Source organism: Priestia sp. FSL P4-0332 (genome assembly GCF_038005845.1).
GTDB lineage: Bacteria > Bacillota > Bacilli > Bacillales > Bacillaceae_H > Priestia.
On the sequence record NZ_JBBOUA010000001.1, the window covers coordinates 4,268,438 to 4,383,780 of the forward strand.

At 39.1% G+C, this 115,343-nt stretch carries 124 protein-coding genes, 2 pseudogenes and 1 riboswitch (2 of these 127 running past the window's edge); of the genes and pseudogenes, 18 read left to right on the plus strand and 108 right to left on the minus strand.

The features are described 5' to 3' along the window. The 16 genes from spoVAD to MKY06_RS22440 all read right to left on the minus strand — a co-directional run. Window positions 1-363, minus strand: partial view of a stage V sporulation protein AD gene (spoVAD, locus tag MKY06_RS22365; RefSeq protein WP_013084932.1) — the beginning only. It extends 669 nt beyond the left edge of the window; 363 of the gene's 1,032 nt are visible here — the first part of the coding sequence; its start codon is at window positions 361-363; its stop codon lies beyond the left edge, outside the window. 13 nt (window positions 364-376) lie between these two features. Next, window positions 377-838: a stage V sporulation protein AC gene (gene spoVAC / locus MKY06_RS22370; protein WP_013059071.1), complete on the minus strand. Its 462-nt coding sequence runs from the start codon at window positions 836-838 to the stop codon at window positions 377-379. Between the two features lie 18 nt (window positions 839-856). Then, window positions 857-1,279 carry a stage V sporulation protein AB gene (locus MKY06_RS22375; protein ID WP_014458301.1) on the minus strand — a complete coding sequence of 141 codons (423 nt, stop codon included), beginning with the start codon at window positions 1,277-1,279 and terminating at the stop codon, window positions 857-859. Beyond that, window positions 1,269-1,889: a stage V sporulation protein AA gene (locus tag MKY06_RS22380; RefSeq protein ID WP_029320316.1), complete on the minus strand. Its 621-nt coding sequence runs from the start codon at window positions 1,887-1,889 to the stop codon at window positions 1,269-1,271. The genes MKY06_RS22375 and MKY06_RS22380 overlap by 11 nt, the downstream gene beginning before the upstream one ends. 161 nt (window positions 1,890-2,050) lie before the next feature. Then, window positions 2,051-2,812 carry an RNA polymerase sporulation sigma factor SigF gene (sigF, locus tag MKY06_RS22385; protein WP_013059074.1) on the minus strand — a complete coding sequence of 254 codons (762 nt, stop codon included), beginning with the start codon at window positions 2,810-2,812 and terminating at the stop codon, window positions 2,051-2,053. A gap of 12 nt (window positions 2,813-2,824) precedes the next feature. Next, window positions 2,825-3,268: an anti-sigma F factor gene (spoIIAB, locus tag MKY06_RS22390; RefSeq protein WP_013084935.1), complete on the minus strand. Its 444-nt coding sequence runs from the start codon at window positions 3,266-3,268 to the stop codon at window positions 2,825-2,827. Next, entirely contained in the window at window positions 3,268-3,618 is a 351-nt protein-coding gene (gene spoIIAA, locus MKY06_RS22395) for an anti-sigma F factor antagonist (protein ID WP_013059076.1), read from the minus strand. The genes spoIIAB and spoIIAA overlap by 1 nt, the downstream gene beginning before the upstream one ends. A gap of 102 nt (window positions 3,619-3,720) precedes the next feature. After that, entirely contained in the window at window positions 3,721-4,887 is a 1,167-nt protein-coding gene (locus MKY06_RS22400; RefSeq protein ID WP_028410701.1) for a D-alanyl-D-alanine carboxypeptidase family protein, read from the minus strand. Window positions 4,888-5,003: 116 nt separating this feature from the next. After that, a complete protein-coding gene (locus MKY06_RS22405; RefSeq protein WP_013084938.1) occupies window positions 5,004-5,834 on the minus strand; it encodes a purine-nucleoside phosphorylase in 831 nt (276 codons plus the stop codon). Between the two features lie 16 nt (window positions 5,835-5,850). After that, window positions 5,851-7,032, minus strand: coding sequence for a phosphopentomutase (gene deoB, locus MKY06_RS22410; RefSeq protein WP_013059079.1), 1,182 nt, complete (start codon window positions 7,030-7,032; stop codon window positions 5,851-5,853). 197 nt (window positions 7,033-7,229) lie between these two features. Beyond that, window positions 7,230-8,123 (minus strand): site-specific tyrosine recombinase XerD, encoded by an 894-nt coding sequence (xerD, locus tag MKY06_RS22415; protein WP_289919078.1) that lies wholly within the window; start codon window positions 8,121-8,123, stop codon window positions 7,230-7,232. Between the two features lie 6 nt (window positions 8,124-8,129). Beyond that, complete coding sequence (locus MKY06_RS22420; RefSeq protein WP_013059081.1) at window positions 8,130-8,357, minus strand: YqzK family protein; 228 nt, start codon at window positions 8,355-8,357, stop codon at window positions 8,130-8,132. A gap of 196 nt (window positions 8,358-8,553) precedes the next feature. Beyond that, window positions 8,554-9,006: a ferric iron uptake transcriptional regulator gene (gene fur / locus MKY06_RS22425; protein WP_013059082.1), complete on the minus strand. Its 453-nt coding sequence runs from the start codon at window positions 9,004-9,006 to the stop codon at window positions 8,554-8,556. Window positions 9,007-9,118: 112 nt separating this feature from the next. Further along, window positions 9,119-9,763 (minus strand): stage II sporulation protein M, encoded by a 645-nt coding sequence (gene spoIIM, locus MKY06_RS22430; protein WP_025750451.1) that lies wholly within the window; start codon window positions 9,761-9,763, stop codon window positions 9,119-9,121. Window positions 9,764-9,871: 108 nt separating this feature from the next. Further along, on the minus strand, window positions 9,872-10,000 hold the full coding sequence (locus MKY06_RS22435; RefSeq protein ID WP_289919092.1) for a hypothetical protein: 129 nt from the start codon (window positions 9,998-10,000) through the stop codon (window positions 9,872-9,874). A 246-nt stretch (window positions 10,001-10,246) separates the two neighbouring features. Next, window positions 10,247-10,798, minus strand: coding sequence for an NUDIX hydrolase (locus MKY06_RS22440; protein WP_057274000.1), 552 nt, complete (start codon window positions 10,796-10,798; stop codon window positions 10,247-10,249). 71 nt (window positions 10,799-10,869) lie between these two features. Between MKY06_RS22440 and mciZ the strand changes: the two genes are divergently transcribed. Next, a complete protein-coding gene (gene mciZ / locus MKY06_RS22445) occupies window positions 10,870-11,034 on the plus strand; it encodes a Z-ring formation inhibitor MciZ (RefSeq protein WP_013059085.1) in 165 nt (54 codons plus the stop codon). 93 nt (window positions 11,035-11,127) lie between these two features. Beyond that, window positions 11,128-12,045 carry an aldo/keto reductase gene (locus MKY06_RS22450; RefSeq protein WP_029320304.1) on the plus strand — a complete coding sequence of 306 codons (918 nt, stop codon included), beginning with the start codon at window positions 11,128-11,130 and terminating at the stop codon, window positions 12,043-12,045. Window positions 12,046-12,072: 27 nt separating this feature from the next. Here MKY06_RS22450 and MKY06_RS22455 read toward each other — a convergent pair whose 3' ends face one another. From MKY06_RS22455 to MKY06_RS22470, 4 genes are all read right to left on the minus strand, one after another. Next, window positions 12,073-12,321, minus strand: coding sequence for a YqkE family protein (locus tag MKY06_RS22455; protein ID WP_016765509.1), 249 nt, complete (start codon window positions 12,319-12,321; stop codon window positions 12,073-12,075). 64 nt (window positions 12,322-12,385) lie between these two features. Next, the gene (locus tag MKY06_RS22460; RefSeq protein WP_016765510.1) at window positions 12,386-13,054 is read right to left on the minus strand and encodes a 3-oxoacid CoA-transferase subunit B; all 669 of its coding nucleotides are present in this window, start codon (window positions 13,052-13,054) and stop codon (window positions 12,386-12,388) included. Between the two features lie 20 nt (window positions 13,055-13,074). Next, window positions 13,075-13,764 (minus strand): CoA transferase subunit A, encoded by a 690-nt coding sequence (locus tag MKY06_RS22465; protein WP_013059089.1) that lies wholly within the window; start codon window positions 13,762-13,764, stop codon window positions 13,075-13,077. Between the two features lie 235 nt (window positions 13,765-13,999). Beyond that, window positions 14,000-15,187 carry an acetyl-CoA C-acetyltransferase gene (locus tag MKY06_RS22470; protein WP_013059090.1) on the minus strand — a complete coding sequence of 396 codons (1,188 nt, stop codon included), beginning with the start codon at window positions 15,185-15,187 and terminating at the stop codon, window positions 14,000-14,002. Window positions 15,188-15,364: 177 nt separating this feature from the next. Here MKY06_RS22470 and MKY06_RS22475 point away from each other — a divergent pair, with 177 nt between their 5' ends. Continuing rightward, entirely contained in the window at window positions 15,365-16,261 is an 897-nt protein-coding gene (locus MKY06_RS22475) for a hydroxymethylglutaryl-CoA lyase (protein ID WP_013059091.1), read from the plus strand. A gap of 68 nt (window positions 16,262-16,329) precedes the next feature. Further along, entirely contained in the window at window positions 16,330-17,241 is a 912-nt protein-coding gene (locus MKY06_RS22480; RefSeq protein WP_289919108.1) for an alpha/beta hydrolase, read from the plus strand. Here the strand turns inward: MKY06_RS22480 and MKY06_RS22485 are convergent. Beyond that, on the minus strand, window positions 17,238-17,576 hold the full coding sequence (locus MKY06_RS22485) for an iron-sulfur cluster biosynthesis family protein (RefSeq protein ID WP_013059093.1): 339 nt from the start codon (window positions 17,574-17,576) through the stop codon (window positions 17,238-17,240). The genes MKY06_RS22480 and MKY06_RS22485 overlap by 4 nt on opposite strands. Before the next feature lie 130 nt (window positions 17,577-17,706). On the opposite strand from MKY06_RS22485, the gene MKY06_RS22490 reads away from it, so the two are divergent. Continuing rightward, complete coding sequence (locus MKY06_RS22490; protein ID WP_013059094.1) at window positions 17,707-17,922, plus strand: CDGSH iron-sulfur domain-containing protein; 216 nt, start codon at window positions 17,707-17,709, stop codon at window positions 17,920-17,922. 73 nt (window positions 17,923-17,995) lie between these two features. On the opposite strand, the gene MKY06_RS22495 is transcribed toward MKY06_RS22490, so the two are convergent. After that, a complete protein-coding gene (locus tag MKY06_RS22495; RefSeq protein ID WP_013059095.1) occupies window positions 17,996-18,790 on the minus strand; it encodes an SDR family NAD(P)-dependent oxidoreductase in 795 nt (264 codons plus the stop codon). 23 nt (window positions 18,791-18,813) lie between these two features. After that, entirely contained in the window at window positions 18,814-19,770 is a 957-nt protein-coding gene (locus MKY06_RS22500; RefSeq protein ID WP_029320282.1) for an MBL fold metallo-hydrolase, read from the minus strand. 268 nt (window positions 19,771-20,038) lie between these two features. Here MKY06_RS22500 and proI point away from each other — a divergent pair, with 268 nt between their 5' ends. Continuing rightward, window positions 20,039-20,887 (plus strand): pyrroline-5-carboxylate reductase ProI, encoded by an 849-nt coding sequence (gene proI, locus MKY06_RS22505; RefSeq protein ID WP_340961332.1) that lies wholly within the window; start codon window positions 20,039-20,041, stop codon window positions 20,885-20,887. 137 nt (window positions 20,888-21,024) lie between these two features. Continuing rightward, window positions 21,025-22,041, plus strand: coding sequence for an NADPH dehydrogenase NamA (gene namA, locus MKY06_RS22510; RefSeq protein ID WP_029320280.1), 1,017 nt, complete (start codon window positions 21,025-21,027; stop codon window positions 22,039-22,041). Window positions 22,042-22,069: 28 nt separating this feature from the next. Here the strand turns inward: namA and rnz are convergent, their stop codons facing one another. The 12 genes from rnz to mce all read right to left on the minus strand — a co-directional run bounded on the left by rnz (window position 22,070) and on the right by mce (window position 36,240). Continuing rightward, a complete protein-coding gene (gene rnz / locus MKY06_RS22515; RefSeq protein ID WP_098288287.1) occupies window positions 22,070-22,999 on the minus strand; it encodes a ribonuclease Z in 930 nt (309 codons plus the stop codon). A 68-nt stretch (window positions 23,000-23,067) separates the two neighbouring features. Further along, window positions 23,068-24,426: an aspartate aminotransferase family protein gene (locus MKY06_RS22520; protein ID WP_289919124.1), complete on the minus strand. Its 1,359-nt coding sequence runs from the start codon at window positions 24,424-24,426 to the stop codon at window positions 23,068-23,070. A gap of 93 nt (window positions 24,427-24,519) precedes the next feature. Next, entirely contained in the window at window positions 24,520-25,989 is a 1,470-nt protein-coding gene (locus MKY06_RS22525; RefSeq protein WP_057274004.1) for a CoA-acylating methylmalonate-semialdehyde dehydrogenase, read from the minus strand. 207 nt (window positions 25,990-26,196) lie between these two features. Further along, window positions 26,197-27,828 carry a PucR family transcriptional regulator gene (locus MKY06_RS22530; RefSeq protein WP_035438730.1) on the minus strand — a complete coding sequence of 544 codons (1,632 nt, stop codon included), beginning with the start codon at window positions 27,826-27,828 and terminating at the stop codon, window positions 26,197-26,199. A gap of 139 nt (window positions 27,829-27,967) precedes the next feature. Further along, window positions 27,968-28,159: a hypothetical protein gene (locus MKY06_RS22535; protein WP_013059103.1), complete on the minus strand. Its 192-nt coding sequence runs from the start codon at window positions 28,157-28,159 to the stop codon at window positions 27,968-27,970. A 395-nt stretch (window positions 28,160-28,554) separates the two neighbouring features. Further along, entirely contained in the window at window positions 28,555-28,767 is a 213-nt protein-coding gene (locus tag MKY06_RS22540) for a hypothetical protein (RefSeq protein WP_013059104.1), read from the minus strand. A gap of 33 nt (window positions 28,768-28,800) precedes the next feature. Beyond that, window positions 28,801-30,219, minus strand: coding sequence for a dihydropyrimidinase (gene hydA, locus MKY06_RS22545; RefSeq protein ID WP_013059105.1), 1,419 nt, complete (start codon window positions 30,217-30,219; stop codon window positions 28,801-28,803). A 19-nt stretch (window positions 30,220-30,238) separates the two neighbouring features. After that, window positions 30,239-31,519, minus strand: a complete 1,281-nt coding sequence (preA, locus tag MKY06_RS22550) for an NAD-dependent dihydropyrimidine dehydrogenase subunit PreA (RefSeq protein WP_013059106.1) — start codon at window positions 31,517-31,519, stop codon at window positions 30,239-30,241. A 21-nt stretch (window positions 31,520-31,540) separates the two neighbouring features. Then, window positions 31,541-32,902, minus strand: coding sequence for an NAD(P)-dependent oxidoreductase (locus MKY06_RS22555; protein WP_053487727.1), 1,362 nt, complete (start codon window positions 32,900-32,902; stop codon window positions 31,541-31,543). 225 nt (window positions 32,903-33,127) lie between these two features. Beyond that, a complete protein-coding gene (locus MKY06_RS22560) occupies window positions 33,128-34,246 on the minus strand; it encodes a tripeptidase T (RefSeq protein WP_013059108.1) in 1,119 nt (372 codons plus the stop codon). Between the two features lie 25 nt (window positions 34,247-34,271). Continuing rightward, complete coding sequence (locus tag MKY06_RS22565) at window positions 34,272-35,822, minus strand: acyl-CoA carboxylase subunit beta (RefSeq protein ID WP_013059109.1); 1,551 nt, start codon at window positions 35,820-35,822, stop codon at window positions 34,272-34,274. Continuing rightward, window positions 35,815-36,240 (minus strand): methylmalonyl-CoA epimerase, encoded by a 426-nt coding sequence (gene mce, locus MKY06_RS22570; RefSeq protein ID WP_029320258.1) that lies wholly within the window; start codon window positions 36,238-36,240, stop codon window positions 35,815-35,817. The genes MKY06_RS22565 and mce overlap by 8 nt, the downstream gene beginning before the upstream one ends. A gap of 149 nt (window positions 36,241-36,389) precedes the next feature. Here mce and prli42 point away from each other — a divergent pair, with 149 nt between their 5' ends. Continuing rightward, window positions 36,390-36,485 carry a stressosome-associated protein Prli42 gene (prli42, locus tag MKY06_RS22575; protein ID WP_149917156.1) on the plus strand — a complete coding sequence of 32 codons (96 nt, stop codon included), beginning with the start codon at window positions 36,390-36,392 and terminating at the stop codon, window positions 36,483-36,485. 75 nt (window positions 36,486-36,560) lie between these two features. Here prli42 and MKY06_RS22580 read toward each other — a convergent pair whose 3' ends face one another. From MKY06_RS22580 to MKY06_RS22660, 17 genes are all read right to left on the minus strand, one after another. Beyond that, window positions 36,561-37,085, minus strand: a complete 525-nt coding sequence (locus MKY06_RS22580) for a L,D-transpeptidase (protein WP_013059111.1) — start codon at window positions 37,083-37,085, stop codon at window positions 36,561-36,563. Between the two features lie 98 nt (window positions 37,086-37,183). Then, complete coding sequence (locus MKY06_RS22585; RefSeq protein ID WP_013059112.1) at window positions 37,184-38,134, minus strand: aromatic acid exporter family protein; 951 nt, start codon at window positions 38,132-38,134, stop codon at window positions 37,184-37,186. 159 nt (window positions 38,135-38,293) lie between these two features. Continuing rightward, window positions 38,294-39,016, minus strand: a complete 723-nt coding sequence (locus MKY06_RS22590; RefSeq protein WP_013059113.1) for an amino acid ABC transporter ATP-binding protein — start codon at window positions 39,014-39,016, stop codon at window positions 38,294-38,296. Next, the gene (locus MKY06_RS22595) at window positions 39,009-39,668 is read right to left on the minus strand and encodes an amino acid ABC transporter permease (RefSeq protein ID WP_013059114.1); all 660 of its coding nucleotides are present in this window, start codon (window positions 39,666-39,668) and stop codon (window positions 39,009-39,011) included. Before MKY06_RS22595 ends, MKY06_RS22590 begins: the two co-directional genes overlap by 8 nt. Before the next feature lie 31 nt (window positions 39,669-39,699). Next, window positions 39,700-40,503, minus strand: a complete 804-nt coding sequence (locus MKY06_RS22600) for a transporter substrate-binding domain-containing protein (protein WP_029320256.1) — start codon at window positions 40,501-40,503, stop codon at window positions 39,700-39,702. Between the two features lie 281 nt (window positions 40,504-40,784). Further along, complete coding sequence (locus MKY06_RS22605; RefSeq protein WP_013059116.1) at window positions 40,785-41,222, minus strand: BrxA/BrxB family bacilliredoxin; 438 nt, start codon at window positions 41,220-41,222, stop codon at window positions 40,785-40,787. Window positions 41,223-41,415: 193 nt separating this feature from the next. Then, window positions 41,416-42,411 carry a methylmalonyl Co-A mutase-associated GTPase MeaB gene (gene meaB, locus MKY06_RS22610; RefSeq protein ID WP_013059117.1) on the minus strand — a complete coding sequence of 332 codons (996 nt, stop codon included), beginning with the start codon at window positions 42,409-42,411 and terminating at the stop codon, window positions 41,416-41,418. A gap of 16 nt (window positions 42,412-42,427) precedes the next feature. Further along, a complete protein-coding gene (gene scpA / locus MKY06_RS22615; RefSeq protein ID WP_029320254.1) occupies window positions 42,428-44,578 on the minus strand; it encodes a methylmalonyl-CoA mutase in 2,151 nt (716 codons plus the stop codon). After that, window positions 44,571-46,607: a methylmalonyl-CoA mutase family protein gene (locus MKY06_RS22620; RefSeq protein ID WP_029320252.1), complete on the minus strand. Its 2,037-nt coding sequence runs from the start codon at window positions 46,605-46,607 to the stop codon at window positions 44,571-44,573. Before MKY06_RS22620 ends, scpA begins: the two co-directional genes overlap by 8 nt. A gap of 258 nt (window positions 46,608-46,865) precedes the next feature. Beyond that, complete coding sequence (locus MKY06_RS22625; RefSeq protein ID WP_013059120.1) at window positions 46,866-48,125, minus strand: dihydrolipoamide acetyltransferase family protein; 1,260 nt, start codon at window positions 48,123-48,125, stop codon at window positions 46,866-46,868. Between the two features lie 15 nt (window positions 48,126-48,140). After that, the gene (locus MKY06_RS22630; protein WP_013059121.1) at window positions 48,141-49,124 is read right to left on the minus strand and encodes an alpha-ketoacid dehydrogenase subunit beta; all 984 of its coding nucleotides are present in this window, start codon (window positions 49,122-49,124) and stop codon (window positions 48,141-48,143) included. Window positions 49,125-49,136: 12 nt separating this feature from the next. Then, on the minus strand, window positions 49,137-50,129 hold the full coding sequence (locus tag MKY06_RS22635; protein ID WP_013084976.1) for a thiamine pyrophosphate-dependent dehydrogenase E1 component subunit alpha: 993 nt from the start codon (window positions 50,127-50,129) through the stop codon (window positions 49,137-49,139). A 20-nt stretch (window positions 50,130-50,149) separates the two neighbouring features. After that, window positions 50,150-51,571: a dihydrolipoyl dehydrogenase gene (lpdA, locus tag MKY06_RS22640; RefSeq protein WP_029320250.1), complete on the minus strand. Its 1,422-nt coding sequence runs from the start codon at window positions 51,569-51,571 to the stop codon at window positions 50,150-50,152. A 28-nt stretch (window positions 51,572-51,599) separates the two neighbouring features. Next, window positions 51,600-52,679, minus strand: coding sequence for a butyrate kinase (gene buk / locus MKY06_RS22645; protein ID WP_371399907.1), 1,080 nt, complete (start codon window positions 52,677-52,679; stop codon window positions 51,600-51,602). A 96-nt stretch (window positions 52,680-52,775) separates the two neighbouring features. Beyond that, window positions 52,776-53,879, minus strand: a complete 1,104-nt coding sequence (gene bcd, locus MKY06_RS22650) for a branched-chain amino acid dehydrogenase (protein ID WP_013059125.1) — start codon at window positions 53,877-53,879, stop codon at window positions 52,776-52,778. Window positions 53,880-53,891: 12 nt separating this feature from the next. Then, complete coding sequence (yqiS, locus tag MKY06_RS22655) at window positions 53,892-54,803, minus strand: phosphate butyryltransferase (protein ID WP_029320246.1); 912 nt, start codon at window positions 54,801-54,803, stop codon at window positions 53,892-53,894. Between the two features lie 239 nt (window positions 54,804-55,042). Next, entirely contained in the window at window positions 55,043-57,112 is a 2,070-nt protein-coding gene (locus MKY06_RS22660; protein ID WP_013059127.1) for a sigma-54 interaction domain-containing protein, read from the minus strand. 176 nt (window positions 57,113-57,288) lie between these two features. Here MKY06_RS22660 and MKY06_RS22665 point away from each other — a divergent pair, with 176 nt between their 5' ends. After that, window positions 57,289-57,540 (plus strand): DUF2627 domain-containing protein, encoded by a 252-nt coding sequence (locus tag MKY06_RS22665; protein WP_013059128.1) that lies wholly within the window; start codon window positions 57,289-57,291, stop codon window positions 57,538-57,540. Window positions 57,541-57,552: 12 nt separating this feature from the next. On the opposite strand, the gene MKY06_RS22670 is transcribed toward MKY06_RS22665, so the two are convergent. Further along, window positions 57,553-58,281, minus strand: coding sequence for a glycerophosphodiester phosphodiesterase (locus MKY06_RS22670; RefSeq protein WP_013059129.1), 729 nt, complete (start codon window positions 58,279-58,281; stop codon window positions 57,553-57,555). Between the two features lie 124 nt (window positions 58,282-58,405). Here MKY06_RS22670 and MKY06_RS22675 point away from each other — a divergent pair, with 124 nt between their 5' ends. Continuing rightward, window positions 58,406-58,558 (plus strand): YycC family protein, encoded by a 153-nt coding sequence (locus MKY06_RS22675; RefSeq protein WP_013059130.1) that lies wholly within the window; start codon window positions 58,406-58,408, stop codon window positions 58,556-58,558. 312 nt (window positions 58,559-58,870) lie between these two features. Next, window positions 58,871-60,202 (plus strand): peptide MFS transporter, encoded by a 1,332-nt coding sequence (locus tag MKY06_RS22680; RefSeq protein ID WP_013059131.1) that lies wholly within the window; start codon window positions 58,871-58,873, stop codon window positions 60,200-60,202. 391 nt (window positions 60,203-60,593) lie between these two features. On the opposite strand, the gene spo0A is transcribed toward MKY06_RS22680, so the two are convergent. From spo0A to MKY06_RS22810, 26 genes are all read right to left on the minus strand, one after another. Then, window positions 60,594-61,382: a sporulation transcription factor Spo0A gene (gene spo0A, locus MKY06_RS22685; protein ID WP_013059133.1), complete on the minus strand. Its 789-nt coding sequence runs from the start codon at window positions 61,380-61,382 to the stop codon at window positions 60,594-60,596. 227 nt (window positions 61,383-61,609) lie between these two features. Further along, a complete protein-coding gene (gene spoIVB, locus MKY06_RS22690) occupies window positions 61,610-62,890 on the minus strand; it encodes a SpoIVB peptidase (protein WP_016765539.1) in 1,281 nt (426 codons plus the stop codon). A gap of 182 nt (window positions 62,891-63,072) precedes the next feature. Then, window positions 63,073-64,800, minus strand: a complete 1,728-nt coding sequence (gene recN / locus MKY06_RS22695) for a DNA repair protein RecN (protein WP_013059135.1) — start codon at window positions 64,798-64,800, stop codon at window positions 63,073-63,075. A 16-nt stretch (window positions 64,801-64,816) separates the two neighbouring features. Then, complete coding sequence (gene ahrC, locus MKY06_RS22700) at window positions 64,817-65,266, minus strand: transcriptional regulator AhrC/ArgR (RefSeq protein ID WP_013059136.1); 450 nt, start codon at window positions 65,264-65,266, stop codon at window positions 64,817-64,819. 161 nt (window positions 65,267-65,427) lie between these two features. Next, complete coding sequence (locus MKY06_RS22705; RefSeq protein WP_029320242.1) at window positions 65,428-66,255, minus strand: TlyA family RNA methyltransferase; 828 nt, start codon at window positions 66,253-66,255, stop codon at window positions 65,428-65,430. Next, complete coding sequence (gene dxs, locus MKY06_RS22710; protein WP_013059138.1) at window positions 66,252-68,153, minus strand: 1-deoxy-D-xylulose-5-phosphate synthase; 1,902 nt, start codon at window positions 68,151-68,153, stop codon at window positions 66,252-66,254. Before dxs ends, MKY06_RS22705 begins: the two co-directional genes overlap by 4 nt. Before the next feature lie 321 nt (window positions 68,154-68,474). Next, the gene (locus MKY06_RS22715) at window positions 68,475-69,371 is read right to left on the minus strand and encodes a polyprenyl synthetase family protein (protein ID WP_035438726.1); all 897 of its coding nucleotides are present in this window, start codon (window positions 69,369-69,371) and stop codon (window positions 68,475-68,477) included. After that, window positions 69,371-69,604, minus strand: coding sequence for an exodeoxyribonuclease VII small subunit (locus MKY06_RS22720; RefSeq protein ID WP_013059140.1), 234 nt, complete (start codon window positions 69,602-69,604; stop codon window positions 69,371-69,373). The genes MKY06_RS22715 and MKY06_RS22720 overlap by 1 nt, the downstream gene beginning before the upstream one ends. A gap of 3 nt (window positions 69,605-69,607) precedes the next feature. After that, a complete protein-coding gene (gene xseA / locus MKY06_RS22725; RefSeq protein WP_029320238.1) occupies window positions 69,608-70,948 on the minus strand; it encodes an exodeoxyribonuclease VII large subunit in 1,341 nt (446 codons plus the stop codon). Between the two features lie 84 nt (window positions 70,949-71,032). Further along, the gene (gene nusB, locus MKY06_RS22730; RefSeq protein ID WP_013059142.1) at window positions 71,033-71,425 is read right to left on the minus strand and encodes a transcription antitermination factor NusB; all 393 of its coding nucleotides are present in this window, start codon (window positions 71,423-71,425) and stop codon (window positions 71,033-71,035) included. A gap of 221 nt (window positions 71,426-71,646) precedes the next feature. Continuing rightward, complete coding sequence (locus tag MKY06_RS22735; RefSeq protein WP_013059143.1) at window positions 71,647-72,048, minus strand: Asp23/Gls24 family envelope stress response protein; 402 nt, start codon at window positions 72,046-72,048, stop codon at window positions 71,647-71,649. 29 nt (window positions 72,049-72,077) lie between these two features. Beyond that, entirely contained in the window at window positions 72,078-73,430 is a 1,353-nt protein-coding gene (accC, locus tag MKY06_RS22740; RefSeq protein WP_013059144.1) for an acetyl-CoA carboxylase biotin carboxylase subunit, read from the minus strand. Window positions 73,431-73,442: 12 nt separating this feature from the next. After that, entirely contained in the window at window positions 73,443-73,949 is a 507-nt protein-coding gene (gene accB, locus MKY06_RS22745) for an acetyl-CoA carboxylase biotin carboxyl carrier protein (RefSeq protein ID WP_029320234.1), read from the minus strand. 352 nt (window positions 73,950-74,301) lie between these two features. Continuing rightward, window positions 74,302-74,952: a SpoIIIAH-like family protein gene (locus tag MKY06_RS22750; protein WP_223268967.1), complete on the minus strand. Its 651-nt coding sequence runs from the start codon at window positions 74,950-74,952 to the stop codon at window positions 74,302-74,304. Between the two features lie 7 nt (window positions 74,953-74,959). Further along, window positions 74,960-75,622, minus strand: a complete 663-nt coding sequence (gene spoIIIAG, locus MKY06_RS22755) for a stage III sporulation protein AG (protein WP_057243217.1) — start codon at window positions 75,620-75,622, stop codon at window positions 74,960-74,962. Beyond that, entirely contained in the window at window positions 75,619-76,239 is a 621-nt protein-coding gene (gene spoIIIAF, locus MKY06_RS22760) for a stage III sporulation protein AF (RefSeq protein ID WP_013059148.1), read from the minus strand. The genes spoIIIAG and spoIIIAF overlap by 4 nt, the downstream gene beginning before the upstream one ends. Before the next feature lie 5 nt (window positions 76,240-76,244). After that, window positions 76,245-77,429 (minus strand): stage III sporulation protein AE, encoded by a 1,185-nt coding sequence (gene spoIIIAE, locus MKY06_RS22765; RefSeq protein WP_013059149.1) that lies wholly within the window; start codon window positions 77,427-77,429, stop codon window positions 76,245-76,247. Between the two features lie 24 nt (window positions 77,430-77,453). Next, window positions 77,454-77,837 (minus strand): stage III sporulation protein AD, encoded by a 384-nt coding sequence (gene spoIIIAD, locus MKY06_RS22770; protein WP_013059150.1) that lies wholly within the window; start codon window positions 77,835-77,837, stop codon window positions 77,454-77,456. Window positions 77,838-77,857: 20 nt separating this feature from the next. Next, a complete protein-coding gene (spoIIIAC, locus tag MKY06_RS22775) occupies window positions 77,858-78,064 on the minus strand; it encodes a stage III sporulation protein AC (RefSeq protein ID WP_013059151.1) in 207 nt (68 codons plus the stop codon). Window positions 78,065-78,083: 19 nt separating this feature from the next. Beyond that, entirely contained in the window at window positions 78,084-78,596 is a 513-nt protein-coding gene (gene spoIIIAB, locus MKY06_RS22780) for a stage III sporulation protein SpoIIIAB (RefSeq protein ID WP_013059152.1), read from the minus strand. A 6-nt stretch (window positions 78,597-78,602) separates the two neighbouring features. Then, entirely contained in the window at window positions 78,603-79,550 is a 948-nt protein-coding gene (gene spoIIIAA / locus MKY06_RS22785; RefSeq protein ID WP_013059153.1) for a stage III sporulation protein AA, read from the minus strand. A 65-nt stretch (window positions 79,551-79,615) separates the two neighbouring features. After that, the gene (locus MKY06_RS22790; protein ID WP_013059154.1) at window positions 79,616-79,897 is read right to left on the minus strand and encodes a YqhV family protein; all 282 of its coding nucleotides are present in this window, start codon (window positions 79,895-79,897) and stop codon (window positions 79,616-79,618) included. A 135-nt stretch (window positions 79,898-80,032) separates the two neighbouring features. Continuing rightward, complete coding sequence (gene efp / locus MKY06_RS22795; protein ID WP_013059155.1) at window positions 80,033-80,590, minus strand: elongation factor P; 558 nt, start codon at window positions 80,588-80,590, stop codon at window positions 80,033-80,035. A 19-nt stretch (window positions 80,591-80,609) separates the two neighbouring features. After that, a complete protein-coding gene (locus tag MKY06_RS22800) occupies window positions 80,610-81,668 on the minus strand; it encodes a M24 family metallopeptidase (protein ID WP_013059156.1) in 1,059 nt (352 codons plus the stop codon). 1 nt (window position 81,669) lies between these two features. Beyond that, on the minus strand, window positions 81,670-82,107 hold the full coding sequence (aroQ, locus tag MKY06_RS22805) for a type II 3-dehydroquinate dehydratase (RefSeq protein ID WP_013059157.1): 438 nt from the start codon (window positions 82,105-82,107) through the stop codon (window positions 81,670-81,672). A gap of 121 nt (window positions 82,108-82,228) precedes the next feature. Next, entirely contained in the window at window positions 82,229-82,765 is a 537-nt protein-coding gene (locus MKY06_RS22810; protein ID WP_029320228.1) for a YqhR family membrane protein, read from the minus strand. A gap of 313 nt (window positions 82,766-83,078) precedes the next feature. On the opposite strand from MKY06_RS22810, the gene MKY06_RS22815 reads away from it, so the two are divergent. After that, window positions 83,079-84,035: a DUF1385 domain-containing protein gene (locus MKY06_RS22815; RefSeq protein ID WP_013085002.1), complete on the plus strand. Its 957-nt coding sequence runs from the start codon at window positions 83,079-83,081 to the stop codon at window positions 84,033-84,035. Between the two features lie 48 nt (window positions 84,036-84,083). Next, window positions 84,084-84,482 (plus strand): SA1362 family protein, encoded by a 399-nt coding sequence (locus MKY06_RS22820; protein ID WP_013059160.1) that lies wholly within the window; start codon window positions 84,084-84,086, stop codon window positions 84,480-84,482. A gap of 30 nt (window positions 84,483-84,512) precedes the next feature. Here MKY06_RS22820 and MKY06_RS22825 read toward each other — a convergent pair whose 3' ends face one another. From MKY06_RS22825 to MKY06_RS22845, 5 genes and pseudogenes are all read right to left on the minus strand, one after another. Beyond that, window positions 84,513-85,394, minus strand: coding sequence for a patatin-like phospholipase family protein (locus MKY06_RS22825; protein ID WP_013059161.1), 882 nt, complete (start codon window positions 85,392-85,394; stop codon window positions 84,513-84,515). Window positions 85,395-85,495: 101 nt separating this feature from the next. After that, the gene (mntR, locus tag MKY06_RS22830) at window positions 85,496-85,927 is read right to left on the minus strand and encodes a transcriptional regulator MntR (RefSeq protein WP_013059162.1); all 432 of its coding nucleotides are present in this window, start codon (window positions 85,925-85,927) and stop codon (window positions 85,496-85,498) included. A gap of 284 nt (window positions 85,928-86,211) precedes the next feature. Then, window positions 86,212-87,333 (minus strand): annotated as a pseudogene (locus MKY06_RS22835) (ribonucleoside-diphosphate reductase); the annotation flags it as partial. Between the two features lie 282 nt (window positions 87,334-87,615). Next, window positions 87,616-89,055, minus strand: a pseudogene (locus MKY06_RS22840) (vitamin B12-dependent ribonucleotide reductase); the annotation flags it as partial. A gap of 312 nt (window positions 89,056-89,367) precedes the next feature. Then, a complete protein-coding gene (locus tag MKY06_RS22845) occupies window positions 89,368-90,201 on the minus strand; it encodes a lipoate--protein ligase family protein (RefSeq protein WP_340961357.1) in 834 nt (277 codons plus the stop codon). A gap of 230 nt (window positions 90,202-90,431) precedes the next feature. Here MKY06_RS22845 and MKY06_RS22850 point away from each other — a divergent pair, with 230 nt between their 5' ends. Continuing rightward, complete coding sequence (locus tag MKY06_RS22850; protein WP_013059164.1) at window positions 90,432-90,815, plus strand: rhodanese-like domain-containing protein; 384 nt, start codon at window positions 90,432-90,434, stop codon at window positions 90,813-90,815. Window positions 90,816-90,859: 44 nt separating this feature from the next. Here the strand turns inward: MKY06_RS22850 and gcvPB are convergent, their stop codons facing one another. Genes gcvPB through gcvT form a run of 3 tightly spaced genes read right to left on the minus strand, consistent with a single transcriptional unit; the run spans window position 90,860 to window position 94,798 of the window. Further along, window positions 90,860-92,338, minus strand: coding sequence for an aminomethyl-transferring glycine dehydrogenase subunit GcvPB (gcvPB, locus tag MKY06_RS22855; protein WP_013059165.1), 1,479 nt, complete (start codon window positions 92,336-92,338; stop codon window positions 90,860-90,862). Then, a complete protein-coding gene (gcvPA, locus tag MKY06_RS22860) occupies window positions 92,331-93,677 on the minus strand; it encodes an aminomethyl-transferring glycine dehydrogenase subunit GcvPA (RefSeq protein ID WP_029320219.1) in 1,347 nt (448 codons plus the stop codon). Before gcvPA ends, gcvPB begins: the two co-directional genes overlap by 8 nt. A 20-nt stretch (window positions 93,678-93,697) precedes the next feature. After that, a complete protein-coding gene (gcvT, locus tag MKY06_RS22865) occupies window positions 93,698-94,798 on the minus strand; it encodes a glycine cleavage system aminomethyltransferase GcvT (protein ID WP_013059167.1) in 1,101 nt (366 codons plus the stop codon). Window positions 94,799-95,010: 212 nt separating this feature from the next. Beyond that, a riboswitch (glycine riboswitch) is annotated at window positions 95,011-95,103 on the minus strand. Between the two features lie 180 nt (window positions 95,104-95,283). Between gcvT and MKY06_RS22870 the strand changes: the two genes are divergently transcribed. Then, entirely contained in the window at window positions 95,284-96,957 is a 1,674-nt protein-coding gene (locus tag MKY06_RS22870) for a DEAD/DEAH box helicase (protein WP_014458233.1), read from the plus strand. Continuing rightward, entirely contained in the window at window positions 96,944-97,768 is an 825-nt protein-coding gene (locus MKY06_RS22875; RefSeq protein WP_013059169.1) for a YqhG family protein, read from the plus strand. Before MKY06_RS22870 ends, MKY06_RS22875 begins: the two co-directional genes overlap by 14 nt. Window positions 97,769-97,792: 24 nt before the next feature. Here the strand turns inward: MKY06_RS22875 and MKY06_RS22880 are convergent, their stop codons facing one another. The 9 genes from MKY06_RS22880 to MKY06_RS22920 form a co-directional block, all read right to left on the minus strand. Next, complete coding sequence (locus MKY06_RS22880; protein ID WP_013059170.1) at window positions 97,793-97,978, minus strand: YqzE family protein; 186 nt, start codon at window positions 97,976-97,978, stop codon at window positions 97,793-97,795. A 43-nt stretch (window positions 97,979-98,021) separates the two neighbouring features. Then, window positions 98,022-98,396 (minus strand): competence type IV pilus minor pilin ComGG, encoded by a 375-nt coding sequence (comGG, locus tag MKY06_RS22885; RefSeq protein WP_013059171.1) that lies wholly within the window; start codon window positions 98,394-98,396, stop codon window positions 98,022-98,024. Then, window positions 98,386-98,823 carry a competence type IV pilus minor pilin ComGF gene (comGF, locus tag MKY06_RS22890; RefSeq protein ID WP_053487735.1) on the minus strand — a complete coding sequence of 146 codons (438 nt, stop codon included), beginning with the start codon at window positions 98,821-98,823 and terminating at the stop codon, window positions 98,386-98,388. Before comGF ends, comGG begins: the two co-directional genes overlap by 11 nt. Further along, entirely contained in the window at window positions 98,820-99,158 is a 339-nt protein-coding gene (locus tag MKY06_RS22895; RefSeq protein ID WP_013059173.1) for a type II secretion system protein, read from the minus strand. The genes comGF and MKY06_RS22895 overlap by 4 nt, the downstream gene beginning before the upstream one ends. Next, complete coding sequence (comGD, locus tag MKY06_RS22900; RefSeq protein ID WP_153254572.1) at window positions 99,142-99,624, minus strand: competence type IV pilus minor pilin ComGD; 483 nt, start codon at window positions 99,622-99,624, stop codon at window positions 99,142-99,144. Before comGD ends, MKY06_RS22895 begins: the two co-directional genes overlap by 17 nt. Further along, window positions 99,566-99,877: a competence type IV pilus major pilin ComGC gene (comGC, locus tag MKY06_RS22905; protein WP_013059175.1), complete on the minus strand. Its 312-nt coding sequence runs from the start codon at window positions 99,875-99,877 to the stop codon at window positions 99,566-99,568. Before comGC ends, comGD begins: the two co-directional genes overlap by 59 nt. Before the next feature lie 14 nt (window positions 99,878-99,891). Next, complete coding sequence (comGB, locus tag MKY06_RS22910; protein ID WP_013059176.1) at window positions 99,892-100,938, minus strand: competence type IV pilus assembly protein ComGB; 1,047 nt, start codon at window positions 100,936-100,938, stop codon at window positions 99,892-99,894. Further along, window positions 100,929-101,981 (minus strand): competence type IV pilus ATPase ComGA, encoded by a 1,053-nt coding sequence (comGA, locus tag MKY06_RS22915; RefSeq protein WP_013059177.1) that lies wholly within the window; start codon window positions 101,979-101,981, stop codon window positions 100,929-100,931. Before comGA ends, comGB begins: the two co-directional genes overlap by 10 nt. A gap of 269 nt (window positions 101,982-102,250) precedes the next feature. Beyond that, entirely contained in the window at window positions 102,251-102,634 is a 384-nt protein-coding gene (locus MKY06_RS22920) for a Spx/MgsR family RNA polymerase-binding regulatory protein (RefSeq protein WP_013059178.1), read from the minus strand. Window positions 102,635-102,895: 261 nt separating this feature from the next. On the opposite strand from MKY06_RS22920, the gene MKY06_RS22925 reads away from it, so the two are divergent. Further along, window positions 102,896-103,132, plus strand: a complete 237-nt coding sequence (locus tag MKY06_RS22925) for a DUF2626 domain-containing protein (RefSeq protein ID WP_013059179.1) — start codon at window positions 102,896-102,898, stop codon at window positions 103,130-103,132. Window positions 103,133-103,169: 37 nt separating this feature from the next. Here MKY06_RS22925 and MKY06_RS22930 read toward each other — a convergent pair whose 3' ends face one another. Then, window positions 103,170-103,802: an MBL fold metallo-hydrolase gene (locus tag MKY06_RS22930; protein ID WP_014458225.1), complete on the minus strand. Its 633-nt coding sequence runs from the start codon at window positions 103,800-103,802 to the stop codon at window positions 103,170-103,172. 208 nt (window positions 103,803-104,010) lie between these two features. On the opposite strand from MKY06_RS22930, the gene MKY06_RS22935 reads away from it, so the two are divergent. After that, complete coding sequence (locus MKY06_RS22935; RefSeq protein ID WP_013059181.1) at window positions 104,011-104,187, plus strand: DUF2759 domain-containing protein; 177 nt, start codon at window positions 104,011-104,013, stop codon at window positions 104,185-104,187. 35 nt (window positions 104,188-104,222) lie between these two features. Here MKY06_RS22935 and MKY06_RS22940 read toward each other — a convergent pair whose 3' ends face one another. The 11 genes from MKY06_RS22940 to MKY06_RS22990 form a co-directional block, all read right to left on the minus strand. Then, window positions 104,223-105,125, minus strand: coding sequence for a M14 family metallopeptidase (locus MKY06_RS22940; protein ID WP_029320197.1), 903 nt, complete (start codon window positions 105,123-105,125; stop codon window positions 104,223-104,225). A 111-nt stretch (window positions 105,126-105,236) separates the two neighbouring features. Then, entirely contained in the window at window positions 105,237-106,205 is a 969-nt protein-coding gene (locus tag MKY06_RS22945) for an ROK family glucokinase (protein WP_013059183.1), read from the minus strand. Between the two features lie 2 nt (window positions 106,206-106,207). Beyond that, window positions 106,208-106,414, minus strand: a complete 207-nt coding sequence (locus MKY06_RS22950; RefSeq protein WP_013059184.1) for a YqgQ family protein — start codon at window positions 106,412-106,414, stop codon at window positions 106,208-106,210. A gap of 181 nt (window positions 106,415-106,595) precedes the next feature. Then, window positions 106,596-108,116, minus strand: a complete 1,521-nt coding sequence (locus MKY06_RS22955) for a rhomboid family protein (RefSeq protein ID WP_064472131.1) — start codon at window positions 108,114-108,116, stop codon at window positions 106,596-106,598. Between the two features lie 134 nt (window positions 108,117-108,250). Continuing rightward, complete coding sequence (locus MKY06_RS22960; RefSeq protein WP_013059186.1) at window positions 108,251-108,427, minus strand: hypothetical protein; 177 nt, start codon at window positions 108,425-108,427, stop codon at window positions 108,251-108,253. A 51-nt stretch (window positions 108,428-108,478) separates the two neighbouring features. Next, window positions 108,479-109,276 (minus strand): DUF92 domain-containing protein, encoded by a 798-nt coding sequence (locus tag MKY06_RS22965; protein ID WP_013059187.1) that lies wholly within the window; start codon window positions 109,274-109,276, stop codon window positions 108,479-108,481. Continuing rightward, window positions 109,263-109,829, minus strand: a complete 567-nt coding sequence (locus MKY06_RS22970; protein ID WP_013059188.1) for a 5-formyltetrahydrofolate cyclo-ligase — start codon at window positions 109,827-109,829, stop codon at window positions 109,263-109,265. The genes MKY06_RS22965 and MKY06_RS22970 overlap by 14 nt, the downstream gene beginning before the upstream one ends. 46 nt (window positions 109,830-109,875) lie before the next feature. Continuing rightward, window positions 109,876-110,025: a 50S ribosomal protein L33 gene (rpmG, locus tag MKY06_RS22975; protein WP_013059189.1), complete on the minus strand. Its 150-nt coding sequence runs from the start codon at window positions 110,023-110,025 to the stop codon at window positions 109,876-109,878. A gap of 242 nt (window positions 110,026-110,267) precedes the next feature. Further along, the gene (locus MKY06_RS22980) at window positions 110,268-112,547 is read right to left on the minus strand and encodes a sugar phosphate nucleotidyltransferase (protein ID WP_025601553.1); all 2,280 of its coding nucleotides are present in this window, start codon (window positions 112,545-112,547) and stop codon (window positions 110,268-110,270) included. Then, window positions 112,544-114,862 carry a glycosyltransferase gene (locus tag MKY06_RS22985; RefSeq protein ID WP_025601555.1) on the minus strand — a complete coding sequence of 773 codons (2,319 nt, stop codon included), beginning with the start codon at window positions 114,860-114,862 and terminating at the stop codon, window positions 112,544-112,546. The genes MKY06_RS22980 and MKY06_RS22985 overlap by 4 nt, the downstream gene beginning before the upstream one ends. Next, window positions 114,855-115,343: the 3' portion of a DUF4912 domain-containing protein gene (locus MKY06_RS22990; protein ID WP_025601556.1), read on the minus strand. 6 nt of this gene lie beyond the right edge of the window; only the last 489 of its 495 coding nucleotides appear in the window; its start codon lies beyond the right edge, outside the window; the stop codon is at window positions 114,855-114,857. The genes MKY06_RS22985 and MKY06_RS22990 overlap by 8 nt, the downstream gene beginning before the upstream one ends.

Sequence of the window (115,343 nt, forward strand, 5' to 3'; positions counted from 1 at the left end):
TGCTCCCGTTGCGAGCGTTTCCATTGATGTGGAGCAAGCGCCAAACATACATAGAAATGGAATTTGGTTATGCCGGGCTACAAAATTAGCCGTTACGTTTTGATTTAATAAATCTCCAGCCAAAAACAAATCAACGTCTTCATATGATAAATTTATTTTTTGCAAACAGGAATCAATAGATTCCGTCATCAGCCTTCTTTCAGCTAACTCCCAGTTGTCTTCTTCACAGTGCAAATCTTTATGTGTAATATCAAATGTTTCTCCTAACGGTCCATCTGCTTCTTTTGGTCCTACTGCTGTTCCTGTAGCATTAATGTAAATAGGATTTTCATAAACCCACGTTTGCTTTCCAGTTTTTCTCATAATCCCCCTCTTTTCATAGCAAATAAGTTTTAAAAAGGTAGCGAATGATTCCTACAATATAAGCGGAAACCGTTCCAAATACGATTACGTTTCCAGCTAGCTTGAACATATTCGTCGCAACCCCGAGAACAATTCCTTCACTTCGATGTTCGAGCGCTGCACTCGTCATGGAATTAGCAAAACCCGTAACAGGGACGGCTGAACCTGCACCTGCGAATTGACCAATACGATCGTATATCCCAAACCCGGTTAAAAGCGCAGATATTAAAATAAGGGTTGCAACGGTAGGATTACCTGCATTTTTTTCATTAAAGTCAAAAAATGCAATATAGAAATTTTGAATTGCCTGTCCTAATGTACAAATGATTCCCCCTACCAAAAAGGCTTTTAGGCAATTTGCCACATATGAAGGTTTAGGCTGAAATGGTTTAATGCTTTCTTGATAGTTATCTTTTAATTTTTGATTATTTGCCATGTTACATACATCCTTTTCTTATTGATTAACAAAATAAATCCAATGAAATAATGATCCGCATACTTTGCCTAGTACAATGGCCATTAACAATAAAATAAGCTTGCCTTCCATTCCTATTCGTTTCGTTAACGTCGGCAATACATTAAGCACTTCTGTTAACGCTGCTGCCAGCATCCCAATAAAAATACCGCTCGTTAGACCTATGATCATAATGAGCACCGCAGGAAACTGCCACGTGTATTGATGAAGACTGCACCACCCGCCTGTAACAGCACCACCCACCACTCCCCATTCATATGCTTGAATATATTTCATGGTTTTGGTCAGCTGCATCAAACGCGGAATAATGCCCAGCACCGTTAAAAATGCTACAAACCCAGCACCTGCAGCCAGTCCTCCCGCAAGTCCAATTACAATGGTCATCACAATGTTAATGATCATCAATTTTTTTCATACTTTCTTTATTCTCGTGCATAATGACGTATTGATCTAAGTCTTGCTGGTAATTAAACATTTCGACTTCGAGAGGACTAGGCTCTTCATTAATTCGTTTTCTAAAGACATGGTTAAAAAACAGAATCATTCCCAGGCCTAAACCGATAGAGTAAGGCACTTGAATCAGCAAAGGCTGCTTATCTCTCAGACCGGTCAGCATGTAGAACAATTTTTGATGTACTTGTCTCATACTCACATCTTCGTGAAAGTTCATAATTGCTAAAGCAGCTCCGATGAAAAGAAGAAACCAAACAGCTAGAAAAAACAAAAAGGAATATTGTTTCTTTTTATACACGACCTCTACAATCGTTTGAGCGGGTCCAATCGTCTGAATGTCCAAATGCGGATACCGAGAGGCAACTTTTTCAATTACCTTCATTAAATCAACAATGATAATATTTCGATCACTCATACTGACTTGATATACAACTAGCTTTTCAATTTGCTTTTGAACAGAATCTGCTGCTATAACCATTGCTAATTGTCCAATATTTACAGCCTCATCAGGTTTTACTTGAATACGATGTCTCATTTTAAGATAAAGAACGTTTTCCATTCATATCACACCTTACGATTCATTATCTCCCTGTACGTGTAGTATGGATTTTCTTAAATTTTCTAATTCACGTTTCTGAACAGACCATTAATTACCAAATAAAAAAAGCAATCCGTTTCACTATTCTTGTTTGAATAGCAAAACGGATTGCTTCTTAAGTATTACGTATCATTCATATGCAGCTTCATTTGTTTTAAGATTTTCTTCTCAAGCCTCGATACCTGAACTTGAGAAATTCCCAGCCTTGCGGCCACTTCGGACTGAGTTTGATCTTTGTAATACCTCAAATAGACAATGAGCTTTTCACGCTCATCAAGTTCTTCAATTGCTTCTTTTAAGGCAATTTTATCAAACCACTTCGCTTCCGTATGATCAGCAATTTGGTCAAGAAGGGTAATTGGATCTCCATCATTTTCATAGACGGTCTCGTGAATAGACGAAGGAGCACGATTAGCTTCTTGAGCTAGCACTACTTCTTCAGGAGTGAGATCCAAATGTTCTGCAACCTCAGCGACTGTAGGGACGCGTCCAAGTAATTTGGAAAGCTCGTCTTTTGCCTTACGTATTTTATTGCTCATTTCTTTCAGAGAACGGCTAACCTTTACCGTGCCATCATCACGAATAAATCGCTGAATTTCACCAATAATCATTGGAACAGCATATGTTGAAAATTTAACATCATACGATAAGTCAAATTTATCAACGGACTTTAATAGCCCTATGCATCCAATTTGAAATAAATCATCGGGCTCATAACCACGGTTAATAAAACGTTGAACAACCGACCAAACGAGCCGCATATTTTTTTGGACGATTGTATCTCGTGCAATTTGATCACCTTGCTGACTGCGCTTGATGAGGTCTTTAACTTCATGATCCTTTAAATACGGTTCGTTTTTATTTTTTTTGACCTCCACATCCATTGGCAAGTCTCCTTAATTACATAGCGCTTTACTATTTGTTAAGTGCTTTTTTAAATATAAGGTCGTACCTTCTAATACAGTAGACTCCACTCGAATTTCGTCCATAAAGTTTTCCATTATGGTGAAACCCATTCCAGAACGTTCTAGATCTGGTTTCGTTGTGTATAAAGGCTGCTTGGCTTCATCCACGTTATCGATACCAATTCCTTCATCACGAATCATCAGCTCGACTACACCGTCTTCATGAAGCGTCACAGAAATATATACCACGCCATCCGGATTGCTTTCGTAGCCGTGAATAATAGCATTTGTTACTGCTTCAGATACGACTGTTTTAATTTCTGTTAACTCATCCATTGTTGGATCTAACTGCGTAATAAATGATGCTACCGTGACGCGAGCAAACGATTCATTTTGACTAAGCGCGGAAAATTGGAGGTTCATTTGATTTTTCATTATGCCACCCCCAATTTTTGAAGCGCGTTTTCTTCATTAGGTTCAAAACGAATAATTTTAAATAAGCCTGACATATTAAACAAACGTTCTATGGCAGGAGAAATAGCGCATACAACCATTTCCCCCCCGTTATTATGAACCTGTTTGTATCTCCCTAAAATAACCCCCAAGCCAGAGCTGTCCATAAAGGTTAAATGCTGTAAATTTAAAATCAAATGGCTGATAGATTCCTTCTCTATCGCTTCGGTGATTTTGCTTCTTAGCTCTTCTGCCGTATGATGATCTAATTCTCCTGTTAATCGAACCAACAAGACATCTTGTTTGAATTCCAATTCAATCGAAAGACTCACTATACAAACCTCCTCGGAAATCTTATAGTCAGTCTTTCGCTGCCGACAGAATAGAATCCTTCTCACCGACAAAACTAGTTCTATTTCGTCACATTTAGCTGTTTAAGATGTTTGAGAGAAAATAGAGAATGTACGTTTGAATATCTTCCACCAAGAAGCAGCATCGATATCTTCTTTTGCAAGAAGCGGTGAAGAACTAACTACTTTGTTATCCTTCTTAATGGTCAACGTTCCAATTTTGTCGCCTTTTTGAATAGGCGCATTTAGCTTCTCGTTCATTTTCACTTCTGTTTTAACGTCTTTGGCTGCATTTCCTTTTTTCAATAAAACAGAAATAGGCTCGGACGTAACAGCTGTTACCTGATCTTCGCTACCCTTGTTTACATCTATCTTGGTAATAACGTCTCCTTTTTTGTATAAAGGCTTCGTTGTATATTGACTGAATGCGTAGTCTAACATTTTGGTTACTTGATTATTGCGATCTTTTGGCGTGCTTGCACCGAATACAACCGCTAACACACGCATATTTCCCTTTTTAGCGGTAGCTGTTAGGCAATACTTAGCTTGACCTGTAAATCCGGTTTTGAGTCCATCAACGCCGGGATAAAACTTCACTAAGCGATTTGTATTTACTAACCAAAACTTCTTATCTGTATCCGTGCGCAAATAAGCTTCGTATTTACTTGTATAGTTAATAATTTTTTCATACTTTAGCAGCTCTCTGCCCATCATGGCCATATCATGAGCTGTACTATAGTGATTTTCTACGGGCAGGCCTGTCGGATTTTGAAATTTTGTATGAGTCAAACCAAGCTCTTTCGCTTTTTGGTTCATCTTTGCTACAAATTTTTCTTCTGATCCAGCTAAATATTCAGCCATTGCCATAGAAGCATCGTTACCAGAACCTATCGCAATCCCTTTTAGCAAATCATTTACCGTCATTTCTTCTCCGGGCTCTAAAAAGATTTGTGAGCCTCCCATTGAAGCGGCATATTCACTTGCCCGCACTTTATCTTTTAAGGTAATTTTCCCTTTATCCAAAGCCTCCATAATTAAAATCATTGTCATAATTTTAGTCATACTGGCAGGGGGAAGTTCTTGATTACTATTTTTTTCGTATAGAATTTTTCCTGTATCCCGTTCAATTAAAATAGCTGACCTAGCACTGTCAGCAAGCTCAGAATTCTTTTTTTCTGCGGCTAAAACAGGTTGCGTCATAAGTGGAAATAAAAATATGACAACGAGTAACTTTACAATAGTTCGCTTCATCTCCACAAACCTCCATTCTTTATACAACCTATTTTTTCCAAGGTATAATCGATTTATACTAAGGGAAATAAAAAAAGCATCGAGAAATTCTCGATGCTTGAAGTCATATTTTCTTCTTATTTTTGATAAGCTGGAAGCTGCTTTACTACTTCTTTTACAAGCGATAAAAACTGCTGTTTTACTTTTTCAGTCGTTTCAATTACTTCTTCATGATTTAACGGCTGATCTAAAATACCAGCTGCCATATTAGAAATACAAGAAATACCTAGCACTTTCATACCTGCATGGCGTGCCACAATAACTTCTGGCACTGTAGACATGCCAACCGCGTCTCCCCCGATAATGCGAAGCATGCGCACCTCAGCAGGCGTTTCATATGTTGGACCTGTATTTCCTACATATACACCTTCTTGTAAGGCGATATTTAAATCAGCTCCTACTTTCTTCGCTAATTGACGAAGATCCTTGCAGTAAGCAGTTGACATATCCGGGAACCTTACTCCAAAATCAGAGTCATTAGGTCCAATCAAAGGGTTGGTTCCAAAGTTATTAATATGATCAGAAATAATCATTAAGTCTCCTGGATTAAAGGATTCGTTTACTCCGCCCGCTGCATTCGTTACAATCAACGTTTCTACACCGATTTCTTTCATTACGCGCACTGGAAATGTTACTTTATCAAGGGCGTACCCTTCATAAAAGTGAAAACGTCCTTGCATAGCTACAACCGGTACGTCATGAATAGTACCTATTACTAATTGACCTGCGTGACCTTCAACTGTTGAAACCGGGAACTCAGGAATGTCGTTATACGGAATTTTTACCGCGCCTTCAATTTCGTCAGCTAATACCCCTAGTCCAGAACCTAAAATAAGCCCAATTGTTGGTGTAACAGCTGATTGATTTTTAATATATGCTGCTGCTTTTTCGATATATTCTTTTTTCATACTCCATTCCCCCTGCTTAATTCAGCTCTTTTAAAAAACTCTTTCCATGCTTAGGCATTGCTACGCCAAAATTTTCTGCTACCGTTGCGCCAATATCCGCAAACGTTTGACGAATAGAAAGTTCTTTTCCTTCTTGCATGCCTTTATTGTACACAAGAAGCGGCACGTATTCACGCGTATGGTCTGTCCCATGATGAACAGGGTCATTTCCATGATCCGCTGTAATAATCAATAAATCATCTTCTTTTAATAAATCAAATACTTCTTCTAAGCGTGCATCATATTCTTCAAGTGCTTGCCCATATCCTTGTGGATCGCGGCGATGACCATAGAGAGCATCAAAATCAACTAAATTTAAGAAGCTTAAGCCTGTGAAGTCCATGTTTAATGTATCAACTAGCTTATCCATGCCGTCCATATTCGATTTGGTACGAAGAGATTTTGTTACCCCTTCTCCGTCGTAAATATCAGAAATTTTACCGATAGCAATAACATCGATGTCATTGTCTTTTAATTCATTCATTACTGTACGTCCAAAAGGCTTTAATGCATAGTCATGACGATTGGATGTACGTGTAAAGTTACCTGGTTCACCTAAAAACGGGCGAGCGATAACACGTCCAATCATATATGGATCATCAAGCGTTAATTCACGAGCAATCTCACAAATTTTGTACAATTCATCAATTGGAACAATTTCTTCATGAGCAGCAATTTGCAAAACAGAATCCGCTGATGTATAGACGATTAAGTCACCTGTTTCCATATGCTGTTTTCCTAGCTCATCCAAAATTTCTGTACCAGACGCTGGTTTGTTCCCAATGATTTTTCGACCTGTTTTTTCTTCTAATTGTGAAATCAGCTCTTCTGGAAATCCATCTGGAAATACATTAAAAGGCGTATCAATATTAAGGCCCATAATTTCCCAATGACCTGTCATTGTATCTTTTCCTGCAGAAGCTTCCTGCATTTTTGTATAGTAAGCCAACGGTTTTTCGGCTTTACCGATTCCTTTAATTTCACGAATATTGCTTAGGCCAAGCTTAGCCATATTGGGCATATGAAGACCGTTACAGTGCTCTGCAATATGACCAAACGTATCAGCACCTTTATCATTGTATTTTTCAGCATCCGGTGATTCACCGATACCCACTGAATCCATGACAATTAAAAATACGCGTTTATATGTATGCGCCATTTTATTCCCTCCAAATATCAATTTATTTATTCTCTATAAAATTCCCGTTTGGAAATAATTTAACCATCTTCTCTTATTGGTCAGAAGTCTGACCTCTCTATTAGTATAGACGCTTTTTATTTTTTTGTACACATGAATGAAAGTGTTTTCAATCAAAAAAACCAATGTCTATGAACTCATTGGACATTGGAATCTTCCTACGCTCGCGGATGAAACTGATTGTATACATCTTTTAAACGTGCTTTTGTAACATGTGTATAAATTTGAGTGGTCGAAATATCCGCATGCCCGAGCATTTCTTGAACGGCTCTCAAGTCCGCGCCGTTCTCTAACAAATGAGTAGCAAACGAATGCCGTAACGTATGAGGAGTTAATTCTTTTTCAATTTTTGCTTCAGAAGCTAACTTTTTTAATATTTTCCAAAACCCCTGCCTTGTTAAACGCCTTCCGTGATGATTAACAAAGAGTGCTTTGTCCTGTTCCTTTTGCTTTGTTAAAACCCTCCGGCTATGCTGTAAATACTCTTCAATCGCCTCCGTTGCCAACCTTCCGATGGGGACAATTCTTTCTTTATTTCCTTTTCCGATACAACGAATAAATCCCATCGTCAAATGTGCATCATCAATATTTAAGTTAACGAGTTCAGACACACGAATTCCAGTAGCATAAAGCAACTCAAGCATCGCTTTGTCTCGTATGCCAAAAGGCGTCGATGTATCAAACACATTTAACAGCGCCTCTACTTCTTCTGCATTTAGCACTTTTGGCAGCTTGCGCTCAAGCTGCGGGGTATCAATATGAACGGATGGATCTGTATCCGCTGCTTTTTCTCTTAGTAAGAATTGATGAAAAGATCTAGTTGAAGCCACATGTCTCGCAATCGTTTTAGATGACTTTTGCTGATCACTTAAATATTTCAGAAAATTAACGATGTGGAGTCTTGTTACTTCATTAAATGATTTCAGCTGCTCTACATGTTCTAAATATTGAGCATACTTTTTTAAATCTCGTTCATACGAATCAATCGTATTTTTCGCCAGTCCCCGCTCTACTACTAAATAATGAATAAAATCTTGAATTTGATCATTCAATAGCCTCTACTCCCCGTTTTGATAAAACATAAATAAACGCTCTAGCCACGTCTGATCTTTGTTCACACTTGCTTGCATGACCTTAACTGCTGAACCCGACGGCTCATCATAACGTTTATAATTTTGATACTCTTGAGATACCCATATCATTCCAAAATAAAACAAAAGAGTAAACCCGGTAAATAAGATAAATACTTTACATGTATTATATACCATTTCAGCCCATGATTTCATGAAACAATTCCTCCAATTTTTGATTCTATTAGAAGATATGCCAATTGGGACAGGTTTTATACATGTTTCTTACCTTTATACGCTGAGTTCTCTCCTGGTCATTTCCTTTCTTTCTATAAAACCATGTAGCTTGTAACCTCGTTATTTTTTTCTATTTATGTACGACAAAAAACCTTCTCCATTAGGGAAAAGGCTTTTACTGCTTGTCTTCTTTATCCTGACAGCGATGGCAAATGCCATGAAATGTCAAGCGGTGGTCTTTAATTTTAAAATTCCATTGCTTTTCCACAATTTCTTCAACGTCTTCAAGCAAATCTTCTTGAATTTCGTCCACAGATCCACATTCCATACACACAAGGTGATGATGAAAGTGTGCGGCTCCTTCTTGTCTTAAATCGTAGCGAGAAACGCCATCGCCAAAGTTTATTTTATCAACAATTTTAAGTTCAGTTAACAATTCTAACGTACGATAAACAGTTGCCAATCCAATTTCCGGAGACTTTTCCTTGACGAGGAGATATACATCTTCGGCACTTAAATGATCCTCTTCATGTTCAAGAAGTACTCTTACAGTCGCCTCACGTTGAGGTGTCAATTTATAGCTAGCTGAGTGCAACTGCTGCTTAATTCGCTCAATTCGACTTTCCATAATTATTCCCTCCCTCGCCATTCACTAATCCATTATATCAGATGTGTCGAGGGTGTCAAAATAAAGTTATTATTAATAAGAAAAAAGAATTCTTTTTACTTAATACTTATTCTTACTTATTTAATAGAGCCATTACACTTTTCATTAAAGTAGGTGATACGTAGGCTTCAACTGTAGCCGCACAGGCAACCAAACATATCATTGCAATCATCGTGCCGCTATAGCGTAAAAAGGATGCGGAAATTGGCTCCGCTGCTTTTTTAAAGAATTGCTGCCGCACAAGCTTCAAAGAAAAGGCAACTGAAGCTGCAGACAAGATCAGAAATGCCGGTATGAGAAAGATATTTTGCGGCATAACAGATACAAAAGATAGCGCAAACCCAGAGAGTCCCATTTGATTGACTAAAAAGCCTACGGTAAAACCAATCACCATTCCTTTTAAAAACAGCAGAATTAACACTACAGGCAAACCAATAATGGCAATTCCTAATATCCAAATGAGCCCCAAGTATTTAACATTATGAAAAAAACTTTGCTGAAACATTTCAACGCTGCTTGCTACTTCTCCACTCTTTACCTGTCCGAAAAACCGGTTTAAATAGAAGTACAGGTCTTCTTTTTGATCAAGCGTCAAACTATTTACAACAATAGCCCCAAAAATGATTCCCATTAAAAACAGCACGGTCACAAACAAATAAATAGAACTGTTTTCTTGAAAATGTCTTGCATACGATAATGGCAATTGTTTTTTTCTCATCGTCTTCCTCCTATTAATCGCTTAATAGAGTGTATGATAGAGTACAAAAACTATGCCAAGAATCTTTTGAATCTATCAAATAAAAAAAGAGAATGAGACATAATGAAATCAATCCATTCTAAATAAGAACAAATGAGATAGTATAGTATGGATGGCTTGTGCCACCGCTGTTGATTTCCATGCAAGGCTTCGCTTTCCGCGGGCGGCCGGTGAGTCTTCGCCTTGCCCTCCAATCAACCGCTAGAACCAACTATATAAATGAAATCTACATTCACCATCACCTAAAAAAAATCCGAACGAATTTGATTCTCCATCAAGAATCTCTATTCATCGTTCGGATTTTCCTTCAACTAAAATATGGTTGTCACACATTTTTTTAAGTTAGAGATACACGCATGCCTGTTTTTTCTCACATCAAATGACGTTTCAATGTAAACCTCTAAATTGCTAGATTGCCGTTCGTATGTAAAAGAAAAAACTCTCTTACTCTCCTAATCCGCTTTTTAACTGTAAGTACTGCACAGCATAGGCTGTTTTTGCATCATAAATTTCCTTGTTTTGAATAAGAGTAAGCGCCTCATCTACCGTAACTTCCATTACTTCAACAAATTCATCTTCGTCTAATTCCGCTTTGGTGGTCATCACTTTTAAATCTTCCGCTAAATAAAGGTGCACCAACTCATCCGCAAAACCTGGTGATGTATAAAAAGAAATAATATGGCTAAGCGAATCTGTCGTATAGCCCGTTTCTTCTTCTAACTCACGTTTTGCCGTCACAATCGGCTCTTCTCCTTTTTCTAGCTTGCCGGCTGGAATTTCGACTAAAATACGATCCATCGGCCTGCGATACTGTTTGACCATAACCATTTTATGATCGCTTGTTAATGCAATGATAGCTACGGCTCCAGGGTGCTTAACTACTTCTCTTGTACTCGTTTTTCCGTTTGGAAGCTCTACTTCTTCTAAGTACAAATCAATCACTCTGCCTCCAAACAGCTTTTCAGAAGACAGCATTTTTTCTGTTAAATGATCCATTTTCTACACCTCGTTCTATTTTTTTGACTCTTACATATATTCTATCATACGAATCTTGGGAGGTAGAAAAAATGAAAGTTTATGTTCACGAGAAGCAAATCATTTTGGTCGGTAAAGCATGGGAAATCAAGCAAAAGTTAAAAGAATACGGCGAACAATTTCAGTATGTTGATGAGTGGACGAACGCTATCTCTCAAAATTTTAATTCTTACAAACAAGCAGACTGCAGACACTAATTGTGCTGCAGTTTTTTAATCTTCTTATTTGAGTTTCCCTCTATCATAGCGCTACAATAGATAGAAACAAGTAAAAAATAAGGAGTGACATATATGGAAAAAAGACGCTTAGGTACTTCAGACTTGCTCGTCAGTACATTAGGTTTAGGATGCATGTCTCTTGGAACGGAACAAAAACACGCTGTCAATATGATTGATGAAGCTCTCGAATATGGCATTAATTATTTCGATACAGCAGATTTATATGATTTTGGCTTAAACGAGAAGTTTGTGGGACAAGCCCTAAAAAAACGCAGAAATGATATTATTTTAGCCACAAAAGTGGGGAATCGCTGGAATGATGCAAAAGACAGCTGGACGTGGGATCCGTCAAAGGTTTACATAAAAGATGAAGTAAAAGAAAGCCTGCGCCGTCTTCAAACGGATTACATCGATTTATACCAGCTGCACGGAGGGACCCTCGAAGATAATATTGAGGAAACGATTGAAGCATTTGAAGAATTAAAACAAGAAGGCGTCATTCGGTACTATGGTATTTCATCTATCCGCCCAAATGTGATTCGAGAGTATGTGCAAAACTCTTCTATTGTCAGCGTCATGATGCAATACAGCTTGTTAGACAGACGACCTGAAGAAAGTGCACTTCCTCTTTTACATGACAACGGCATTAGCGTTGTAGCGAGAGGTCCAGTAGCCAAAGGACTGCTAACCGAAAAAGGAGAACAAAAACTTGCTGCATTCGAGGGCAAGGGCTACTTAGATTATAGCGGTACGGAATTAGCAAAAACGATAGAAGAATTTCGTCACGTACGACCAACTCACTCTCTGAATTCAACGGCACTTCAATACTGTTTAGCTAATCCTACGGTAGCCTCGGTTGTAGCAGGAGCAAGCTCTTCTTCACAGCTTCGCGAAAACGTCAAAGCTGTCGAGGCTTCCCCGCTTCAGCCTACTGAAATTAGCAAGCTGCAATCGATCTTTAAAGCAAATCAATACGAAGCTCACCGTTAAAAAATAAAAGCGCCTTTATCGGCGCTTTTATTTTTTAAATTCAGACCAGTTCAAATCACTTTCATTTAACAGTTCTTCAAACGACTTATTTTTTTCTTTTTCTTTTCGAATTCGAGCAGCTTCTTTACGCTCTGTTTCTTTCTGCTCTTCTTCTTTTAAAGAAAGCGCCTGTTTTTTAGCTTGAAGCTGTTTTAATAAGCTATCATTTAGCTGATCTTTGATACTGAGCTGATCATTTTGTTTTTGTGCTGATTGTTTTTGCTTTTTTTTAGCCATCACAATTCCCCCGCTACTTTAATTGAGAGATATTGTATCATATTCTTGCTTTTGTTACCAAAAATCAAAATGCATCTAGTTTTACATGTTCATCAATGATTAAAGTTGGCTCTGTAGATTGCTGAATATCTTCTACCGTATAGCCTTTCGCTACTTCAACAAGCTTTAGACCTTCTGCCGTAATATCAATGACCGCTCGATCTGTAATAATACGATCCACTACCTCTTTTCCTGTCAGAGGGAGGCTGCACTCATTTAAGATTTTAGGCTCATCTTTTCTCGTCACGTGTTCCATAATAACAATGATGCGCTGTGCTCCGTGAACTAAATCCATTGCACCGCCCATTCCTTTAATCATTTTTCCAGGAATCATCCAGTTTGCCAAATCACCAGTTTTTGAGACTTCCATTCCTCCTAAAATCGCAATGTTAATATGCCCTCCGCGAATCATTCCAAACGATTCAGCACTATCGAAGTAAGAGGCGCCTTTTGTCGCCGTTACGGTTTCTTTACCTGCATTAATTAAATCAGGATCTACTTCTCCTTCTTTCGGATATGGTCCAATGCCTAATAGACCGTTTTCGGACTGAAGCACCACCGTTTTATTATCTGAGATATGATTAGCCACAAGCGTTGGAATACCAATTCCAAGGTTTACATAAAATCCGTCCAAAATTTCTTTTTCAGCACGTTTTGCAATTCGCTCTCTCACGTTCACGCCGTTTTCAATCATGAAAAATCTCTCCCCTTTTGTTATTTTTGAACGGTTAAACGCTCAATACGTTTTTCTTGTTCACCAATAATTAACGATTGAACATATACACTAGGTGTGTGGATAATATTTGGATCAAGTGAACCTGTTGGGTGAAGTTCCTCCACTTCTGCTATCGTCACTTTTCCTGCTGCTGCAATCATTGGGCTGAAATTGCGCGCTGTCTTGTTATACACTAAGTTCCCCATATGATCGGCTTTCCAAGCTCTAACCAAACTAAAATCAGCTTTTAACGCCTCTTCTAGTAAATATTCTTTTCCATCAAACACGCGAACTTCTTTTCCTTCAGCAATGGGTGTTCCCACTCCCGCTGGTGTATAAAATGCAGGTATGCCCGCTCCGCCGGCGCGAATCTTTTCAGCTAGCGTGCCTTGAGGTAGCAATTCTACTTCAATTTCTCCTGACAATACTTGTCTTTCAAACTCTTTATTTTCTCCCACGTAAGAACCAATCATCTTTTTAATTTGTTTGTTTTTCAGAAGCAGTCCAAGTCCCCAGTCGTCTACGCCGCAGTTATTTGAAATTACGGTTAAATCTTTTACCCCTGTTTCAACTAACGCTAAAATCAAATTCTCCGGAATTCCACATAAACCAAAACCACCGACCATAATCGTAGCACCGTCGTGAATATCTTTCACCGCTTCTTTAAACGACGTATGTACTTGTTTCATACATAACCACCCCTTCGTTATTTTTGAAAACGCTTTCTAATCTATTATAAAAGATTTTTATTTCTTTTTAAATATATATATAACTGAAAATTATAATTTAATCATTTTTTTGTCAAAAAAGTTATATTACTAGACAAATTAAAGGAAAAACAAAAACGCCACGAGTTCCAAAGCTGTATGTTTGGAATCTGTGGCGTTGTGATATAGCTTTAATGTTTGTTAAAACTATATCAAATTAAGGACGTTCAACGATTGTTGCAACGCCTTGGCCTCCGCCAATACATAACGTTGCTAACCCAAGTTTTGCGTCGCGTTTTTGCATTTCATGAATAAGTGAAACTAGGACACGTGTACCACTTGCACCAATAGGATGTCCAAGCGCAATTGCTCCACCGTTCACATTTAAAATATCATGATTAAATTGAAGTTCACGATCCACAGCGATTGACTGTGCAGCAAATGCTTCGTTTGCTTCTACTAATTGAACATCTTCTAATGAAACAGCAGCTTTTTCCAGAGCCTTTTTCACTGCGCTTACAGGACCGATTCCCATAATGCTTGGGTCTACTCCGGCAGTTGCATTAGCTTTAATTGACACTAATGGTGTTAGGCCTAACTCGTCTGCTTTTTTACGGCTCATTACCACTACTGCCGCTGCACCGTCGTTGATACCAGATGCATTACCAGCTGTTACAGAACCGTCTTTTTTGAAGGCTGGACGTAGTTTCCCTAGACTTTCAGCCGTTGTGCCTGCGCGCGGGAACTCATCTTGTTCAAAAATAGTTACTTGACCTTTTCTTCCAGGCACTTCTACCGGTACGATTTCATCTTTGAAACGACCAGATTGAATAGCTGCTTCTGCTTTTTGCTGACTTGAAGCTGCAAACGCATCTTGTTCGTCGCGAGTAATTTCATATTTATCACACAGATTTTCAGCTGTAACGCCCATATGGTAGTCGTTAAATGCACACCATAATCCATCTTGAATCATGCTGTCAACTACTTTTTGGTCGCCCATTTTAAACCCGTTGCGTGCATTTTTTAATAAGTATGGTGCTTGGCTCATGTTTTCCATTCCACCAGCAACAATCACATCAGCATCCCCAGCAAGAATCGCTTGTGTAGCGAGATGTACTGCTTTTAGTCCTGATCCGCATACTTTATTGATGGTTAATGCTGAAACAGTTTCAGGTAAACCTGCTGCTAAAGTTGCTTGTCGTGCTGGATTTTGTCCTAAACCTGCTTGTAGGACATTTCCCATGATAACTTCATCTACTTCGTTTGCTGATACCCCTACTTTGTTTAAAGCTTCTTTAATTACAGTACCACCTAAAGTTGTTGCGGATACATTTTGTAAGCTTCCCCCAAAGCTGCCGATTGCTGTACGTACAGCGCTTACAATGACTACTTCTGTTTGACCCATGTCGAAAACCTCTCCTTACTGTTTGATTACTGTGATTAACTGTCACCTGTATTAATTTCGACATCGCTTGCGAAATTCCTCTTTTTTTGTAAAAATTTATAATTTTTATTGAATTTTAATTTTTTAGAATTAAAATGAATATTAGTAAGCGTTTACAATGTAGGAGGAGAGCGGTTTATGGGATTTCCTGAAAAAGTAACAATTATAGAAGTTGGTCCACGAGATGGACTTCAAAATGAAAAAAATTTTGTTCCAACTGATAAAAAAATTAATTTTATCAAAAAATTAAAAGAAGCTGGACTATCCGAAATCGAAATTACATCCTTTGTTTCTCCAAAATGGGTTCCTCAAATGAAAGATGCTTCTACTGTTGCAAATACATTTCAGTCTGATACATGCCGAAACATTGTACTTGTGCCGAATCAAAAAGGCTTGGAAAAAGCACTGCAAGCTAATTGCCGCTCCGTTGCGCTGTTTATTGGCGTAAGCGATACCTTTAATCAAAAAAATATTAACAAACACACCAAAGAAGCTGTACAAACGCTGCTTCCTCTCATTCAGCAGCTCAAGCAGCAAGAATGTTTTATTCGAACTTGCATTTCCACCGCCTTTTATTGCCCGTATGAAGGAAAAATACATGAACGCGACGTGCTGGCTCTTTGCGAAAGCTTTGTGGAGGCTGGAGTGAATGAACTAAGCGTTGCCGATACAATTGGCATGGCAAACCCTAAAGATGTATTTTCACTTTTCTCGAAATTAAAACAAAACTTTCCACACACCCTACTTGCTGCGCACTTTCACGATACGAGAGGATTAGCCATTGCAAATATCTATGCAGCTCTGCAAGCCGGTATTAACAGGTTCGATTCATCCGCTGGCGGGGTAGGTGGATGTCCATTCGCTAAGGGAGCAACGGGAAACGTAGCTACGGAAGATCTCGTCTTTATGCTTCATGAAATGGGTATTTCCACTTCTATTAATGAAGAAAAGCTGCTCGAAGCGGTCGATTTTATCGCTCCTCACATTTCAAGACCGATTGAAAGCAAGCAATACTCTTTGTTTGCACAGCGTTAAAAATTAGGTTTTTATGAGAGCGATGCTATAATAAATAATAGCTATATTAACAAAAGGAGCCGCTAATCATGAAAAAATGGCTATTATTAATAGGAAGTGTTTTCGGAGCATTTGCCGCTCTTGGCATCTTTTTTACAAATCAAATGATGTACATCCGTAAAAAGACCGACAAAGTTATTATTGACCGCGATACGGAAGATGGCTTTTATGATGAGAAAGTCTATAGCACTCTTCCTAAAGAAGCATTTGTGCTTCCTTCTTCTTTAGACTATAACATAGGTGGGACCGTTATTAAACAACACGACAATAACCGATTTATAATTCTTTCGCACGGAGTTACAGTTCATTCACTCAACTCTATGAAGTATGCTCGGCTTTTTCTAAAGCTGGGATGGAACGTCGTTCTTTATGATCATCGCCGCCACGGCAAGTCTGAAGGGAAAACAACGAGCTACGGCTATTATGAAAAGCTGGACCTTCAATCCATTGTTCATTGGGTAAAAGAACAATTCGGTTCAACTATTTTCCTTGGGATTCACGGGGAGTCTATGGGAGCTGCGACCACTCTTTTGTATGCTGGAATGGAAGACGGAGCTGATTTTTATATTGTCGACTGCCCTTTTTCTGACTTGGAAGAACTTCTTGCCTATCGATTAAAACAAGATTTCCACCTGCCCAAACAGCTTGTGATGCCAGCAGCTAATATTATTTTAAAATGGCGAGAAGGCTACTCATTTAAAGACGTATCACCCATTTCAGTCGTAGATCAAATCAAACATCCTGTTCTGTTTATCCATAGTAAAGAAGATGACTATATTCTTCCTAAAATGACGGAGCAGCTGCATGCCAAAAAAATGGGAGCAAAACGGATGTATTTAGCACCTGTAGGCACTCATGCCCGCTCGTATGCTGATAACCCAGAGGAATATGAACAAGTTATTGAATCATTTTTAGAAAAAATACAAAAAGAAGCGCTTTAAAGCGCTTCTTTTGTTTTATCGATAAATGACATGCGCGGATTTAAAATTTGAGAAGGACATTTTAGCATAAACGTATATGCACTTTCATTGTAGTCAATCGTCATATTATCATCTAAAAATACTTGCTTTGTTTTTTCGACAAGAACAGGGACAAAATTCGTCTCGATGGTTACATCATCGCTCTCTTTTTCATCAACAATCCATAGCGTCGTTACGCCGCTCACGACACAGCCGCATCCATCCGTATCGTATTTTAATTTTAAATATAGTGAAGAATCTTTCCCGTACTTTTCTTGTACTTTTGCTATCGCTTTATCAGTAAAGGTAATATTCATTTTCCTTTAACTCCTTTTAAACTAATTGTATAAACAAACGAAAATTGCTTATATAATGAGTATAATACACATCTCGCTTTCATTAAACTCTGGCGCTTCATATAGATGTGTACAAAAAGGAGGTTTTTCTATGTCAAAAGTACAAATTAAAGTAATGGATAACGGCTCTTTCCGTGTCACTGGAGACGTTGAATTAATTGATGCAGACGGCAACAAATTTGAAACAAAGCCGACATTTTCACTATGCCGATGTGGCCAGTCGCAAAAGATGCCCTTTTGCGACGGAAACCATAAAGGAAAATTCGACTCTTGTGTGCGCGCTGCAAAAATTTTAGACGAGCAGTAGATTTATAGAAATACAGCCTTACTGAAAAAAACCGTTAACGAAAAACATTGGTAACCTGTGGTTAAAGCACAGGTTATTTTCTATTAAACGCATCCCCTGCCAATTTTTCTACGAGACCTGGGGCAAGCTGATACATCTTCGAACCTATATTCATCCACTTAGGCAAGTTGACTTCTCGTTTTGGTTTCCCAATAATATTGACCGTTTTTTCAGCTACGTATTGAGGGGTTAACATAAACTTTTCTACACTTTTTTCATAGTTTCCTGATTGATCTGCTATTGAAAAGAAGTTGGTTTGAATAGGACCTGGATTCACTGCCGTGACATAGATATCTGTTTTCGCTAATTCCATTCGCAGGCTGTTGGTAAACCCTAGCACGGCATGTTTAGAAGCTGAATAGCCACTGGATTTAGGCGTTGCAAGTTTGCCTGCTTGAGAAGCAATGTTAATAATATGTCCTTTGTTTTCTTTTAGCATATAAGCTAAAATTTCTTGTGTACATGCAATTAATCCAATAACATTGACTTGAAACATTGAGGCAATTGTCTTAATCGATGCTTCTTTCACTTCTTCAAATACACCAAAGCCTGCATTATTAATCAGGACATCAACACGCTTAATTTCACTCATCATTTTCTGAACGACTCTTTTGACTTCCTCTACGTTCGCTACGTCAGCTTTATATATGTAAGAGGTAATCCCATACTTTTGACTAATTTGCTCCGCTACTCGGTGCAGCTTTTCTTCTGTACGTGCAAGCAAAACGGGGACGCCCCCTCTTTTGGCCACTTCATAAGCTAAATGTTCTCCAAGACCTCCTGAAGCGCCTGTAATCACGACATATTGGTTCTTTAACGAGGATTTCAAATATAACACACCTTTTTTATAAGTTAAGAGCACACAGAATAAATAAGCTTACTTTCTTTTTCATGTGTACTGATTTTATTTGCATCTTCTAAAAAATCGAGCTGACCAATTGTTTCAGAAAGAGTTAGCCCTAGTTCTTTTTCATAAATAGTAGGAAATAGCTGTTTGCAAATATCAAACGCTGTTTGAGGGCGTTCTTTTATCATGCTAAGCACTTTATCCGCTCGGTCGCTCTGCTTTTGTAACCTCTCTTGTACAAGTTGGCGAACATGTAACACTTCATCTCCATGACCTGTATAGATACAGTTTATCTCTAAGTCAAGGAGACGTCTTAATGAATGATTATATTGAAGAAGCGTTTTAGGTCGCTCGCCGCTTGGTTTCATAGGAGGTTCAATGAGCGGATTAGATGAAATATGCTTTAACAGTAAATCTCCTCCAATCATAACCGCTGTTCTTTCATTGTATAATGCAATATGGCTTTGAGCATGACCGGGTACTTCAAGTACTTTCCAACTCTCTAGGCCCGGAATGTAATCTCCTTCCTGAACAGAAGTTGTAAGAGAACGGTGACATGAATACTTCATTGATGCTTTTAAACGTTTTAAATAAGGGCGAAACCTTTCATCTACGCCGGCTTTCATAAAGTGATCTTCAAAAAACGCATCGTACCACTCAAAAAAATCTGGATTTTGGGAGATCCAAGGCTGATTTTTCGCATGACCGACTATGGCGATATCTTTATCAAAAAAATCAAGCATTCCTACGTGATCAGGATGATGATGAGTTAGGACAACTTGCTTAATATCATCTGGTTTTAATCCTATTTCATTAAGCTTTTCTTTAAATACAGACCACGCTGCCTCCGTCTTAATACCAGCATCGATTAGCGTAACGGTCTGACCTTTTATAACAAAAACATTCACATCTCCTACCGCAAAAGGAGTAGGCAGCACAATTTTATATAATTGCTCATTCATCTGTATTTTTGCTCCTTTACCATCGCATTTTCTTTTAAGTTTACACGATTTTTCCTGTTATTTATACAATTGCATTCGTTTTCTGAAAATTACATTGACATCCTTCTCTTTTTCATTGCATAATGACAGAAATATAGTGAAGTTTTATTCATATCTTTAGATAACTATGCATTTTATAAAGAAGAGATACACAAACACAAACCTTTAACAGATACTGAAATCTCAGTATCTGTTTTCATTGGATAGCAAATGACTGGAGGAACTTTTAATGAAAACGGATCTAAACATCGCCTTTATTGGAGCTGGATCAATGGCTGAAGCCATGATCTCAGGGCTGCTGTCAGACAAAAAGCTTCGCCCCAATCAAATCACCGTAACAAATCATAGCAACGATAAAAGACTTCACGAACTTCGAAACGCCTATGAAATTAACATTACGCGTAATCATGCCTTGTTAATCGAAAAAAGCGATATCGTCGTGCTTGCTATTAAACCAAAAGACGTAGCGGAAAGCATCGATACGATTAAGTCCTATATTCGTCCGCACCACCTCGTTCTCTCTGTTTTAGCAGGTGTATCGACTGCCACAATTGTAAACTTGTTTGACCAAGAAGTAGCGGTTGTAAGAGCTATGCCAAATACATCGGCCTCTATTGGATTATCGGCTACAGCCATTGCACCCGGCAAGTTTGCTACAGCAGAGCATATGAACGTTACTACTGCTTTATTTGAAACGATTGGTACGGTTACAACTGTAGAGGAAGAGCAGCTTCACGCTGTAACAGGACTATCTGGAAGCGGCCCAGCATATGTCTACTATTTAGTAGAAGCAATGGAAAAAGCAGCTGAAAAACAAGGCTTGGATACGTCAGTGTCAAATGAACTAATTCTTCAAACTCTTATCGGTGCTGCAGAAATGCTAAAACAGTCACCTAAAACGCCAGCCGTACTTCGAAAAGAAGTGATGAGTCCCGGCGGCACAACAGAAGCAGGAATTGAACAGCTTATTTCTCATAACTTCCAAGAAGCCATGATGCAGTGTATTGAACAAGCTACAATTCGCTCCAAATATTTAGGAGGTACGATTGACGAAAAAATCTCGAGTAAACGTTCGTAGAGGTTCACCTCTTTCTAAAAAAAGAAAGAGGTTTTTTTATGATTAAAAATGGATAAGCAGATTATGTGAAAGAAAATTCAAGGCGGTGATATAATAATTTTTGTTTAGAGTATCGAAATAATTGGAGGTTAAACCAAATGACAACAAAACTATTTTCACCTTATACAGTGAAAGATGTAACATTAAAAAACCGAATTGTAATGTCACCAATGTGCATGTATTCATGCGAAAAGGAAGACGGCGTAATAACCGACTTTCATATGATTCACTACACAACTCGTGCCATTGGGCAAGTAGGTCTCATTATGGTTGAAGCCTCAGCTGTCGTGCCACAAGGTCGTATTTCAGCTCAAGACTTGGGAATTTGGAATGATGAACAAAGAGATGGATTAACGAAACTTGTGACACAGCTAAAAGAAAACGGTGCAAAAACGGCCATTCAACTTGCACACGCAGGACGTAAAGCAACTGTTGAAGGCGATATTTATGCTCCTTCCGCTATTGCTTTTGATGATAAAAGTAAAAAACCTGTGGAAATGACCACAGAACAAATTCATGAAACGATTTCTGCCTTTAAAGAAAGCGCTCGACGTTCAAAAGAAGCTGGGTTTGATATTATCGAGCTTCATGCGGCACACGGTTATTTAGTACATCAATTTCTATCGCCGCTAAGCAATAAGCGCAGCGACGAATATGGCGGCAGCGCAGAAAATCGCTATCGTTTCTTAAAGGAAATTATTGAAGCTGTGAAAACAGAGTGGGACGGCCCTTTATTTGTCCGTGTTTCTGCTTCTGACTATACAGAAGGCGGATTAACAGTCGATGATCACGTTGTATTTGCAAAATGGATGAAAGAACAAGGCGTCGACTTAATTGATGTTAGTTCCGGTGCTCTTGTACACGCTCCAATCAACGTATACCCTGGCTATCAAGTGCCGTTTGCAGATAAAATTAAGCAGCAGGCAAATATTGATACAGGCGCAGTTGGATTAATTACAACTGGACGACAAGCAGAAGAGATTCTGCAAAGCGAACGCGCTGATTTAATTTTTGTTGCGCGCGAACTTCTGCGTGATCCGTACTTCCCGCGCACGGCGGCAAAAGAACTAAATGAAACAATTTCAGCACCCGTTCAGTACGAACGCGGATGGTAAAAAAAGACGAGGATATCCTCGTCTTTTTTTATGAAATCGTAAACCGTTTCAAGTCTTCTGCTATGTCGGTATTCGGAAAAATTTCTTTTGCTCCTTCTGCTAGCCGGCTGACTGCGTCTCCTTGGTAACGCGAACTAATATGAGATAAAATAAGACGCTCGGCCGATGCTGTTTTAGCAATTTCAGCGGCTTCTTTTGCAGTGGAATGAAAATAGTTGTAAGCAAGCTCCTCGTCTCCCGCTGCAAAAGTAGCTTCATGGACTAACACATTCGCATGCATAGCAAGCTGAACACTTTGCATGCACTTTCTTGTATCTCCTAAAACCGTGATAACCTTCCCTTTTTTAGGCTCTCCTACAAACTCTTGTCCATTAATAAGGCGCCCATCTTTTAATACTACTTCTTTCCCTTCTTTTAACTGCTGATAGTGAGGCCCTGGGGGAATATTCTTCTCTTTTAAACGCTGAATGTCCAGTGATCCTGGCAAATCTTTTTCGACAACTCGATATCCATAAGATAAAATGCCATGTTCAAGCTTGCCAAATTCCACTGAAAAAGTTTCATCTTCAAAAATCGTTCCACTTTCACTTTCCTCTTCTATTTCAACAATCTCTAGAGGATATTGCAGATGAGTTTGACTTACAGCCAGCGTGACTTCAATAAATTCTTTAATTCCTTTTGGCCCGTATACAGTAAGCAGCGATTCTCCGCCTTGAAACGAACGGCTTCCAAGGAATCCAGGCAATCCGTAAATATGATCACCGTGAAGGTGCGTAATAAAAATTTTCTCAATTCGCCTTGGTTTAACGGTTGTATGTAAAATTTGATGCTGCGTTGCTTCTCCGCAATCAAAAAGCCACACCGCCCCTCTTTCTTGCAAAAGTTCGAGCGCAAGAGATGAAACATTCCGCTGTTTCGCCGGTACTCCTGCACCCGTTCCTAAAAATAACAATTCCATTTTCTACTTCCTCCTTCACACGCACAAAAAGCCTGTAAGTATATTATACAGGCTTTTTGCAAACTTACCTATTTGATGCTGTCAAGCGCATACGTAATAGTAGCTAATAACAGCTCAATATCACTTTCCTCAATGTTGAGCGGCGGCGAGAGCGTGAGAACATTATTATAGCCGGCCACCGTTGCTCCATTTTTCCCAATAATGACTCCTTTGCTTTTGCATTTAGCAATCACTTCATTTACAAGATTAACGTCTAACGGTTCCTTTGTTTGTTTATCAGCTACAAGTTCAATTCCAATTAAAAGCCCTTTACCTCTTACGTCTCCAACATATGGGTGGCTATCAATAAGCGGCGTTAGCTCACTTAATACGTAAGCCCCGAGCTGTTTAGAACGGCCAAAAAGATTTTCTCTCTCCATAATTTCTAAATTCTTTAATGCCAGTGCACACGCAGCTGGACTTCCTCCAAATGTATTAACATGGCGAAAATACTCGTACTGATCGCTATCTTTGAACGCTTCATAAATTTCTTTTTTAACAGCAGTTGCAGAGAGCGGAAGATATGCGCTTGTAATTCCTTTTGCCATGGTAATGATATCTGGTTTTACATCGTAATTCATAAAACCAAAGGCTTCCCCTGTACGTCCAAAGCCGCAAATAACTTCATCTGCAATTAAAAGTGCACCGTGTTTTTCACACGTTTCTTTTACGCCTTTCATATAATTTTGAGGCGGTAAAAGAATTCCTCCTCCTGTAATAATTGGCTCCATAATAACAGCGGCAATCGTTTCACTTAGCTCCCACGTCATAACATTGTCAATATCTTTTACAGATTGAAGCTTCTCTTTCGGTGCATCGTAGTCATCTTGCCCTCGGTACGAATCAGGCGGGGCAACGTGAATGAAGCCAGGGGCAAGCGGTTCATATTTATATTTACGCTGAGCTTGGCCCGTTGCTGCTAGTGCGCCCATTGAATTTCCGTGATACCCTCGATAACGCGAAATAAATTTGTAGCGAGAATGCTCTCCTTTTTGCTGATGATACTGACGCACAACTTTAAAAGCCGTTTCATTTGCTTCAGATCCGCTATTTGAAAAGAAGATAACATAGTCATCACCTAGCATTTCATTTAGCTTCTCTGCCAGTTTGATAGCAGGTACGTGAGATTGAGTGAGTGGAAAATAAGCCAGTTCTTTTAGCTGCTCATAAGCTGCTAGCGCTAACTCATCCCGTCCATACCCAGTATTTACACACCAAAGCCCTGCCATTGCATCTAAATAGCGATTTCCTTGTTCATCTGTAATCCAAGCACCTTTTGCTTTTGTAGCTACCATCGTTGCATCCGGACTGTATGGTTTCATTCCATGCCATACATACTGCTCATCTTTTGCACGCAGATCTTTTTCATTTTGACTGACCTGTACCATCTTATCCACTCCCAAATCGCTAGCGCGGTATTTTTTTCTGTATGAAAAGACTTCGACAAAATGCCGAAGCCACTTGCTATATTCATCTATATGTTAAAAGTCAAAGCGTGATGTAACCATCTTTTTACGTGTAAAGAAGTTCAAACCGTCTTTGCCGTTGACATGCAAATCTCCGTAAAAAGAGTCTTTCCAACCGGAGAATGGGAAGAAGGCCATTGTAGCAGGTACTCCTACGTTAATACCGAGCATACCCGCATCTGCTTCCTCTCTAAATTGACGCACCGCTTTTGCATCTTTTGTATAAATCGTTGCTCCATTTCCAAAACGGGATTTTTCCATATAGCGAAGTGCTTCATCTAATGTGTCAGCGCGAAGCAAGCTTAGTACAGGTGCAAAAATCTCTTCTTTAGCAATGGTCATATCAGGAGTTACGCGGTCAAAAATTGTTGCCCCTAAGAAGTTGCCTTCCGTATGCTCATCCATTTCTTTACGTCCGTCACGAATGAGTTCCGCCCCTTCTTTCATGCCAAGTTCAATATAATCCAGCACTTTATCACGGTGCTCTTTTCGAATCACAGGCGTTAGAAGCACTTCATCATCAAAGCCGCTTCCCATAATTAATTCATCTGCTTTTTGCTTTAATTTTGCGACGAATTCATCGCCTTTTTCACCAACCACGACCACGGCGCTGCAAGCCATGCATCGCTGGCCGGCACTTCCATAAGCCGAGCTGATAATATGTGATACCGCTTTATCCATATCGCAGTCTGGCATCACAACATGATGATTTTTAGCTCCAGATAAAGCCTGAACTCGTTTCCCTTGAGCAGCTGCTTGTTCATAAACATATTTTGCTACCGGCTGTGATCCGACGAATGAAATCGCTTTAACTTTTTCATGCTCTATTAATCCGTTCACGACATCGTGTGCCCCGTGCACAATATTTAATAATCCATCCGGTGCTCCTGCTTCTGTAAAAAGTTCAGCAAGTCGCGTTGCTAAAAGCGGCGTTCGCTCAGACGGTTTTAATACAAACGCATTTCCACATACAATTGCAAGAGGGAACATCCAAAGCGGTACCATCATCGGAAAGTTAAAAGGTGTGATGCCGCCAACGACACCCAGTGGAAAACGGAACATCTCAGAATCAATTTCTTCCGCTATGTTATTTAATGATTCCCCCATTAATAAAGTAGGAGCACCCGCGGCAAACTCCACGCATTCAATACCGCGCTGTACTTCACCGTAAGCTTCTTTGAAAGCCTTGCCGTTTTCTTGTACAACTAATTTAGCTAACTCTTCATGATGCTTAACTAGTAAATGCTGAAACGCAAACATTAATCTTGCTCGTTTTGGAGCAGGAACGTTACGCCATGTTTCAAATGTTTTTTGCGCTGTTTCCACCGCATTGGCTACGTCTTCTTTTGTAGAAAGCGGTACTTTTGCAATTATTTCGCCCGTCGATGGATTAATTACCTCTCCAAATTTTTCCCCTGCCGTATCAACCCATTTTCCGCCCACGTAATTTTTTAAAACTTGCGTATCATTATTCACAACTGACATATCGCTTGGCCTCCTCAAAAAATAAGAAATGACAAATCTACCTTTATTATTGAATAAATAAATGGTGGTTGCATTAGACAAAATGTGAAACAACTCTAGATTCTCGTTTCACATTTTGCGCAGTGAACTCGAAGAAAGCATGAACTAAAATGAACATATAGTAAAATCAGCCTCAACATAAAAAAACAGCTGTTTCCAGCTGCTTACTTATCCGTTTATAAATTCCGCGCGCGACTTTTTCATCATAAACAAATATTCATATGCCATAATCATAAACTCAATTGCCAGTCGTTTTTCCGGCTCCATAAAGTCTTCACCCAGCAGCTTTTCTAGTTTTTCAATACGATGATACAGCGTTTGCCGGACAATGTATAAACGCTTAGCCGTCTCTTGTTTAGAACCGTTGCATGCTAAATAAATTTTTAATGTTTCCATGAGTTTTGCATTATACGTTTCATCATATGTAATAACGGGCTGCAGATATTCAAACACCACTTCCTGTAAGTCTTCATGCTGATGTAAAAGCGAAATAATCCGGTACATATGCAAATCATCATAAAAATGAATAATGGTTTGTTTTTGCAGCATTTCTTGAATCGAAATTGTTTCTTTAGCCGTTTCGTAGCTTTTATGCATGCAGTCAAGCTGTTCACAGTATTGGCCAATTCCGATAAAGCTAATGGCGTTCCTCTTTGAATTTTCATCCGATTCATATTGATTCATCCAGCGATGAAGGCTGTTTTCTAATCTCTCTCTCCACGTGCTAACCATTCGTTTGTTCAAAAGAATAAATAATACTTCGCGATTTCGCTCGGAGACTAATAAGTGAAAGCCTTCTTGTTCAAAAATGCTTCGCAAGATCAGCTTAAAATACGTTCGATCAAACTTCTCCCGCCTTTGCCACTTACAGCAAACAACGACACCTCCGCGAATAGGCGAATCTGAACACACTTCGTGCATAGAGTCTTTTATTTGTTCAAGAGTTAACTCTCCGTTCATCCATTTCGTCATCCATTCGGTTTCATCTACTCTTTTTTTCTCTTCGACATACAGGTCCTTCAAAAAATGCTGAGCAAGTGCAGTCGCCGTTCGGTCAACGGTGAGCACTTCAAGTTCTGTTAAGGCTTCATTTATAGAAGCAACATACAGCTGAGCATAATCTTGTCCTAATAAATGAATAGGCTGCTCAGTAAAATGCGGACTTTCATTTTCCCTGCTTATATAATGAAGTAGAAGCTGCTGTTTGAGCAAGTCCATCTCCGGAGCAAAGGTAAGCAATTCATTTGAAACTTTAAGGCCGACAAGAAGCCCCGTAGATTCATATAAACACTGTAAGATGACGGCTGGGTCATTAACTGTTAACAGCAGCTGATTTAGCCTATGAGAATACTGTTCTAAATCGGAAATCATTTGATAGTGCTGATTAATTAAAAGCGAGTGAACATCTTGTGTAATTTCAACGAACGGAACTTCCTCGTGAAATAAAATAATCGGAAAATCACATTCGTTCGCTTTATCAATAACAATTTGCGGAATCTTAGAAGTATAAGTGCCAAGTTCAATACACAGTCCTGATGCCTTACAAGAAATTAATTGCTGAAGAAATGATAAACAAGATTGAGAATCTTCTCCCCAGCCTACCCCTGTTGATAAAATGAGCTCGTTTCCTTTTAGCAGCTCATTAATGCGCGTCACTTCCATCACGTGCACCCACTTCACAGAATTAGCAAGCCCTTTCTCTCCAGCTATTACTTCACAGTTTACAAAATGTTTCCTTGTTAAAATCTCTGTTACTGTTAAATATGATTTCAAGTCAACACCGCCCCTAGCGAATTTCACATCATGTCTCCTGGATCATTAACGCGTATTTCGCATATGTGTAGAACAAAAGCTATATCTTCTTACATTATATTAAATATTTAGAAGAAATAAAATATTTAATAAAAGAAACGAAAAAAGCTGTAACGATAATGGATCGTTACAGCTTCTGAGCTGTTTGCTGTAATTTATTAAAAAAACCGTGGCGTTTAACCGCTTGTTCTTTAATTCGGTGAATTTCTTTTTTATAAAAACGCAAATCTTGTAGTGACACTGCATTTAACATTTCCATTTTTAATTTATCAATAATTTTTGTTTCTTCCTGTGTCATACACTGCGTAGCTTGATCCATCCGTGTCACACCCTTTTCGTATTTAATAGATTTAGTTTGAAAACGTTCTACTATAATATTTACTACAATTTACTAGATAACTAAACCTTTTCTCTTTCGATGTAAACGAAATGTAACAACTGTAATACAGTGAATGGATAATATCTAGTTATTTTGTTTCACATCCAAAACGAAAAAAACACAAAAACGGATCACTTTTGTCAGCCAATATAGTAAAAAACTTATAGGTATTAGTAAACAAATAAAGAGATTGAAACATGATTAAATTACTCCAATCAACAGCCAGAAGCACCTACATACATGAAATCTACGTTCACCCTACCAATAAAAAAATCCGAACGATTCATCGTTCGGATCTTCCTTCAGCTAAAATAATTTTGTCCCAGCCTTCGTTTTTATACTTGTTGAATCAGTACGGATGAAAAATATTTTCTAGCATCCGCCGTCAATATATGAAGGGTTTCTTGTTCGGCTTGGTTATTTTCGGTGCGTTCAAACGTCACAAATGCCCCGCTTAGATTCTCTGTTACGGCTGTTATTTTGAATCCTTTTTGCAGCAAAAAATCAATCTTTTCTCGCTCTGCCATATATTCATGGTAACTTGACATTTCCCTGCCCCCGATCTATTTCTTCATCTGTTTTTATAACATTAATTTTTCAGCTTCGTTAGCCGTGTTTAACTCATTAAACTTTGCTCGTTTTGTAAATTGTCCGTAGCCTTTTTGACCGACAAACTGCTTATCTTTTACAACAAATTCCCCGCGGCAAAGTACTGAAACCGGCTCACCTGTGACTTTCATTCCCTCAAATGCGCTATAATCGACTGCCATATGATGCGTGTTTGCTGAAACCGTACGTTCAACAGAAGGGTCAAATATAAGCAGATCCGCGTCTGCGCCAACCGCTATTGTTCCTTTTTTCGGGTACAGTCCGAACAGCTTAGCAATTTTTGTTGATGTTATATCAACAAACTGATTTATATTAATTCGTTTCTTCACTACTCCTTCTGAAAATAAAATACTCATGCGATCCTCGATAATAGGACCTCCGTTTGGAATCTTCGTAAAATCTCCTTTTCCCAGATCTTTTTGACCGTTAAAATCAAACGAACACTGATCTGATCCAATCGTTTGCAAGTCGCCATTACGCAGAGCATTCCACAAAACATCTTGGTTCCACTTTTCACGTAAAGGCGGCGACCATACGTATTTTGCTCCTTCAAAATTCGGTTTTTCTAAATAGGTTTGGTCAAGCGTCAAATACTGCGGACACGTTTCGCCCCAGATATTTACGCCTTTTTCCCTTGCTTCAGCAATCTTTTTAACCGCTTCAGCGCACGACACGTGAACAACATAGAGCTGTGAGTCAGCCAGCTCCGTTAGCACCGCGGCTCTTCCCGTAGCTTCTCCTTCTATTTCTGGAGGACGAGTCAGTGCATGATAGATAGGATCGGTTTGTCCTTGTTCTAGTGCTTGTGCCGTTAAATACTCAATAACATCTCCATTTTCAGCATGTACCATTACAAGCGCCCCTAGTTTTTTAGCTTGCACTAGCGTTTGATAAAGGGTAGCATCGTCTGCTTGAAAAACATTTTTATAGGCCATGAACACTTTAAAAGAAGTAATTCCTTCTTTTTCAATAATCGTAGGAAGCTCATTTAATACATCTTCCGTGATTTCGCCAATCATTAGATGAAAGCTATAATCGATAGCCGCTTTTCCTTTTGATTTTTCATGCCATGTGCCGATCGCTTTTTGCAGCGGTTCGCCTTTATTGGTTAAGCAAAAATCAATAACAGTTGTCGTACCTCCAAAAGCTGCTGCTCTTGTACCTGTTTCAAAGTCATCTTTTGTAACGGTGCCTCCAAACGGCATATCTAAATGAGTATGAGGATCGATGCCTCCTGGAAATACATAGTTGCCTTTTGCATCAATCACTTCACAGCCCTGCTCTTCAAATGCCGAGCCAATTGCCGAAATAACTCCATTTTCAATTAAAATATCGGCTTTATACGTATCTGTTGCTGTGACTACCACACCATTTTTAACGATTTTCTTCATTTCTTCATCCCCTTTGTCTTTATACATCTAATCGCTGTGCAGCCGTCGCTTGTAAAGCAGCTTGGCGTTCATTCCACGTCATTGGAGGCTGTTCATTCGGTAATTCAACCATGGATATAGCCCCGTCCACCGGACATACAATCGAACATAAATTACAGCCTACACAATCTTCTTCTCTTACTTTTAAATAAGATTTCCCTGAAGGGTCTTTCAGCATATCAATACATTGGTGAGAAGTATCTTCACAAGAAATATGACACTTATTGCAGTTAATACACGTATCCGGATCGATGCGAGCCACTACTTTATAATTGAGATCTAAGTTGCCCCAGTCGGAATATTTTGAAACGGCTTTCCCTACAATATCACTTACTTTTTCGATTCCTCTTTCATCCAAATAATAATTGAGACCTTGAATCATATCCTCTACAATGCGGAACCCGTGATGCATAGCAGCTGTACATACTTGCACACCTGTAGCACCCATGAGCATAAATTCGACGGCTTCCTGCCAGTTCGAAACGCCTCCCATACCTGATATTGGAACGTTAATAAACGGACTTCTTGCACATTCAGCGACCATATTTAATGCAATCGGCTTAACAGCCGGGCCGCAATAACCTCCGTGAGCGCCTTTTCCTGCTACGTGTGGAATTGTATTCCATGAATGAATGTCTACTCCTGCTAAACTATTAATAGTGTTAATCATGCTCACAGCGTCAGCACCGCCTCGAACCGCTGCTTCTGCTGTAACGGTGATATCTGTGATATTTGGGGTTAATTTAACAATAACCGGCGTTTGGGCAACTTCTTTAGCCCAATGCGTTTGTTTTTCAACCAAATCAGGGACTTGCCCAGAGGCAGCACCCATCCCTCGTTCTGCCATTCCATGCGGACAGCCAAAGTTCAGCTCTAATCCATCCACTCCTACGTCTTCTACTTTTTTGACAATCTCATGCCATTTTTCTTGCTGAGGTTCTACCATAAGAGAGGCAATAATTGCGTGGTTAGGAAACTTCTTTTTCGTTTCATAGATTTCCTTCAAATTAACTTCAAGCGGACGATCGGTGATTAACTCAATATTATTAAAGCCGGCTACGCGCTGACCGTTGAAGCCAACGGCAGCAAATCGAGAGGAAACATTTAAAATCGGATCACCAAGCGTTTTCCAAACTGCGCCTCCCCATCCTGCTTCAAATGCACGCTGCACTTGATAACCTGAATTGGTTGGCGGTGCGGATGCCAGCCAAAACGGATTTGGTGATTGAATACCTGCTAAATTTGTTGTTAAATCTGCCATAGATTTCTCCTCCTCCTGATTTTAAGCTGTTTCCATTGTTTCTTTTGTTAACTGCATATGAATATTTAACGCCGTTTGTTTTCCTTGCTGAGCAGCGGTCACAACCATTGCTTCTCCTTGCCCTTTACCAAAAATAACGTCTCCGCAAGCAAATACTTTTGGATTTGAAGTTTGAAACGTCTCTTGATTAATTAAGACAACTCCGTCTTCATGATGCAGCTGGAATTGTTGAATCAAAGACAGGTACCGTTCTTGACCAATTGCTTTAACAACAGCATCGACTGGAATGGTAAATGTTGAACCTTCAACAGGAACAGGCTTCCTGCGGCCGTCTGCATCTGGATCTGTTAGGGTCATTTTTACACATTCAATCCCGCTCACCTTACCATTTTCATCTCCAATAATTCGTATAGGAGCCGTTAACCAGCGGAATTCAACACCATCTTGTTTCGCAAATTCAAATTCAAAATCATAAGCCGTCATTTCTTCTCGTGTACGACGGTATAAAATTTGAACATTTTCAGCCCCCAAGCGCACGGAACACGTAGCACCATCAATCGCAGTATTTCCCGCGCCAATGACGGCAACACGCTTACCCACAAATTCTGTTGATAACGCTTCTGACTTCGTTTTTTTCACAAAATCAATCGCGTCATACACACCGTCTAGCTCTTCACCTTCAACATGTAGAGAAGGCACCTTGCTCATACCAATAGCTAATACAACCGCGTCATACGACTGCAGCAATTCACTTGGAAGAATATCTTCTCCAATTCTTACGTTTGTTTTAATTTTTACATCTAAGCTTTTTACTTGTTCAACTTCCCAGAATGAAATCGCTTGAGGAAGACGAAACGACACGATTCCATATGTATTTAACCCTCCTGCTTGTTTTTCCGCTTCAAAAATGGTTACGTCATATCCAAATCGCGCCAGTTCTCTTGCTGCAGAGAGACCCGCCGGACCTCCACCAACAATTGCTACCTTTTTGCCGTTTGCTCTTCCTTTCTCAAACAGCACCTGTTCATTTTGAATAGCCCAATCCGTTGCGTAGCGCTGCAAATTTCCAATCATAATTGGTTTGGTTGAGTGGTTAAGTACACACGCTCCTTCACATAGTTCATCGGTTGGACAAACTCTCGAACAGCTTGCTCCTACGGGATTAGAAGACATAATCGTTTCGGCAGACCCCTTTAAATTGCCCGATGCAATTTTTTTAATAAACGTCGGGATGTCAATTCCTGTAGGGCATGCCTGAATACAGGGTGCATCATAACAGTACAAACATCGATTAGATTCTTCGACTGCTTCTCTATTTGACAACCCTTTTTCTACTTCATTAAAGTTTTGAATGATGGACTGCAAACTTTCCTGTGATCGCATTGCATCAACCTCCCAAGGATATCTGTTGATAAAACTAAAATTGAAAGCGCTTACATATTTTTTATATACGTTATTTTCAACTTTTACTTTGGTAAAATGTATTACTAACTTTATTGTACAAAACGACCGTCTTTTCTTCATTATACATTATGTTAAAAAATTCAGACTATTTACTATTCACTATGTAAAAAGCCTTGCTTTTATATAAAAGCAAGGCTGCAACTATTATTTTGCTACTTCTTTAATAATCGACACTACTAGTTCAGATGTCTTCACCAGTTCTTCTACCGGAATTTTTTCATTTGTTGTATGAATGTCTTCATAACCAACTGCTAAATTTACTGTTGGGATATCAAAGCCTGCGATTACATTTGCATCGCTTCCGCCTCCGCTTTGAAGCAGGCGTGAAGGACGATCGATATTAGCCACGGCTTTTTTAGCAACTTCGACAACATGATCTCCATCGCCAAATTTAAAGCCTGGATACATCACTTTAATATCAACTTCTGCACGTCCGCCCATTTCTTGTGCAGCTGTTTCAAACGCTTCTTTCATTTTCGCTACTTGTGCTTCCATTTTTTCTGGAATTAATGAACGAGCTTCTGCTAAAATATCGACGCGGTCACACACGATATTCGTTTGCGTTCCACCTTCAAAGCGTCCAATATTCGCTGTAGTCTCTTCATCAATACGTCCAAGCGGCATTTTAGAAATGGCTCTTGAAGCAATCGTAATAGCAGAAACGCCTCGTTCAGGAGCTACACCTGCATGAGCTGTTTTTCCATAAATTGTTGCATTTACTTTTGCTTGCGTCGGCGCAGCAACGATAATGTCTCCCACTTTGCCATCGCTATCTAAAGCATAGCCGAATTTTGCCGTTACGAGACTAGAATCAAGAGCTTTAGCGCCCACTAAGCCAGATTCTTCTCCTACTGTAATAATAAATTCAATTTTGCCGTGCGCGATGTTTTCTTCTTTTAATACGGTGATGGCTTCTAGCATTGCTGCTAAGCCTGCTTTATCATCCGCTCCAAGAATTGTCGTGCCGTCACTTTTAATATAGCCATCTTCGATAGATGGTTTAATACCCTTTCCAGGTACGACTGTATCCATATGAGAAGTAAAGTAGATTGTGTCTACGCCTTCTTTTGTAGCTGGCAGTGTGCAGATTAAGTTGTTGGCTCCGTGGCCCGTTTTTTCTTTGGCATCATCTTCTACTACTTCGACGCCTAATGCGGTAAATTTTTCTTTTAGTACAACAGCAATTTTTTCTTCATGCTTTGTTTCTGAGTCTACTTGTACTAATTCAATAAATAAATCAACGATTCGTTGTTCATTAATCATAATATGTAATCCCTCCAAAAATAACCTACAATGGTATGTTACCATGTTTCTTTGCTGGACGCTCTTCCTTTTTATTGTGCAACATTTCAAGCGCTTGTATTAATTTTATTCGCGTTTCCCTAGGATCAATAACATCATCCACCATTCCAGCGCTTGCCGCTACGTAAGGATTAGCAAATTTCTCGCGATACTGTTCAATTTTTTCGTGTCTTGTTTCATCTGGGTTTTCGCTACCTCGAATGTCGTTTGCAAAGATAATATTTGCAGCACCTTGAGGACCCATAACAGCGATTTCGGCATTCGGCCACGAATACACAAGATCCGCTCCAATCGATTTACTATTTAAAGCTACGTATGCACCGCCGTACGCCTTTCGCAAAATCACCGTGATTTTCGGAACGGTAGCTTCGGAGTATGCATATAAAATTTTAGCACCATGACGTATAATTCCGCCATGTTCCTGCTTGATACCTGGGAAAAAACCTGTAACATCTTCAAATGTAATAAGTGGGATATTAAATGAATCGCAAAATCGAATAAACCTTGCTGCTTTATCTGAGGAGTTAATATCTAAACTGCCTGCCATTACTTTAGGCTGGTTACACACAAGTCCGACAACTTTTCCATCTATGCGGGCAAAACCAATGACAATATTTCTTGCAAAGTCTTTTTGCACTTCAAAAAATGAGTGCTCGTCCACTACTTGGTGAATGACTTGACGCACATCGTAAGGGCGCACGGCATCAAACGGGACAACGTCTAATAAATCGGGACGATAATGATCACACTCTGCCTTTGAGGCTAAAGGAGGCTGCTCTTGGCTAGACTGAGGAAGATAGCTTAAGAGCATTCGTACTTGTTCTAGCACCTCTTGTTCTGTTGCACCTCTAAAATGGGCATTACCGCTAATTTCGTTATGAACAGCTGCTCCTCCAAGATTTTCTGAGGAAATGCTTTCTCCCGTTACCGTTTCAATTACTTTTGGTCCTGTAATGAACATTTGACTTGTTTCTTCTACCATAAAAACAAAGTCCGTAATCGCCGGTGAGTACACGGCTCCGCCTGCACAAGGCCCCATAATAACAGATATTTGAGGCATGACACCCGAATAAATGGCATTTCGATAAAAAATATGACCGTATCCATCAAGAGACATGACGCCCTCTTGAATACGAGCCCCGCCTGAATCATTTAACCCAATAAACGGCACGCCTGTTTTAGCAGCTAAGTCCATTACGTGCGCAATTTTTTTAGCATGCATTTCACCTAACGCGCCTCCGAATACCGTAAAATCTTGCGAAAACAAATAGACTGAGCGACCGTTTATCTTGCCGTAACCTGTTACTACCCCGTCTCCTGGTCCTACTTGATTATTCATACTGAAATCCGCACACCGATGTTCAATAAATGGATTTAATTCGACAAATGTATGTTCATCCAAAAGAATTTCAATTCGTTCGCGTGCCGTTAGTTTCCCTTTATGGTGCTGTTTTTCAATTTTTTCGTCTCCACCGCCTAACTCGATCTTCCGGCGCTTATCGTACAATTCATTTAATTTATCATAAATGTCAACCATGTTTCTTCTCCTCCTCTAGTGTTTTTTCACAGAGCTCATAAAGAACACCGTTTGCTGACTTTGGATGCAAAAAAGCAATGGATGCTTCCCCTGCGCCTTTTCTCGGAACATCGTCAATCATTTGTACACCCTTTTCCTTTAACTCGTTAATCCGTTCTTCAATCGTGCGCACACCTAAAGCCACATGATGAAGACCTTCACCTCTCTTTTGGATGAACGCGCCGACTGCACTGTCTTCAAAGAGCGGCTCTAATAATTCAATTTTTACGTTGCCGCACTGAATAAAAGCAACTTTTACTCCTTGTTCTTCTACTTCTTCTACTTTTAATAGAGACAGTCCTAATACCTTTTCATAAAAAGGGAGGCTGCCTTCAATTGATTTTACAGCTATTCCTATGTGATCAATTCCTTTTATCACTTTCTCACCTCTTTAAAAAAGCGTTTTCATTTACACATATTCTTGAAAACAAAAGAAATCTCCTGCTGGCGTATCTACAGAAAGTTGCTTGTCTAAGCAGCGGAAGACATGTAAAATAAGAAAAAAACGTGTAGGAGGACTTTGGTTGTATGTCTAATAAGAAAATCCAAAAAACCATTGTGTTTTTAATGCTTCTTGTCATGTTAATATCTACGCTTTTAGCGGGACTTGCCATGTGGTTTTAATCGAGACTGATGACTAAAAACATAGATGCACTGCTGCTTCTTTGTGCAATGCAAACATATAAAAAAGACTGGTGACTAGTCACCAGTCTTTTGCTGTATATTCACAATGCCTTTTTGAGCGGCTAACTCTTCAAAAGATTGATCTGTAGATACAATCCAGACTTTTGTACCTAACGGGACTTGATCATATAAATGGCTTACTTCACGATTTTCTACGCGAATACAGCCATTCGATACATATTTACCAATGGAATCCGGCTGATTTGTACCGTGAATGCCATAAATACGTCCGTCAGTCTCTCTTGCATCAAACCCAATCCACCTTACACCTAGAGGATTTTGAGGAGCGCCTCCTTCAATATTATTTCTCCGATAATAAGGATTAACAGCTTTTACTGTTACCGTGAACTCCCCTTCGGGCGTCAGATTAACTGTTTTCCCCGTTGCTACTTTAATAATTTGTTTAATTTCTTTATTTTGAATATAAGCAAGCTCATTGCTCTGTTTATTAATAATAATATAAGGATCATTTGGCAACGGATTTTCTCCTAATGGCCAAACTGGAGATAGTAGTAAAAGGATAAAAGCAAACACATGCATGTAATCCACCACCTTACGTTAGTCCTAAGTAAAAGACAAGAGAGATATCTCTTATCTTATTTAGTGTTCGTAAGCAAGCTAAACAACATGCATGCTGTTTAGCTTATTTTTAAGGTTTGTTTAATAACCAAATATTGTTCAATTTCTTTGACTACGTGCAGTAAATCGGCACGCGCTTCAAACTCTTCCCGTGTTTTGGGAAGCGGCATCTCTGCAAATGCTTCTCGTAAATGCTGAAGTTTGGCTAAAAATAATTTTGCTGTATTACCGGGGTGGATGGATAGACTTAATTCTTCAATGAAATCGGCAATCATGTAGCGCTGTTCTACCACCAAATCAATAGCGGTAATAAGAGGAAGCGTACGCTCAATAATTTCAAGCTGTTTTTCACGAATTTTAAAATAGCGGTAATAATAATTTTCCCCACGCACAAAATGATTTTCTACATCACGAAACGCAAGGCTTTTTGCTTTTTCTAAAATTTTTACCGTATCTGCAATTTCCTTACCGTCCCAACTGCTGTCATTGGTTCTGAGATACAGGGCAATTTCTTTTAACATCGACCGGAAATTTTCTTCAATTTCTTGCTGATACGTGCGAAGCTCTTGATCTAAACTTGGCATGTATAAATTCACAAGCAGGGCAACACCTATCCCAATTACAATTAAGCCAAGTTCATTAAAGACGATTCCCCATGTCATATTTCCTTTGGAGTAAATATGAAGCAAAATAACGGAGCTTGTAACAATGCCTGCATTAACTTTGAATATAACCGTAACCGGGATAAACAAAAGCAGCATCAGTCCTATAACAAGTGGATGATAAGCAATCCCTTCAAAGAATATAAACGAAAACAGAATGGATAAAGAACAAGCAATAAAACGATCGCTTGCACTTCGCAACGATTTTTTCTTTGAATTTTGAATGCACAAAATGGTGATAATTCCAGCTGATACAAAAAACTCGAGGTGAAAGAACTGAGCTATAATAATAGCCAGTGATGTACCGACGGCTGTTTTAATTGTCCGGTACCCAATTTTAAATTTCATTTTCTAGACTCCTACATGTTGGTTTCTTTTTAGTGTGATAAAATACTCTATTCTTTATTAACACGAATAGAAAAATAACACAACCTTAAATCTTGCTGTACCGTATAAATTCCAATAAAAAAAGTGCAGAAAAGATCGTACTCTTCCTGCACTTTTTTATTATAAAATCTTTTCTAAGAAATCTTTAGCACGCTTGCTTTTAGGCGCTGAGAAAAATTCAGCCGGAGGCGCATCTTCAACAAGAACACCGCCGTCTAAAAACAGCACACGATCCGCTACTTCTCGTGCAAATCCCATTTCATGCGTTACAATGACCATCGTCATTCCTGTTTCTGTTAGCGACTTCATTACATCTAGTACTTCTTTTACCATCTCTGGATCTAATGCTGAGGTTGGTTCGTCAAACAGCATCACTTTCGGCTCCATTGCCAGTGCTCTGGCAATAGCTACACGCTGCTTTTGACCGCCCGATAAGCGATTTGGAAACTCGTTGGCTTTTTGAGCAAGTCCCACTTTTTGGAGTAATTCTTTGCCTTTAGCAACAGCCGTTTCTCTTGACACGCCTTTTACCGTCATCGGAGCATACGTCAAATTTTCAAGCACTGTCATATGTGGAAACAAGTGAAAATGCTGAAATACCATTCCTACGTTTTCACGCACACGCATAATGTTTGTTTTTTTATCTGTAATCACTTGACCGTTAATTGAAACTACTCCGCTCGTCGGTTCTTCAAGCAGGTTCATACAGCGTAAAAAAGTAGATTTACCAGAACCAGAAGGGCCAATAACAGCTACGACTTCTTTTTCTTTAATCGTAGTTGAAATACCTTTTAAAACTTCATTTTTACCAAATGATTTGTGTAAATTTTCAACGTTAATCACCTTTTCTCATTCTCCTCTCGACTGCTTTACCAAGGAGCGTTAAGCCCATTACCATTACATAATAAATCAACCCTGCAAAAATTAACGGTTCAAGGTAGGCGAATTTTTCTCCACCTACAATGTAAGCACGGCGCATAATGTCGAGTGCTCCAATAACTGTAACGATAGCTGATTCCTTTGTTAATGTAATGAACTCATTCATTAAAGCAGGTAAAATATTTTTAAGTGCCTGTGGCAAAATAATTTGTCCCATCATGCGGCGATAAGGAATTCCTAACGCTAATGCCGCTTCACGCTGTCCTTTATCAACAGCTAAAATACCAGCGCGAATAATTTCAGATATATATGCTGCAGAGTTTAGCCCGAACGCAGCAACGGCCGCTGGAAACGGGGCAATATCAAACCCGAGCAGCTGAGGTAATCCAAAGTATATTAATAATAATTGCAGTACTAGCGGTGTTCCGCGAAACACGGACGTATATGCATCCGCAAACCATTGAAGAGGTTTATTGCGGCTGATTTTACATAAAGATAAAATAACTCCCAGCACAAACCCTAAAATTGCTGAAGCTAGGACTATCTGTATCGTTACCCCTATCCCTTTTAAAATATAAGGCATAGAAGGCACGATTTGCGAAAAATCCAAATTCATGCCTAGTTCCATTCCTCTCTAACTATCATTCTTATTTTTGGTCGTCAAACCACTTAACGATTAATTTATCTAATTCACCGTTTTCTTTCATTTTCTTTAATTCACGGTTAAAGTCATTCGTTAGCTTGCTGTCTTTAGGAAATGCGATTGCTGATCCTTTACTTGAATCTGGACGTCCTGTATCAGACATTTGCAAGCTTTTGTCTTTGTTCACATACCCTTTAGCTACTGTATCTTCAATAATCGCTGCATCGATACGATTTGATTTCATTTCTTGAATTAGTTCTGGAATACGGTCACGCGTTGTTACATTTACTCCGTCAACTTCTTTTGCAATTTCTTTTGCTTCGTCTGCTTGGATAGAAGAAGTTTGTACACCGACTGTTTTCCCTTTTAGTTCTTCTGCATTTTTAATTGGCGCATCTTTCTTCGATACAATCATGTTTTTTGCTTCATAATATACGTCTGAGAAGTCCACGTTCTTTTTACGCTTTTCAGTTGGCGTCATACCAGCTAAAACTAAATCGACTTTATTAGATTGTAAAGCTGGAATTAATCCGCCAAATTCCATATCCTTCACCTGTACGTCATAACCTAACTTTTTACCGATTGCTTTTGCTAAATCTACGTCAAATCCGATTGCTTCACTATCACCTTTCGCCGTATCAATATATTCAAATGGTGGGTAATCTGCTGATGTTCCCATTACTAGTACTTTTTTATCTTTGTCGTCGCTGCTTGCTCCGCCATTAGACGTTCCTTCTCCTGCTCCGCATGCAGCTAAAACGCCTGCTGTTAAAAGACCAATTGCCGTTACCGATAACCACTTCTTCAATTTCATCTTCGTTCCCCCTAGTTTATTCCTTACATTATTTTTTAAAAATTAATAATATTATGAAATAAGTTTTTTACTATTGCAAGTAAATGTCGAAATTTAAATATATATTCATATAAATGTATTTTAACACAATGTTATAAATATGCAATATCTTTTTTAAATATAAGTTTCACTATTTGAAAATACCTTTTCTCAACATTTTCCACTCTCTAGAAAGCCTGCATACAGATAGGTAAAAAAACGCATAAAAAAAGAAGCCGTTTAAAACGGCTTCTCTCTTACACTTCTTCACAATGCTGTTCGAATGCTTCTTGCAGCTTCATCACAACTGACATTGGCTCGTGGCCTTCAATTTCGTGACGTTCTACCATTGTGATAATTTTTCCGTCTTTTAATAAGGCGAAAGATGGAGACGAAGGCGGATAACCTTCAAAGTATTCGCGTGCACGCGCAGTTGCTTCTTTATCTTGCCCAGCAAATACTGTAACCAAGTTTGTTGGACGTTTATCATAATGTACAGCGTGCGCTGCAGCAGGTCTTGCAATACCTCCTGCACAACCGCAGACTGAATTCACCATTACAAGCGTTGTACCAGGCTTTTTAAACGTTTCATCTACCGCTTCAGCCGTCGTTAATTCTGTATAACCAGCAGCTGTAATTTCTTTACGGGCTTGACGAACAACGTCGTTCATAAACAAGTTAAAATCGATATTCATTTTCATACCTCCCTTTTGCTATCTATTCTTTATAATAGCAAACGAAAACTAAAAAGGCGATTGCTTTGACTCATTTTTTCTTGGTAATCAAGATTAAACAAGAAAAGAAATGGTGATACTATTTTTACAGCTAGAAAACCATACTCTTAACTCCCTAGTGTAGAAGGATCCGCATAAAATGCAGGATCCTTTTTTATATTTCCTTCATCGCCTGCTGGTAGGTTTTAATCAAGCGTTCGAGAGCTTCAGCCATTGTGACATCTCCCGTCATCATTTGTTTTTCAACATCCCCTAACGTTTGCTTAACTAAAGGATGTCCATAAAATGATTCTTGTAAATATTCATTAACACTTGCTTGTAACCATGCCTTCATTTGCTTTCGCCTTACTGTATAAAACAGATCATTTTTATTCATCCATTCCTTATAGTCACAAATTATCTTCCACAAGTCTTGAAACGATGCTTCTTCATAAGCAGAAGTTGTGATGACCTGTGGGTTCCACCCTCCAGAATGACCGTGAAGGAAACCGATGACGCTTTCGTATTCTTTTGCAGTCACTTCTGCTTTTAGCCGGTTATCCCCGTCTGCTTTGTTTACACAAATCAAATTAACCCATTCAAGCAGCCCTTTTTTAATTCCTTGCAAATCATCTCCTGCTCCGGTCAAAGCAAGCAGAACAAAGAAGTCTACCATCTCTTTTACAATCATTTCACCTTGGCCAACACCCATCGTTTCGACAAATATGATGTTATACCCAGCCGCTTCACAAAGAAAAATGGCTTCTCTCGTTTTAAGATGAACACCTCCAAGCGTTCCTTGAGAAGGTGAAGGACGGACAAAAGCGTTCTCTTGTTTGGTAAGCAGCTCCATTCTCGTTTTATCTCCTAAAATACTTCCTCCAGACAAGGTACTGCTTGGATCGACTGCCAAAACTGCAACGGAATGGCCATTTTTGCATAGGTACGACCCAAATTTGTCAATCAGCGTACTTTTTCCTGCTCCGGGTACGCCTGTAAAACCAATGCGCACTGAATGCCCCGTATGAGGATAGATTTCTTTAATCAGCTGTTGTGCTATTACTTTATGCTTCGGCGCTTTACTTTCAATTAAAGTAATGGCTTGAGCTAACGCTGTTCTTTTCCCTTCAAGCAGCCCTTGTGTATAATCTTGTACCGTTTTTAATTTCACCAATTGTCTTCACCAACTATTCTTCTAACCGTTTCTTTATTTCATGTAAGACGGAAACGGCCGCTTTTGGGATTACTGTTCCAGGTCCAAAGATTGCAGAAGCGCCGTGTTCTAAAAGAAATGAATAGTCTTGTTTAGGAATAACGCCTCCGACAATAACAACGATATCGTCGCGCTCTAATTTCTTTAACTCATCAACAAGCTGCGGCAGTAACGTTTTATGCCCGGCTGCCAAAGAGCTTATGCCAATTACATGTACGTCGTTTTCTACAGCTTGCCTTGCTGTTTCTTGAGGCGTTTGAAATAAAGGACCAATATCAACATCAAAGCCAAGGTCAGCAAAGGCTGTTGAAATAACTTTCGATCCTCTGTCATGACCGTCTTGCCCCATTTTCGCGACTAAAATTCTTGGGCGTCTTCCTTCTTCCTCTAAAAATTCAGCCGTGAGCTTTCGAACTTCTTCGATTTGATCTCGATGCACAAACTCTGCACTGTATACCCCGCTGACTGACTTAGAAGTAGCCTGATGTCTTCCAGCCACTTTCTCAATAGCTTCTGAAATTTCACCTAGTGTAGCTCTAGCTCTCGCAGCTTCAACCGCAAAAGCAAGGAGATTCCCTTCACCTGTTTTGGCACAATTGGTCAGTCGATTAAGCGCTTCGATTACCGCTTGTTCGTTACGTTCACTGCGTATTTTCTTTAACTTTTCCAGCTGCTTCATTCGAACTGCTGTGTTATCAATATCAAGAATATCAAGCGGTTCTTCTTGCTCCGGCTGAAACTGATTCACACCTACAATAATTTCTGCCTGCGAGTCTATTCTTGCTTGTCTGCGCGCAGCGGCTTCTTCTATCTTCATTTTAGGTACGCCTGCTTCTATTGCTTTTGTCATTCCGCCGAGCTGCTCTATTTCTTCAAGGTGCTTCCACGCTTTTATCATTAATTCATTCGTTAATGATTCCACATAATAAGAGCCTCCCCAAGGATCAATAACGGAACAAATCTCCGTTTCATTTTGCAAATAAAGCTGCGTATTTCGGGCAATTCTAGCTGAAAAATCAGTTGGAAGAGCAATCGCTTCATCCAGTGCGTTTGTATGAAGCGACTGCGTATGTCCTGATACTGCAGCCAGAGCTTCGACGCATGTTCTAATAACATTATTAAATGGATCCTGCTCCGTTAAGCTCCATCCGGACGTTTGAGAATGCGTTCTAAGAGCTAGAGATTTAGGATTATCCGGCTCAAACTGCTTCATTAGTTTTGCCCAGAGCAGCCTCCCTGCTCTCATTTTCGCTACTTCCATAAAATAGTTCATTCCAATTGCCCAGAAAAAGGATAGCCTCGGAGCAAATGCGTCAATTGTAATTCCCGCTTTCAAGCCGGTTCGTACATATTCAAGTCCATCTGCAAGCGTATAAGCAAGCTCTAAGTCTGCTGGAGCACCTGCTTCTTGCATATGATAGCCTGATATACTGATACTGTTAAATTTCGGCATGTACTCCGCTGTATATTTAAAAATATCCGCAATGATTCGCATTGACATCTCAGGAGGATAAATATATGTATTGCGCACCATATATTCTTTTAAAATATCGTTTTGAATCGTTCCAGCCAGCTTTTCTTTTTTTACGCCTTGTTCTTCAGCTGTTACGATGTAGAAAGCTAAAATAGGAAGCACCGCCCCGTTCATCGTCATCGACACGGACATTTGATCAAGCGGAATCCCTTCAAACAGCTGCTTCATATCCATCATTGAATCAATTGCAACACCTGCTTTCCCTACGTCTCCAACAACTCTTGGATGATCAGAGTCATAGCCGCGGTGGGTAGCGAGGTCAAAAGCAACAGACAGCCCTTTCTGTCCAGCAGCTAGGTTTCGGCGGTAAAAGGCATTGCTTTCCTCCGCCGTTGAGTATCCTGCATACTGTCTAATAGTCCAAGGCCGATTCACATACATCGTTGCATACGGTCCTCTCACAAACGGTGGGACACCAGGTGCAAAGTGAATAAAGTCGAGGTTATCTCTGTCTTTTTTTGTATACACTGATTTTAATTCAATTTGTTCATTTGTTTGAAAAGCAGTGTATGAACTTTGAGTCACGTCATCTTCTCTTTGCTGCTTTGAAAATGATAATGGAATATTAGAAAAAGAAGGCTTTTTATACATGAACTTCTACCTCCAAAGCACATAATAACTTCTTAACGCATTGAATAACATTCGTCTTAGGATGTATGACGCTCATTACACCTTTTTGCTGCCACTGCGTTTTGCGTGATACATGTTCTTCCCCTACTACGTACACATAAACAGAATCTTCCTCAAAATAAGTCATCGCTTTTGTTAAGAGCTTTTCCACGAGTTCATCACTTCCACAGATCACATATGCTTCGTGCTTTTGTTCATTCATCCAATCTGCTATCTCCACATAGGAATCTATGTTTTTAATTGTTTCACACGCAAAGCCTGCACTTTCAAATAAAGACCGGGCAATCTCAGCTTTTTTACGGCTGCTAGGATCGGTGAGCTCCATAATGCCAATGCTCATTCCCTTTGTATAAACCCGTATTTTTTCAAACTTCTCTGCTGCTCTCCACTTAGTGAGCGGCACAACACTGTCAGGCTGTGTCTGCTTCGCCATTTGTTTTAGCATCCACCCTGCTGTTACCCCTTTAGATGCTAGCTTTGTATAGTCCTCTAGCGAAAGATTTGATGAAAATTCCGAAGCGTTCTGATCACTGTATTTATCCATTTTTATTTCTTCTTTTTTAAACGGCGTGCTTTTTATCTCTTGAGATGCATCCTGTTGCTTAGGAGCATAGTGTGTGACTCCGATCAAGCGCTCAATTCGGCACTCTATATCCTCTTGTCTTTTTACTTTCATTTGTTCAACTTCATCTTGAATTCGCCCTTGTTTTAAAGCTTCTTCCATTCCGCCGTGGTCTTCAATGTTGCCAAATAACTCCCAAGCTTTTGTCATTAATTCATGTGTGTAGGCTTCAACGTACCAAGAGCCTCCGGCAGGATCCATTACTTTTGATATATGTGTTTCGTGCTGCAAAATTAAGTGAGTGTTACGGGCAAGGCGATGAGCGAACTGAGAAGATGAAGATGTGACGGAATCATATGGTTCAATATGCAGACTATCCGCTCCTCCTACAATAGAAGCAAATGCTTGAACCGTGCTCCTTAATGCATTTGTATACATGTCTTCTTTAGACTGTGTAAGATGTGACGTTTCCGTATGGATAAACGGCACTGAAACGGCCGTGTCATCAAAAGCACGAACCACATTTGCCCAAAGCATGCGAAAAGCACGAAGTTTTGATATTTCCATAAATAAATGTGAGCTAACTGAAAAAGAAAAGGTCATGTGAGGTAAAACTTGATGTAAGGACAAACCGCGTTTTATGCATTCATCAATATACTGCACCCCTGTAGCAAGCATATAAGCTAGTTCTTGAACAGCGTTTGCACCGCTGTTATGGTAAGGAATGCTTGATACAATGATCGTTTTGAGCTCTGGAACATTACTGTGAGCCAAACGCGTTGCGTATGCTAAATGATCGTATAAATCTCGAGTAGAAAGTGGAACTCTTCCATATTCAGCAAGGGTGCCGAGCGGATCCATTCCAACCGTTCCTTTTAGCTGTCTCATATTAAAGTTATGATCAACACAGTATGCTTTTAGAAACGAAAGAAGTGGAACGGATGTACATCCCGTATTTAAAAATAAAGGCACCGCTTCAAGAGCTACATGCTGAAACAAATGAGCAACATCCTCTAAAGTAGAAATTGTAGCGCCTGAGGCTACTTCAGCTTCAGTTGCTTCATCAACGTCTTTCCCTTGCCTCATTGCTTCACTGCATGTAAAAGCGGCCGTATTTTGTCCATTTCTCAAACTGTGTAAAAGAAGTTTATTGCTTTCTTTAATAGAAGGTAAGTCGATTTTTTGGGTGATTTCCCATTCCCCTAGTATGTATGATTCTTTACCGGCTCCTCTTAAACAATCTATTCCCGCCGGACTCTGCTGTAAGTAGTCTAAATGTGCCGTATCACTTTCGAAATAAAGCGGTTTCAAAAAGATGTTTTCTAACGTTTCTTTTGAAGAGATCGCGGTATTTTTGCTAACTTCCTGTGCCCAATCTTCTTTAGGTGTACGTGTAAATTCATGAAATGATAATGTATTTGTTTTCATTTCCATGCCCCTTTACAGTTAATAGCTGCCTGCTAAACCGAGATGATTACACTTTGAAGTTTGATGATTCTTCTTTTATTTTAATACATCTTTTACAAATTGTTCAATCATTGCTTCAAAATAAAAAGAGGCCGAGACATAATTAACCTACGTTTACCATCACCATAAAAAATCCGAACGAGTTGGATTCTCTATCAAGAATCTCAATTCATCGTTCGGATCTTCCTTCAGCTAAAATATTTTGTGCCAGCCTCTGTTTTAATAGACAGACGTATTCTCTTTAGAAGTAGATTCTAAAATCTCTTTAACTCTTGCCAAGAATCTGCCGCACACCAAGCCGTCTAACACGCGGTGATCAAGGGATAAACATAAGTTAACCATATCTCGAACAGCAATCATGTTATCAATAATAACCGGACGTTTTACAATAGATTCTACTTGTAAAATAGCCGCTTGCGGGTAATTAATAATCCCCATTGATTGCACGGAACCAAATGAGCCTGTGTTGTTAACAGTAAACGTTCCGCCCTGCATGTCTTCAGACTTCAATGAACCCGTACGAACTTTTTGCGCGAGCTCTGTAATTTCACGCGCAATGCCTTTGATTGTCTTTTCATCGGCTTGTTTAATAACCGGCACAAACAAAGCATCGTCTGTTGCAACAGCAATGGACACATTAATGTCTTTTTTCTGAACAATACGGTCTCCTGCCCACATTGAATTCATTTGAGGGAATTCTTTTAAAGCTTGAGCCACTGCTTTTACGAAGAACGCAAAATACGTTAAGTTAAAACCCTCTTTTTGTTTGAACTCCGTCTTTAATGCATCACGATAAGAAACTAAGTTCGTTACATCAACTTCAACCATTGTCCATGCATGCGGAATTTCGTGCTTGCTGCGAAGCATATTTGCTGCAATAGCTTTACGCACGCCTGTAACAGGGATTTCTTGATCTCCTGCTGCAGACACAACCGGCGCGGGCTGCTGCGTTTTTGGAGCAGCTGCCGCTACAGGTGCTTCTGGCTGAACTGTTGATGCAGGTGTTTCTTTCACTTCAGCAGCTCCGCCTTTTTCGATAACAGCTAAAATATCTTTTCTCGTAATGCGGCCGCCCGCCCCTGTTCCTGTCACGGTATCTAAATTAATATTATGTTCTTGTGACAGACGCATAACAGCTGGAGAGTACCGACTTTTATTGGATTGACTGTCCGCTGTTTTTGACGCTGATTCTTCTACAGTCTTATCAGACGTTTTCTGTTCTTTTTGAGGTACAGTTCCTTCTACTTCAATTAAACAAATCACTTCTCCTACAGGCAAAGTATCATCTTCACCTGCAATTAACTCTTTAATTGTTCCACTAAAAGAAGAAGGCACTTCAGCATTTACTTTATCCGTCATGACTTCAGCTAACGGGTCGTACTTATTTACGTGATCTCCAACAGAAACGAGCCATTTGCTAATTGTACCTTCTGTTACACTTTCACCGAGCTGCGGCATCGTAATTTTTTCAATAGCCAATTGATACAACTCCTTTTAAAATTGAGCTAATTCTCTCATTGCTTTTTCTACTTTATCTGGATTCACCATAAAATATTTTTCCATTGTTGGTGCATACGGCATAGCTGGAACATCAGGGCCAGCAAGGCGCTGAATTGGCGCATCTAAATCGAATAAGCAGTGTTCAGCAATAATAGCTGCTACTTCGCTCATGATGCTGCCTTCTTTGTTGTCTTCCGTTAAAAGCAGGACCTTACCTGTTTTAGATGCCGCTTCAATAATAGCTTCTTTATCAAGCGGATAGACCGTTCTTAAATCTAAGATGTGTGCTGAAATACCGTCTGCTTCCAGTTTTTCAGCAGCTTGAAGAGCAAAGTGTACACAAAGACCATATGTAATAACCGTGATGTCGTCTCCTTCTCTCTTTATATCTGCTTTGCCAATCGGAAGTACATAATCATCTTCAGGGACTTCTCCTTTAATCAAACGGTACGCACGCTTATGCTCAAAGAAAAGAACTGGATCATCATCACGAATAGCTGCTTTTAATAATCCTTTTACGTCATAAGGCGTAGAAGGCATCACAATCTTTAACCCTGGCGTATTGGCAAATAGTGCTTCAACAGATTGAGAATGATAAAGAGCACCGTGAACTCCGCCGCCGTAAGGAGCTCGAATTGTAATTGGACAACTCCAATCATTATTAGAACGATAGCGAATTTTCGCTGCTTCTGACACAATTTGATTGACTGCAGGCATAATAAAATCAGCAAATTGCATTTCAGCAATCGGACGCATGCCGTACATTGCCGCTCCGATTCCTACGCCTGCAATAGCAGACTCTGCAAGAGGTGTGTCAATGACTCTTTCTTCCCCGAACTGTTCGTATAGTCCGTTGGTTGCTTTAAATACGCCGCCTTTTTTCCCTACGTCTTCTCCTAATACAAACACGCGGGAATCTCTTTCCATTTCTTCACGAATGGCCATTGTTACTGCATCAATATATGAAATAACCGGCATATGTTCTCCTCCTTACTCACCGTACACGTATTTTAAAGCCGATTCCGCTTCCGCATAAGGAGCGTTTTCAGCATAATCTGTTGCATCATTAACGATGTTCATAATATCATCAAGCATTTGTTTTTCTCGTTCATCGGTTAACACGTTAACCTCTTTTAAATAAGTCGCAAAGTACGCAAGCGGATCGCTCTTTTTAGCTTCAGACAATTCTTCTGCTCCGCGATATGCACGATCATCGTCATCACTTGAATGGGCAGTCAAACGCTCTGAAACAGTTTCAATAAGAGTAGGCCCTTCTCCTCTGGATGCACGATCTCTTGCTTCTTTTACCACTCGGTATACTTCAAGGACGTCGTTTCCATCAATTGTGTAGCCTGGCATGCCATATCCAATTGCACGATCAGATACTTTTGCGCATCCTAGCTGCTTTTCAACCGGAACAGAAATCGCATACTTGTTATTTTCACACATAAAGATAACAGGAAGCTTATGAACACCTGCAAAGTTCGCGCCTTCGTGGAAATCTCCTTGGTTGGAAGATCCTTCTCCAAACGTAACAAACGTTACTAAGTCTTTTTTCTCCAATCGTCCTGCTAAAGCGATTCCTACTGCATGAGGCACCTGTGTTGTAACTGGAGAAGATCCTGTTACAATTCGCTTTTCCTTATGCCCAAAGTGACCTGGCATTTGACGACCTCCTGAGTTTGGATCTTCTGCTTTAGCAAACCCAGAAAGCATTAAATCACGCGCAGTCATTCCAAATGCTAGCACAACACCCAGATCGCGGTAATAAGGTAATATGTAATCATTCTCTCTATTTAAGGCAAAAGCTGCGCCAACTTGAGCGGCTTCTTGACCTTGACATGAAATAACAAAAGGCACCTTCCCTGCACGATTTAATAGCCACATACGCTCATCAATTTTTCGTGCAAGCAGCATAGTGCGGTACATTTCAAGTACTTGTTCATCAGTTAATCCTAATGATTCATGACGGTTTTTTGTCATGTTTAAACCTCCTTTAATCATCAAAAATGAATCGCTTTTCCATCTACAGCTAATGAAGCTTCTCCCATCGCTTCTGAAAGGCTAGGGTGAGGATGAATGGTATGAGCAATTTCCCATGGTGTAGCATCCAATACCTTTGCAAGACCTGCTTCAGAGATCATATCCGTCACGTGAGGTCCAATCATATGCACACCAAGGACATCATTTGTGTCGGCATCAGCAATAATTTTAACAAATCCCTCTGCCTCTCCATATACAAGAGCTTTTCCAACGGCCTTAAACGGAAACTTTCCAACCTTCAGCTGAAACCCTTGCTGTTTTGCTTCTTGTTCTGTTAATCCTACACTTGCTGCCTCCGGGCTGCTGTATACGCATTTAGAGATTGTTGTATAATCAATCTTCAAAGGCTTTTCACCATGTAAATGCTCAACAGCTACAATTCCTTCGTGAGAAGCTACATGTGCAAGCTGCAGTCCGCCAATCACATCTCCAATTGCGTAGATATGAGATTCTTTCGTTTGATAAAAATCATTTGTGGCAATCACACCGTTTTCTACTACAATATCGGTATTCTCGAGACCAATTCCTTCGACATTCGCTTGACGCCCTACAGATACAAGCAGCTTTTCTGCTTCATATTCTTGCATATCGTCTCCTACTTGAGCGGAAATTTTCACCTGACCATCAATAGACAGTGTATCAGCCATTACTTTAGCAGAAGTAATAATGGTAACTCCTTTTGCTTTTAAAAGCTTCGTCATTTCACGGGAGATATCTTGATCTTCTGTTGGTAAAATTCGATCGCTGTATTCAACAACCGTTACATCAACATCAAAATCTGTGAGCATTGACGCCCATTCAATTCCGATAACGCCGCCTCCCACAATAATAATAGAAGCAGGAAGTGTTTCCATCTTTAATGCTTCATCTGAAGTGATTACTTTCTCTCCGTCAATCGTTAAACCAGGTAATGTTCTAGGACGAGACCCTGTTGCGACAATTACATTCTTTGGAATAAGCATTTCGTTCTCTTCACCGCTTTTTAATTCGACGGAGATAGTTCCTGGCATAGGAGAAAAAATAGAAGGTCCTAAAATACGTCCAATTCCTTCATATACCTCAATTTTACCTTTTTTCATTAGCTGTTTGACACCATTATGTAACTGTGAAACAATTTCTGACTTTCGTTCTTGTACACGTGCATAGTTCAATAGTACATTGGACGTTTCTACGCCAAATTCACTGCTTTTCTTAGCCGTTTGATAGACTTCTGCACTTCTTAGTAAAGCTTTGCTTGGGATACACCCTGCGTGCAGGCATGTGCCGCCTAACTTATTTTTTTCCACAACCGCTACCGATAGACCTAACTGAGAGGCACGAATAGCTGCTACGTACCCTCCGGTTCCACCGCCGAGAATGACCAAATCATATTCTTTTGCCACACTGCTTCACACCTTTCTGCAAACGCTATTAAGCGCCTTTATATTCCTTCACTTCTTCTTCACCTGTAAGCACTCGTAGAGCCCCTTCAGCTAGCGCTTGAAGCTCATTTTCTCCAGGATAAACAATGACATCTGCAATCCACTTTACATGATTAATAATCAGCTCAACAAACGCTTTTGAATAAGCAATGCCTCCCGTTAAAATAATGGCATCTACTTTTCCATGCAATACCGTACTGGCAGCTCCAATTTCCTTCGAAATTTGATAAGCCATTGCTTCGTAGATAAGCTTAGCTTTTTCGTTTCCATTTTTCACCATCAATTCGACTTTCTGCACGTCAGATGTGCCCAAATAACCGACAAGCCCGCCTTTTCCTACAAGCATTTTCATAATCTCCTCGCGGTAATACTGACCTGAAAAGCAAAGACGAACTAATTCACCAACCGGTACACCGCCAGCGCGCTCTGGACTAAAAGGACCGTCACCGTGCAGGCCATTGTTCACATCAATTACTTTTCCGCGTTGATGAACTCCGACTGTAATGCCTCCACCCATATGGGTAACAATAACGTTCATTTGTTCATATGTGTTATTCATTTCTTTAGCCACTTTTCGAGCAACCGATTTTTGATTCAGCGCGTGAAAGATGCTTTTCCTTTCCATAAAAGGAGTTCCTGAGATACGAGCGATGTCACTTAGCTCATCTACCACCACTGGATCAACAATGTACGCTGGAATATTTAATCCAGACGCAATCTCAAAAGCTAAAATCCCGCCTAAATTTGAAGCATGATGGCCGGCATAACCGTCTTTTAAATCTTTGAGCATGGCTTGATTTACTTCATATGTGCCGCCTTCAATCGGGCGTAAAAGCCCTCCTCTTCCACATACTGCACTTAATTTAGATAAATTAATCCCTTCTTCATCAAGTGCCTCTAAAATCGAGTTTTTACGGAACTCATACTGTGCATATATCGTCTCAAACTGATTCATTTGCTGTGAATCGTAGCGGATTGTTCGATCAAAAATTGGTTTATCGTTGTGAAACACGCCAATTTTTGTGGACGTTGAACCCGGATTTATTATCAGCATTCGATATTCGTGCATATCCAACACATGTCCTCCTACCTTATCATTCTCATAAACGAAGGCTAGGTCGAAAGGATTTCATTTATTCCTTTTGCCTAGCCTTCAGCTCAAACATTAGCGCGTATGACGTCTACTTAAAATATGCTGTCCATTTTGTAAAAATTGACTGCGTGAACGACGCAGCTTTTCAATTCTTTCTTCAGCTAAGCGATCTGCTGCTAGATAGGTTGGAATGCCATCTCGCTTTGAGATTTCAACTACCTTTTCAATATTATCATAAATACCTTCAACTTTTTTCAGCGCACGCTCACGGTTATACCCAACTAGCTCATCAGCTACGTTAATAACGCCTCCTGCGTTAATAACATAGTCGGGTGCATATACAATGCCTAATTCATGAATTAAATCACCATGACGCGTTTCTTTCAATTGATTATTAGCTGCCCCTGCAATAACTTTTGCTTTTATTTGAGGGATCGTTTCATCGTTAATCGTTGCTCCGAGTGCACAAGGAGCATAGATATCACATTCTACACCATAAATATCATTCGGGTCTACTGCTTGCGCACCAAATTCTTCTACCGCACGCTGAACAGCTTCTTTATTAATATCCGTTACAATAAGTTTCGCTCCTTCTTCGTGAAGGTGGCGGCATAAATTATACGCTACGTTTCCTACACCTTGGACAGCTACTACTTTTCCTTCAAGCATATCTGTTCCAAATGCTTCTTTTGCTGCTGCTTTAATTCCTCGGTATACGCCGTAGGCTGTGACTGGTGATGGATTGCCTGATGAACCAAAAGCAGGAGATACACCCGTTACATAATCCGTTTCCTCATATACAATATCCATATCCTCTACCGTTGTGCCCACATCTTCTGCTGTAATATATCGACCATTTAACCCTTGAATAAAGCGACCAAATGCACGGAACATCGCTTCATTTTTGTCTTTGCGAGGATCTCCGATAATAACCGTTTTCCCTCCTCCTAAATTCAAGCCTGCTGCTGCATTTTTATAAGTCATTCCGCGTGATAGACGAAGCGCATCTTCAATTGCAGCCTCTTCTGATTCATATGTCCACATTCTCGTACCGCCTAGAGCTGGTCCAATTGTTGTATCGTGAATCGCAATAATGGCTTTTAAGCCTGAATCTTTATCTTGGCAAAATAATAACTGCTCGTAATCGTATGTTTCCATATAGTCAAAAATTTTCATTGTTAGTGCCTCCTAAGAATTCTGTTGGGCGACGCTGATAGCAAGCGCCAGTGAGTATAATTTACTTTCTGATGAATCTGCTCTGGATGTTAAGACGACCGGAGCTTTTGCTCCTGCTAGAATAGCTCCAACTTTTGCTTTAGCAAAATAAATGAGGGATTTATATAAGACGTTCCCTGTTTCAATTGCTGGAACGAGTAATATATCTGCTTGACCGGCAACTTCACTTTGAATGCCTTTTTGCTTGGCTGCTTCTATGTTAATGGCATTGTCGAGTGCTAAAGGTCCATCAATAACGCAGCCTTTAATTTGTCCTCTGCGGTTCATCTGTGTAAGAAGCGCAGCCTCTACTGTTGCAGGCATCAAAGGGTTCACAACTTCAACCGCTGCAATAGGAGCTACCTTTGGCATCTCTACCCCAATAGAGTGGGCAACGTTCACCGCATTTTGAATGATTTGAACTTTCTCTTCCAGAGATGGCGTAATATTCATAGCTGCATCTGTTACAAGAATCGGACGGTCATAGTGAGGAACGTCAAACACAGCTACATGTGATAAAACATTTCCCGTACGCAAACCATGCTCTTTATTTAACACAGCTTTTAAGATAAGCGATGTGGATAAATTCCCTTTCATTACGATATGAGCTTGACCTTGCTGAACTGAACGCACAGCCAATTGAGCCGCTTCTAAAACGGACTCCGTATGTACGACCGTCACAGCCTTATGAGTGAGTAAGGATGGGCGGTACTGCCTGAATAATTCATTAATTGTCGTTTCGTTGCCAAACAAAATAAATTCAGAAACTTTCCTTGACACAGCTTCATACACTGCCTCAATTGTTTCTAAGTCTTCAGCTGCAGCAACAGCAACAGTCAAAGAAGACTGCTTAGCAACCCGAGATAAGATGGTAGCAAGAGTCATGGAATGTTCGACCTCTCCTTTTTCATTCTTTCGTTTGCTCCGTTTTAAAGAGCATACTGCGCGTTTATGCAGTCACCTAAAATACATGCAAGATTTGTGCCATCCTCTGCATATATTACATAATATAGCTGCTTATATCCTTTCTTACGCACAAAAAAAATTTTTTTATTGATTCTAACAACAAATAGAAAAAAAGAATACCTCTTTATTTATATGCAACAAATTGCACACCATGCATTTTATTGCATGCTGTTATTTGCAAGATTGTATTTTTCCAACTTATAATACAAAGAACGCAGGGAAATATTAAGCTGTTTTGCTGTTTTCGTTCGGTTATACTCGTTTGCAAGCAGCACTTTTTGAATAAGTTCCGCTTCGTAATTTTCCATCATGTGCGCTAAAGTCTTCCCTTCGAACATTACCTCTTCATTCACCTGATTTTTTTCTTTATTGCCCTTGCCTTCAAGTGAAGGGAGATGAACAGAATCAATCATTGTTTCTGTATAGTGCATATAAATAATCGCTCTACCTAATATGTTTTCAAGCTCTCTGACATTTCCTGGCCAGTCGTATGATCTTAATGACTGTAAAGCCCGCTCTGTTACTCCTTCAACATGTCGGCCGTAATCTTGATTAATTTTTGTAATTAAGTGTGTAACAAGCGCACCAATATCCTCTTTTCTCTTCCGAAGTGGAGGTATGTGAATCGGAATTTTGTTTAGCCGATAATACAAGTCCTGTCTGATGCTCCCATCAGCCATTCCTTTTTCTAAATTCACATTCGTAGCTGCAATAACGCGAACATTCACCGGAATAGGAGTCGTTCCTCCAACGCGAATAAGCTCTTTTTCTTGAAGAACCCGAAGCAGCTTAGCCTGCATATGAGCTGAGAGCTCCCCGATTTCATCTAAAAAGATGCTACCGTTATTGGCTTCTTCAAAAACGCCGCGTTTCCCGCCTCTTTTTGCCCCGGAAAAAGCTCCTTCTTCGTACCCAAAAAGTTCACTTTCAAGCAAAGACTCAGAAAGCGCAGCACAGTTAATCCGGACAAATTTATTAAACTTTCGGCTGCTCGCATTATGAATAGCATGTGCAAACAACTCTTTACCCGTCCCAGATTCACCTCTAAGCAAAACAGTAGCTGGTGTTTTAGCAGCAAGTCTAGCCTGCTCAATTGCTAACTGAAACTCTTCAGATTGACCAATGATATCAGCAAATGAATATTTCGCTTCAAGCGTTCGGATAATTTGACGCGCTCTTTTGAGTTCATTTGTAAGCTCTTGAATTTCAGACATATCATGAATAACGCCAACGCTGCCTTTTAATTTTCCATCAACAATAACGGGTGCAACATTCACAACTACGTCTCTTTTACTCGGACCGAGCCTCATCCTTACACCTCGAACAGGACGCCTTGTTTGCAGCACCTTCATGTGCATACTGTCTCCTTCAGAGATATCGGCAGTCGCGGGCTGACCAATAATATCCGTCTTTTTTAAACCCGTAATTCTCGTATAAGCAGGATTAATTAAAATCCCTCTTCCTTCTTCATCCACAACCGAAATAGCTTCTTCAGAAGATTGAATAATAGCTTGAAGCATAGTTTGTACTTCTTTTAAGTTCGTAACTTCTTCTGCCAATCCGACAACGTCCGTAATATCTTTAAAAATCGAAAAGGCCCCAAACAGCTCTCCATTCTCGTCGAGTATTGGTATTCTAGTCGTAATTACCTTGCGTCCGCTATCTAACACAAATTCACTATTTTGATCAATCGTTTTTGTATGAAGAACATCAACAAGTTTACTATTTGGAATGACTTTATGAAGATGCTTACCAATTACATCTCTGTGTGAAAAGTTCGTCAAACGCTCAGCACTTTGATTAAATAGCGTAATATATCCATTCCTATCAATCACGACCATCGCATCATGAGCCGCGTTGAAAATAAGATCATATTTATACGATTCTTGCTTTAACCGCTGAATTAACTCTTCTTTTTCCTCCATCAGATTGGCCATAATTTCAGCAACCAATCCCGGCACTACCAGTGCATCAGCGGGTTTGCTTCTTTGCAATTGTTGAAAGACGCCTTGTTTACCTGTTGTTTCAACAATGACATCGAGCTGCTTTGTCATATAAGGCTCCCAATTCATTCCGGTTGAAATATCTTGTTCTTGCGCATGCAAAACAGCCGGCGCGTTAGCTCGTACGTCTACTACACCAATCACTTTCATAAATTCTGTTTCCAACAAGATTTTCAGAATAGCTAATCCGCCTTTTCCTCCTCCAACAATCAACACATTTTGCATATTTTTTCACCTTTTCTACTTAATATGTACATATTCCGTGCAAAATATTGCATATACCTATCATATAAAAAAAGAAACGCTCTTGACAATTTATTTAGTTCTTTTATGATTCAAGTATAACGGTTTGTTAATGTAAACGCATTCATTTTAAAAAAAGAGAAGAGAAAGGAGCAGTTATGGTTCGAATTATCGCACTGCTAATCTTACTTATTCCTGGTATACTCGCTGGCTATGGCATTAAACTTATGAGAGATATGATTTTTGGCATCCTGCAATCCCCGTTCCCTTCTTTATTTTTGCAATTTTCAGTCGGTCTTCTATTATTTTTAATCGGCCTTGGATTTGTTGCTGGCTTTATTCTGCACAGAGACCGCAAGCGAAACAAAGTTCAAAACAGATTTCAAAAAGATAAAAAAACATCGCATTAATGCGATGTTTTTTTACGAAAAGCGCCCTCCAAATTGCTTCACCATTTTTTCTGGATAATCGGTAATAACGGATTCACATCCATATTTTCGAAGCTGCTCAGCTACTTTTACATCATTTACTGTGTAAGGTCGCACTGGAATTTGACAATCTTTTGAAGCGGCTACATTTACTTCATTAACGGTACGCTGATTAGGGTGAAGAGCTTTTGCGCCAAGATGCTGCGCATATACCCAAGGCTCATACATCGGATAAGAATATAAAATAGCTGTTTCAATCGTAGAATCCAGAGAACCAATTCGGGCTAAGCTGTTATGATTAAAAGATGAAATCATCGTTCGATCCTTCATCTTGTATAAATAAATTAAATCCAAGACTTTCATTTCCAAGTATGGATAGTCAAATATATTGTTTTTCAACTCAATATTTACGCTAATTCCTTCACTTAAAGCCCACTCCATTACTTCATTTAACGTGGGGATTTTACATACTCCATACTTTTTTTTGAACTTATAGCTCGCATCTAATTTTTGTAAATCTTGATACGTAAAATCTTTTACATACCCTTTTCCATTCGTCGTTCGATCTACTTTTTCATCATGAATTACAGCAAGTTCTCCATCCTTTGTCATATGCACATCAAGTTCAATTCCATGTGCTCCAACTCTCGCTGCTTCTTTGAAGGAAATCATCGTATTTTCAGGAAACGTTCCAGCTGCGCCGCGATGACCTATTACAAACATACTTGCTCAACTCCTCTATTATCACTTATTATTAACTTTAGCATTACTTAATAGTGAAAGCACGAATTTACTGTTTATACTTTTTTACTTTCATTACTTTATATGCAAAAGGAGGTCGTTGTGTATGAGACCACTGCAAATTTCACCGGATACAGCCGTAAAATTAGCGGAACAATTAAATATCCCTCTCGAGCAATTAATGCATATGCCTCAGCATATTTTGCTGCAGAAACTTGCTGAATTAAATGCGAGCGAAGATAAAAAAGGATCTGAATAACAGATCCTTTTTTCTTTCGAATTTTCATTTCCAAAAATAGTATTACCTTATCACTTCATTCCCCATAACATATATTAGAATATTTAATAATATAAATGTATTTTTAAAAATGCTTTTAAATAAGTAATTTAATACTTTTTTGTGTATATTTAATTATTTTTTGATTTTTCCATATAATTTCATTGACGAAATTATTGTTTTTCTACTAAAATAAAAATACATTATATTTATTCCAGTACTTATATTCTGATTTTTTGATCAATTCAAAAAAAAGAATTAAATAGTATGAGAAAAATTTAGGGGGACTTCATTATGCAAGCAGCTGTACAACACGAAAATCAGCAGCCAAATGGGTCTAGGAAAAAACATCCTCCTGGACTGTACTTATTATTCGCTACTGAGGCATGGGAAAGGTTTAGTTATTATGGAATGAGAGCCATTCTGGTTCTTTATTTAACTGCTACCGCTGCTCAAGGTGGACTCGGGGTAGATAAAGCAACTGCACTGAGCTTATATGGAACATTCACTAGTGCTGTTTACATTACGCCAATGATTGGCGGATATTTAACAGACCGCTTCCTCGGAAGAAGGTTAGCCATCACTATCGGTGGTGTGATTATGGCACTTGGGAATTTTTCCATCTTCATTCACCAAAGTGTAGCCGCTTTGTATATCGGACTTGCTTTATTAATTATCGGAAACGGATTTTTCAAACCAAATATCTCCACATTGGTCGGAGATCTGTATGAAGAAAATGATCCTCGCCGTGACGGTGCTTTTACCATTTTTTATATGGGTATTAACTTTGGTGCATTTTTCGCACCGTTAGTTGTTGGATTAATGAGTTACAAATACGGATTTTTAACAGCAGCTATTGGAATGGTTGTTGGACAAATTTTATTTAACCTACTGGCTAATCGCTACTTAGGTGATATCGGGAAAGAGCCTACAGGAAAAGTTCACGCAGCGGCATCTCAAACATCAACTGCTCCGCTGACAGTACGAGAAAAGAAAAGAACGGTTGCTATCGTTATTCTAGCCTTCGTTGTTATTGCTTTCTGGACAGCTTTTGAACAGGCTGGAAGTTCTTTAACGCTATATGCTCAAGATCAAATTAATCGTCAAATAGGTAGTTTCACGGTTCCAACAGAGTGGTTCCAATCATTGAATCCGCTGTTTATCATGATTTTAGCACCAATTATGTCACTAGTTTGGTACAAGCTAGGAAATTCAAAACGCGGTGATTTCAAAACGCCAACAAAAATGGGTATGGGACTTGTAACAGTCGGATTAGGATTCTTAATTTTAATTCCGGCCGTTATGTATACTGGTAATGATCCAGCTTTAAAAGTAAATATCCTGTTCATGATTTTCACTTACTTCCTGCACACGCTAGCTGAGCTTATGATTTCGCCAGTAGGGTTGTCTATGGTAAGTAGACTAGCTCCATTAAAGCTTGCTTCTCTTTTAATGGGCGTATGGATGGCAAGCTCTGCTGTCGCTAATAAGCTAGCGGGTGTTCTTGCATCTTATACACAGTCTTTAGGTTATTTCGATATCTTCAGCTTAATCGGAGCTGTAACAATTGTACTTGGAATTATTGTTCTGTTCCTTTCAAAACCGATTGCTAAATTAATGGATTAAAAAAAGCAGCCTTTTCTGAAGGCTGCTTTTTTTATAATTTACTCATCCATATCCCATTTAAAATATGGAGATAAATTTTTTAATGCATCTTCTAAATCTTTTTTCAAGTACAAAACCCTCATAACAATTAAATAAATTATTTCAATAAAATACACCACTATGGATATGAAGAAAAACAAGATGCACGTTCCATTAACCTCAATATTTTCACCTCTTAAAACAAAATAAAAAGACCAATGAATGATTAAAATTCATCGGCCCTGCAGTAGAAAGTTTATTGGTTTTCAGTTTACTATCTAGTGTAAATTCCAAAAGTTTATCGGCATGTACTCTGTATTACAAAAGGTATAAACTCACTCAAAACCCCGTAATTCCAGCAGTCCTATCCCTTTCAACTCGCTTTATGTTCAAGGCGTAATTTATCCGCAACCATGGCGATAAATTCACTATTTGTCGGCTTCGCTTTTGACATGCTGACAGTATATCCGAATAATGAAGAAATGGAATCAATGTTTCCTCGGCTCCATGCTACTTCAATGGCATGACGAATGGCGCGCTCAACGCGGCTTGCCGTTGTATTATATTTTTTTGCAATATCAGGATACAGTACTTTTGTAATCGACCCAAGCAGCTCAATATCCTTATATACCATTGAAATGGCTTCTCTCAAATACAAATAGCCTTTGATATGAGCAGGTACACCAATTTCGTGAATGATGCTCGTAATGCTTGCATCTAAATTTGCTGGTTTGCTGTCGCGATGTGAACGCATGGAAGAAGATGAACGTTGCATAAATGAAGATGTTTGTCCGCTAACTTGACGAATATGATTCACTAAGTTTTCCATATCAAACGGTTTTAGAATAAAATAAGCAGCTCCTAAATCCACCGCTTTTTTCGTTACGTCTTCTTGACCAAATGCTGTTAGCATAATGACATTTGGATAATTTTCTTTTTTCATTTCTTTTAACTGACCTAAAACTGCTAATCCATCTAGATGCGGCATAATAATGTCTAATACAAGAACATCCGGATTTTTATCTTTTAAAATGGATAAACACTCTTGTCCATTGTAAGCTACTCCGATTACTTCCATGTCTTCTTGCTCTGAAATATAATCTTCAAGCAAACCAATTAGTTCCCGATTATCATCAACCAAGCATACTTTAATTTTTTTCAATGCAGCTTCCTCCTCAGTCCTTTATGTTATACGTCGTTTCCTACGTGTCTCTATTCTTTATTCTAAAGGACAAATTCGACAATGCAACATTATTTCCTTTATTTTTTTAGAAAAAAGTCTTTTAAATGGAATTTATTCGGTTTTCTCTTATTTTCTTTGTTTTTCGACGTTTTTCTCGTACATTTACGACAATAATTTTTATCAAAAAAAGCGAACTAATGACAACATTAGCTCGCTTTTTTTCGATTATTTTTATAAATATCAATTCCTGCTTCGTTAAGCATCCATTCAATATGGACACCATAACCCGAGGTAGGATCATTTACAAAAACATGGGTAACCGCTCCAACGACTTTACCGTTTTGAATAATCGGGCTCCCGCTCATTCCTTGAACAATTCCACCTGTTTTCTTTAGCAATTTAGGATCTGTAATTTTAATAACCATTCCTTTAGTAGCCGGAAACTTTTGAGGTATAGTACTCATAATTTCAATATCAAATTCTTCCACTTGATCATCATCTACTACCGTTAGAATTTTAGCTGGTCCTTCTTTTACTTGATGAGATAGGGCAATTGGCATTGCTTTATCCATTATTCCGTTTTCCATCGTTGAAGACAATTTTCCAAAAATACCAAAAGGACTATTTCGTGTAATATTTCCAATGATTTGTCTATCTTCAGAAAACCTTGCTAGCTTTTCACCGGGAACGCCGTTAGAACCTTTTTCAATTGATGTAACGGTCGAACGGACAATTTGTCCATCTTCTACTACGATTGGCTTTTTTGTATCCATATCCGAAATAACGTGGCCTAAAGCGCCGTATTTTTTAGATTTTGGATCATAAAAAGTCATTGTGCCAATTCCTGCAGCTGAATCACGGATGTATAAACCAATTCTGTACGCATAATCTTGCTTATCTTTTAACGGATACAGCTTAGTGTCAAACTGCTTTTTTTCTCTTAAAATATGCAGATTTAATGGTTCACCCGTTTTTCCTGCCTGCTGAATAAACGGTGTAATATCACTCATTTTTTCAATGGTTTTACCATTAATCTTCGTAATCATATCTCCAACTTGAATACCCGCAATTTCGCCAGGAGATCTTTTACCTTTTGCTGTATCTACCTGATGATAGCCTACAACAAGAACACCTTTTGAATTTAATTTCACACCGATTGATTGTCCACCTGGAATGACTTTAAAATCAGATAATACCTGCACGTCTACACGCTTTACAGGAATACCGGCCAAATGAAGCATCAACTCTTCTTTGCCTACCTGTTTGCCTGCTACAGTCAGCTTCGCCTTGTTACTTGTTACATCGTAAACAGGTGATGAAGCTTCTACGCTAAGCGGTAATGTCGTATTAATTTTTTCTTTTTGCTGTTCAAATAAGACGATTTGTTTTGGAATGTGTATATATTGTTGCACAACTGGAATAAACCCTACAAAGATGAACGAAACAAGGAGAATCGCACCAATTATATGTCTGTATCGATTTTGCATGTTTTCACTCTCCTCGCTTCCTCGCCTAAATGGCTACACATTTAATTTAGCCTTCTTAGAGCGCATTTATAACAGAAGTTCAGAGAAAAATGAAAAGAAGTGCAAGGAAACATTTTCAGTTCCTCCATTTTGTATAAAAAAACACCTCTAACACATACTGTTACGTGTTAAAAGGTGTTTTTTTAAATGGTGTGCTTCATCTTATCCGCTAAATCTAAAAGCTCTTTGGCATGTTCCTTCGTTAAGCTTGTAATTTCAGCTCCTGCAATCATTCGACCAATTTCTTTTACTTTTTCATCAAGAGTTAATGGAAGAACAGATGTCGTTGTACGATCACCTTTTATCTCTTTAGCAATAAAGAGATGAGTATCTGCCATCGCTGCTACCTGAGGCAGATGAGATATACAGAGAACTTGTGAATCAACAGAAATAGCATGTATTTTTTCACCGATCGATTGAGCTACTCTTCCACTTACGCCTGTATCAACTTCATCAAAGATAATGGACGTCACGCCTTGATGCTTAGAGAAGATGCTCTTTAACGCCAGCATAATTCTTGACAGTTCTCCTCCTGATGCTACTTTTGCAAGAGGCTTTAAAGGTTCACCAGGATTGGTAGAAATATAAAATTCTACGTTGTCAATGCCGTCTTTGGTGAATTTTATTCTTTCTCCATTTAATTCAACGTCATTTTTACCTGCATTTACAACAGAGAATTTAATTTGAAATACGGTCTTAGCCATATACAGTTCTTGAAGCTCATGATGGATGCTGTCCGTTAACTCTTGAGCAAGTTTTTTTCGAATAGCTGAAACGTTATTAGCTTCTACTAATAAATCCTGTGCTACACTGTTTAACTGTTCTTTGATCTTGCTCACATGCGTATCTCGATTTTCAATACGATCAATTTCATCTTCAATTTGCGCTGCATATTCTAGAATTTCATCTACACTTTGACCATATTTACGCTTTAAGTGATTAATTTCATTTAAACGCGCTTCAATAAAGTCTAAGCGTTTGGGATCAAATTCTAATAAATCAAGCTGCTGACGAATTTTATAAGATGCGTCTTCTAGCTGATAGAAGCTCGATGAAATGATCTCAGAAATTTCGGCATAGTTTTTTTCCAGTGACGAAATATCCTCCGTATGATTCATTGCTACGCCTACCCAATCTAAACCTTGATGTTCACCGTGCAGCGCATTGTACGCATCGTTTAGCGACGTATAGATCTTTTCAAAGTTAGAAATCTTCAAACGCTCTTCATTTAGTTCCTCGTCTTCGTTCAGCTGCAAATTTGCCGCTTTGATTTCATCTAATTGAAATTGAATAAGATCGAGGCGATGTGCCATCTGCTGTTCATTTTCAGTTAATTGATCGAGCTGCTTTTTTAGCGATGTATACCTAGAAAATACCTCTCGATACTCCGTCAAAGCCTCTTCTACTTTTTCTCCTCCATATTGATCAAGAAGAGTTAAGTGACGATCTTGATTCATTAAATCTTGGTGCTCGTGCTGTCCATGTATATCAATTAACGTCTGTCCGACTTCACGTAGGATAGCTAACGTTACGAGCTTACCGTTGATGCGACAAATACTTTTCCCATTTGTAGTGATATCTCGGCGAAGCACAATCATTCCATCTTCCACTTCCAAACCGACTTGTTTGGCTTTTTCGTGACTCGGATGCTGTTCTTCATCAAATAAGAAAAGTCCTTCAATTTCGGCTCTGTCTGTTCCGTGGCGTACAAACTCGGAAGAGCCTCTTCCACCTACTAACAATGAAATGGCATCAATAATAATCGATTTCCCCGCTCCTGTTTCGCCTGTTAATACCGTTAAGCCTTTTTCAAATGAAACAGAAAGTTCATCAATAATCGCAAAGTTTTTAATGGATAATTCAGCTAACAACCTGCTTCACTCACCTTTATAACATTTCTAAGAATCGGTCTGATATAATTTGCGTATCTTCAGGAGTACGGCAAATAATCAAACATGTATCGTCTCCACAAATTGTTCCTAATATTTCATCCCAGTCCAAATGATCAATTAATGCGCCAATCGCATTTGCATTTCCCGGTAATGTTTTCATCACCAACATATGCCCAGCTGAATCAATTTTTACAAATGCGTCCATAAGAGAGCGCTTTAACTTTTGTAAGGGATTAAAACGCTGATCTGCAGGCAAGCTGTATTTGTATCGACCGTCCATCAAAGGCACTTTGACTAAGTGCAGTTCTTTAATATCACGAGAAATTGTTGCCTGTGTTACATTAAAACCTTGGTTTTTTAAAATATCTACCAATTCATCCTGTGTTTCAATATCATTATTCGTGATAATATCACGAATTTTAATATGTCTTTGCCCTTTATTCATGTTGGCACCTCACATTAATATGTAATCTTCTTTTTGTTTTGTTGTTTATAAGTCTTTCACTAATTAAGTATCATAATGTGTTCAACTTGATTATGCACCTTTTGTATAAAGAGTCATAATCAAATCGCCAATGCTAAGTCTTTGCTTAACATTGGCCATTATTACTTTTTCTCTTTTAACGTCTTATGTGCTTCTTCGACTACTTCACGCACAGTAAGCGGAGCTTGATTTTTACCAAGTTCACGCTCGCCTTTCCAGCGCAGGTGGAGAAGAAATTCGATATTTCCATCTCCTCCCGTTATCGGTGAATAAGACATGTTATATACATCGTATCCTTGACGAAGCGAGAAATCCACCATGCCTTGAAGAACTTCTTCATGCACTTTTGAATCACGCACGATTCCTTTTTTCCCAACTTGCTCTCTTCCAGCCTCAAACTGTGGCTTAACGAGCGCAACAACATCGCTGTGTGGAACAAGAAGTTTTTTTAACACAGGAAGAATGAGTCTTAAGGAAATAAATGATACATCAATAGAAGCGAATTCAGGCAAGCCTCTTGATAAATCAGATGGCGTCACATAACGGAAATTTGTTCGTTCCATTACTTCTACTCGTTCATCTTGACGAAGCTTCCAAGCTAGCTGATTATAGCCTACGTCTAGCGCATAGGACATCTTCGCTCCATTTTGAAGCGCACAATCAGTAAAGCCTCCAGTAGAAGAACCAATATCAATCATGATTTTATCCGCTACATGGACATTAAATTCTTTAATCGCTTTTTCAAGCTTAAAGCCGCCTCTGCTGACGTAAGGCATCACTGCACCTTTAATTGTCAGCGGCGTATCGCGTTCAATTTTCTCTCCCGGCTTATCCAAACGGACTTCATTCGCATAGACAAGTCCTGCCATCACTGTACGCTTTGCTTTTTCTCTTGTTTCAATCAAACCTCGTTCTACTAATAATACATCTACTCGTTCTTTTTTTGTCACTTAACTTCAAGCCTCTTTTGTGTTGGTGTTACGAGTTTTTTAACTCGATTTATAATCTCTTCTTTGGTTAATCCAATTTCTTCTAAAAGTTTTGTTACGCTGCCGTGCTCGATAAAGCGATCTGGAATCCCCATACGTTCAACGCGCGTATCATAATAGCCGTGCTCTGATGCAAACTCTAACACCGCGCTTCCAAAACCGCCTTGAAGTACCGCTTCTTCTACCGTAATTACAGGCTTACTAGTTTGGAAAATCTCATGAAGCATTTTTTCATCCAGCGGTTTAATAAAACGAGCATTTACCACTTTGACGCTGATTCCTTGCTTCTCAAGTTCTGCTGCTGCATCCATCGCCATTGAAATCGTTGTACCAAACGTTAAAATGGTTGTATCTGAACCTTCTTTTAATACGTCCCATGTACCGATCGGAATGTTTTTCAGTTCTGAATCTAGTTCAACACCTAATCCGTTTCCTCTAGCATAGCGCATAGCAATCGGACCTTCTTCATAAGTCAAAGCAGTGTGAACCATGTGCTGGCCTTCATTCTCGTCTTTTGGCATCATAATAACAAGGTTAGGCAAATGACGTAAGAATGCAATATCAAACACGCCTTGATGCGTTTCACCATCAGCACCTACTAGCCCAGCGCGATCAATCCCAATAAATACATTTAGCTTCTGACGGCAAATATCATGAACCACTTGATCGTATGCACGCTGTAAAAACGTAGAATAAATAGCTAAAAAGGGCTTCATATTTTGAGTTGCAAGACCCGCTGCCATTGTTGTTGCATGCTGCTCTGCAATCCCAACATCAAACATGCGATGCGGAAACTCTTTTTGAAATGCTTCGAGTTTTGAACCCACAGGCATTGCTGGCGTTACGGCTACAATACGATCATCTTCCCTAGCCATCTTCAATACCGTATCACTTACTAGTTTACTCCAAGCAATCGGAACATTTTTGTCTTTAATAAAGTCACCGGACTCAATTTTGTAAGGGCCTGTACCATGCCATGCTCCGCTTTTATCGCTTTCCGCCGGCAAGTACCCTTTCCCTTTTTTCGTAATAACGTGAATCAGTACCGGACCTTTTGTTTTCTTTGCATATTGTAACGTTTCCAATAAATCATCATAGCTATGGCCATCAACCGGGCCTAAATACGTAAAGCCAAGGTCTTCAAAGAACATGCCTGACACGACCATATACTTTAGGCCATCTTTTACACGTTCTGCCGTTGCCGCAAGCTTACCGCCTACTGCAGGCACTTTTTTCAGCAAGACTTCAAGCTCATCTTTTACCCAGTTGTATTTGCCTGCCGTGCGCAAACGTCCTAGAATACTGTGTACAGCCCCCACGTTAGGAGCGATAGACATTTCATTGTCATTTAAAATAACGGTCATATCCGTTTGCTCGTGCCCGATGTGGTTAAGCGCTTCAAGAGCCATACCACCTGTTAAAGCTCCGTCACCAATGATAGGAACAATATGAGCTTTTGTTTTTTGCAAATCTCTTGCAGCAGCCATTCCCATTGCGGCTGAAAGAGATGTAGAACTATGTCCCGTTTCCCATACGTCATGCTCACTTTCGTCACGCTTTGGAAAACCGCATAATCCTTTATATTGACGGATTGTATCAAACTCTCCCGCTCGTCCTGTTAAAATTTTATGGACATACGACTGATGCCCGACGTCCCATAAAAATTTATCTTTTGGGCTGTCGAACACTTTATGGAGTGCAAGCGTTAACTCAACAACCCCCAAATTCGGCCCTATATGACCACCAGTTGCAGAAAGCTTTGTAATTAAAAAACGACGAATCTCTTCACTTAGTTCTTCTAATTGTGTTACTGACATTTTCTTTAAAAACTCAGGATTTTTTATCGTTGTAAGATCCAAGGTGGATCACTCACTTTCGTACTTGTTATAAAGTTACCTTAATACATTGTCTATTGTTTTATACGTATAGTCAATTTTTAGTATTTCCTTATTACTTACAATACCTTTGATATTCTATCAGTAAACCAGTGATATTCAAAGGAAAACAGTGAAAAAATAGCCGCTAACACAAATGTGATAACGGCCACCAAGATATTGTATATGTCTTTCAAACCTATGCACTACGCTTTTATACAGTAGTAAAATTATTATAGCATAGCCCCTATTGGGACTCAATCTTATTTTACTGTATCACTCAAAAAAACCTGACAGAAATCGTCATTAACTATCACGTTTTGCTATATATAAACAAATTTCTTCTAGTAATCCGTGCTTAATTTGAGCTTGACGTAACGAGAGAAGTGCTTGTTCAACATGATACTGTAACTTTTCTTTGGCCGCTTCCATACCTAACAAAGAAGGATATGTCGTTTTTTCATTTTCTGTATCACTGCCAATTGGCTTTCCTAATTTTTCTTCAGACCCTTCCACATCCAAGATATCATCTTGAATTTGAAACGCTAACCCTACATGCTTACTGAATTCTTCTAATAATCCTTGCTGTAGAGGCGTAGCTTTTGCAAGAATAGCTCCTGCTTTTACACAAAACCCTAGCAGCTTCCCCGTTTTGTGAAGGTGAATATATTCAAGCTCGTCTAGCGTGAGCTGCTTTTTTTCCCCTTCCATATCCGCAACCTGTCCGCTGATCATACCTTCTGTTCCGCTTGCTTTTACCAGTTCTGTAATGAGCTGAAGCTTCATATGTGATGTAATCTCAGGATGTGCCGCTTCAGAAATGAGCTGAAAGCTATTTGTTAAAAGAGCATCTCCAGCTAATATAGCCGTTGCTTCGCCGTACACCTTGTGATTCGTTGGTTTACCTCTTCTTAAGTCGTCATCATCCATGCTAGGTAAATCATCGTGAATGAGAGAATATGTATGAATCATTTCCACTGCACATGCTGTTTCTAATCCCATGCTCTCGTCTTTTCCAAACGCATGTAGCGTTGCAAACAACAGCACTGGGCGAAGTCGCTTTCCTCCTGCAGTAAGCGAGTAAAGCATGGATTCCTTTAAGTTAACCGGAGCATGTAATGCTTTTACCACTTCAGGCAAGCGTGTTTCTACTCGATCTTTTGTAAAAGAAATATACTCTTTTAAATTCATTTCATTCACCATCACTCTTCCTCCTGTACCGAGAATGGCTCAAGCGTTCCGTCTTCACGTAAAATAGTTTCCATTTGCTTTTCAATATGCTGAAGACGATCGTGACAGAATTTTGAAAGAGTCATTCCTTCTTGGAATTGTTGAATTGCTTCTTCTAAAGGCACGTCGCCTTCTTCTAGCTTGTTTACGATGGTTTCTAACTGCTCCATCGCCTCTTCAAACGTATACTCTTTATTTGTCGCCATTTTTCATCGCTCCTCTATTTTCGAAACTTCACACTGCAACTGTCCATCGGTCAAACGAACGTTTACCACATCGCCTTTGGATACTTGTTTGGTTGATTTAATTAACTCTTTTTCTTTATCGTATACTAAGCTGTAGCCTCTTTCCATTGTTTTTAATGGACTAAGCGTATGTAATTTTGACGTTGCCGTTGCAAATAAAAGCTGTTTTTGCTTTAGCAGCTGCTGCATCTCTTTGGTCAGCATTTTCGTCAGCTGCTGTTGACGCTCCGCCGCTTTCGTTAACTGATGCTCGGGGTGATTGCGCAACAAAGCAGCTGTTAGCTGCTCGTAGTTCGTCCGTTTATGTTCAATGTACCTTCTGCCTTCACGATAAAAACGCTCCATCAACTGATCTAACTGCTGCTCTTTTTGCTCGACCAACTTTTGAGGATAACGAAAAGCATATGATTTCTGGGATCGTTCAAGCCTGCGGCTACTAGACTGAAGCATTTCTTTCATCGAACGAAGAAGACGGATATTTCGCTGAGTCAATCTTTCTGTAATTTCACTGATATGAGGTACAGCCAATTCCGCAGCACCCGTTGGAGTAGGAGCGCGAAGATCTGCTACAAAATCTGCAATTGTAAAATCGGTTTCATGTCCAACCGCTGAAATAACAGGAATATTAGAAGTGAAAATTGCACGAGCAACGCTTTCTTCGTTAAAAGCCCAAAGCTCTTCAATTGACCCACCACCGCGGCCAACAATTAATACGTCTGCTTCTTTACGACGGTTTGCTTCTTCAATTGCCTTAATGATAGACGGTGCCGCATTCACTCCTTGAACAAGAGCGGGCATAACAATAATGTTCGCGTTATATCTGCGCTTTAATGTCGTAATAATATCACGTACGGCTGCTCCAGTTGGAGATGTAATAACACCTATTGTTGTTGGATACTTCGGCAGTTTTCGTTTCCTAGCAGGATCAAATAAGCCTTCTTTTTCCAGCTTTTTTTTCAGCTGTTCGTAGGCCAAGTATAAGTTTCCAACGCCGTCAGGCTGCATTTCTTTTACGTACATTTGATAATTTCCGCTTGGTTCATAAACCGAAATTTCAGCTCGAATGAGCACATTCATTCCTTCTTCAGGCTGAAAATTAAGCTGCCGGTTATGCCCAGCAAACATAACGGCTGCGATACGAGCATTTTGATCTTTCAAGGTGAAATACATATGTCCCCGACTATGACGTTTAAAGTTAGAAATTTCTCCTTTAATCCATACATCTTGCATGTGAGGGTCTACATCAAACTTGCGCTTAATGTATCGTGTAAGAGCCGTAACGGTTAGATAACGCACTTCACTCATCATTTTGCCTCCTTTGCAGTCACCCTCTCCCCTTTATATAAAGGAGAGAAGCATTTTGGTCACTTGATTTGGCAAGATGAACCTTTATTTAGATAAAGTTGTTAACACTTTAGACAATACGCCATTGATAAACTTGCTTGATTGATCATCGCCAAACGTTTTCGCTAATTCAATCGCTTCATTTAACGTAACGCTCGTAGGAATTTCTTCTTCATACTTCATTTCGTATACGGCAATACGTAGGATAACGCGGTCTACAGTGGCTACACGATCTAACGTCCATTTTTCTAAATGATTGCGTAAAAGTTCATCAATTTCTTGCTGATGTTCAACCACACCTAGCACGAGACTTTCTAAAAATTGATCAGACTTTTCATTTTGTACAACATTTCCGATTGCCTCCATTGGCTCGGTCTGCCCTAAATCATGCTGAAATAGTGCTTGTAATGCTTTTTGGCGTGCTGTATGTCTTTTCATTATTTTTGCTCCTTTATTTATCTTCTTCAACTAGTATACCTAGATAATAGCATAGTTTATAAAACGATACTTCATTGTTCTTATACGAAGTTTGTAGAACACGAAAAAGACCGTCTTTATGACGAGACAGTCTTTTTCACTTTACCATAGCTTGTGTTGAAAAGGAACAAGTAATCATACGTTATTCCATTTTAGCAACAGCCGTTAGGTAAACGTTTGTTTTATTCAACTTCTTCAATATCAGTTTTTTGCGTATCAAACTGAATCCCTACGATATGAATGTTTACTTCATCGAGATCAATAGCTGTCATATTTTTAAGGGCTTGACGAATGTTATCTTGTACTTGTTGCGCTACGTTTGGAATAGACACCCCAAACTTCATCATACAAAATACGTCTACTTTTATCCCGTTTTCTGTTAAGTCCACTTTTACACCTTTACCGTGGTTTTTCTTTCCTAGTTTCTCCACAACGCCAGCTGCAAAATTTCCTCTCATTGCAGAAACGCCTTCTACTTCAGAAGCAGCAATACCCGCAATGACTTCAATAACCTCAGGAGCAATTTCTACTTTGCCAAGAGAATTTGGGTGTTCTTCCATTTCTAATACATGATTTTCATTCATGTACAGCACCTCCTATAGTTTATATTATACTAAGAATTCATTACGTCATATAGCTCAAGAAACTTCGTGTTGAATTCACCACTAACAAATTTTTCATGATTTAATAGTTTTTGGTGAAAAGGAATAGTGGTCGCAACGCCGTCGATAACAAATTCATCTAACGCGCGCTTCATTCGTTCAATAGCTTCCTCACGAGTTGGCGCATGAACAATCAATTTAGCCACCATTGAATCATAGTAAGGCGGGATTGCATAGCCCGGGTATGCAGCAGAGTCTACGCGCACTCCGTAGCCACCTGGCGGCAAGTACATTTGAATCGTACCTGGTGATGGCATAAAGTTTTTCTCTGGGTTTTCTGCGTTGATTCGGCACTCAATTGCCCATCCGTTAAATGTCACTTCTTCTTGCGTAAACGGTAAAGTTTCACCATTTGCCACTTTGATTTGTTCTTTAATTAAGTCAACTCCCGTCACCATCTCGGTAACAGGGTGTTCTACTTGGATACGCGTATTCATTTCCATGAAGTAAAATTTGTTTTCACGGTAATCATAAATGAATTCCACTGTTCCGGCTCCTGTGTAATTAACGGCTTGAGCGGCTTTAACAGCAGCATCGCCCATTAATTCACGCGTTTTTTCGTCTAATGCTGGAGAAGGCGTTTCTTCAATTAATTTTTGAAGACGGCGTTGAATCGAGCAATCACGCTCTCCTAAATGTACAGTATTCCCATGAGAATCAGCCAACACTTGGATCTCAACGTGACGGAAATCCTCAATGAACTTTTCAATGTACACACCAGGGTTACCGAAAGCTGTAGCAGCTTCTTGCTGTGTAATTGCAATACCTTTAATAAGCTCTTGTTCATTTTTCGCAACGCGGATTCCTTTTCCTCCGCCTCCTGCCGTTGCTTTAATAATAACAGGATAGCCAATATCATTAGCGATCGACATACCGTCTTCCACTGACTCTACAATTCCAGTTGAACCAGGAACAATTGGGACACCGGCTTCACGCATCGTTTCTCTCGCTACGTCTTTTGTCCCCATTTTGTTAATGGCTTCAGGACTTGGTCCTACAAATGTAACGTTACACTCTCTGCATAGCTCTGCAAAATCAGCGTTTTCAGCTAAAAAGCCGTATCCAGGGTGAATGGCGTCACAGCCCGTTAGCATCGCAACGCTCATAATGTTTGTAAAGTTTAAATAGCTGTCTTTAGATGACGTTGGTCCAATACAATACGCTTCGTCTGCTAATTGTACATGCAAAGAATCGCGATCAGCTTGAGAATGAACAGCTACTGATTCTACACCTAACTCTTTACACGCTCGAATAATTCGAACCGCAATTTCTCCTCGATTCGCAATTAATAGCTTTTTAATCATATTTACCGCTCCTTATTCAGGCTTTACTAAGAAAAGAGGTTGACCGTATTCTACAAGTTGTCCATTTTCAACTAATACGTCAACGATTTCACCTTTAACTTCTGCTTCGATTTCATTAAATAATTTCATTGCTTCTACGATACATACAACCGAATCTTTTTGTACTTTATCTCCAGGAGTCACGTATACATCTGATTCTGGCGATGATGACCCATAGAATGTCCCTACCATCGGAGATGTAATTTTATGTAAGCTTTCATCAACCGCTGGGGCCGCTTGTTCTTCTTTTGGTTGAGCAGACTGTGCTGCTGGGGCTGGCGCTGGAGCCGCTGCTGCCTGCGGTGCAGGTGCTGCCGCTTGTTCAGGTGCCGAAACCACTACTTGCTGCGCTTGTTTGGAAACAATTGCGTCTTTTTTCTTCATCTTGATTTTGGAGCCTTCGTGCTCATAGGTGAACTCCTCGATTGATGATTGATCAACTAGTTTAATGATCTCACGGATCTCTTGAATTTTTAACATATTGAACACTCCTACCTCATGAAAATAGAATTCTCTACAATGTTAATAATACGACAGATGGCTACAGCCATTCAATTCGTTTGGCAAACATTAAAAAGAAGTTCCACTTACTCTATAATAACTTTTTAGCGTTATCGTTTTATAAATGGAAACATAGCTTTACAGATGACAACACTTATGAAAACATTTGTCACCTAGTACTAATATAAGATTATGAAACCTATTATAACCGAAGTAAAAAAAGAAAGCCATGTTAAAATTTTTACCGTATCGCTTAGATTTTAGTCATTTCATAAAAAAAGAAGTGTAAACAACCCCAATTTACGGCTGTTTCACACTTCTTTTATTCCCTTTATTTAGTTGGCTGAAACTCTACCGCTACTTCTTTTGGACCCATTTCTTTTTTGACTAGCTGAATGATTTGATTTGCTTTTGTTTTTGAGTGTTTTTCTGTCTTAACCGTAATTTGTACTTGCTTTCCGTCTGCTCTTACTAGCGCGTCACTGTATCCTTTTGCTTTAATTAATGTTTCCAGCGTGGCTTCTTTTTCCCCGAGCTTTGATAATTCATCAATTTTATCCATCGCCTTGCTTACTTCCGCAGGCGTCACATTTTTTGATGCAGCTACTTCTTGATACTCTTCTTTTAATTGACTTCTTTCATCATTTAATTCCAAACGAAGCGCCGTAAATAGCTCATCGCTATCTGTGCTTGATACAACCGCTGATTCTTTTGCATTTTTAGCCGTTTCCTTCTTTACATCTTCTGCTGAGCCTTCAGTTTTTGAATCTTCTTTTGTTCCTGATTTCTCATCTGCTTGTTGTTTTGTATCTTCTGCAGGAGCCTTGTCATCAGCTTGCTTTTCGCTTTGTTTTTCATTGTCTACTAGCGCAACATTACTCTGAGGATTTTCTGGCGTTGTCATATAATATACCGATAACACAACAACTAAACTTAACATTGTTAATAACCAAACCGTTTGCTTTTTTAATAACATATTCATTTCCCCCTCATCCTTTTTTCGCTAATACTGCTACTCTATGACTTGGTATATCGAGCGCTCTTGTCACGGCTTCAATAATAGATTTCTTTACCTCGATATTATCAGCTCCTTTAGCGACAACTAACACGCCTCTTACTTTTGGCTTTTCGGTTTTAACTACAACAGGCTTTTCTTGTTCTCCACTTCTCACAATGACCAGCTGTTCGTCTGTTGAGGAATCTTCAACTTTACGAGTCCCTCCTTCACGGTCCGTTTCGTTGGTCGTTTGCGATTTTGTGACGCTGTTTTTTTCATATATTTTGGATTCTGTTGCATCTAGGTTCACAATTACTTTTACCTTACTTACGCCTCTAACTTGATCCAAAATATCTTTCAATTCTTCCTCATACCGCTCTTCATAACCTGTCATCGTTGTTGTCTTTTTGGAGCTAAAAGCGGGAACATCCTGTGATACCGGTGATGCGCTGGTTTCTTTGCTTGCACTCTTTAATAATCCGCCTGAATTCATAGATGTTGTGAGTGAGTTGCTAAATACCATAAAGATAACGCCTGCAGCTAGTAAAATGCCTATATACATTAACTTTGAAGGTTTCTTCGTAGTTGATGACTGTTTAAGTGAAAAGAACCGCTGAAAAAATGATGGGTCACCTTTTTCTGGCTTTTGACTCATTTCGTGTCTCCCTCCTCCATATTCACAACAACTTGGCCTTGTTTCACATCCCATTTTGCTGCTAGATAGTTGGATAATTTCTTGGATTCTGTTGGTTTATTTGTTTCGATCGGTGTGGAGGTATCAATAGAAATAACTTTCACAGCTGAAACAACCTCGGAATCATCCGATGCTTTTTTACTTACGGCAACTGAAATGGATTTAATATTGTCAGCGGTAGGTTCGTCGTTCGGCTTTTTTGTTTCAATGTGAATTCGATCAATTGCTACACCATACTGATCCATCAACTCCTCTTTTACATCTGCCTCCATTTGGACAGCCATTTGTTCTAAAATATATGCACGTTGTGAAGCTTGTATTTCTTTTTTCTGATTTTCTATTGAATTTTCTACCTGCTGATCAGATCGAATAGATGATAAGCTAAGTGATTTCAGCATTTGATTAACATCCACTTTGAAAATTTGAAAAACGGGTGTAATAATGATCAGCATTAAAAGAAGTCCAACCACCAGCTTTGTATATTTTTGAAAACTAGAATTGGGCAACAGTAAATTAATAATGGTAGCTAATAAGATAAAAAGAACGATATTAGTAATCCACGTCGTTAAGGCCTGCAATTTCTTCACCTCACCATCATTGTGACGTTGCTCGCTGTAATGATGACCGTTAAACATAAGAAAAACATAAGCGAGACAACCGCAAGCGCCGCGAAAATATAGATGACGCTTTTGCTGATAATGCTCAAGCAGGAAATAACTGGTCCTCCTCCAATAGGTTGAAGAAGAGCTGCTGCTAGCTTATAGATAAAAGCGAGCGTTAACACTTTAATAGCCGGAAACGCGACGATTAACAGTAAGACTGCTACTCCAGCAATCCCTACTGAATTCTTTAATAGAAGCGAGGCACTGATGACTGTATCAGCCGCATCTGTGAATACACGTCCTACAACAGGTATAAAGTTCCCTGTAACAAACTTTGCCGTTCGAATTGTAATACCGTCGGCAACAGCTGAGGTGGCCCCTTGAACGGACAGCACTCCTAAAAAAACAGTTAGGAATATTCCGAGCACGCCAATGCTTATATTTCTCAACAGCTGAGCAAGCTGTGTAACCTTATGCTCATCTGAAATCGTACTCACAATGCTAAGCAGTGCTGAAAGAAAAAGCAGCGGCATCACTACGTATTGAATAAGCAAACCGCTTGTGTTCATTAAAAACAAAATCATCGGATGAAAAAAGGCTGCCGATACAACTCCTCCTGATGATGCCATTAAGGCAAGCAGCAGCGGCACCAGAGCTAAAATGAATTTGGTCATGGTCTCAATCGCTCCCGTTGCATAAGAGATAGCAATTTGAAAACTATTAAGAGCAATGATAATCAAAACCATATATACAAGCGCATACGCTACTTTACTTACGGTTTGCTGATTAAACGCACTTTGGAGCGTTTGCAAAAACACGCTAAAAACCGTTAGCATAATGAGCGTACCGAGGAGCTTTCCATTTGCTAATACTTCGTGAAATAAAAACTTTACAAGACCTCCTAGCCATTCTTTAAGAGAGAACTCTTTTTCTCCTTTTAAAAAATCGACTAAACTTCCCTTCTGACTCTCGGGTAAAAAGCCGCCGTATTGGGTAATAATATCGTCCCAAAACTGTTTGACTTCATCGATACCGAGCTTATCAATTTGTTCATTGACAAGTTCTTGCTGCTTCGGGGGTTCGGAAGCTTGTACATTTTCTGGAAAGAAAAAAAAGAGGAACAAAAGAAGAGCGAGTATATTCACTTTAAACGTCCACCGCTTCATTTCGTCACCTCATATTAAGTAAAATTAATTGGGCAGCATTGAAATAATTGTTTCAATAATGACCGTTAAAATAGGAATTGCCATGGAGAGAATCAGCACTTTTCCACCTAGTTCAATTTTAGAAGCAATGGCACCTTGCCCTGCATCTTTCGTAATTTGAGCACCAAATTCGGCGATATAGGCGATACCAATAATTTTCAAAATGGTTTCCACATAAATCATGTTAACGTGAGCATTAATCGACAGCCGCTCGACCATCTTAATAATCTCGTAGATTTGATCAATTAAAAAAAGAAAGATCACGGATCCCACGAATACAACAAGTAAAAAAGCAATAGGTGATTTATGTTCTTTTAAAATAAGAGCCAAAAACGTAGCTACTAATCCTAAGCCCACAATTTGAAGCATTTCAATGGCAACTCACCCCTCTACCCTTGAAATAAAAAAACCGATTTAATTTTTTGAAATAAGTCCTCTACAATCGAAGCAACCATAAATAAAATATAAATAAAACCGATGAGGGTAACCCAGTTCGCGTAATCTTTTTTTCCCATCTGTTCGAGTACGGTGACTAAAAAAGCTACGACGATACCAATCCCAGCAATCTGAAAAATGGTGTTCATATCAATTCCCACATTCAATCCTCCTCCATCGCTACATCAATAGAATGACCAGTAGCAACCCAGATAGAAAGCCTAAACTTTTAACCATTTTTTCATAGCGATTCTGCTTATCAACTGCATCTTGTTCTTCGCGTTCAAGATGATTCAGCGTCAGTAAGATATGCTTTTGCTGCGAATAACGATCATGCTGACCAAGCGTTTCACCAAATTGTTTTAAGATTTCTAGTTCTCCCGTTTTAAGTGCGGTTTGTTTCCAAAATTGGTCCAACGTCTTTTCCCAAGCTTCCTTGACACTTTCAGTACCTTCTTTTAATTTCATTGAAAACTCATTAAATAAAGAGGCCAAAGGATTAGGAAGCTGTAGAGATAACAAATGGGCAACTTCTTGAAGAGGCCGATTGCTGTACATAATTTCCGCTTCTAACGACCGCAGAGCCGTTTTTAATTGCCTGAGCTGCCTAGGTCTTGCACTAAGCTGCTTTGCAAACTCAAATCCTGTGTAAGTGGAAGCAAATAAGATAAAGATGGCACCAAACAGTTTCATACACCATCACCCTTTACTATTTTCAATAAGCGACTTTTCAGCGGACGTTTTCATGGAATTATAGTGCTCATCGTAGATAGCCTGAAGTGTTCCAGGACCTCGGCTGTTCGATAGCACAACATACCGTTTGAATACGTGAAGTTTCATTAAAGCTTGCAAAGTGGGACGCTTCATTAAATCGTCAATGTCATAGCCATGAACAGTCATGATGACACGAACGCCAGCATTAACCGCTTCAAGTACGGCCTTACAATCTTCTTCACTTCCAACTTCATCCACGATCAGCACATCGGGGCTCATGGAGCGAATCATCATCATCATGCCTTCAGCTTTCGGACAGCTGTCTAATAAATCCATTCTAGATCCGAATGTATGCTGAGGAACGCCTTTAACAGCCCCAGCAATTTCTGATCGTTCATCTACAATTCCCACTTTAAACGGAGGAATCTTAGAGCGCTCTATGCCAGTACTTATTACTCTAGCTAAATCGCGAATCATGGTTGTTTTTCCTGTTTGAGGAGGTCCTATAATGACCGTACTTTGCCAATAGCGATTGTATAAAAAAGGAATAAGCTGATTCGAAATACCAATCTTTTGTTTAGCAATCCGGATATTAAAGGATGATACATCTCGAATCACACGAACCTGTCCATTTTCCGTTACAACTTTTCCCGCTAGTCCAACCCGGTGCCCGCCTTCAATGGTGACATATCCTTTTTTCAATTCTTCTTCAATCATATAAATCGAAAACTGGCTTAATTTATTTAAGATAAATAAAGCATCTTCTGCACTTGGAAGATACGATTCGAAATATGGCTGATTGTTGATTGTAAATTCGACAGGTCTTCCTATGCGCACTCGAATTTCTTCTAGTACATGAGAATGGTTTGTGACATAAAATTCAACAGTCTTTTTTAAATTAGGCGGAAAGATTGCAAGTATTTCGTTTAACATATTCATCCCCTCATATTTGAACTCACTTCAATGTATTATAAGCTTGACCATTTTATGCCTACCTTTTATTTAAAAACACCGATTAAAATAAAGAGCACTCCTACTACAATCATGATTAATTTCCCAAAAGATAATTGATCAGCTACGGACACTAAACCTATGGTAAAAGAACTCACCATTACAATCGGACCAACAAGCGCTAACATTCCATTAATCATTAACGCTTTTTTCACATCATTGTTTGTGACAATTAAAATAGCGGCAATAAACTCAATAAATGAAGAAATAAATCGAAGGCACGCCATCGTCAATACCGTACCGTTTAAATGATCCAACCACTGCTTCATAAGCCCCTCCTATATCTCTGCGTTGTTTAGTACAACCTATGCAAAATAAAGAAGAGTTAGCACAAAAAAACACACAAAAAAGGCAGAGAATGATTCTCTGCCTTTTTTGTGTGTTTGCTTGCTTACACGACCGAATTACGCGCGTGATACGTAGCTGCTATCTGTTGTGTTGATAATTAATACGTCGCCTTCATTTACGAAGAACGGAACGTTTACTGTTAAGCCAGTTTCAACAGTTGCCGGTTTTGTACCGCCAGAAGCTGTGTCACCTTTAATACCAGGTTCAGTTTCTGTTACTTTAAGCTCAACTGTGTTTGGAAGTTCAACACCTAATGTCTCACCTTGGTACATCATAATTGCTACTTCCATATTCTCTTTTAAGAATTTTAGCTCATATTCAATTGCACTTGCCGGAAGCTCTAATTGCTCATAAGACTGGTTGTCCATGAATACGTGCTGATCGCCGCTTGCATATAGATATTGCATTTTACGGTTATCAATTTGGGCTTTTCCTACTTTTTCACCTGCACGGAACGTTTTTTCTTGCACAGCTCCTGTACGAAGGTTACGTAGTTTTGAGCGAACGAATGCAGCGCCTTTACCAGGCTTTACGTGTTGGAAATCCATTACACGCCAAATACCTCCGTCTACTTCTACTGTCAAACCTGTACGAAAATCATTTACTGAAATCATGAAGAAATCCTCCTACATTTTATAAAATAATGAACTCTTTTGATGAGTGCGATAATGCCTCATTACCTTCTGCTGTGACGATCGTATCATCTTCAATACGAACGCCCCCTAAGTCTGGTATGTAAATACCTGGTTCAACGGTTACAATCATACCTGGCTGCAGTACATCTGTAGATTTCACAGAAAGTGATGGGCCTTCATGTACTTCTAACCCTACGCCGTGACCGGTCGAATGTCCAAAATACTGGCCGTATCCGTGTTCTGTAATATAATCACGCGTTAGCGCATCTGCTTCTTTACCCGTCATACCTGCTTTGATGCCGCTCATTCCGTTAAGCTGCGCTTGCAGTACGACATTATAAATTTCTTTTAGCTTATCACTTACTTCACCGACGGCAAATGTTCGTGTGATATCTGAACAGTAACCATTATAGTATGCGCCAAAATCAAGCGTTACAAGTTCGCCTTTTTCAATTACTTTGTCAGAAGCAACACCATGCGGTAAAGCCCCGCGATGCCCTGAAGCAACAATTGTATCAAAAGATGAAGATGTTGCGCCTTGTTTTCTCATAAAGAACTCCAGTTCATTAGATACTTGAAGCTCTGTTAAACCAGGACGAACAAAGGTTAAAATATGTTCATATGCTGCATCTGCTATTTTTGCAGCTTCCTTTAATATCTTAATCTCTGAGTCACTCTTTATCAAGCGTAAGTTTTCGATTGCGTGCGAGATTGGAACAAGTTCCGCGCCGATATGCTTATCAAATAATTGATGCTGTCCATATGTAACATAATTCTGTTCAAAACCAAGCTTTTTAATTCCAAATTGTTTCACTACATTCGCTACTTCTTCTACAATAGGACCCTTGTGCTGAAAGATATCAAAACCTTCTGTTTGACTAGTTGCTTGTTCAACATAACGAAAATCTGTTACAAATGCCGCTTTGTCTTCAGAAATGATAACGACACCAGCAGATCCTGTGAAATTGGTCATATAGCGTCTGTTATATTCACTTGTAATTACAACACCGTCCACATTCAACTTTGAAAACTGTTCGCGTAGTTTTTCGATTTTCATTTTATTTCCCCCTTAATTGTAAAAGTGCCTGCAGGGCAAGCTCGTATCCGTATAAACCTAGCCCGACAATTTGACCATGTGTAACAGGTGCCGTCACCGAATGGTGGCGAAACTCTTCACGCTTATGTACGTTTGAAATATGCACTTCAATAACAGGAACAGATATACTAGCAATCGCATCTCGAATGGCATAACTGTAGTGAGTAAAAGCACCAGGATTGATCATAATCCCATCAAATTTCTCATCCGCTTCATGAATCCAGTCGATAATTACACCTTCGTGATTAGACTGTACGCACTCAACTTCTACCCCATGGTCTCTGCCTGCTCGCTGAAGCTTCTCTTCAAGATTTTGAAGGTTATCTGTCCCATATACCGCTGGTTCGCGTACGCCTAAACGATTTAAATTAGGACCGTTTATTACTAAAATCTTATTCATCTTAATTCAACACTCTCCCCTACTACGAACCCTTTATGCAGCTCACTTATGTGAATTTGCACTTTATTTTTCTTTTTAAATCATTATATAGAATATATTAGCATACGTTGGAACATTCACACTACTTATTCGCCGTTTGAAAATCTGTAGATTCATCTTTTGTTTGAAGCTCTGCAGCTTCAAAAGAAATGGAATATCCGATGAATACACCATATAAAATATAAATACAGAGGGATGAAATAATCGTGTTAGCTGGAAGCTCTCCAATTGTTTTTAAGTTGGGAAAGAGCGGATTCAAAACAACGAATACAATTGCCCACCATAATAAGCCGTAAGCAAAACCTATCCAAATTGTTTTAAACTTCTTTAATAGGACGTAGTATAACAACCCGACAACAATAGATAATACCCCTATAAGAAAAACACTGACGATAACACCTATTCCTTTATCCTTCCAATCACCTAATGCCCATGGATCTAAAAGCATATTTGGATTGATAACACTAAAGCTGAACAGATAATTTAAATAGCCAATAAAGCTCCAGAAAATCCCTCCAAAAAAGGAAATAAAGATGGCTTTAAATAAAAAAGACATTTCCTGTTTATGCGTAGGGTGGTTATCCTGTTTTTTTTCATGCTGTTCTTTAGGTTCTGACATATTAATCACCTCTTGATGTAGTATGAACTTTTTTCTCATTTCCTACTGACTCATTTCTAAGTTTTTACGTTTATTACTCTTCCTATACGCAAGAAGGGAGCCTGATATCAAAGAGACATTTTAAAACTACTTCGCACAGAGTTTCATAAACAAATTTTATAAGTGAAAGGAAAAAAATTCATAACAAGGGTGTGGAGATGAAAAATATTGGCTAAACTAGATAACATGCATCCGCCTAGAGGTTTATTTGATTTTGCTGTAGAATATAAAACACTAAGAAGTCTAGTCTAGTTAAGTTAGGTTGGTGCCTGAAATGTCTAAATTACAAAAACCTGCGTATGGTGGTCAAGCCGTTATAGAAGGTGTCATGTTCGGTGGCAAACGTATGATGGTGACGGCTATTCGCCGCAAAGATCAATCTATTGATTATTTTCATTCAAAAAGAAAATCAAATTCCGTACTCACTGCTTTAAAAAAAATTCCTTTTTTACGAGGAATTGCTGCTATTGTTGAAGCCAGTGCAAACGGTACGCAGCACTTGAACTTTTCCTCTGAACGCTATGACGTGAATCCAGAAGATGATGCTCAAGTAGCAGAAGAACAACAAAAAGAGAAAAAAGAATCAAAACTATCTTTAATATTTGGCGTTGCAACTATTGGTGTAATATCCTTTCTTTTCGGGAAAGTACTATTTACATTGATTCCTGTGTTTTTAGCACAGTTGACACGTCCTGTTTTCACTTCAAGTGTAGCTCAGGTTTTTATTGAAGGAGTATTTAAACTATTATTGCTCCTTGGCTATATTTATGTGATTTCACAAACGCCACTTATTAAACGGGTGTTTCAATATCATGGAGCAGAACACAAGGTCATTAATGCATATGAAAACAATGCTGAACTTACGGTAGAAGCCGTGCAAGCACAATCTCGACTTCATTATCGCTGCGGAAGTAGCTTTATCCTCTTTACCGTAGTTGTAGGAATGTTTGTCTACCTACTCGTTCCAACGGATCCTCTTTGGTTACGAATTGTGGATCGCCTTGCATTAATTCCAGTTGTCCTTGGTTTATCATTTGAAGTGTTACAGTTAACCAATAAAGTTCGTCATGTCCCTCTTCTTCGCTTTTTAGGTTATCCCGGTTTATGGCTTCAGCTTTTAACAACCAAAGAACCAAAAGATGATCAAGTTGAAGTTGCGATTGCTTCATTTAAAGAACTTTTACGCGTTGAAAATGAACTTTCTTCTACCACTGACGAACAAGTTGTCTAATCCACACCGTTTTGCTTTCTTTTTTTACTATTTTAGGAGGTGAACAAAATGAGACGTCCATTCGTGAAACCACTTGTATATGGTCTAATCGGGTTAGGAGTCATTGGCTTTGCATTTACGTTGATTACAGATCCAGCTGTTTTATTACGTCAAGCAGGTTATATTTTTCTGTTTATCATTTTGTTTTACTTAGTTTATCGGTTTATTCTCCGCCCTTCTCAGACAAAAGGTCAAGATAGAGGCTATGTGCGCGCAGTAAAACAATCAAAACTGCGTCAAAAAGAAAAAGAGCGAGGAAGCAACAAAGTTGATATGCATACGTACCGAAGCTCAAATAAGCGCCCGGTATCCAAATCAACGAAACCGCTAAAGAAAAAGAAAAACAACTCACACTTGACCGTCATCGAAGGCAAAAAAGGAAAAAAGAAAAATAGAGCATTCTTTTAAAAAAACAAGGAGAAAAGCCTCCTTGTTTTTTTAATAGCACCATTTTTTCAAAAATGCCCTTGTACGCTTTTTTCCAAACGCAATCAGCTCTTCCTTCCGCTCTTCTGTGAGGGTAAATTCTGTCGCAAAAACTTGATTAACAGGTAAAAAGATAATATTTTTTTCGTGACGTTTTGAAATATGTCTTGCATCGTGCGCATCTTTCATCGTCTCAAAAAGCGCGCTGAATAAACCAACGGCATTTTTAATTTTATTCCGTTCCCTTTCTTCGTCCTTCGGGCTCAGCTTCACACCAATTACCGGTCGCTTCTTGAGACTTTTATCATCATCAAACAGAAAAATTGGAAAGTTGCTTAACACGCCCCCGTCGACTATTAAACTGCTTGGGGTAGATTTTAATTTAACCGGCTCAAAAAAATATGGAATGCTGCAGCTCATTCGAACGGCTCTTGCTACAGAAAAGCGATTCGGGTCGATTTGATATTTAGGCAAATCATCTGGAAGAACAAGCATCGTACTGTTGGTCAAATCTGACGCAATAATACGCAGCGACTGATCAGGCAAATCAGCAAATGTACGAATTCCTCTGCTCCGCAATTTCTCAGAAATCCACTTTTCAAGCCTTTCTCCTTTATACAATCCCATTTTCCAATATAAAAACAGCCACTTTGTCAAGCTTGATGGTAAAAAAGACATTCTTTGATCTAAAAAAGACGATAACTCAATTTCATTCATCATTTCAACAATTTCTTCACTTGTATAACCGGCTGCTACAAATGCACAAATAATGGAACCCGCACTCGTTCCGGCTAACCGCCGAAAGATCAAGCCTTTTTCTTCTAGAGCTTGTAACGCGCCAATCAGTGCAAGCCCTTTAATACCGCCACCTGAAAACACTCCGTCGACGTACACAGCCTCTCCTCCAAACTACCCACTCTACATTTGTAGTCGACTCAGCAACAAGTTATGATAAAAAGAAAAAAGCAGTGACGCTATTGGCCGCTGCTTTCTTCTTATAATTTTTGCTCTTCTTCATTTCGTTTTTGTACATTGCGAAGCTCTTGAATACGGTTATGATTTTCTTCAAAGTATTGAACTAAATCTCCAATTCGATCAATGGAATTCCAGCTTAAATGATGTTCAATTCCTTCTACGTCATCATAAATATTTGTCTCATCTACGCCAATGATGCGCAGCAGCTGCTCTAAAAGCTCATGGCGATAAACAAGACGTTTTCCAATCTTCTGCCCCTTAGCTGTTAAAACAAGGCCTCGATATTTTTCATAAATTAAGTACTCATCTTTGTCTAGCTTTTGAACCATCTTCGTTACAGATGAGGGGTGAACCGCCAATGCATCAGCAATATCAGACACTCGAGCGTATCCTTTATCTTCAATTAGCATATATATTTGTTCAATATAATCTTCCATACTCGGTGTAGGCATGAAATCTCCCCCAATTAATATTATGTATTGCTAATAATAAGTCATAAATGTCTGTTTCTTATAGTGATATCGTGTTCATGTTTGATAATCTATGTGAAAAAAACGTGTAAATAAAGCGATGTCATAAGATAAAACTGGATAAAAGACATTCAATTAAAATCATACTACAATGCTTATTCAAATACAAGAACCGTTCGATCCCGCTTCTTATTTATGCCCCATTTTTATACATAATAAAAGCTGACTCGTTTGAGTCAGCTTTTACTAGTCAATCATGTTCAAAATTAAAGGCCGCATTTCAGCTGTGCACCACAGTTTGTACATGTGTTGCATCCGCCCATTTCTTCTACCGTTCCTTGACGGCAAACCGGACAAGTATTACCTACTTCAGAACCGATTGTTACATCAGTTGAACGAATTTCATTAATTGTATCAACTAGCACAACGTGCGGTTTCGTTTCTTCTTTTGGCGCTTCAATTTCTTCATCAAACGTATTTTCTTCTGCTTTTAGCGTTAAGACTTGTGCATCACGGCTGCCGTCTACGTACACCGTACCGCCTTTTGCTCCGCCTTTATACAGACGCTCGTACACTTTTTGAACTTGCTCTACTGTGTAACCGCGAGGAGCGTTTACTGTTTTACTAATTGAACTGTCAATCCAGCGCTGAATCACACATTGCACGTCCGCGTGAGCTTGTGGTGCAAGTTCCATAGCTGAAATGAACCATTCAGGAAGGTTGTTTGGATCTGCTTCTGGATGCTGATCTAAATACTCTTGAACGATATCAGCTTTTACTTCAATAAATTTACCTAAACGGCCGCTTCGGAAGTATGAGAATGAGAAATAAGGTTCAAGACCCGTTGACACCCCAACCATTGTTCCAGTACTGCCTGTTGGCGCTACTGTTAATAAATGAGAGTTTCGGATACCGTTCTCTTTAATGTTTTCACGAATATCTTCAGGCATTTTTTTCATGAAGCCTGTATTTGTAAATGCTTCACGTAAAGAAGCCGTTTCAGCATCTGTTTCGCCCACTAAGAACGGGAAGCTTCCTTTTTCTTTTCCAAGCTCTACAGACGCACGGTAAGCCGTCGTTGCAATTGTTTCAAACACTTTATCTACTAACTCATTGCCTTTGTCTGAGCCGTACTCTGTTTCACAATAAATAAGAAGATCGTGAAGACCCATTACACCAAGGCCAACGCGGCGTTCGCCAAGAGCTTGCTTTTGGTTTTCTTCTAAGAAATAAGGAGTTGCATCAATAACGTTATCTTGCATTCTAACGCCCGTTTCAACCGTTTGACGTAACTTTTCAAAGTTAACAGTTTTCGTTTCTTTATCTGCCATTTGCGCTAAGTTAACAGCAGCTAAGTTGCAGACAGAGAATGGTGCAAGTGGTTGTTCCAAATTTGTTATCGTAAAGGCTTTTTATCCTCTACCTCTTACGCTTCATATTTACGTAAGTTCAGCATACGTTTTCGTTACAATTATTCAGCCATTTCTTTCAAATACTCTTTCGGAGCTTTAAAATTGTAACGTTGCGGCCTCGTGGAAGCATTATAGTCTGTTATACAGGATCAGCTTCTATGCGTTGCCCCTGACTAAACCTTTACGTTTAGCCTTCGGTTCAGATTCCCATCTCAGGGTTCCTGCTTTATTCCGCAATGTTTTACATGAGGCAAACTATTCACCACATGGATTTGTTGCAACAACGTGCTGACCATATGCTTGAGCATTTGTCATATCATTAGCATTGTCAAAGAAGAAAATGCCTGGTTCAGCTGAGTACGTTGCACAAATATTAATTAAGTTCCATAGCTCTTTCGCACGGATAGTACGGTACGTACGAACTTTGTTTCCTTGTTTTGCCCATTCGCGCACATCGCCTACTTCGTGCCAGTTTTCATTGTAGTTGGCCATTTCTTCTTTTGAATAGCTTTCTACGTCTGGGAAGCGAAGTTCATATTCACCGTCGTTTTCAACAGCATCCATAAAATCTTTTGTTAAGCATACAGAAATGTTTGCTCCTGTTAAAAACTCTGAGTTATGAACGCTGTACGTTCCGCCTGTTTGCAGCTTTTCTTCTGCATCTTTAATGATTTTTTCACTGAACCCACCAAGACCAGGAATTTGTTTATAGTTAATGATTCCTTGGTACATCGCTTCTTCAGACTCTGTTAGCGGCGTGAACTTCAATTTATCTTGCGCATGCTTTTTAATCATTTCGTCATTTGTGTTTTCAATTAAGAAACGTAAAATGCGAGGGTTTTGCATTTTAGAAATGATAAACTCTACAATATCAGGATGCCAGTCGGCAAGCATGATCATTTGAGCCCCACGACGTGACCCACCTTGCTCAACAAGATGCGTCAGTTTAGCAATATCATCTAACCATGAAACCGAACCAGATGATTTGCCGTTTACACCGCGAGCCAGCGTGTTGCGCGGGCGAAGAGTTGAACCATTTGTTCCAACACCGCCTCCGCGGCTCATGATTTCCATTACTTGTTTGCGGTGTTCTGAAATACCTTCACGTGAATCTTTTACATAAGGCATTACATAACAGTTGAAGTACGTTACGTCTGTGTCAGCGCCTGCACCGTAAAGAACGCGGCCAGCTGGTACAAAGTTTAGCTGAACAAGCTCTTGATAGAACTTTTCAAACCACTCTTTACGCTTTTCTTCTGTTTTTTCCACAGAAGCTAAGCCTGTTGCATTACGTTTTGCAATTTGCTCGTAGAAGACCTCTAGAGGCTTTTCAATGACATCCAGCGAACGAGTGATTAACCCGTTTTCTGCTTCTTCGGGCGATAAAGCACCTCTAAACTCATCTTCTACCTTGACAACAGCGGTCTTTTGCTCAAAATTAATGCTTTCCACATAGCCAAGTCCTCGTGCTGGAAATTTTGGATCTTCTTTTACAGTTAGAACAACAAAATCTCCTTCTGATAACGTTAATTTTTCCGTATCTTTAAAAGCATAGCGGTCTAACATTACCAATCTTGAAACACCTTTATGAGTCAACTTCATATCCGGTGTAATCGGATGTACTTGCGGAAAGCGTTCAATATCTGAATTGAGCTTTTCAACATTCATATTCACTTTTTGATTTAACAAAACAGTCATTCTCACAACTCCTTACCTATCGAACATCTATAAATTTATTAACTCTTTTTCCTTTTAAAGGAAAAAGAGTTTTTCAATCAACTATCAATAACTTACCACAGGGCTTGGACGAATTCAATATATAGTATTTGACACTTATCCAAACATCTACATATAGAAGGGTGTCAAGTGAAATATTTTTTTTTTCGTAAAAAAAGTGTTTGACTTTTCTTCCCTATGTATTCTATCAGCCAAGAATTATTTCTAAAAATTCCAATAAAAAGTGCAACTTATAAGAAGTTGCACTTTTATCTATTTCCCATCGGCATCCGTTTAGCGCTTAAAGTTCCATTCATCCGATCCGTACTTTGTGCGCGCTAGTTCTTCTACGTATGCTTCCTCTTCTTCAGACAGTGTATACGGTTCTAAATCGATATCAAGAGCCGAAGCAAATCCTTTATAAAACGCTTTTTTTGCTTCTTCAATAGAGATTTTGCGGCCAGCAATTGCATTGATGGCTACCGCTTTAGAACGGAATGCGCGCTGCATTCTTTCTTTCACGCGATCATTTGGATAATTAAACACGCTGAATAATTTATCTTCATCAATCTCTAACAGAATAGAGCCGTGCTGTAGAATAACTCCTTTTTGTCTGGTTTGGGCACTTCCAGCAATTTTGCGGCCCTCTACAACTAGTTCATACCAAGAAGGAGCATCAAAACATACGGACGAACGAGGGTTTTTTAAGCTATTTTTTTCTTCTTCTGAACGAGGAATAGCAAAATAAGCCTCGAGCCCTAACGAACGAAATCCTTCCAGTAAACCTTCAGAGATTACGCGATATGCTTCTGTAACTGTCTTAGGCATGTTAGGATACTCTTCAGATACAATTACGCTGTAAGTAAGCTCTTCATCGTGAAGCACGCCCCTGCCGCCCGTTGGACGTCTTACAAAGCCTAGTCCTAATTCTTTTACTTTATCAAAGTTAATTTCTTTTTCAGCATTTTGAAAATAACCGATTGACAGCGTTGGAGGGTTCCATCCGTAAAAACGAATCGTAGGTGGAATTTCTCCTTTACTATGCCATTCTAATAACGCTTCATCTAACGCCATATTGTAATAAGGCGAACGGTTGTTGGAATCAATAAATCTCCACTTTGCTTTCATCTACCTCATCCTCAGCTATATGTAATATAAAAAATAAATCCGTTTTTTAGTCTACCAAAAGATTGAGCTAAGGAAAAGCAAAGAGCAACATAAAACTGTGAATTCAAATGTGGTAGTTTTTTCATTTTCGGGAAGAAATCCGCTAGATTCAAGGCAAAATCGCTTTACTTCTAATTTCATTCACTTATATAATAAGAGTATGGATTTTGTCGAAGAAAGGAAGAATCAGCATGTCAGCAATTACAGCAGTACTCATTTTACTTGGAGTAATTATCATATACTCTGTCGTTATGTTCTTTTACCAACGTCGCATTATGAAAACGTTAACTGAAGAAGAATTCCGCACCGGCTACCGCAAGGCACAGCTAGTTGATATTCGTGAACCGAATGAATTTGAAAACGGACATATTTTAGGCGCACGAAATATTCCTCTTTCACAGTTCCGTATGCGCATTAAAGAATTTCGTCCAGATCAGCCTGTCTACATCTATTGTCAAAGCGGAATGCGCACAGGACGTGCAGCACAAATGCTTCGTCGCCACGGTGTTCAAGAAATCTATGATTTAAAAGGCGGCTTCAAAATGTGGAACGGTAAAGTAAAAAAGAAAAAATAATGGTATGTATATAGAAAAACCTCGCCTTTGGGCGAGGTTTTTTGTTAGACGTTTTGAACAGCCTGTTCTTTCTGATAGCGAAGAACTGGCTTTCTCGCTGCCAGCGTTTCATCAAGGCGCTTCACAACCGTTGTATGCGGAGCTTCCTGTACGACTTCAGGCGTTTCTTCTGCTTCTTTTGCAATTTGAATCATCGCATCGATAAACGCATCTAGCGTTTCTTTCGACTCCGTTTCCGTTGGTTCGATCATCATGCACTCTTCTACGATAAGCGGGAAGTAGATAGTTGGCGGATGATAGCCAAAATCAAGCAGTCGTTTCGCAATATCCAATGTGCGCACGCCCAGCTTTTTCTGACGTTTTCCTGATAAAACAAATTCGTGCTTACAGTGACGGTCAAACGGAAGCTCATAGTGTTCTGCTAAACGACGCATCATATAGTTGGCATTTAGCACAGCGTTTTCCGTCACGGCTTTTAAGCCGTCTGGACCCATTGAACGAATATACGTATAAGCGCGAACGTTGATACCGAAGTTGCCGTAAAACGGCTTTACGCGTCCAATTGACTGAGGACGGTTATAGTCAAAGTGATAGCCTTGTTCTGTTTTCACAAGCACTGGTTTAGGCAAATACGGAATTAAATCTGCTTTTACCCCTACCGGACCAGAGCCAGGACCGCCTCCTCCATGAGGGCCTGTAAACGTTTTATGAAGGTTTAAATGCACAACGTCAAACCCCATATCTCCAGGACGGGCTTTACTTAATACTGCGTTTAAATTTGCACCATCATAATAAAGCTTTCCACCTGCTGCGTGAACAATTTCAGCCATTTCTAAAATATCTTCTTCAAATAACCCTAGCGTATTTGGGTTTGTTAACATTAAAGCGGCTGTATCTTCTCCTACTACGCGGCGTAAATCCTCTAAGTCCACTAAACCATGTTCGTTTGATTTTACCGTTACCGTTTCAAATCCCGCAACTGTTGCCGAAGCCGGGTTCGTTCCGTGAGCTGAGTCTGGAACAATGACTTTTGTTCGCTGCGTCTCACCATTTGCTTCATGATAAGCACGAATCATCATAAGCCCGGTCCACTCGCCGTGAGCACCTGCTGCTGGCTGAAGTGTTACTTCATCCATTCCTGTAATTTCTGTTAAATGCTCTTGTAAATCATATAAAAGTTCGAGAGCACCTTGAACCGTTTGCTCATCTTGAAGCGGATGAATATGCGCAAACCCAGCAATGCGTGCTGCTTGTTCATTCACTTTTGGATTATATTTCATCGTACATGAACCAAGCGGATAAAACCCTGAGTCTACTCCGTGATTTCGTTTTGAAAGCGCGGTGTAATGACGCATAATATCGAGTTCTGATACTTCAGGAAGCTCAGGAGCTTTGGTACGCACATACGCTTTTCCAAGCAGTTCTTCAGCATTTACTTGCGGCACATCTAACTCTGGCAATGAATAGCCGATTCGCCCTTCTTTACTGCTTTCAAAAATAAGTGATTGATTTTGATTAAGCATGAAGATCCCCCAATTCATTTACAAGTTGGTCAATTTCCTCTTTTGTACGGAGCTCTGTAAAAGCAAGCAGCATGTGATTTTCAAGCGCTTGGTTATCACGGCTAAGATCATAACCGCCAATTATTTTTGATGCTAATAAATGATTGTTTGCTTCTGTTACCGAAACAGGAAGCTTCACGACTAATTCGTTAAAAAACGGTCCTTCAAATGCTACATTTATCCCTTTTGCCTTTAACGCTTCATATGCATAATGCGTTTTTGATAAGTTTTGCAGCGCCATTTCTTTTACACCTTGCTTGCCTAAAGCTGTCATTGCAACTGATGCCGCTAAAGCATTTAACGCTTGATTTGAACAAATGTTAGACGTCGCTTTATCGCGGCGTATATGCTGTTCACGCGCTTGAAGGGTTAAAACAAACCCTCGCTTACCGTTTTCATCTACCGTTTGCCCTACTAATCGTCCTGGAATTTTCCGCATAAGCTTAGACGTAGTTGCAAAGTATCCGCAGTGCGGTCCTCCAAATTGACTTGGAATACCAAATGGCTGTGCATCTCCAATGACAATATCAGCTCCGAATTCTCCAGGGGGCGTAAGTAAACCTAATGATAAAGGATTGCTTGAAACCACAAACATGCACTTTTCTTGATGAGTAATTTCTTCAATTTCTTTTAACGGCTCGATTTGCCCGTAGAAATTTGGGTATTGGACAATAACAGCTGCCACGTCACTCCCCATCTCTTTTTCCAATGCAATCATATCTGTTACTCCGTCTGCTGCAGGGATTTCTACCACTTCAATGTATTGACCCTTCGCATACGTTTTTAACACATCTTTTGACTCAGGGTGAACAGCCGCAGAGACAAGTACTTTTTTCTTTTTTGTTTGACCCGCACTGAGCATAGCGGCTTCTGCTAAAGCAGTTCCTCCGTCATACATAGAAGAATTAGCCACGTCCATCCCCGTTAACTCACAAATCATTGTTTGAAATTCAAAGATGGCCTGAAGTTCTCCTTGAGAAATTTCTGGTTGATACGGAGTATAGGCCGTATAAAATTCCGAACGAGAAATAACATGATCAACAATAACCGGCATGTAATGATCGTAAACTCCTGCTCCTAAAAAAGAAGCATAGTCTTTTAAATGAGCATTTTTAGCAGCCATACTATTTAATTCTTTTAACAGCTGAGGCTCTGAAGCCGCTTTTTTAATATTGTATTCTCCTTGAAAACGAACGCGCTGCGGAATATCTGAAAATAAATCATCAACAGATGAAACACCAATTGCTGCTAACATTTGCTGCTGATCTTGTTCTGTCATTGGTAAATAGCGATGTAACATGTTAAATTCCTCCCCAAAGCTTACTTTGAACGTTTATAAAAAGGTGTTGAAACCACTTTTGCTTTTAAGCGTTTTTTTCGAACCTGCACTTCTACTTCCCGACCAAGCTCTGAATACTCTGCTGACAATAGCGCTAAACCGATGTTTTTCTTTAATGTCGGTGACTGTGTACCTGTTGTCACAAATCCAATTTGTTCTTCATCTGCAAATACTTCGTAACCGTGTCTTGGTATACCTTTATCAATCATTTCAATTCCTACCAGTTTACGAGGTGCCCCGCTTTCACGCTGTTCTTTTAACACTTCTTTTCCAATAAAGCTGTCTTTGTTCGTTTTTACTGCAAATCCAATTCGAGCTTCAATGGGCGTAATATCTTTTGAAAGCTCTTGGCCATATAAAGCCAAAGTAGCTTCAAAACGAAGCGTATCGCGAGCTCCTAATCCGCAAGGCAGCACACCTTCATCACTGCCTGCTTCTAAAATAGCCGTCCACAAGTGAGAGGCGTCAGCTGAAGAACAATAAATTTCAAAGCCGTCTTCCCCGGTGTACCCAGTACGTGAAACGAGAGCTTTTACATTCGCTACTTCTACATCATCAGCAAATGTAAATGGCTTTAATAAAGATAAATTTTCGTTCGTTAACGTTTGTAAAACTTTTTCTGCTACAGGACCTTGTAAAGCTAGCTGCGCAGTTTCATCAGACTGATTAACGAGCATTACATCTCCTTGTTTGTGAGACACCAGCCACTCATAGTCTTTTTGAATATTAGCAGCGTTTACGACTAGCAAATACTCTTGATCTGCTTTTTTATAAATCAGCAAATCATCTACCGTGCCTCCGTCTTCATAACACATAGCCGTATACTGTGCTTTTCCATCTACGAGGGTAGAAACGTCATTTGTCATCGTGTGCTGAAGAAAAGCTAAGCTATCAGCTCCTGTTACAAGAATTTCTCCCATATGAGAGACATCAAAAAGGCCTGCCTTTGTACGTACAGCTTCATGCTCTTCTTTAATAGAAGAAAATTGAACGGGAAGAGCCCATCCTCCAAAATCAATTGTTTTGGCACCATATTTTTGATAGGTATCATAAAGCGGCGTTTTGTGTAATTCTGTTGTCATATTTATGTCCTCCTCTTTTTCACGTGAAACTTTTCATAACGGGGAGTTTTCAAATAGTGTGGGGATCACTACGTATCCAAACAAAAAAGGACAGAAAACCCCCTACTGTATTTAGTAGGAAGTCTCTGTCCTTTTCACCTGAAAGTTTACCTATAAACGAATAGGTTTGCCTCGTGGGTGGTCTATAAACGCATAGACACTCTCCAGAGCTGCGTCAAACAAGAGTCTTTTTGCCTGAGAGATTCACAATTTTATTGCTTGCTCCTTCGGCGCTACATTCAAGTAGTCTCTCCCCGTGTCGTCATTCGCTTCTATAAAGTTGGTAAAGTTGGGCATACTACTGAAAGATGTATCTATCTTTATTCACACAATCATTTGTAAAGTGCTAATCTATTTTCTTTTTCAAATTTTCTAAATATATTTTTATCCTACCTGATTCTTATCATTTGTTCAATAAAAATTTTTTACAAAGGAGCATTTTTATCATGAAAGTGAAATTAAACATCGATGAAACATGGGAAGCAGCCTTCTCAACTAAATTGGAGCAAGACGGCCCTTGGTCTGCATGGGATTTGTATAAACTTGCCTATGAAATAGAAGACCAAACGCTTATCTCAGAATTTGAAGGACTACAAAGCCCAAAACATCTAGCTGATTTAACGCCGCTTCCTCATCAGCTCGAAGTAGCCAAACAAGTAGTTGAAACAATGAATGGGAAAGCCATTTTAGCAGATGAAGTAGGACTGGGGAAAACGATTGAAGCAGGGTTAATTTTGAAGGAATATATGATTCGCGGACTTGTTAAAAAAGTTCTCATTTTAGTTCCAGCTTCGCTTGTTTCACAGTGGGCTATGGAATTGAATCAAAAATTTTATATTCCCGCAGTCCCTCAAAGAAAATCATATGTGTGGGATCAGTGTGACATCGTTGTGTCTTCAATTGATACAGCAAAACGTTCTCCTCATCGAGAAATTGTGCTTGAACAAGACTACGACCTCATCATCATTGATGAAGCTCATAAACTTAAAAACAACAAAACAAAAAACTATGAATTTGTGCAAAGTCTAAAAAAGAAATTTTGTCTGTTGCTAACCGCAACACCGATTCAAAATCGAATTGAAGAAATTTTTAACTTAGTCTCTCTTTTAAAGCCTGGCCATCTCGGCAATAAAGACTATTTCGAAGAATTATTTTCCGCTAAAAAACGCTCTTTGCAAAACGATGAACACTTAAAAGAGCTTGTTAACAAAGTTATGATTCGAAATCGCCGCCACGATACGGGTATCGAATGGACGAAGCGAATTGTTCAAACCATTCCTGTTGAATTCTCGCCAAAAGAACGCGAGCTGTACGATGCGATTACGTCTTTTAAAGGAAACGGACTGCACCCTTCAAGCGCTTTTTCAATTTTAACCCTGCAGCGAGAGGCCTGCAGCAGCCGTGAAGCGGTGTATATGACATTAAAAAACATGCTTGAACGTCAGGAAGATCAAAACAGCGCATTAACGGAACATATGATCACTCCGTTAATGGAACTACTTCAGCAAGTGCCGCAAAATGCAAAAGCAGAAAAAGTGCTAGAGCTCGTTCAGAAAATTGATGATAAAGTCATTATTTTTACTGAGTACAGAGCAACTCAACTGTATTTACAGTGGTATTTAAAACAGCATGGAATTACCTCTGTACCTTTTAGAGGCGGATTTAAGCGAGGTAAAAAAGACTGGATGAAGCAGCTTTTTGAAAGCCACGCGCAAGTATTTATTGCCACTGAAGCAGGCGGAGAAGGAATCAACCTTCAGTTTTGTCATCATATCATTAACTATGATCTTCCGTGGAATCCAATGCGTCTAGAACAGCGAATTGGAAGGGTCCATCGTTTAGGTCAAAAACATGATGTTCACATTTACAATTTAGCCATTCAACATACGGTCGAAGAACATATTTTAAAATTGTTATACGAAAAAATAAACCTTTTTGAACGAGTTGTTGGAGAGCTAGATGATATTTTAACAAAGCTTGATTTAAAAAATATCGAAGAGCATATTCAGGATATTTTATTTCATTCGCGGAGTGAAGGAGAAATAAAAATCAAAATGGAGAACTTGACGTCTATTATTCAATACGAAGACAGCGAGGAGGATCAGCATGCAGCAAACTGATATTCATCAATTTTTAAAGCGTTATTTTCTAGCTAATAATTGTTCTATTGTCACAGAAACATCTTCTTACCTGACGGTTCAATTAACGATTGAACTCGATAAAGAATTGATGAATCGTCCATTTTATTGGCACTATATTGAAAAGACGGGAGGAGAAGCAACTCCTGCTTCGCTCACTTTCATTACAGATCCAGCATTTGAAGACGATTCCGTTCAAGGAGAACGAATTCATTTCGGTTCACCTAGGCTGCACCAAATTTTCGCTTCTACTCAAAAACTAGGCGGGTTTATTCACTTGTATGAACAAGTTGCATCAGCTCAGCCAACAAATCAGCCTTTACACCCTTGGCTTGCATTAAATATTAAAGTCTCGTACAAATGCGATCGTAAAAAAGATGAGCTCTTGTCGCTTGGCATTAATTTAATCAATGGACAGATTATTGAATCATTTCATGAATTAATCATTAATCAAAATTTGTCATCTAAAATCTCAGACTATTGCTTTACTCTCTCACCTTTTATTAAACCTAAAAGTGCCATCGCACGACTCACATCATATGTGACTGACTATGTTAAAGCTCAGCCAACTGAATGGGCTGAAAAAGCGCAGGAGAGATGGTATGAAGACTTAGCGCTTCTTGATCATTTTTACGAAACAGCAGAAGAGCTGCCAGAAATATATATGACCGAAAAAACAGCGCTTCAAGAACTGTACGAGCCGACTATCTTGTTTAAGTTTATAAACGGTGGCTTATTTTACATATCGCCTGAAACGATGTCTCGTCAATTTAACAAAACACAAGCCGGTTAAAAAAAAGATGAGCATATGATATGCTCATCTTTCTTTTTTCTTTCGATACCACAGCATAAACGACAGCGGAATCATTCCAAACCATCTGTTTGCAAAAGGTGCTCGCTCTTCTTTTTTTTGAATTTTTTTCGTTTTCCTCTCTTCTTTTGGCTGATCCATATATTGTACAAATTGCTGAGTCATATATTTTACATAATCATTCGTTTTCATATAATCATCTCCTCAGCACTATTATATCCGGAGAGAAAGAGACTTAATCCGTCCACTTCACAATGTGCTGATCCTTTTTTTGAATATATGCCGTTTCCGTCAATGCTCTTCCTTGCAATGTTTGACACTTTATTTTTAGGATGATCATCTGTTCATCTTCACTTACTACTTCGTATGAAACCGTACCAGTTTCTAATACTAAAGATGCAGATGGAGATTTATTATGTTCTTTTATTTCTTTTTTTACATGTACAACCGCGTTTTCTAAAAGATGCTGCAGACGATTTTTCTGCTCTACTTCTTGATAAAATGAACTTTTCGTCACAAAATAAGTGGTTTGCTGAGCTACTAACAGAAGAAAAAGCGCACAAAATGCCAAAACAACTGGGAGAATAAATCCTTGCTCATTATGTTTCATGAGCAAGCATCAAAAACGTCGTAATGGTTTCTTCTCTAACTTTGTTAACACCGTCTGTTGAACGAATCAAAAGCCTTTCTTTTTGCTGTTCATACATAATATTCTTAATGTGCTGCAGCACAACTTCATGACCGCTTTCATCCACTCGTCTTCTTATCTTGTCTTCGTAGCGTTCATAAGTGATGATCTGATTATTTTCCATTTTCAACGTAAGCGTAGTCGCATTAATTCCCACTTCTTTTGCTTCTCGATATTCCATAGCAAGTTGATTCACAAAAATTTCCCACTCCATTTCATTCATACTAAAATCCGGATTATATGTTTGCTTAGCTAGCGGAATGATAATGGGGAAAAATGAAACAATGATCAAAAAAAGAGTAAAACTGACTAACATCTCTACAAGCGTAAAGCCTTTTTCCCTTTTCACTTCAACATCACATCACACTTCTTTTTCATTTTCTCAGCGGAATCTGTCCATTCTACACAAAGCTTTTGAGCACTTTCTCCGTTCCACTTCAGATAAAACGCAACGTTTTCTTTTACGATTTTTTCTCGCCGTTTATATCCTGCTTCATATTTATATTTCAATAGCTCTTCGTGCAAGATAGCATCAGCTTGATACGAAACATATTGCTTCTTTTCTGCTTCCTTCATCTGAACATACAAAGGAATAATTGTACCGGTTAGGAGTAAAAGCATGCTAAATGAAACAAGCATTTCTAACAAGGTGTAGCCCTGCTGACCCTTACATCTTGTCCACATAAAAACGCCCTCTGCCTATTTGAAAAGTAACTTTATATTTAAATTTTTGATTGCTGATAAAAATGGTCTTCGCTTGAGAAATATTGCCGTTTTTGTTGTATTGTATCGTGGAATTGCCGCTTCCAAACGTGATATGAATGGTGGAGTCATAGGCGCGCTTATAAAGAACGGCACGAGAATCAGAAATAATATATTCTGTTCCCTTCGGTGCGAAGTTAATTTTAATTGGAGATTCTCGGTTCATTGCTGTTTGCTGCACATAAAACGTGTCGCTTTGCAGCTGTCGCAAAAATAATGTGATTTTGTAATATTCCACAAGCGGACGAATGGCTACAATAATGGAAAACATCATCACTTGCACAATAAATAAAACCATCAGCATCTCAATGAGGGTAAATCCTTTTTGCTTAAGAAGAACCACTAGCTGTAACCTTTCCGGTACCGTCAATTTGAATGGCTTGACCATTTGGACACACGGTGCCTTCTTTTAAGTAGCCTCCTGCTTCAAGCTCTTCTAGACTTGGTTTTTCGCCATTTTCAAGTTCGTATACTTGTACCTCAGCCTCTACGGTTTTGACAAGAGCTGAGCAGCCTTTGTTGTTAATAACCGTATTATGCTTTAATACATTTGGAATCATAATGAGCAAAAGCACGGTAATAACGAGCATAACAATGAGCATTTCAATAAGGGTAAATCCTTTATCACCTTTTAGAATCATATTCTTTCACCTTTCTACAAGCTCGACATCACTTCTAACATCGGAAGCATAACGGACATATACATAAGCAGAATGACAATTCCGATGAATAAGAATGTAAGCGGCTGTACATATTTTAAAATACGAAAAATAAACTGTTCCATTCTTTCCATCATAAATAGACTGTAATCATACAGTTCTTGAGAAAGCTCACCGTTCTGCTGACCATGCACAATAACTTGAGCCAAGTCTTTTTCATAATGAGATTTACCTGAAACGATATGATCTAATCGCATTCCTGAGGAAAGTTGATCTGTAAAAGCAAAAGCTTCCACTTGAAAAAACGGATGATGCTCTTGCTTTTGAAAAAGAGCAAAGCATTCATAAATAGATAAACCACCATTTAGTAAATTGCTCATATGAACAGAAAAAAAGTACGAGTTAAATAGCCGTGTGAACGTTCGGATAACGGGAACTCTCATAAAAAGCTGCATTTGAACTACTGGAGGCAATTTTTTAATATAAATCACATAAAACAAATAAAGAATGATTGGCATACTGATGACTGCAGGTAACACAAAAGGAAAGAACGACATCGCCTGCATAAATAAGAGAATAAACGAAGACTGCTTGTTTCCAAAGGATAAGTACAGAGCTTCAAACTGTGGAAGTAAAACCGTACTTAAAACAAATAAAATGGAAAGAATAAACAGCAGTAGCAATACGGGGTATTGAACAAGCTTTTGAAATTTTTTACGATGCCTTACTTTTTCTTCAATCATTGAGCTGCTTTCTTTTAAAGCAAATTGAAGGTTTCCATGCTGTTCCGCAAAATATAAATAGCTTAAAATATCGCGGTGAAACTGAAGTTTAACAAAAGCATCGTGCAAAGATTCTCCTCGTTTTAACTGCTCAAGACATTTTTCAATATCCGTTTTTTCTTTGTTAGATACTTGAAACGTCAAAAACGAAAGAGCTTGAGAAAGAGTGTAGCCTTTTTCCAAAAGCTTAGAGACCTGCTTAAGAATTTTTGCTTGCTGAGCAAGAGACCACCTTTTTTGTCTATTTGTCTTTACCCCCATCCGTCTAGCGAATGCGGATATAAATAGCCTAGCGCGATTCCTTTTAGAATCACATCTCGGAGCGTCTTATAATCATAATCCGCATTTTCTCCTTTCACTTCTCTCATCACTGCACTAAGCTCCTTGCCATAAAGCAATTCGTATATGCTGGACTGACGATGCTTTCTCATTTTTTTACAAGCGGGGTGGCATTTTCCGGAACACAGCGGACAGCGAATTTCTACAAGGCGCTGTGCAGCTACTGCTACAAGAGTCTGTTCCATTTCTTGAAAGCTAACCCCAAATTCAAGCAGCCTGTACAAAGATCCTTTTGTATCTTTAGTATGCATCGTTGTCAAAACCAAGTGTCCGGTAAGCGCTGCTCTCACAGCAATTTTGGCAGTCTCACTATCTCTTATTTCTCCCACCATGATAATGTCTGGGTCATGGCGCAATATAGCTTTTAAACCAGTCGTGTACGTAATCCCCGCCCGTTCATTTACCTGTACTTGAAGCACGGTTTCACTCGGTTTTTCAATAGGATCTTCTAGTGTAATAACATTTCGATTAAAAAGGTGCTTTACTTCGTGTAAAAGAGTATATAGAGTAGTGGTTTTACCTGACCCTGTAGGACCGGTAAAAATAATTAATCCATGAGAGAATTTCAAGAGAGAAATAAGCTTTTTAGTGTGTTCAGGAAAAAGAGATAAATGTTTGAGAGATGTAGATTGTTGATGAGGCAAAAGCCGAATAACAAGACTTTCATCATGAGAAGTAGGAAGGGTTGATAAACGCAAATTTACTTGATAGTGATCAATGGAAGTGGTCAATGCACCATTTTGAGGTTTTCTGCGCTCGCCAATATCCATTCCCCCTAAAAATTTAAAATGCGAAATGAGCCGTTCAGACATTTCCTTTGAAATAACCCTCTTTAAAATAAGCTCCTGATCAATTCGCAGCTGAATCACAGCATCTTTCTTTCGGGGCACAATATGCACATCAGAACTTCGGCACTCACATGCATCTCGTATAATGTACGTTGCAAACTGTTCAATTTCGGTCAAGCGATCATCACTCCTTTATTTGTAATAAAGATGATTAGTAAAACATCTAGAAACAGTAATTTCGACCTTTTTCGAGATTTTCCTCCTTCTTTTTTCATTTTTTATAATTTTTTCAGTATACGCTTCTTTTCTTCGCTTCAGCCCTTGTACACAATGTACAACTTCTGTACACCTCTAAACGACTACATAAAAAAAGACAACGTGATGTAAAACTCTACGCTGTCGTTTTATTCGTTATTTACTGAATTGAACTTCTTCATCATGTACGCTTACACAACTAGAGAAGCAAGACTTGTTTTTTTCTTGACTAAATTTTTAAGAGCAGATTCGTTATAGCCTACTACAAGCTTTTTGCCATCTGTTAAAATTGGTCGGCGAAGCAAACGAGGATGTTCAATTAATAGATTGACCACTTCTGATAGTGTCATGCTATCCACATCAACATTTAACTTTTTATATTCTTGACTTCTTTTAGCAAGAAGTTCATCCATCCCTTCTGTTGTCATAGAAAGAAGTTCAAGCATTTCTTTATGAGTAGGTGTTTCTCTAAATAAATGACGCTCTTTAAAATTCACATCTTCCTTCACTAGCCATTTTTTCGTTTTACGACAAGATGTACAGCTCGGGTACGTATAAAATTTAATTTCTTCCATATGAAACCCTCCCGTTTTTTAGTTATAGATTGTTTATATACATTGTACACGTTTTGTATAACTTTTGTATAGTATTATGCACATGTTTTGTATAACTTTTTTTCTTCTGTCGTATTTCAAGGAAAAGATAGCGTTTTCAGGAAAGAAAGGATGTATTATAATGGAAAAGTATCGATATAGTTTCATAAGTGCTTTCTAGTGCTTACACAGCGATGACATTCATCATGACACTAACTAAGTTTGATAAAGGAGGAAATGGACGTGGAACGAATGTACCGTGTAATGGGGTTTTGGACAGCAATTTTCACTGTAATGTTTTACCTCGGTCACATGCATAAGACTTCTTTACTCTTTTTAGCTCAAACAGGCTTTTTTGTAATTCTTAGTTATTTAAAGCTGTCTGAAAGAATGTACATTTACGTTTTCGGAGCATATTTGACCGTCTTTTTTGTGGGGTTCACGTACTGGTCAACTTTTATGATGACACCAGGACAGTAAAGAGAAAAGCGATGGGCTTCCATCGCTTTTTGTATTCTTAAAAACCATTTAGGAAAGGATTTTGATCCATTTCGTGTCCCACAGTTGTTTCAGGTCCGTGACCGCTTAGCACAAGCGTATCTTCTGGAAGGGACAGCAATTTCGATTCGATGCTTTCTAACAGCTGAGCTTGATTGCCTCCAGGTAAATCTGTGCGTCCAATGCCGCCTGCAAAAAGCGCGTCACCAGATACTACAAAGTTACCCGATTTGAAATAATATGAAACGCTGCCAGGAGAATGGCCAGGCGTTTCGTACACCTCAAATTGAAATGAGCCAATTGTTAAATTGCCTTCGACTGAAATAATATCGGTTGCATCTGGAGCCGTAATTTCTCCTAAATCAAAAAATTTCGAACCGTTTAAATCACTATTATGAAGCCATTCTTTTTCATTTTTATGTACATAAAGCGGGATAGAGTAGTGATTCATCACTTCATCTACTCCTCCAATGTGATCAAAATGAGCGTGTGTCAGCAAAATAGCCAACGGTTTATACGTTTGTTTTTCTAGAAATTCAACGAGCTGTTTTCCCTGAGCTCCCGGGTCAAAAACTAAACACTCTTTTTTTTCGTTAGCAACGACATAACAATTCGTTTGAATAGGTCCTAGCGGTATACGATGATAGTTCATAATGTATCCTCCTTGTAAAATTTATTTCCGTTATATGCATTATCATACACACATCATCTTATAAATGAAAGTAAGGACCTTTCTAAGCTAATAAGGCGAAAGAAAGATTGGTTTTCATCTCGACAAACGGTTAGAAAAGTTTTACAATTAAAGGGATAAGCTAATGATAGCGCTTTAATTTTAAGTTGCCTAAAGGAGGTTTCTTCGAGTGGGTCTTATGATTATTTTTGCACTAACAACATTGCTAGGCGTATTTGCAGCTATTTCATCTTTTAGAAATAAAAACATATTAGGCATTGGTTTTTCGGTACTAACATTCGGTGTGTTCGGATGGTTTACCGTGATGACCATTATACATCACGGTTATCCGGCGGTACATCATTAAAAAAGCCACGCAAAGCATATGCTTTGCGTGGCTTTTCAAATAGATAGATATTCCATTGCCGCAACTAAAATAGCTTTGGTCGGATTATATACGCGTGATATTTGAGATAGAGGCAGCGGATTAATTCCTTTCCCCAGTTCTAAGGTGAACCCTAGCTTTTTCTTTTCTAAGATAAACCAATCCTTAAATCCAGCGTGACTATCAATCGTTTTGACTGCTTTATAACCGCTTACCCTTTCAAAATAACTGGCTATTTCCTCCGCTTCCGTCGGCTCTTCATTCATATACCCCCAGTAAAATTCTTCTCCTTGGGTATGTAAAGCAATCACACAATCAAAATTATGACGCTCAACGAGTTTTACCATTGCCTGCGCTTCAGGTTCAGACAGAGATTCATAACCTGGAAAGTCCCGATAATGCGGAGCTTTAGGTTCTTTGCGCTTTTTTTCAATTTCCCAATAAGCCGGAAACTGATTGTTTAAGTCTACCCCTCGGATATTTGCTTTCCAGCTTTGAAAATCAGGAAAATCTCTTCCTATTTTAGAAAGAAAAGACGCATAAGGTTCACTTACAGCAGGACCTTTTAAGACCAGATCTACTCCGTCTGGATTAACAATTGGAACCGCAGAAAGCGTAATTTGATTAAAAAGAGCTCTTGCTTCCTGCCCGTTCAACGCCTGGTCGTAATGAAGAGCAGCTAAATAATCTTCAACAAACTTTAGAAGAACATTTGTCGTAATCCATTCATTGGCATGAAAAGACGCATTAATATGAACCTTTCTTTCTCCGTTTCCAATTAAAATATGAGGAATCGGCTTTCCAAGCACGCTGCACCCTATCCATTCAAGAGAACCATAGGGGTAGTACGTCAAAAGTGTTTGGATATCTTGTATTGTTCGTGTGTAATCGTAGGGCTTTTGGATATCTACAATTTGCATAATCTTCACTCCTTTACACTATGTATATGTAAAGATTGAAAAGATGCATGATAAAAAAGCGCTTTGACTAAATGTCAAAGCGCTTTTTTATCTCAGTTAGATTCTTGCTTATTATTCAAAATAAGATTTAACTAACCAAGCTCCTCCAATAATTCCCGCATCGTTTCCTAAAGTAGCGATTGCTAGTTCAGCACCTTGCGCTACGCGAGGAAATGCAAAACGTTTGAAATAATCTCTTACCGGTGCAAGTAATACCTCGCCTGCACGAGACACACCGCCGCCTAGAACGATCTTCTCAGGGTTTAATGCATTAGCAGAGTTTGCTAGTGCTAGACCTAAATGAAAGGCAACTTTATCTACAACATGCATAGCTAACTCGTCTTTTGAACGAGCTGCATCAAATACATCTTTAGATGTAACTTGTCCATTTTGTTCTAACACTGTGCGAAGCTCACTTGGTTTGTCCGTTTCCGTTAACTCTTCCATTGTTAAACGTACAATTCCAGTTGCTGAAGCAATTGTTTCTAAACAGCCGGTTTTGCCGCAGTTACACGGTGCCCCGCCTTCAGGAATAGAAGTAATGTGCCCGATCTCACCAGCGGCTCCATTTACGCCTTGTACAATTTCACCGTTTGCAATGACGCCACCGCCAACGCCTGTGCCAAGCGTAACGCAAAGTAAATCTTTTGCTCCGTCTCCAGCACCCTTCCACATTTCTCCAATTGCTGCAATGTTTGCATCATTGTCTACTACAACAGGAAGAGAAGTTTCTACTTCCAAGATATCTTTGATAGGGAATTTTTCCCAACCTAAATTGACAGCTACTTCAATCGAACCGTTTGCAAAGTTGACAGGCCCCGGTGCACCAATACCAATTCCTACTAACCTTGATTTTACTTCTCCAAGATCGTTTAACTTTTTATCAATTGCTTTTGCAATATCTGTTGGAATTTTACGGCCTTGCTCGCTCACATCCGTATTAATTTCCCACTTGTGAATGATTTCTCCATAATGATTAATAAAGGCCATTTTTATTGTTGTACCGCCTAAATCAACTCCAACTAACCATTTGTCATCCATGTTCATTCATCCTTTTTCTCTTTTTGTTGTTTTAACTCTCGACGAAGCAAAAGAATTGCCATTTGGTAATCACGTACATCAATCAAGTTAGACTGATATAACTCTTTTACTTCCGCTTCCATCAGCTCTAAATCAGCAATACGATCGCCCACGTATATAAAAATGCCGAAGGACTTTAATAATTGTTGTACATCATATAACGTATTCATTCTGTCACCTTTATCCTATTTTCTAGGTGATATGATTCATTTATTTTGAGATAACTCAACAGTCATTCAGTCATAAACAGCGGCCGTATTTAACGCCCACTGCTAGGTCTACATATTAATATTCTAGTAAACGTTCTCACAATAGTAAAGTATAAAATATTAAATTCGTCATTCAACAGTTTTAATTTCCTAGCTCTCGCTTCAGCTTTTCGTATTTTTCATTTTGCGGTTCAAGCGCAATTGCTTTATCGATATTTTGTGTGGCCGCTGGAATATCATTCAGTTTCATATTCACCAGAGCTAACTCGTAATACGCCTCATGAAAAGTTGAATCATACTTTACAGCCTGATTCAATTGCTGTTTAGCTTCTTTATAATTTTCAAGATAAAATTCTGCGCTAGCACTGACGAAATACACGTTACTATTTCCTGTTCCTTTTTCAACAAAAAGCTTAATGGCATCTTTTGCTTCTTCATACTGCTTCTGCTGAAGATACGTAGCAGCTACGCTGAGTGCATAGGGCTCATCTTGATAAACAGAACGCTCATGATATCCATAAAAAAGCAGACTTCCTACTAATAAAAGCGTGCAAATGAAAGCCGGAATCTGAATATACAGCTTTTTTTGTTTCGGTAAACTGACGATGCTCGCAGCTAAAAATCCGCCAACCAAACCGCCAATATGCCCTGCATTATCGACGTTCGGCGCAACAAATCCAAAAATCAAGTTAATCACAATGATTACAATGAAACTCGATCCCATTGTTCGAAAAAAGAAGCGTGGATTTGTTCTTGCTAAAAACAGTAAAGCTCCAAAGCAACCGAAAATGGCCCCTGAGGCTCCTGCGGAAATGGACGTATTCCATATAAAACTTCCTAGAGATCCTGCAAACCCGGCAAATATATAAATAAAGACAAAACGCCCGCTGCCATATATCCTCTCTACAAGCGTTCCTAAATAATACAGGGCTACACTATTCATAAGCAAATGCAGGAGTCCTATATGCAAAATTATAGGTGTAAAAAAACGCCACCATTCGCCTTCCATAATTAAGGGGTTGTATTTAGCTCCGTATTGAATCAGAGTGAGCGTATTTTGTGTACTGCTCTTCCACTCCAGAAATAGAAACATTAAGATTTGCAGCGCTAAAAATATATATGTAAAAATAGGCTTCCCGTATCCAGCTATTTGCTGTTCTTCGCTTTGTTTTTTCTGTACAAAAAGCACAATTTTATGTTTCCACTGCTCTATTCGCTGTGCTTCTTCTTCGGAAGAGCAATTGTCTGCGCTTTCTAATGTAAGACCCAGCCGTTCGAATAGAGGTTCATAAGCGCTTGCTTTCTCTGCCGTTAGTTGTTCAACGTAACTATTCACTTTAGAGGGACTTGGCGCACTTTCTAAGGACTGCTCTGTATAAAAAGGATCAAAATCAGCAAAGTAAATCGTGTTAAGAGTAAGCGTTGATTTACCTCTCTGCTTTCGCACATTCTCAGCTCTTTGTAATGCATACAATACATCTTTTTGCTGCTCAACGGCTGATTTAAAATTCCGGCGGACTATACGGACGATTGACTTATCTTTACGATGCGAAGACTGAAACCATAGCTCTGAAGCATCAGCTTTCATCGAAATCAGCTCGTATGAAGAATGGCCAAGCAATTGCTGTGCCAGCTGCAAATAATAAAAATCTTGCCTAGACAAATAGTCACCTCCTCACACTCTCTATATGTAAAGATGGCAGAAAGCCAGGAAAAAAGCAACGATTTTCCCTTTTTCTTTTTCTACAAAAAAACACCTTACAAGTCTGTAAGGTGTTTTTTATGTATCTTTCGCTCTTAGCGGAAGACCTGCTTCATTAAACGATCCCGAACAAACGGCAAATTAAAAAATGAACGAACAGCTAGACTGCGGATAAATGAATTTCCAAACAGCGAATTTAAAACACGGTATCTCATTTGATAGCCCAGCGTTCCAACAACTAAAAGCGTAAGTACTAATACAATATGTCTCATTTTCAAGCCTCCTTACGTTTACTTTGCTCCTATGACGAACATTTTATGCTCTTATATAGGTAAAAGCAGGATAAGGATTCCGCCTGTAAAAGCAGCAAGCAAAATAGCGGCAAGATTCACAACATCATTGTTAAAGAAAGTTATTCCTTTCTCTTTTATCGTTGGCTTACGGCAATGGTCTTTCCGTTCCGTTTCAATACCGCAGCTTTGACAGCGAAAGCGAACTTGCACACTTGCCCCAAGAAGAGTGTCTATAGCGTTTCCAATAAAACCAAAGCACCCGACTAGCAATATACTACTCAGCGATACGGATGGAAAAGCAAAATAACAAGCGGCAGCGATAAGAAAAGCTCCGGCTGCTCCGGCTGCTGTACCTAAAAGTGAAACGGCTCCTGAGGTACCCGCTTCTACTCTCTTTAATGTCCAAAGGTAAAACGGCGGCTTCTTACTAAGAGACCCTATTTCAGATGCCCATGTGTCCGCATTAGCAGCTGAGATACTGATCATAAACATCCACATGTAAACAGGAAAAGCTGTTGCTGCATATAACAAACCGCAAGCAGCAGCTACACCTCCATTAGCAAGGACTTGAATATAATCTCGTCTGTCGTGCTTCTCTAGCTTTTCTTCTAATGCGCGTTTTTTTTCTTTTTTGTACTTACTACACAACGTAGAAGTGCTAAAAAATAAGAGTAAGAGTAAAAAACCTTGAAGCGAAAAACCGATATAAACGCTCGCTCCTACGAGAAAAGACATGCAGGCTCCCGATACTGTCAGTGCTTTTGCTATGTAGCCTGCTCCTGCCATGAGTAATATTACAATTATCATGACAGCATCAAACGGATTCACAGCAAATAAGCTCCTTCTCTGTCAAAATATATTCAACGGGAATATCATGAGATTCATGGGGGACCTCTGAAACGACTTGACAATCAAACGCAAGGCTTAGCTTCTGTCCGGTATAATCTGTTAGATAACGATCGTAATAGCCGCCTCCATAGCCGATACGATATCCATTTTTGCTATATACCACGCCAGGCACAAGGAGTAAATCAATTGAAGATTTTGAAACGGGAACAGTTTCTTCAACAATTGGCTCCGCTAACCCGTAGTACACTGTTTCAAGCTGTGAAAAATTCGTAATCTCGTAGAAAACCATTTGAGATGTTGTGGGGTTGCATTTTGGAACAGCTACTTTCTTTCCATCTTTCCAAGCACGTTCAATGATGGCTTTCGTATTAACTTCTTTATTTCTTGAAACCGTAGCTGCAATGACTCTAGCTTCTTTCCATAAACAAGTTTCATACAGTGCATTTGCTATGCTTGTTGAATGTGCCTCGTGCTGCTCTTCAGAAATTAAATTAAGAACGCGCTTCATCTCTTTGCGCAGATGAGATTTCATTTTAATTCCCCCTATAAAAAAAACAGCAGGATTGTACTCCTACTGCTTACTTTGTTTCACGATGAAGTGTAACTTTTTTAAGTCTTGGGCTGTATTTTTTTAACTCAAGACGATCTGGGTTATTACGCTTGTTTTTAGTTGTAATGTAATTACGGTCACCAGTTTCAGTGCAAGCTAATGTAACGTTTACGCGCATCTATTTTCCCTCCAAACATTATAAACATAAATCAGACTTTAATATAATATCATTTTTCGAAAGGAAATGCCAGTCTGTTTTTTTGAAGAAAGTCATTTAATTTCATTTCTTCACTTTTTCTTTCCTCTTAGAGCCCTGAGCTCCTTCTCTGCTACGCCTTATATATAGATGAAGTTTCTTGAAATAAGCGGAACTCTTTTTATGAGAGGTGTACTTCCTTTCTTTTAAATAAAAGCCATTATTTACACTCTTTGATACTCTTGTATTTTTTCTACAAAATATGCCGACAGCTTCTTGGCAGTCTGAGTGTTTAACGCCTCTGAATAAATATTTAATACAGGCAAGTGACCATCGGGCAAAATAAGCGTCCATTCATGGGGATCATGGTAAATTTTTAAGCCATCAATGACATACACTTGTTTACCGATTGCTTCTTCTAATAGTTTCTTCATCACTTGTTCTTGAATTTCTAGCGGACATGAAATATACCGCCAGTTCATATAAGCGTGCGGGACATATTGAATCATTTCAGAAATTTTCCGCTGTTGCACCATAATTAATTCGATCAGCTGACATAAAGCGTACATGGCATCTAACTGAAATTGAACGGGCCCCAAAAGACTAAGCAAATCACGTTTTTTTGCTTTTGTCCTCATAAATGATTGATTGAGAGATTGAGCAAATGTTTCTAGTGTGGATGAATAGTGTATAGGAATAGGAACGAATGCTACTTTTTTTGTCATGTATACGCTATAAATATAAAGCGACATAATTTCTGAGTCATTTACGCTGCAGCCTTTTTCATCATATAGAGCAAATGTTTCTCCATCTTCTTTAATCTGAATACAAAAAGACAGCTTATTTCGTTTAATTATTCGTTTGATTTCTTCTGTTTTCTCCCATTTGTTTAAAAATAAAACGTGGACACGAAGACGCTTACATAATAATTCGACAACTTCCTGTATAAACGGCGAACAAATCACGCCAATCCTCGTACTGTCTTCTAATAAAATATGCTGATTAATTGATTTTACTAAAGCATCGCAATATTCTTCCCTGATATTTCCTATGCTTGTTTCTTTAAGTGAAACAGAAGTTGTTATGTTTGCTTTTTTAGCTTGAAGGTACATCCGCTCAATCTTTTTTTCAATAAGCTGATTAACTAATTGCCCTTTCTTATCATATATTTCTAAAAAGAGGCCGCTGTTTTTGCTATCCACACCAATATAAATACCAATGCTCGCTTGTGAAGTCATCATGTAATATCGAAATACCGGAAGAGCTTCTTTTTTAATATCATACACAGCTGAATGATTACTCCGTAAAAAAGAAAAGCATTCTTTGCGAAGTTGAATGGCTTCTCCTTCATCATCGCTTGCTAGACAGAACGACCCTTGGTGTTTGCATACAAGTAATAACGCATTGTATAGTCTTTCTCGATCAACAGATGAATGTACATACAGGCGACCGTTTTTGAAGATAGAAACATCTGGTTTTACAGAAAGTTGAGGTAGCACTTGATTTTCAGCTACTGTATCTTGGACATACGTAGTCATTGCTTGAACATTTACATAGGGACCTATCGTAGCGTTGTATAAAAACGATTCTGCCCCCACCGTTACGTTTTGAAGCAAAATCGTTTTATCGACTGCAGCATGTGCTTCTATGATACTATTGGTTCCGATAATCGTGTAAGGACCAATTGAAGCACCTTTTCTAATCACCACATTTTCTCCTACGTAAACCGGATCGTAAATAGTCACCCCTTCTTCTATAAGCGCGTCATCTGAGACAATACTTTCCTGTCTATTGCCAAACCACTTCCTCCACAAATCATAGTGTGCTTGACGATAATGGTGGATTTGCCCAATATCAATCCAATAATCTTCCGTTACAAAACTGCACACAGTATGATTATATTCCAAAAGAAGCGGGATAATGTCAAAGCTAAAATCTGTAGGACCATAAGAATTCACGTAATCAAGAACGGATTTTTTGATCACATACACTCCCGTATTAATCAATCGGCTATTGGCCTGTTCGTAGGTCGGTTTCTCTACAAATCCCGTGACTCGATGCCCTTCATCTATCGTCACCACTCCATAACCCCGCACGTCGTTTACTTCTTTTGTAACAATGGTCATTTCGCTTTTTTGTTCATAATGAAAATGAATAACGTCTTGAAGATTAATTTCTGTTAAGGCATCTCCACTAATAATAATACAGTCTTCCTCAATAAAGGCCTCTGCTCGCTTAATTCCGCCCGCTGTTCCAAGAGGCTCTTTTTCGATAAAATAAGTAAGCGTCACTCCCCACTGAGAGCCATCCCCAAAGTATTCAATAATTTGTTCATGCCTATACTGCAGCGTAATCCCAATCTCTGTAATTCCATGTTTCTTAAGCAGTTCAATGCTATATTCCATCACAGGTTTATCGTAAAGCGGCAGCATAGGCTTTGGAATCGTATAGGTCAAGGGCTGCAGTCTTGTTCCTTTACCGCCAGCAAGTATAATGGCTTTCAATTTTTTGCCTCCCTCCTTTTTTTATCCTGGCAAATGTGATGTTGAAACAGCTTACTTGTATCAATAGCGATTTTTTCCCAGCTAAACATAGTTGTTGCTTTTCTATACCCATTTTCGCTGATTTTCGCAGCCGTTTTTTCATTTTTTAACAAAAATTCAATACAGTTGATTAATTCGAGCGTATCTCCTCGGGCAAACGTCAGGCCCGTGTCGAAATGTGAAACAATATCACTTAGACCTCCTGTATCGGCAACGATAGTTGGCTTCTTGGCTACCATCCCCTCTAAAGCCACAATTCCAAAAGGTTCATATAGACTTGGAAAAACAACCATTTTGCAAGCTTGAAGAAGCTGATTTCGTTCGTTATCGGTAATGTATCCAATAAAATACACGTATTTGTCTAATTGCTTTTCACTTACCTGTGTTCGAAACTCATGAAGTAAAGGCCCTTTTCCTGCCACAACGAATTGAACATCTATTTGTTTTTTCTTAAATAGTTCCGCTGCTTCAATAAATAGCTGAAATCCTTTTTCATATACAATTCGTCCAATTGAAAAAATAATAGGGGCCTTTCTAAAATTATATTTCTTTTGTAAACTTTCTTTTAACCGCTCATTTACTGCGTCGACTACCAGCTGCTTGTCAATTCCATTTGGAAATATAGCAATTTTATCTTGCTCTACGTGAAATAAAGTGATTAATTCTTTCTTCATATAGTCGCTGCAGACAATGATTGAGCTTGATTGTCGAATCAGCTCCTCTTCTTGCAAGTGAATTTTCTGCTGCATGTCATTATGAATACCATTATTGCGCCCATGTTCTGTTGCATGAATGGTCGTAATTAGCGGTCTATCCGTTTTATCTGCTAAACATTTTGCAGCGGATGCAACAAGCCAGTCATGGGCATGAATAACGTCAAAAGACAGCTTGTAGCCTAACTGCAGTCCTCTAAGAGCCATAGCCACGTTCAAACTGTTTACCCATGTCAAAAAATCCGGATGATGAGGCTGCAGGCTTTTAACTCGGTAAACGTGAACACCGTATAAACGCTCATATTCCGGCAGCCCCTCTACATACGTTGTTAATACACTAACATGATGGCCCGCCTTTGCTAACGCTCTGGATAAATCAAATACATGTCGTGCAAGTCCTCCGATAACTAGAGGAGGGAATTCCCATGCAAGCATTAAAATGGAGAGACCGCCTTTATATTGATTTACTGATAAAGCCGCCGGCTCTATCTCTTTTGTAGGGTATAAAAAAGAACTTCCTGAAAGAAAACTGTTTTCGCTATCCATCCTTGGATTCTCTTCGTGACAAAGAAAATCAAATAGTTTTACTTGCCTTTCGTATTCATCTCTGACTTTTTCAAAATTATAAAGCCAATCGCTGCTACTTAAAAGGAGCCACTGTCGGTAGATAGCATTCACCACGCTAGGATGTTTAGAATCGATAAAATCTAGCATCGCCTCTGACTTCTGTACGGTTGAAATAAACAATTGATTGTTCTCACTAACAAATTCAGCGCTTTTTGTTGCACCGTAGAGTGCAAGAGTTTCGTTTTGATGAAACTCTATATCCCTCGCGTAATCTAAAGGATATTGAAATGTACCGCTTGCTGCTTGTATTCGCTGAAAGCCAAGCGTGTCCTTAGCCTTCAAATCCAAAACAGCGCTCGCTTTATTCATTGTTCCTTCCTCAACTTGTTTTCCTTGCTTAGGATATGGAAACAAGATAATGCCAGCAGGCGACTTTTTTAGTTCATCTGTTGATGACTTCACAAAGGTATAGCGCATTTCATGAGATTTTAGGAGCATATCTACTTGATGAGTATACTCTCCTTGCTGTATAAAAAAACCGACGGGCTTTTTTTCAAAAAACTGTTGAAAAACACGTATTGCTTCTGTAATTTGGAGATTTAATGTTTGTTCGGTTTTAAGGGTGGAAACGAACGCGTTCGTTACGGTAGTAGGAATACATTCCATCATGTCATGCTGAAAGAAATATTTGCAGGCTGAGAACAAGCTCCCGTTCCACTTTTTTAAAAAAGTGAGTGCTCTCTGATGCTGCCGGCTTGAAAACTGGTGTAAATATTGAGCGTAACGAGTGTTAAACTCCTCGTCGTTTAATGCGTTCAAAAACACACAAGACATCACAGCTGTTGCACCTATCAATTTCTTAGACTCAATTTGATCTAAAAAAGGGATGAACTCGTTCGTTACTTGTTCAAACAGCGGATACTCACTCTCTGTTTGAAGTACATGTAGCAACGGACAATGCATATAAGTTAAAAAAATACAGTCATCACTATTCATATTGCTTCTTCACCTGCTCCAAGTCATTTGAATATAAGGAATATGTGCTAAATTCATTTTGAACACCCTGGTGAACTTTTACAGGTTCGTACATCCAGCCTAACGAAGTTACATTCACTTGTTCATGTTGTTCTTTCATCAAATAAACTGGATTCGAACGAAGAAGGGAAAAAAAACTTCCTTCTTTATCTTGAATACCAATATCTATTACATACGTGCGCTCACTTTCCAAGCTGTTCATAAACATGAAGTCTTGCTTAGGAGTAAGACCCTTCATATAATAGCGGTGTGATTCATGGCCGTTAAAATGAAGACCTGTTATATCATACGTACACATAGCTAGATTCAATTCTTCCCACCGTGTCGAAAACATACTTTCTACCATCTCTCGAATATGCTCAGAAAACGACCAGTGAACATAAATACGAGATGAGTCAAGCTGAGTAGCTATACACACATTTAAGTTTTGAATAAGATTAGC

Excerpts from the sequence above, each read along its gene's own strand:
- bcd (WP_013059125.1), bottom strand. The coding sequence starts at position 53,879 with ATGAAAATTTTTGACTATATGGAAACATACGATTACGAGCAGTTATTA.
- MKY06_RS22960 (WP_013059186.1), bottom strand. The coding sequence starts at position 108,427 with ATGAGACATATTGTATTAGTACTTACGCTTTTAGTTGTTGGAACGCTG.
- MKY06_RS22920 (WP_013059178.1), bottom strand. The coding sequence starts at position 102,634 with ATGGAAGAAATTAAATTTTATACGTACCCGAGCTGTACATCTTGTCGT.
- MKY06_RS22490 (WP_013059094.1), top strand. The coding sequence starts at position 17,707 with ATGTCAAAAGTACAAATTAAAGTAATGGATAACGGCTCTTTCCGTGTC.
- MKY06_RS22405 (WP_013084938.1), bottom strand. The coding sequence starts at position 5,834 with ATGAAAAAAGAATATATCGAAAAAGCAGCAGCATATATTAAAAATCAA.
- MKY06_RS22540 (WP_013059104.1), bottom strand. The coding sequence starts at position 28,767 with ATGTCAAGTTACCATGAATATATGGCAGAGCGAGAAAAGATTGATTTT.
- comGD (WP_153254572.1), bottom strand. The coding sequence starts at position 99,624 with ATGGTCAAGCCATTCAAATTGACGGTACCGGAAAGGTTACAGCTAGTG.
- MKY06_RS22630 (WP_013059121.1), bottom strand. The coding sequence starts at position 49,124 with ATGCCGGTTATTTCATATATTGATGCAGTAACAATGGCCATTCGTGAA.
- gcvPB (WP_013059165.1), bottom strand. The coding sequence starts at position 92,338 with ATGCTTAATCAAAATCAATCACTTATTTTTGAAAGCAGTAAAGAAGGG.
- MKY06_RS22485 (WP_013059093.1), bottom strand. The coding sequence starts at position 17,576 with ATGAATATTACCTTTACTGATAAAGCGATAGCAAAAGTACAAGAAAAG.
- MKY06_RS22620 (WP_029320252.1), bottom strand. The coding sequence starts at position 46,607 with ATGAAAACAAATACATTATCATTTCATGAATTTACACGTACACCTAAA.
- MKY06_RS22790 (WP_013059154.1), bottom strand. The coding sequence starts at position 79,897 with ATGAAGCAGTGGTTGGATCATTTAAACGGTACGGTATTGACGATGGCG.
- MKY06_RS22420 (WP_013059081.1), bottom strand. The coding sequence starts at position 8,357 with ATGAAATCATGGGCTGAAATGGTATATAATACATGTAAAGTATTTATC.
- nusB (WP_013059142.1), bottom strand. The coding sequence starts at position 71,425 with ATGAAAAGACATACAGCACGCCAAAAAGCATTACAAGCACTATTTCAG.
- scpA (WP_029320254.1), bottom strand. The coding sequence starts at position 44,578 with ATGTATAAAAAGCCTTCTTTTTCTAATATTCCATTATCATTTTCAAAG.
- mntR (WP_013059162.1), bottom strand. The coding sequence starts at position 85,927 with ATGCCTACACCGAGTATGGAAGATTATATTGAACAAATATATATGCTA.
- spoIVB (WP_016765539.1), bottom strand. The coding sequence starts at position 62,890 with ATGCAAAATCGATACAGACATATAATTGGTGCGATTCTCCTTGTTTCG.
- MKY06_RS22940 (WP_029320197.1), bottom strand. The coding sequence starts at position 105,125 with ATGCAAATTGTAGATATCCAAAAGCCCTACGATTACACACGAACAATA.
- deoB (WP_013059079.1), bottom strand. The coding sequence starts at position 7,032 with ATGGCGCATACATATAAACGCGTATTTTTAATTGTCATGGATTCAGTG.
- prli42 (WP_149917156.1), top strand. The coding sequence starts at position 36,390 with ATGTCTAATAAGAAAATCCAAAAAACCATTGTGTTTTTAATGCTTCTT.
- proI (WP_340961332.1), top strand. The coding sequence starts at position 20,039 with ATGAAAACGGATCTAAACATCGCCTTTATTGGAGCTGGATCAATGGCT.
- MKY06_RS22670 (WP_013059129.1), bottom strand. The coding sequence starts at position 58,281 with ATGTTTGTAATAGGTCATCGCGGCGCAGCTGGAACGTTTCCTGAAAAT.
- rnz (WP_098288287.1), bottom strand. The coding sequence starts at position 22,999 with ATGGAATTGTTATTTTTAGGAACGGGTGCAGGAGTACCGGCGAAACAG.
- MKY06_RS22800 (WP_013059156.1), bottom strand. The coding sequence starts at position 81,668 with ATGAAAATCGAAAAACTACGCGAACAGTTTTCAAAGTTGAATGTGGAC.
- MKY06_RS22525 (WP_057274004.1), bottom strand. The coding sequence starts at position 25,989 with ATGTCAGTTGTGAATAATGATACGCAAGTTTTAAAAAATTACGTGGGC.
- ahrC (WP_013059136.1), bottom strand. The coding sequence starts at position 65,266 with ATGAATAAAGGGCAAAGACATATTAAAATTCGTGATATTATCACGAAT.
- accC (WP_013059144.1), bottom strand. The coding sequence starts at position 73,430 with ATGATTAAAAAGCTATTAATTGCGAATCGAGGAGAAATTGCGGTTCGA.
- MKY06_RS22440 (WP_057274000.1), bottom strand. The coding sequence starts at position 10,798 with ATGGATCATTTAACAGAAAAAATGCTGTCTTCTGAAAAGCTGTTTGGA.
- yqiS (WP_029320246.1), bottom strand. The coding sequence starts at position 54,803 with ATGACTCTTGCTACCATCTTATCTCGGGTTGCTAAGCAGTCTTCTTTG.
- accB (WP_029320234.1), bottom strand. The coding sequence starts at position 73,949 with ATGTTAAAAATTCAAGAGATCCGTGAGATCATTAAACTAGTTGATCAA.
- MKY06_RS22880 (WP_013059170.1), bottom strand. The coding sequence starts at position 97,978 with ATGAAAACGAATGATTATGTAAAATATATGACTCAGCAATTTGTACAA.
- MKY06_RS22820 (WP_013059160.1), top strand. The coding sequence starts at position 84,084 with ATGAGACGTCCATTCGTGAAACCACTTGTATATGGTCTAATCGGGTTA.
- MKY06_RS22715 (WP_035438726.1), bottom strand. The coding sequence starts at position 69,371 with ATGGTGAATGAAATGAATTTAAAAGAGTATATTTCTTTTACAAAAGAT.
- MKY06_RS22850 (WP_013059164.1), top strand. The coding sequence starts at position 90,432 with ATGTCAGCAATTACAGCAGTACTCATTTTACTTGGAGTAATTATCATA.
- MKY06_RS22580 (WP_013059111.1), bottom strand. The coding sequence starts at position 37,085 with ATGCATGTGTTTGCTTTTATCCTTTTACTACTATCTCCAGTTTGGCCA.
- MKY06_RS22660 (WP_013059127.1), bottom strand. The coding sequence starts at position 57,112 with ATGCAAAATGTGTTGATTGTTGGAGGAGGAAAAGGCGGATTAGCTATT.
- spoIIIAD (WP_013059150.1), bottom strand. The coding sequence starts at position 77,837 with ATGCTTCAAATTGTGGGCTTAGGATTAGTAGCTACGTTTTTGGCTCTT.
- MKY06_RS22895 (WP_013059173.1), bottom strand. The coding sequence starts at position 99,158 with ATGTGGACAAGATGTAAGGGTCAGCAGGGCTACACCTTGTTAGAAATG.
- spoVAC (WP_013059071.1), bottom strand. The coding sequence starts at position 838 with ATGGCAAATAATCAAAAATTAAAAGATAACTATCAAGAAAGCATTAAA.
- MKY06_RS22845 (WP_340961357.1), bottom strand. The coding sequence starts at position 90,201 with ATGAAAGCAAAGTGGAGATTTATTGATTCCAACAACCGTTCGCCTTAT.
- MKY06_RS22870 (WP_014458233.1), top strand. The coding sequence starts at position 95,284 with ATGAAAGTGAAATTAAACATCGATGAAACATGGGAAGCAGCCTTCTCA.
- MKY06_RS22520 (WP_289919124.1), bottom strand. The coding sequence starts at position 24,426 with ATGGTACAGGTCAGTCAAAATGAAAAAGATCTGCGTGCAAAAGATGAG.
- MKY06_RS22815 (WP_013085002.1), top strand. The coding sequence starts at position 83,079 with ATGTCTAAATTACAAAAACCTGCGTATGGTGGTCAAGCCGTTATAGAA.
- gcvPA (WP_029320219.1), bottom strand. The coding sequence starts at position 93,677 with ATGTTACATCGCTATTTACCAATGACAGAACAAGATCAGCAGCAAATG.
- MKY06_RS22735 (WP_013059143.1), bottom strand. The coding sequence starts at position 72,048 with ATGAATGAAAATCATGTATTAGAAATGGAAGAACACCCAAATTCTCTT.
- spoIIM (WP_025750451.1), bottom strand. The coding sequence starts at position 9,763 with ATGAGAAAAAAACAATTGCCATTATCGTATGCAAGACATTTTCAAGAA.
- comGB (WP_013059176.1), bottom strand. The coding sequence starts at position 100,938 with ATGGGGGTAAAGACAAATAGACAAAAAAGGTGGTCTCTTGCTCAGCAA.
- spoIIIAA (WP_013059153.1), bottom strand. The coding sequence starts at position 79,550 with ATGTTAAACGAAATACTTGCAATCTTTCCGCCTAATTTAAAAAAGACT.
- MKY06_RS22675 (WP_013059130.1), top strand. The coding sequence starts at position 58,406 with ATGAGACCACTGCAAATTTCACCGGATACAGCCGTAAAATTAGCGGAA.
- MKY06_RS22455 (WP_016765509.1), bottom strand. The coding sequence starts at position 12,321 with ATGGCTAAAAAAAAGCAAAAACAATCAGCACAAAAACAAAATGATCAG.
- MKY06_RS22750 (WP_223268967.1), bottom strand. The coding sequence starts at position 74,952 with ATGAATATGTTATTAAAAAAGCAAACGGTTTGGTTATTAACAATGTTA.
- efp (WP_013059155.1), bottom strand. The coding sequence starts at position 80,590 with ATGATTTCAGTAAATGATTTTCGTACAGGTTTGACAGTAGAAGTAGAC.
- MKY06_RS22475 (WP_013059091.1), top strand. The coding sequence starts at position 15,365 with ATGGGATTTCCTGAAAAAGTAACAATTATAGAAGTTGGTCCACGAGAT.
- comGC (WP_013059175.1), bottom strand. The coding sequence starts at position 99,877 with ATGATTCTAAAAGGTGATAAAGGATTTACCCTTATTGAAATGCTCATT.
- MKY06_RS22635 (WP_013084976.1), bottom strand. The coding sequence starts at position 50,129 with ATGACAAAAAACCGTCATGAATCATTAGGATTAACTGATGAACAAGTA.
- mciZ (WP_013059085.1), top strand. The coding sequence starts at position 10,870 with ATGAAAGTTTATGTTCACGAGAAGCAAATCATTTTGGTCGGTAAAGCA.
- MKY06_RS22500 (WP_029320282.1), bottom strand. The coding sequence starts at position 19,770 with ATGAATGAGCAATTATATAAAATTGTGCTGCCTACTCCTTTTGCGGTA.
- MKY06_RS22985 (WP_025601555.1), bottom strand. The coding sequence starts at position 114,862 with ATGAATAGTGATGACTGTATTTTTTTAACTTATATGCATTGTCCGTTG.
- spoIIIAB (WP_013059152.1), bottom strand. The coding sequence starts at position 78,596 with ATGAAACTGTTTGGTGCCATCTTTATCTTATTTGCTTCCACTTACACA.
- MKY06_RS22560 (WP_013059108.1), bottom strand. The coding sequence starts at position 34,246 with ATGATTAATGAACAACGAATCGTTGATTTATTTATTGAATTAGTACAA.
- preA (WP_013059106.1), bottom strand. The coding sequence starts at position 31,519 with ATGGCAGATTTAACAACAAATTTAGCAGGTATTCAATCACCAAATCCG.
- MKY06_RS22950 (WP_013059184.1), bottom strand. The coding sequence starts at position 106,414 with ATGAATACGTTATATGATGTACAACAATTATTAAAGTCCTTCGGCATT.
- MKY06_RS22400 (WP_028410701.1), bottom strand. The coding sequence starts at position 4,887 with ATGAAGCGAACTATTGTAAAGTTACTCGTTGTCATATTTTTATTTCCA.
- MKY06_RS22460 (WP_016765510.1), bottom strand. The coding sequence starts at position 13,054 with ATGATTGAAAACGGCGTGAACGTGAGAGAGCGAATTGCAAAACGTGCT.
- namA (WP_029320280.1), top strand. The coding sequence starts at position 21,025 with ATGACAACAAAACTATTTTCACCTTATACAGTGAAAGATGTAACATTA.
- MKY06_RS22970 (WP_013059188.1), bottom strand. The coding sequence starts at position 109,829 with ATGAAATCTCATCTGCGCAAAGAGATGAAGCGCGTTCTTAATTTAATT.
- MKY06_RS22555 (WP_053487727.1), bottom strand. The coding sequence starts at position 32,902 with ATGCGATCACAGGAAAGTTTGCAGTCCATCATTCAAAACTTTAATGAA.
- MKY06_RS22465 (WP_013059089.1), bottom strand. The coding sequence starts at position 13,764 with ATGAAACAAGTACATACGTCGTTTAAAGAAGCGGTGAAAGATATTCAC.
- MKY06_RS22565 (WP_013059109.1), bottom strand. The coding sequence starts at position 35,822 with ATGGTTGACATTTATGATAAATTAAATGAATTGTACGATAAGCGCCGG.
- spoIIIAE (WP_013059149.1), bottom strand. The coding sequence starts at position 77,429 with ATGAAGCGGTGGACGTTTAAAGTGAATATACTCGCTCTTCTTTTGTTC.
- MKY06_RS22665 (WP_013059128.1), top strand. The coding sequence starts at position 57,289 with ATGGTTCGAATTATCGCACTGCTAATCTTACTTATTCCTGGTATACTC.
- MKY06_RS22810 (WP_029320228.1), bottom strand. The coding sequence starts at position 82,765 with ATGTCAGAACCTAAAGAACAGCATGAAAAAAAACAGGATAACCACCCT.
- MKY06_RS22720 (WP_013059140.1), bottom strand. The coding sequence starts at position 69,604 with ATGGCGACAAATAAAGAGTATACGTTTGAAGAGGCGATGGAGCAGTTA.
- xseA (WP_029320238.1), bottom strand. The coding sequence starts at position 70,948 with ATGAGTGAAGTGCGTTATCTAACCGTTACGGCTCTTACACGATACATT.
- spoIIAB (WP_013084935.1), bottom strand. The coding sequence starts at position 3,268 with ATGAAAAATCAAATGAACCTCCAATTTTCCGCGCTTAGTCAAAATGAA.
- MKY06_RS22380 (WP_029320316.1), bottom strand. The coding sequence starts at position 1,889 with ATGGAAAACGTTCTTTATCTTAAAATGAGACATCGTATTCAAGTAAAA.
- aroQ (WP_013059157.1), bottom strand. The coding sequence starts at position 82,107 with ATGAATAAGATTTTAGTAATAAACGGTCCTAATTTAAATCGTTTAGGC.
- buk (WP_371399907.1), bottom strand. The coding sequence starts at position 52,679 with ATGCACGAATATCGAATGCTGATAATAAATCCGGGTTCAACGTCCACA.
- MKY06_RS22930 (WP_014458225.1), bottom strand. The coding sequence starts at position 103,802 with ATGAACTATCATCGTATACCGCTAGGACCTATTCAAACGAATTGTTAT.
- sigF (WP_013059074.1), bottom strand. The coding sequence starts at position 2,812 with ATGGATGTGGAGGTCAAAAAAAATAAAAACGAACCGTATTTAAAGGAT.
- rpmG (WP_013059189.1), bottom strand. The coding sequence starts at position 110,025 with ATGCGCGTAAACGTTACATTAGCTTGCACTGAAACTGGTGACCGTAAT.
- fur (WP_013059082.1), bottom strand. The coding sequence starts at position 9,006 with ATGGAAAGTCGAATTGAGCGAATTAAGCAGCAGTTGCACTCAGCTAGC.
- hydA (WP_013059105.1), bottom strand. The coding sequence starts at position 30,219 with ATGAAGAAAATCGTTAAAAATGGTGTGGTAGTCACAGCAACAGATACG.
- MKY06_RS22605 (WP_013059116.1), bottom strand. The coding sequence starts at position 41,222 with ATGAATATCGATTTTAACTTGTTTATGAACGACGTTGTTCGTCAAGCC.
- MKY06_RS22450 (WP_029320304.1), top strand. The coding sequence starts at position 11,128 with ATGGAAAAAAGACGCTTAGGTACTTCAGACTTGCTCGTCAGTACATTA.
- MKY06_RS22680 (WP_013059131.1), top strand. The coding sequence starts at position 58,871 with ATGCAAGCAGCTGTACAACACGAAAATCAGCAGCCAAATGGGTCTAGG.
- MKY06_RS22375 (WP_014458301.1), bottom strand. The coding sequence starts at position 1,279 with ATGATCATTAACATTGTGATGACCATTGTAATTGGACTTGCGGGAGGA.
- MKY06_RS22585 (WP_013059112.1), bottom strand. The coding sequence starts at position 38,134 with ATGAAATTTAAAATTGGGTACCGGACAATTAAAACAGCCGTCGGTACA.
- gcvT (WP_013059167.1), bottom strand. The coding sequence starts at position 94,798 with ATGACAACAGAATTACACAAAACGCCGCTTTATGATACCTATCAAAAA.
- spoIIIAG (WP_057243217.1), bottom strand. The coding sequence starts at position 75,622 with ATGAGTCAAAAGCCAGAAAAAGGTGACCCATCATTTTTTCAGCGGTTC.
- MKY06_RS22945 (WP_013059183.1), bottom strand. The coding sequence starts at position 106,205 with ATGGATGACAAATGGTTAGTTGGAGTTGATTTAGGCGGTACAACAATA.
- comGG (WP_013059171.1), bottom strand. The coding sequence starts at position 98,396 with ATGAAACATAATGAGCAAGGATTTATTCTCCCAGTTGTTTTGGCATTT.
- MKY06_RS22875 (WP_013059169.1), top strand. The coding sequence starts at position 96,944 with ATGCAGCAAACTGATATTCATCAATTTTTAAAGCGTTATTTTCTAGCT.
- MKY06_RS22480 (WP_289919108.1), top strand. The coding sequence starts at position 16,330 with ATGAAAAAATGGCTATTATTAATAGGAAGTGTTTTCGGAGCATTTGCC.
- MKY06_RS22535 (WP_013059103.1), bottom strand. The coding sequence starts at position 28,159 with ATGGATCAAGCTACGCAGTGTATGACACAGGAAGAAACAAAAATTATT.
- MKY06_RS22470 (WP_013059090.1), bottom strand. The coding sequence starts at position 15,187 with ATGGGTCAAACAGAAGTAGTCATTGTAAGCGCTGTACGTACAGCAATC.
- MKY06_RS22595 (WP_013059114.1), bottom strand. The coding sequence starts at position 39,668 with ATGAATTTGGATTTTTCGCAAATCGTGCCTTCTATGCCTTATATTTTA.